Consider the following 113065-nt stretch of genomic DNA (forward strand, 5'->3'; position numbering starts at 1 on the left):
ATTTTGGTTTTGGACCTGTAGGAAAACCATACAAGGCGCGATCGGAGCGCCGAACCGTCGCGGCGATCTGGCCGATAGGCCAGCCCAATTTCGCCAGCCCGCTCGGGCCCTCCAGCGAACAACCAAGGCCCAGCCAAACACCACCCAAATCCAACCTCGCCCACCAATATAGCGCGCCAACGCAACGGCTGAACATCACCGTCTGTCAATTAACCGCTTAATTTCACAAACACGCTTCAAGTGCTTGTGAATGTCATCTTTCCTGCGCTATACACAGATTAACCGACCGGAAGCCTGACGGTGATCCCATGATACTGACAGGCTCCCCAGAGTCGGCCCTACGGACTGCCAGGTGCAGATTCGGCGCCTGATACAGCCACGTATATTCGGCCTGCGAGGTGATGGCATATGGAAGCGTCCGGACCAACCCGACACTCCTACTACGTCCTTGATACCAACGTCCTGATACACGATCCCAATGCGGTTTTGAATTTTGAAGAACACCACGTCATCATTCCGATGACTGTTCTGGAAGAACTCGACAAACTGAAGTCCGGCAAGACCAGCACAGCAGCAGATTGTCGCCAGGCCATACGCCAGATAGATCACACGCTGGCAGATTCTCCCCCCGACCTGGTTGAACAAGGCGTTCCCATCCAACGCGGTAAACTCGGCAACATCGGCACCCTCGCAATACTCATGGACAAGGCACCCATCCCCTCCCACTGCCTGCCCAACGACATCAACGACAACAAGATCATCAACCAGCTGTGCCAGCTTCAGCAGCGCCATCCCGACAACCGCATCGTACTGGTATCCAAGGACATCAACATGCGCCTCAAGGCGCGCGCATGCGGTATTGATGCCGAGGATTACCAGACCGACAAGTTGCTCGACGATATCTCGCTCCTTGCACGCGGCTATCATGAGATCGAAGGCTCTTTCTGGGATGGCGTAACCAAGGTCGAAACCCAGCAGCGTCTGGGCAAGACCATGCACCAGGTGGAACTCAACGCGCCGATCCCGGGCCTGCACATCAACGATTTCATCATTGATGGTCAGGGCTTCGTCGGCTGGGTGAGATCCCGCGAGGGCGGACGGCTGATGCTGCAGGATCTGCATCAGGAGCCGCTACTGCATCAGGAGGCCTGGGGTCTGCGACCACGTGATGTGTTCCAGTCGCTGGCGATGCTGGCGCTGCTCGACCCGGACATCCACCTGGTCAACCTGACCGGAGCGGCCGGTTCGGGTAAAACCATTCTGGCGCTGGCGGCCGCGATCGAGCAGACCATGGTCAGCAAGACCTACCGGCGTATCATTGCCACCCGCAGCATCCAGGGGCTGGACGAGGACATCGGTTTCCTGCCGGGCACCGAGGCGGAAAAAATGGAGCCCTGGCTGGGCGCCATCACCGATAACCTGGAAGCGCTGCACATGGACGACGAGTGCACCCACGGCAGCGTGGATTACATCCTCGACCGGGTGCCGCTGCAGTTCAAATCACTCAACTACATCCGCGGGCGCAGTTTTCAGCAAAGTCTCATCATCATCGACGAGAGCCAGAATCTCACTCCGCATCAGGTCAAGACCATCATTACCCGCGCCGGCGCTGGCTCAAAGGTTGTCTGCCTCGGCAATCTGGCGCAAATCGATACACCGTACCTGAACGCTACCAGTTCAGGGCTCACCTACCTGACCGAATGCTTCAAGGACTTCCCCCACGGCGTGCATATCCACCTGCAGGGTGTGCCCCGCTCGATCCTCGCGGAATATGCCGAGACACACCTCTGAGGAAAACATCACTGCAAGTGCCGGGGTACCCCGGCCACTTGCGGGCTCGCCCCCATAGTCAGGCACTATCAACTCCATAAGCGCTGATCGGCTCCTTCTTGCGGCATAATGGCCGCATTATGCGATTAGGAGCTGTCTGTCATGTTGATGGTGATTTCCCCTGCCAAGACCCTGGATTACGAAACCCCGCCCTCGACCGAGCGCCACACGCTGCCGCGGCACCTTGAGCACAGCAAAGAACTGATCGAGATCCTGCAGGACAAATCCGTGCAGGACATCGCCAAACTGATGAAGTTGTCCGACAAGCTTGCCGCGCTCAACGTTGCCCGCTACGGCAGCTGGAGCGAGACATTCACTACGGAGAACAGCAAGCAGGCGTTGCTGGCCTTCAAGGGTGACGTATATACCGGGCTGGCGGCCGAGGATTTCAGCGAGGCGGACTTCGATTTCGCCCAGAAACATCTGCGCATGCTCTCCGGTCTGTACGGCACGCTGCGTCCGCTGGATCTGATGCAACCTTACCGGTTGGAGATGGGCACCAAACTGGCCAATCCGCGCGGCAAGGATCTCTACGCATTCTGGGACGAGCGCATCAGCGAATCCCTGAACCAGGCCCTCGCCGAGCAGGGCGACGACATATTGCTGAATCTCGCATCTCAGGAATACTTCGGCGCGGTGAAGCCCAGAGCGCTGAAGGCCCGGGTGATCGACACCGTGTTCAAGGATCGCAAGAACGGCGAATACAAGATCATCAGTTTCTATGCAAAGAAAGCGCGCGGCCTGATGGCCCGCTATGTCATCAAGGAACGCGTGACCGATCCGGAAGGCCTGAAGGATTTCGACCTGGACGGATACCGCTTCAATTCGGCCAGCTCGTCGGCAAACAAGCTGGTGTTTCTGCGCGAAGAGCAGCGTTAACTAAAATGAAAACGCGCCGCACGTCCGCGGCGCGTACCCGTACCCTACTAACGGTTGCTCAGGCGGCTTCAGCCGGAGCCGACCGAAACACCAGATAAGCCGCCAGCGCCAGCGCCTGCTCCGGCGCTTCGACCTGCGGATAGTGGCCGATGCCGTCCAGCAGCACGGTATCAGCCCGGGTGATCAACTCACGGTAGCGCGCCACCATATGCGCGCCGGACACCGGGTCCACCGCGCCGTCGATCACCCGCATCGGCACGCTGGTGCGTTGCATAGCGCCGACCCAGCGCTCGCGGTGCACCTTGCGCTCGGGCATATAGCGAATCAGCCTGTGCATGACTGCCGGCCCGTTGTTATAGGCATACCTTCGACCGAATGGCTCAAACATCAAATCCCGGATTGACCCGCTGAATCTTGCGCAGCAAAGCTGGCCAGGCGATGCCACTGCCGGCGCCACGGGTGACCTTGCGCATGCTTTCCACGGCACCGTCGAGGATTGTTTGCGAAATAGTGGTCAACTCGCTACCGCCGGCCTGCGCGGCGACCTGAATTTCGCAGCAACGCTGCAGCGTGTACATGGTCAGGAAGGCATCGGAAATGCTGCGGCCGCAAGTCAACAGCCCGTGGTTACGCAGCACCAGGTTATTGGCGCGGCCGAGGTGCGCCTGCAGTCTGCTCTTCTCTTCCTCGTTCAACGCCACGCCTTCGTACTCGTGGTAAGCGAGGCTGCACAGGACAAACAGTGCCTGCTGCGAAATCGGCAGGATGCCTTCCTTCTGGCAGGAGACACCCACGCCCTCCGGCGTATGGGTATGCAACACGCAACCTGCTTCGTGACGCACCTCATGTACCGCGCTGTGGATGGTGAAGCCGGCGGGGTTGATCTCGAACGGCGACTCCATGAGCTTGTTGCCCTGCAGATCGATTTTCACCAGGCTCGAGGCGGTTATTTCCTCGAACATCAGCCCGTAGGGGTTGATCAGAAAATGTTCGGTGCCGGGGATCTTTGCCGAGACGTGGGTGAACACCACATCATCCCAGCCATACATGGCAATCAGTCGGTAGCAGGCCGCCAGGTCTACCCGCGTCTGCCATTCTTCGGCGCTGACCTGCGACTTCACATCAAGACTTTGAAGGGACTGGATTGCGTTCATGCGTCATTCCTCTTGTTCACAGAAGCCGGGCGCCGGATGGCGTCTTGCGGCATACTCGCGATTATTAACAGTAGCAGGAGTCTAGAGGGTGACAGCAAAGAGGACTGTCAAGCGGATGACAGTGTCCGGCGGCGCGGCGGGCCGTTACGAAGACCTTATACAACGCAATCGCTGGCTGCGTGAGCTGCCGGCCGATGGGCTTGAGGATATGCTCGGTCTGGCGCGGGTGCGCACCCTCGGCGACGGCGAACGCCTGCATGCCAAGGATGACCCACCCGACGGGCTTTACGGCGTGATCAGCGGCGCAGTGCGAATCAGCAGTACCGGCGCCGATGGCCGTGAAGCCTTGCTCACGGTGCTCAGCCCGGGGAGCTGGTTCGGCGAGATATCGCTGTTTGACGGTCTGCCCAGAACCCACGATGCGCATGCCAGCGGAACCACCGAACTGCTAATGATCCCGCGCCAGGGCTTTCACCAACTGCTTGAGCGGCGTCCGGAGCTGTATCCGCATTTCATGCGCCTGTTGTGCCGGCGGCTGCGTCTGTCCTTTGCCATGCTTGAAGACAGCGCATTACTGCCATTGCCCGCGAGACTGGCCAAGCGATTGCTGACCCATGCGCATTCCTATGGTGAGACCCGCAATGAACACGCCTTGCCGTCCATTCAGCTATCGCAGGAGGCGCTAGGGTTGATGCTCAACAGCTCGCGCCAGAGCGTCAACAAGCTACTCAAGCGCCTGGAACAAGCCGGCTGGCTGCAAATCAAGTATGGCGAGATCATCATTCTGGATGAGCCGGCACTTACCCGACTGGCCGTGGGCAATGCCACGCTTGAGGAAGCCGAATAGCGCCGGTCAGGCGCTTTTCAGGTGACTGATGAACTCATCCAGCCAGGGCAAGGCGTCGGTTTCCGGCGTAACGGTCTCGCTGGCGTCCAGCTCCAGCATCGCGATCGCCTCCCGGCCCTGCAATTCCTGTAACAATTCCCGAACCTGCTGACCGCCCTGGCAGAACGTATCACCGTAGCCAGCGTCCCCCAACGCAATCACGCCGAAAGGCACGCCTGTCAGTAGGGGAAACCGGTCCTGCATTTCCACATAGAATGGCATCAGGCTGTCCGGAATTTCGCCCATGCCGGTGGTCGAGCAGACGACCAGCAGCGCATCAACCGCAGCGCCAACCAGCGTATCGACTGTCGGTTGCTTGATGCGGGTTATCTGCAGCCCGGCCGCTTCACAGTGTGTGGCTGCTTCATCGGCAACCAGATCCGCCGTGCCGAAAACCGAACCGCTTATTATCCCCAGGTGCATCGCTCCCCCTGTCGCTGTATGGAAAACGCGCATTATGCCGTAAATCGGATGCCCGGTCGCACCAGCCCTCCCGGACAAGGTATGGTAATATCCCCGGCCGATGTAATGACCGGCTGTATCAGCCGTGTAGCCGACGCACTGCAGGGAGAAAGGCAATGAGCAACAGGACGACTGTTGTCATCACAGGAGGAGCGCAACGCATAGGCTTGCACTGCGCGCAACGCCTCGCCGAAGACGGCTTCCATGTGATCATTACCTGTCGCCATTTGCGCGCGGAATGGCAGACGACTCCCTTGCAGGGCATCGATGTCATCCAGGCGGACTTCTCGACGCGTGCCGGCATACAGACACTGATCCATGAGCTGATGACGCGTCAGATCCGGCTGCGGGCGCTGATTCACAACGCCTCGCTGTGGCTTGGCGACGATCAGCCCGACGCCCTGGAGCAGATGGTCATGGTGCATATGCAGGCGCCGTATATGCTCAATAACGCCTGTGCCAGCCTGTTCGAAGCCGGCAAGCCTGCCGATATTATCCATATAACCGATGATGTCGTGCGCCGCGGCAGCGCCAGGCACACCGCCTACTGCGCGAGCAAGGCAGGGCTTGAATCGTTGACACTGTCCTTCGCCGCGCGGCTGGCGCCGGAGATCAAGGTCAATTCGATCGCACCGGCGCTGATCATGTTCAACCAGCGCGACGACACAGCCTACCGCGCGAAAGCCCTGGGCAAATCTGCCCTGGGTATCGAGCCCGGGCCCGACGTCGTGTATCAGTCCGTCCGCTACCTGATGGATTCGCCCTATACAACCGGTACCTGTCTGCAGCTGAATGGCGGCAGGCACCTCAAATGAGTGGATGAGAGCACCCGATGAGCCTCGACAAACTGACCCAGAATTACCACGAGATCCTCACCAACCTGGGTGAAGATCCCCAGCGTGGCGGACTGAAAGGCACGCCGCAGCGTGCAGCCAAGGCGATGCAGTTCCTCTGCCGTGGCTATGAACAATCCCTGGACGAGATCGTCAACGGCGCCCTGTTCGAATCTGACAATGACGAAATGGTGATCGTCAAGGATATCGAGCTGTACTCGATGTGTGAGCATCATATGCTGCCATTCATTGGCAAGGCCCACGTGGCCTATATGCCCACCGGCAAGGTCATCGGCCTGTCCAAGGTGGCGCGTATCGTCGACATGTATGCGCGCCGGTTGCAGATCCAGGAAAACCTCACCAGGCAGATCGCCGATGCCCTGCAGCAGGTCACCAACGCCGCCGGCGTCGCTGTCGTCATTGAAGCCAAGCATATGTGCATGATGATGCGCGGCGTGGAGAAGCAGAACTCCTCCATGCACACCTCCGTCATGCTCGGCGCGTTCCGCAGTTCCGGAACCACCCGGCAGGAATTCCTGCAGCTGATCACAAGGTAGGGATTTTATGGCTACGCTAACTCCCGGCCTGGCGCGCATCCGCATCAAGGATCTGCGCTTGCGCACGTTCATCGGCATCAACGACGACGAAGTGCGCAACCGCCAGGACGTGCTGATCAACGTCACCATCCTCTACCCGGCGACGGGGGCGGTGCAGGTCAACGAGATCGAGCACGCGCTGAACTACCGCACCGTGACCAAGGCGCTGATCAGTCACGTCGAGGAAAATCGATTTGCCCTGCTCGAGCGCCTGACGCAGGAACTGCTGGATATTGTCATGCAGTACCCGCAGGTGCAGTACGCCGAAGTGGAGGTCGACAAACCCCATGCGCTACGCTTTGCCGAGTCGGTTTCGATTACGCTCAGCGCCGCCAGGGAATAACGGCCAGGATGGCCGAGACGGCGATCCGAGGCCTCAATCTGTCACCTCAAAAGAAGCGCGGGCGAGTGATTGCTGCCCACACAGTCCGTCAGTATCATCCGAGCAAGCACGCCCTGACCCATTCGGAGTAGAACCATGACGAAGCAAGAGCGCCTCGAAGTAGAAGCCGCAGCCTTCCGCAATCTGGTAAGCCATCTGAGCAGCCGCAAGGATGTGCAGAATATTGATCTGATGACCCTGGCCGGGTTCTGCCGCAACTGCCTTGCCAAGTGGTACAAGAACGCCGCCGATGATATGGATATTTCCATCACGCCCGACGAAGCACGCGAGGCCATCTACGGCATGCCCTATGCCGAGTGGAAAGCCAGGTATCAGAAGGACGCGACGCCCGCCCAACAGGCCGCATTCGACCAATCAAAACAGGACAAGGCATGACTCCGGCAGGCTTTCTCGCGCAGCTCGGCACACCGCAGCATCAGTTTGCCGATACCCTCGCGTTCATCGATGAACACTATGATTACCAACCCAGCGCCTTCGATAACGGCGCTGTTCACAACACTGCCGAGCAGAACCAGGGTTCGTGCAAGGTGCTCGCCATGGCGCTGGACATGGGCCTGAGCGATGAACAGGCCCTGCAGTGCTTTGCTGAGCATTATCGTTCAGTACTGGCGGACCCTGATGGCGACAGCCATGCCAATATTCGTGCCTTGATGCAGCAAGGTCTTGCCGGCGTCTCCTTCGAGCGCCAGCCGTTGAGCCGGCGCTAAACCGACACGGAGTCCGCATGGCGGTCAAGCAGTTGTTACCCGCCGGAGATTTTCCGGCGCCTGGTTTGCTACGTCGCATTGCCAGTGCCTTCTATGATTTCCTGCTGAGCCTGGCGATGATCATGGTTTTGACGCTGGCCTACCAGCAGGGCGTTCTGCGACAGATATACGGCCCAGATATCTTGCAAAGCATGTCTGAATCCGGGGCGCTCGATCAGGACCCTATCCTCAGCATCATCATGCTGCTAAGCCTGGTGGCGTTCTTTGGTCTGTTCTGGACGCTCAAGGGGCAGACCCTTGGCATGCAGGTCTGGCGCCTGCGCGTGCAGCAGCCCGACGGCCGTTCGATTACCTGGAAGCAGGCGGCGATCCGCTTTGCAGCCGCCATTCCGGCCTGGTTGTGCGGCGGTCTCGGTGTACTCTGGGCGCTGTGGGACAAGGACGGGCGCAGCTGGCAGGACATCGCCTCCGGGAGCCGTCTTGTACTGCTGCCCAAACCGCCTAAAAAAACCTGAACTCTTTCTTGTCCTTGCTGCGGGGCGGCGCCTGCCGCGCCTTTACTGACGCGCCGACAATCCATCCAGTACCTGGCGCATGGCGCGCCAGTGGCTACCCTCCCAGAACACGCGCCTGCATTGGTCGCACGTAAGGAAGTGCTCGTGACGCTCCCGTACGCGTTGAGGCAGCTGGTCGAGCACCTCCTGTTTTGGAATGCTTCGCAGCGGCCTGTTGCAATCCATGCATAACGTGAACGGCCGCGCTGCGGACGCCAGATCGAGCCGTTCATAGAGTTCCTGTAACTGCACAGCGGGTTTGAGCGCATGCACAAAGCAGCCATGAGCAACGGCCCGCCGCTTGAGCAGCTCGCGATCGCGGGTCAGCAAGATGCGTTGTTCCGCGTTGGCCAGCTCGGCAATTGCCGCATCGGCATATTGGTTATCGTACAGCGTATCGAACCCCGCCATGCGCAGCATCCGGGCCAGCCGGCCAAGATGCGAATCGGCCACAAAGCGCGGCGCACCGGGCGGGCGCGGCGCACTTACGCTAATGTCAGTGATATCCAGCGACTCGAACTTGGGATAAAGGGCTATTCGGTCGCCCTCGACAACCATCCGCTCAAGGGCCGCCGGCTCATGGTTGGCAATAACCAGGGCGACTTCGGTATGGGGCACGCCGAGCGCTTCAATCATGTGCTTGATTGTCGACCGCTCGGCACAGGTGATATTGAATGCGCGCCCCCGCTGATCGCGGGGCAGAAAGCGGTCCAGTTGGGCATAAAAACGAAACGTTGCACGGGTCATGGAATAACTATGGCAGCGTCAAGTCGCTCCTGCTCGGGCATCCGACGACTGTCAGAACATCCTCTGCGGGCCGTAGCGGCGGTGGGCATTGGAGCGCTACAGTAGCCTCAGCACAATCATCTGCACTGATTGCAGTGAGCCGAGCACGCTCGTTCGCGCCGCTGCAGAAACGGGAGCCCCGCTTGGATCTGTTATTTCTCGGCACTTCATCCGGTACGCCCACCCGCTCGCGCAACGTGAGTGGACTGGCCCTGACTGAAGCAACCGGCAAGAACTGGTACCTGATCGACTGCGGCGAGGCCACCCAGCACCAGCTCCTGCGCACGCCGCTTACTCTGCACACCCTGCGCGCGATCTTTATCACCCACGTGCATGGCGACCATTGCTATGGCCTGCCCGGCTTGCTGGCCAGCGCTGGCATGTCCGGCAGAACACAGCCCCTGGACGTCATTGCACCGGAAGGCATAGAGCAATGGATTGCGACGACACTGCGCATGAGCCAGACCTACCTGCCCTTCGAACTGATATTTCATGCCACTGAAACCCTGGGTGAATGGCGTAACAACACCCTGCGCGCCGAAGCCGTGCCCCTCTCGCATCGCGTGCCCTCCTACGGTTACCGCTTCACCGAAGCCAGACCTGATCCACAATTGAATACCGACAAGCTGGATGCCGAGGGCATTCCCCGCGGCCCGTTATGGGGTCAGCTGGCACGCGGTTTCGACGTGGAATATGAAGGCCGCACGCTACACAGCGATGACTACCTGATTTTCAACCGTACACCCCGACGCATCGTCGTGGGTGGCGACAACGACAAACCGGCGCTTCTGGCCCAGGCTTGCGAAGGGGCTCAGGTATTGGTCCACGAAGCCACCTACACTCAGGCCGTTGCAGAAAATGCCCGAGCCGATTTCGGTCACAGCACCGCGGCTGCGGTCGGCGCCTTCGCCGAGTCAGCCGGGATGACCAATCTGGTGCTGACGCATTTCAGTGCCCGCTACCAGGCCAATCCGACGCGCAGCCCATCCATCGAAGATGTCCGCAGCGAGGCGGTAACGAGCTACTCGGGGAATCTGTTTCTGGCGAAGGATTTTGCGCGGTATCGATTGACCACAGATGGCAAGCTGGGCTTGGTAGAGGGCTAGAAGCTGGAGGCTGGATTTGGGGCGTCCTTCGGACGCCGTCGCGGCGACGCTGGCCGAAGGACAGCAGCCTGGGGTTTACCAACAGGCTTTGAGCAAGCCCTACCCTTACTGCCGCTGATCAGTGAAAATGGCGCCCCAGACGGCCCGTCGCCATAATGGCCGGCCTCGCCGCTCCCACTGCGGCACTTCTTCCATCCACGATATAAGCAGCCCATGTCCGAAGCCACCGCTACAGCCGCTACTGCGCCAGTGCCCGCCAACTCACGTTCACGTGTCATGCTGGCAAGCCTGGTTGGCACCACCATCGAGTTCTACGACTTCTACGTATACGCAACCGCTGCCGTGCTGGTATTCCCGCACCTGTTCTTTCCGCCAGGCAATGAAACGACTGCCCTGTTGGCCTCCTTTGCAATCTTCGGCGCGGCGATGATCGCCCGCCCGCTGGGCGCGGTGTTCTTCGGACACCTGGGCGACAAGGTCGGCCGAAAGACCACACTCATCTATGCCCTGCTGACCATGGGTATCGCGACCTTTCTGATCGGGCTGTTGCCGACCTACCACAGCATTGGCTGGTTTGCTCCGCTGGCGCTGGTCATTCTTCGCCTGGCTCAGGGTTTCGCTATCGGCGGCGAGTGGTCCGGTGCCGCGCTGGTCGCTACGGAAAACGCACCTGCGGGTAAACGCGCGCTGTTTGGCACTTTTCCCCAGCTGGGGGCGCCCCTGGGCTTCATCATCGCCAACGGTCTGTTTTTGGCCGTCGCAGCGATGCTGCCGTCAGATGATCCGTCGCGCCCATCCGAAGCCTTCCTCGATTGGGGCTGGCGGATTCCCTTCCTGTTTTCTGCGGTGATGGTGATCATCGGCTTGTGGATTCGCCTCAATCTTGTGGAAAGCACTACCTTTACCAAGGCGGTTTCCTCCGGCAAGGTCGTCAAGCTGCCGCTGGGTGAAGTCGTACGCAAGAACTGGCGCGAGCTGATCCTCGGCACCTTCTACATGCTCGCTACCTACGTCCTGTTTTATCTGATGACGACCTTCTCCCTGAGCTATGGCCGCGCGCCGATCAATCCGGCACCAGACCAGCTCTCGGGGCTTGGCTACAGCTACAACAACTTCGTGCTGATGCTGATATTCGGCGTCGTGTTCTTCGGCATTTTCACCCTGCTGTCTGGCCTGTTGGCGGACCGGTGGGGCCGACGCAAGACGCTGATTTGCGTGACCCTGGCCATCATTCTGTTCGCTTTGCTGTGGGTGCCCCTGCTGTCGATGGGCTTTGTTGGCGTAATGCTCTGGCTGGTGCTGGGCTTCAGCCTGATGGGCATGACCTTCGGCCCGATGGGGGCATTGCTTCCCGAGCTGTTCCCGACCAATGTGCGTTATACCGGCTCGGGCATTTCCTACAACATATCATCCATCCTCGGTGCCGCAGTGGCCCCCTTCATCGCTGTCTGGCTATGGAGTCTGGGCGATGGTAGTCCCTTCCTGGTGGGCGTTTACCTTGCCTCGATGGCTGCCATTACCTTGCTCGCGCTGATCATCGGCAAGGAAACCAGGAACGTCGATATCAACGCCTGAGCGTAACCCCGGCCTGCCTTGCTGGGGCAGGCCATGTTTATCTCCCGTTCCTCCCTACCGCTATCAAAACTCTCAGCGCATCACAATCCGGTGGCTGTGTCATGAGGGTGAGTGGCGTTTGAGCCCGCCCAGAGCTATGGTTTATCGGTGCCTTCGCTCGTTCAGGTTGGCTGCAAGATACGCCCGAAGCCTGCCCGAAACGTTCAGGAGAAAGTCGATGAACACATCAGTAAAATCACTGCTGCTGGGGACCTGCCTGAGCCTGGCTGCCGCAACGGCGGGCGCCCTGGAAGTAGGCGACATGGCCCCGGACTTCGCATTGCCCGGCTCGGATGGCGAAATACATCGGCTGGCTGACTATCGTGGCGAGCAGGCCGTGGTGCTTGCCTGGTTTCCGAGAGCCTATACCTCAGGTTGTACCATTGAATGCAAATCCCTGGCGGAAAATGGCCATCTCATTCGCGAGTACGACGTGACCTACTTCATGGCGAGCGTCGACCCACTGGCAAAGAACAAGGGCTTCGCGGCGGAAACCGGCGCCGATTTTCCGCTGTTGAGTGATGAAGACAAATCGGTCGCCAAGGCCTACGACGTGCTGCACATGCTGGGTTTCGCCAAGCGGCATACTTTCTATATCGGAGAGGATGGGCGGATTCTGAAAATCGATACCGAGGTGGAGCCCGCCACGTCAGCCGAGGACATGGCCGCTACGCTGGGCGAACTGGGCGTGGAGCGCCGAGCGGACAAGACCACTGCCAGCGCACCCTGAGCAGCCCTCAACCCAACCTAATAGCTCTTGTAAGGCAGAAACTTGCCAGACATCACCACATTCACCCGGTCGCCTTTGGGGTCAGGCTGACGTTGTATGTCCATGGAGAAATCAATCGCGCTCATGATGCCGTCGCCAAACTCCTCATGTATAAGCTCCTTGATAGTCGTACCGTACACATTGACGAGTTCGTACCAGCGATAGATGAGCGGATCAGAGGGCACTGCGGTAGGCAGTGAACCTTTATAGGGCACGATCTGTAACCAGGCGACCGCCTCATCGGTCAGCTCGAACAACTCCCCCAGCGCTTGCGCCTGCGCCTTGTCGAAGGTCATCTGGCCAAGACAGCCCGCCGTCACGAACTCCTTGGACAGCCCCAGCATTTCAGCTGCATCGCGCCAGCGCAGGCCTTTGCGGACCTTGCTGGCAAGGATCATGGCGGTCACTTCTTCCCGACTCGAAATCATGTTGCGCTCCTCAGTTAGCGGTGTGATCCAACCCGGTCAGCCTGCAATGACTGACGGGTATGGGCTGAGCAGCAATTAATGGGCCACAGATCTGCGAGGTGGGCGCGACCGTCACACTCTGATCAGGCTTAACGGCTCATCGCATTCAGATTGGCACTGTCGCGGATTATTCGCTCGCCGACAGCAAAGGCATCTGCCCGGGAGGTTCGCACCCGCGTCAGACTGCCATCTTCGGCCTGGATCACATATAGCGTCTGATCGAGCCCCGCCGCCTGCTGAGCTTGCGCGCCACCGAAATAGCCGAGACCGCCGCCTACCAGAGCGCCTATCGGACCGCCCACCGCGCCGCCGACCATGAACCCGGTGAGCCCTCCGAATCCGCCGCCCACCATGCGGTCGGTCCTGGTCTCTACTACTTGGTCTGCCTGAACCAGACTGCTCGACAACAACATAGCTGCAGCGACCGATAAAATTGCTTTCTTCATGAACGTCTCCCCGAGATTGATGTGCCGAGTTAACAGTCATGAAGCGTGCCAATCTAAAATTTTATATTAATCAATGCATTAAAACCTACATGGTTCTAGCGACCCGACACCATCAGGGTTAATAAACCCATTTATCGGGTGCAAACAACCCGCTCATGCTATCCATGGGCGAAAAATGCGGACTCAGGACAAAAAAAGGGCTGACCGTGTGACAGTCAGCCCCTTCTCTCACGCGTGAGAGTTCAGATCACTGGATGCCCTTCTTCTGAACCTCCCAGTCGCTGCTGGTACAGAGTGTGCAATCCGCGCCGTAGAACATGGTCTCAGCGTTCTTGTCGCCCATCAGGTGGTAGCGATACCACGCAGTGGAAGGACCACGATAACCGCCGCCATTGAAGGCCGGAACAAAGTGGCTTGCGCCCTGCAGCTCACCCCAGAACACCGGTACGTTGGCGTTGTTGAAAACGGGACGGCCGTTAGCCGCAGAGCCGGCCAGGGTATCGGCGCTGCCCGTCATCAGGAACATTGGACCGTTCTGGTTGGACTGCGACGCTCTGCGGTGACCCAGGCCCAATACGAACGGCTGGAAGGGTGCGGTCGCGGTAACGCGGCTGTCCTGACCGGCCATGATCGAACCGCCGCCGCCCTGTGAATGCCCGGAAGAACCAACAGCGTCCAGGTTCAGCTTGCCGGCATAGGCGCCGGAACCGCGGCCATTGTGCTCGACCAGATAATCCAGACAGGCGATCATTTCCTCGCCGGAACCGGCGTTGGTGGTATTGGCAGCGGCGACTACGAAACCGTGACTCGCCCAGTGATTAAGCAAGGCGGAGTAACCGCTCGGAGGGGTGCCCGTGCCGTTGCCCCAGAGAATGACCGGATGCTTCAGATCGTTTTCGCCAAGCGTGCGGGGTCGATAGATACTGCAGCTCGGGCCTTCGCCAGCGTTCGTTGTAGCGAAAGAGCCAGAGGCTTCGAAGTTTCCTACTGACGGAAATCCGGACTCGACTGGCTGGTCACCGCCTGGATTACCAGGATTGCCCGGGTTGGCGGCGTGGGCGCCAGCGGCAAGTACAAGGCCTAGAGCCAAAGTGCTGAGTTTCAATAAGGGTGAGTTCATTATCGCCTCTGAGTTGGGTTTCATGAGTTGAGCTCAATGGCGGGACCAACAACAGCGCTCATCGCGGAGCAGAAAGTAGCGGATAACGGAGGCGGTTTATCTCACCCGATTGGGTAAATGATAACTGTTCCTGGTTTATATCATATTGATATCAAATGGATTTTATGCGGGCGGGGCCGGATGTGGTTGCAGAAGTCTGATTGGCGCCGAGACAGCTATCGTATTAGCTGGTCTGGCAGCCAGATCGCGGTGACGCTTGGCTTTCCGAGCCCCCTCCTACAAAAATTCACCGTTGAAGATGATTTTTTGTGGGAGGGCCGACCCGGCGCGATAGCAGCCTCTCCAGCTATGCAGAACCCGCCAGACTCACCCCGCCCGACGAATCAGCACTACGCCCATCATTACCAACACCAGAATCGGCAATAACACCGCGATCAGCGGCGAAAACCCGAACACAAGACTCGATGGTCCAAGCAGATCCTGAACAATCCGGAAGCTGAAACCCACCAGAACCCCGGTGAACACGCGCTGGCCCAGCGTGACCGAACGGAGGGGTCCGAAAATGAAGGATATCGCAACAAACACCAGCGCCGCAGTCGTGACCGGCTGGAAGACCTTCTTCCAGAACGACAGCCAGTAGGCGTTGCTATCCAGCTCCTGCTCACCAAGATATTGCTGATAACGCCACAGACCGCTGATCGGCAATACGTCCGGATCGAGCAGTACCACTCGCAGGAGCTCATGGGACAGCCCGACATCCCAGCGTTGCTGCTCCAGCGTATCAACCTCGCTCAACCCGGTTTCAAGAAAGCGGGTCAACCGCACGTCTTCAAGCAGCCAGTCATCCTCATGGACAGTCGCACGGGCGGCAAAGCTGGACTCTTGCAGCTCGCGCTCTTCATTGAATCGATAACGGGTAATGCCATACAACTGGCCGTCGGGTTGAACGGCATTGATATGAATGAAATCATTGCCTTCCCGGTGCCATAACCCCTTCGACTTGATCGCCTCGCCACTGCCGACGGCAATGGCGCGCCGGCTCTCGGCCAGGCTTTCGGTGTAGGGCGCCACATATTCACCCAGCAGCACGCCGCCCAGCATGACTACCACCAGAGGCTTCATTACCGCACCGATGATACGTGCAACCGATACCCCCGCAGCGCGCATCACAGTCAACTCGGAATTGCTCGCCAGCGTACCCAGCCCCACCAGACAGCCGACCAGCACCGCCACCGGCAGCAGGTCATACAACCGGCGCGGCAAGGTCAACACAACATAGCCAAGCGCCTGCACCGCGCCGTAACCGCCCTCCAGATCTTCCAGCTCGCCGATATAGGCGAACAGCAGATCCAGGCCGAGCACAATCAGCGACACCAGCACCACACTCGACAGCACCGAATTGCCGATATATCGATCAAGCCGCCGCATAGTTGTGCCTCCTGGGTGTGCTGCGGGCAAACAGCGAGCGATAGTTCAGCCCCACGCCAATTGCCAGGAACAGCAGATGCACCCACCAGAGCCCCAGCGCTGCAGGAATGCGCCCCGACTCCATCCAGCCACGCGCACTGATCAATAACGCCAGATAGGACATGTACAACAGGACGGCAGGCAACAATTTGAGGAAACGTCCCTGCCGCGGATTGACTCGCGCCAGCGGCACGGCAAAGAACGCAACGATCGGCACCAGAAGCGGTAACGCGATACGCCATTGCAGCTCGGCGCGGGTACGCAGATCGGGATCGCCTATCAGCTGCCGGGTGGGTATCGCTTCACGATCGGTGATTTCGGTCACCACCTCCGGCTTGGGCAGCAGCACGCCATAGGTCTCATATTCGACCCGACGGAAGTCCGCCTGCCCCGGCGTACCGTCATAACGATAGCCGTTATTGAGCACCAGATAACGACTACCGTCCGGGTTCATCTGTTGGCGGCCGCCCTCGGCAATCAGCACGCCGATATTGGTATCGGTGCCCGAGCCCGACTTCTCGGCAATAAATACCTGCTGCAACTCGGTGCGGTCGTCCGACAGACCACCGGCATAGGTCACGCGCTGTGCATCCTTGCCCACCGACTGAAATCGCCCGGCCGCCAGGGTATCGAATTCGGTCATGGCGTCCTGTTCATTGAACAACTGCTGGGTCTTGACCACACCCGCCGGCGCGACCCACAGGCTGAGCAGGGCCACCACCAGCGCCACCAGTAAGGCAGGGCCCTGGGTGTAGCCCAGAATCTTGCGGTCGCTGATGCCGGTTGCCGAGAGAACCGTCATCTCGCTCTCGAGGTGCAGACGCCCGTAGGCAAGCAGGATGCCGAGAAACATGCCCAGCGGCACGATGAGCACCATGAACCCGGGCAACCGGTAGGCCATGATGACAAATAAAACGCCGGGATCGAGTTGCCCGGCCGCGGCTTGCGCAAGATATTTGATGAAACGCCCGCTCATGATGATCAGCAACAGCACGCCGCTGACCGCGGTGAGCGTCATCAAGACCTCACGGCTTAAATAACGAAAGACAATCACAGTAACTTCCTTGGCTCCAGGGCTTTATGGGCACACGGGAATAGGCCAGAATGCAGGGAAAGCACACCTGGTTGCAACACACGTCCAGCCTGATCTCAGGCTGGTAAAGGGCTGCATTATCAGTCAAACCACACGATTTGTCTTGAGGAGCACCATGGAGTTCAACGTCAAGCACGGCACACTGGAAACAATGAAAACCGGTTGCGTAGTGGTAGCCATCAATGAGTCGGGCAAGCTCGCCGGCGCGGCGGCGGAGCTCGACCGGGCCTGTGGCGGCCAGATCAGCCTGGCAGTCAAGCACGGCGACATCAGTGGCAAGCCCGGCCAGACCTTGATGCTGTTCGGTCTCCCGGGCATTTCTGCGCAGCGCGTGCTGCTGGCGGGATACGGTAAAGACGAAGAGCTGAACGACCGCAGCTTCCGCAAACTCGTTCAGAAAGTCATTGCTGTGCTCAAGGACGGCGGTGCTACCGATGCTCTATTTACCTTTGCCGCCCTGCCGGTCAAGCAGCGCGATCTCTACAGCCGCACCCGCCTGCTGGTCGAAACCGCGCGTGAAAGCCTGTACCAGTTCGATCAGTTCAAGAGCAAGAAGGCCACCAAGCCGCGCCTGAAAAAAGTCCTGATGTGGTCTGCAGACAAATCCGATGCCGATGCACTGACCCGCGGTGTTGCCCATGGCCAGGCCATCAGCGACGGCACCGACCTGACCCGTACCCTGGGTAACCTGCCCGGCAACGTGTGTACCCCGACCTTCCTGGCGAAGGAAGCCAAGGTCCTCGGCAAGCAGCACCCCGAGCTTGATATCGAGATTCTCGATGAGAAGGACATGAAGGCGCTGGGCATGGGCTCGCTATTGTCGGTCAGTGCCGGTAGCGCGGAACCGGCGAAACTGATCCGTTTCAGTTACCAGGGCGGCAAGCCCAAGGATCAGCCCCACGTGCTGGTCGGCAAGGGCATTACCTTCGATACCGGCGGCATCAGCCTCAAGCCCGGCGCCGGCATGGACGAGATGAAATATGACATGTGTGGCGCGGCCACCGTGTTCGGCGTACTCAAGGCGGCAGTGAGCATGCGCCTGCCAATCAACATCGTGGGCCTGGTTGCCGCCGCGGAAAACATGCCCAGCAGCACAGCGACCAAGCCGGGCGACATCGTTACCAGCATGTCCGGCCAGACCATCGAAGTGCTCAACACTGACGCCGAAGGTCGTCTGGTACTGTGCGATGCCCTCACCTATGCCGAGCGCTTCAAACCGGCCAGCGTGGTGGATATCGCCACGCTCACTGGCGCCTGTATTGTCGCCCTCGGCAGCCACACCACCGGTCTGCTGGGCAATAACGACGAGCTAATCGGCAAACTGCTCGACGCCGGCAAGCAGTCGGATGACCGGGCGTGGCAATTGCCGCTGTTTGATGAATATCAGGAGCAGCTCGACAGCCCCTTCGCCGATATCGCCAACATCGGTGGGCCCAAGGCTGGCACCATCACTGCCGCCTGCTTCCTGTCGCGCTTCACCAAGGCTTACCCCTGGGCGCATCTGGACATCGCCGGCACGGCATGGATCAGCGGCGGCAAGGAAAAAGGCGCAACCGGTCGTCCGGTGCCTTTATTGACCCAGTACCTGCTTAATCAGGCGCAGGTCTAAAAGCTGGAAGGCACATTATTGATCACCTGACGGCCATGACATGACCCGTATCGATTTCTATCTTCTGTCCAGCAACCAACCCGCTGCGCGGCTGGATTACGCCTGCCGCCTGGCTCACAAGGCTTGGGGCAAGGGACACAAGGTGTATCTGCATTGCGCCAGCGAGGAGCAAGCCGGGGAGCTGGATAGCTTGCTATGGTCGTTCCGCGCCGACAGTTTTGTGCCCCATGGCTTGCACAGCGACCATCCGGATGAGCCGGTAGTCTGTGGCTACAGTGAGGATCCGTCGCCGCACCACGATCTGCTGATCAACGTGACCGATGCCACACCGCAGTTCTTCAGCCGGTTCAGTCGTCTGGCGGAGATAATCGTCGAGCATGATAGCGTTCGCGTTCCCGCCCGGGACCGCTTTCGCTTCTACCGCGAACGGGGCTATCCTTTGAGCTCCCATCCAATTCGCGTGGCGCAGTGATCATGACGCACGATTCCGACGAACCCTCACGCCTGCTGAAGGACCTGGAGTCCATCCGCACGCTGCTGGATGAACATCCGGAAGTGCATTCCGAGGAAGAGTTGGATCTCTCGGAACTCGACATACCGCTACTGCAGGATGTGTTTATCGAAACCGAGGACCCCGAGCCGCCTGCTGTGCCGGCCTCGCCACCCTTTGAATTGACACCCATCGCCGCCGAACAATCGACCAACCCCTACCTGCCCTACGACTCGCTTGCTCGCCTGGCCCAGGAGCGCGTGCACCTCGACAAGCTGATGGCTGAATTCATGCCACCGCCCGAAACGGCTGAAAAATCGGAAGCGACCGAGGATGCGCCTACGGGGGCGAAGGAATATCGACTGGAAGAGCGTATTCGCTCGGAAGTACAGCTGGTACTGCAGGACGTGATTGACGACATGATCCCCGCCATCGAAGCTGAACTGCGCAACCGGCTACGTGGCAAGGTCGAAGACATAGTGCGCGAGCAATTGAAGTGATTGGCTGCTTTTTCTCGCCCTGATATCTGTCAGCTCGCTCAAGCTGTTCGGCTCAATCCGGACGATTTGAGAGCTTATGCCCTTCCGCGCCACAACGCCTGACCACTACCTGCCCACCAGTGGGTGCAGCGCGTTTCCATTTGTGGCATTGAGCGTTTCAGCTCCACGCTAGTCTCTGTAGTGCGGCGCGCCTACAATGCGAACAACTCTCATTAACAATAAGTAGGTCCGTGTGAAATTATTAACTCCCTTGGCAATCCTCGCTACAGCCGTTTCCCTGTCAGCCCCGGTCAGCGCGTTCGAGATTACCCACAGCGCTGGTACGTTGACGCTCGACTCCACGCCAGAAAAGATTGTCACTTTTGATCTGGCCGCGCTCGATACGCTGGACACGCTCGACATTCCCGTCGCTGGCGTACCGCAATCGACCTATACCGGCAACCTTGAGAAATTCAACGAGACGCCAGTAGTCGGTTCGCTGTTTGAGCCCGACTATTCCAAACTGAAGGACATGAGCCCTGAACTGATCATTGCTGGCGGGCGCTCGCAGAAAGCCATGCCCCAGCTGCAGGAGGTCGCGCCGACAATATCCTTCACCGCCGATCCATCCGACTTTCTTGCTAGTTTCAAAAGCACAAACCAGGCGCTGGCCAAGGCATTCGACAAGGATCAACAGGCCCAAGCCGCCCTCGCCGACATCGACCACAATGTCGCGGCCCTGCGCAAAGCCAATGAAGGCAAGACCGGTGCGTTTCTGTTCACCATGCGCGGCAATGTCATGGCGCACGCCCCGGGCGATCGTTTCGGCTATGCATACGAGCTCACCGGTCTGCAGTCAGTGCTGCCGCCCATAACGCCGGACGCAACACGCCAGCCACGCCCCGAGCCTGGCACCCCGGAAGCAGAAGCCGCAGCCAAAGCGCGCGCTCAAACGATTACTACCGTTGCACAGGCCGAGCCTGACTGGCTAATCGTGCTGGACCGAGGCGCGATCAATGGTGGAGAGAAAACCGCCGCCGACACCCTGGCGCAACACCCACAGCTCAGCGAGACCGCCGCTTTTAAAGAGGGTCGTGTGTATTACGTGGATCCCAACAGCTGGTACCTGGTCGGCGGCGGCTTGACCAATCTGGAGAACATCACCGAGCAGATGCTCAGCGCCATGCAGTAATTCCCCGCGCCGGCACGGCCCAGGTGCCGGCGTTCACGTTTCCCGTCTCACTCCGCCCATATCTCTCATCTCTTATTACCACTGGTTCAACGCCTGGCCGAGCATGCTTGCGCTGGAGCAGTGCATCACTGCGCCAGATAGTCGCATTTTTACCTCGCTGGTTGCCATTACCGACACCGGACTCCGCTGCGTCCCACTGAACTTGAGAACTCCAGAGAAGTGGTACAAATTCTGCTTGGCTATCTGTCGCCTGGCCGGTCGTCGAGTCTGCACTCCATGCGCGCCATGCAAACACAGGACGATTCAACGGAGACAAGGATTGATGATAGCCGAAGCACAATTCGACAGGTCTACCCTGGGCTGCATGATCGCCCTGCGAAGACGCCTCAAACAAGCCACGGGCGTGACCGTCAGCCTGGCCGACCCGGATGCTGTTGAGCATCTGATCGACCTCAGCGTTACCTGCGAAGAGGACGATGTGAGAGAGCTTGGCGCGCGCCTGGCGGAAATGGTGGTGTACCAACAAGGCACCGAGGCGGCCACCCCAGCCAGCAGAAGCCTGATCGCGACCATGCGCGAACGGCTCAACACGCATCCGATGGAGCAACCGGGACAGACCAGGCTGACTGTCGCAGACCATGGCGCCACTGCCTCAGTGCGGATCTACCGCGGGCAAATCGTCCGTGGGTAGGCTCTCCTGAGATTGGGAACAGCTGCTGCCCAGGCGCGCCCGGCATCAAACCCCTGTCCGTGCCCCTCAGCCCGGACGGCCTTGTTTACAGATCAAGCAGCCTCGAAATCCAGCGGGTGAATGCCATCAAGATTGATCGTGCCTCGAGCAACCGATAGATCATACATATCTTGCATCACCAGCCAGCTTTCCGGCGTCCGACCAAGCACTTTTGAGAGCCGCAACGCCATCTCAGGACTGATGCCACTATCACCTTTGAGTAACCGAGACAGCGTAGAAGGTGAAACCCCGAGATGTGAGGCCAACTGACGAGCGCTAATGCCGAAAGACTCAAGATACACCTGCTGGATAAATTCGCCCGGATGTGGCGGATTATGCATAACCATTAGTGATAGTCCTCATAGTCAAGTACGTAGGCGTTGCCGTCGCGAAACTCGAACGTCACCCGCCAATTTCCATTTACCCATATCGACCAACGTCCCTTTTCCTTGCCCTTCATGAATGGAGCCTGAATCCTGGAATGTCCATATCATCCACCCATGTTGCAGTATCAAGAGCGGCAAGCTGCATACGAAGCTTTTTGACGTGATCAGCCTGTATCCCAGCTGTGCTGCCAGTCGAATAGAACCGTTTCAGTCCCTTGTGACGGAATGATTTAATCATTGAGCGATGCTAGCGTGTTGCACACCACGCAACAACGGACTCGGGTACAAGAATGCAAACGGTCCTACAGCCTCTGGCTCGCGCGGCCCCTAACCCTCCCCCGCAGCAAACGCCTCCGCAATTGTCGGCGGTGCCGTGGGCCGGGAATACATAGTCTTCAGATAAGCGCTGAGCCTGGGTGCGCTGTCGAGCATCTTCTCTTCGTTGGCCCAATCCAGTGTATAGGCGGCGTTAAAGTCGGCCACGGTAAGCCGGTCGGCGACGATGAATTCACGCTCCGTCATATGCCGCTCCAGCACCGCCAGCATTTCCAGGCACTCCTCCCGAGCTATCTCCACATCCCCGGGCGTACGCCTCTCCTCCGGATAGATGAACGTTTGACGGGTGATGCGCCACAACGGCTGCTCGATTTCGGTTACCAGGAAGAAAATCCATCGATACATCTGGGCCCTGTCTTCCAGCGCTTGCGGAATAAAACCGGCCTCCGGATATTTTTCCGCCAGATAGAGCTGTATGGCCGACGATTCGGTCAGCACCAGGCTGCCGTCAACCAACACAGGGACCTTGGCGGCAGGGTTGAGCGCCAGAAAGTCCGGTTGTAATTGCTCACCTTTCATCAGGTCAATCGGATGCGACTCGTATTCCAGACCCAGCTCATTGAGTAACCAGGTAACGCGCAGCAGGCGGGTCGGGGGTGTACCGTATAGTTTGATCATCTGAAGCTCCCATCACTTTGCAAATCAGTTTTTGTTGCTCCTGATCTGGTCGAATGGGACATCACAAAATCGACACGCTCAACAAAGGATTTGGCCTCGCAGGATCACGTGGCCGACCTCCTATTTGAACCGATCCGCGCGGAACGGCGTCATATCGATCGCCGGCGCTTCGCCATCCATCATCTGCGCCAGCAGCTCTCCGGTTGCTGGGCCCAGGGTAAAACCCTGATGACCATGCCCGAAGGCCAGCCATAGCCCCTGCTTGTCCGGGGCCGGGCCAATCACCGGTTTCATGTCCGGCATGCAGGGACGTGCGCCCTTCCAGGGTTCGGCGTCGCGCCTTTTGCCTAGCGGGAACAGCTCACGCGCGGCCCGCTCAGCGGCTGCCAGCTGTCGGTACTGCGGAGGCGAATCCAGATCCGCCAGCTCGGCCCCTGTTGTCAGGCGAATCCCGGCGCGCATCGGCTCAAGCAAAAAGCCCTTCTCTGCATCCATTACCCAATGGTTGAGGCTGGCGCCTTTCTCCGTGGAGTAATGCATGTGGTAGCCGCGTTTAACGAACAGCGGCACATGGACACCGATATCCGAGAGTACCTTGCCTGACCAGGGCCCCATGGCAATCACAACCTGCTCTGCCTCGACGGTCTCTTCGCTGGTCACGACGCGCCAGCCGGCGCTTTCCTGGCAAATCTCCTCGACACTGGCCTGCACCAGTCGACCGCCCTGCGCCTCGAAACTGCGCGCATAGGCCTGCACCAGCCCGCCCGGGTCCGATACCATCCAGGGCTGGGTCCAGTGGATGGCACCCATCAATCCCTTCCCCAGATGCGGCTCCATGGCATACAGCGCGGCGGCATCCAGCAGGTCAAACTTCACCCCGAAACGTCCCTGATCGATACGCGCTTTCTCGAGTCGCTCATTGAGCGCTCTTTGCGTGCGGTACAGCTCCAGCCAGCCGCCCTTGCGAACCAGTTCGCCGGCTCCGGCGGCTTCGATCATCGGCTCGTGGGCATCCTGGCAACGCATGATCAACGAGGCCCATTCAGTGATGATGCGCTCGTAGCGCGCCCCGCCGGAGTTGATCCAGTATTGAAACAGGGGGCCGGCGGCATGCAGCATGCCGAATGGTCGATAGCGGATATCCACCTCGTGGTTGGGCAGAACACGCAGCAGCGTATTGAAATCCCGAGGGAACGCATAAGGTCTCACCGCTTCGCGCTGGATGATGCCGGCGTTGCCAAAGGAGGTCTCCCGGCCCGGCTCACGACGGTCCACCAGCGTCACGCAATGCCCACGACGCACCAGATGCCAGGCTACGGAAACGCCAACCATGCCGGCGCCAAGAACGATGATATTGCGTGACATAAGCCTCTCTCCGCCGTGCAGGGGAACCAGTTCAACGGGACTACCATCCCAGTGAGTCTAGCAAGGCTTTACTGCATGCCGGCTGACCGATATCAAATCCTGGCCCTTCGTGAAAGTAACAGTGGCCAATGCCTGATTGAGCGACCCATGATGCTGACCTACCATGACTTCAACTGAATGACGGGAGTTACTGTGTCTCAAACCTGGACGGATCGTTTTCTGTCACGACGCATGCTGTTCTGGTCGTTGCTGTACGCCGTTCTATGGTGGCTGCTTGCGGGAGGCAAAGGCTGGTATATCGGCGCCCCCTGCGTCTTGGGCGCAGCCCTGTTGTCATGCTGGCTCGGCAGCGCGGCCTGGACCCTCCGCCTGCGCGCCGCGCCGGGTTTTGTGCTGTTTTTCCTCCGCGCGCTGCTGGCCGGCGGTTGGGACGTCGCGCTCCGCGCGCTGCGACCGCGCATGCCGCTTGATCCGGCCTGGGTCAGTTATCCTCTCAAGGCACGCGAGCCGCGTTCACGCCTGCTGCTCGCCGCAGCCGTCAGCTTGTTGCCCGGCACCCTGGCCGGTGTAATAGAAGCGGACCGGCTGACCTTGCATGTGCTTGATCATAAGCAGCCATGGCTGGAAAGTGTGGCGCGCCTGGAGCAACTGTTGATGCGGCTGCTCGGCGAGGGCCCGGCATGATCCTTTTGGCTGTCATCCTGTTGCTGAGCATCCTCGCCGGCCTCTGGCGTGTGTTCCATGGTCCGACCCGAGCCGATCGCCTGCTGGCTGTCCAGCTGTTCGGCACTACGGGCGCTGCGCTGTTGATGCTGATGGCTCACTGGCAAGCCCAGCCGGCATTGCTGGATGCGGCGCTGGTACTCGCCTTGCTGGCAGCGGTGGTGACCGCCGCGCTGGTGCAGTTCCTGCGGAGGCCGAATAGGGATGACTGATGCGCTCCACTGGCTAAGCGGCATTGCACTGGCGCTGGGAGGATTCTTCTTCGTCGCCGGCACGCTGGGATTGTTGCGCTTCCCTGATATCTACAGCCGGCTACATGCCGTGACCAAAGCCGATACGCTGGGCCTCGGTCTGGTCGCGCTCGGCCTGGGTCTGCGTGCTGACAGCTGGCATGCAATCGGCGTGATGTTCGCCATCTGGCTGCTGGTGATGGCGTCGAGCACTACCGCCTGCCAACTGCTCGCGCGCTACCAGCGCGGCCAGGATCAGATTACTGAGCATGAGGATGACGATGCCCTCCGTTGAGCTAGTGTTCGACATCACCCTGAGCCTGCTACTGCTCATCCTCGCCGGCATTGCCTTGCACGTCCGCCATCTGTATACCGGTGTGGTAATGTTCATCGCCTTCGGCCTGTTGCTGGCAATCACCTGGGCCCGGCTTGGCGCGCCGGACCTGGCATTGGCCGAGGCGGCCATCGGGGCGGGATTGACGGGCGTGCTGTTGCTGGCCGCTCTGGCACGTATCGGACCGGAGTCAACGCCACGTCCTGCGCCCGGCCACGAGCTGACTGCCGGACTGCTCGGCGCTCTCGTATTGATACTGCTGATCCGTGCCGTGCTGCCCCTGGAACACGGACCGCAATTTCTGCCCGGCCTGGTCGAGACCCATCTCGACGCCAGCGGCGTCAGCCATCCGGTGACAGCGGTGCTGCTCAACTTCCGCGCCTGGGACACCCTGCTGGAACTGGTTGTTCTGCTATTGGCGGTGCTCGGCGTGCGCCAACTGCGGCCCGCCGGTTACAAGCAGGCGCAAGCATGGACGTTGCTGCGCGCCTGGAGTCGTATCCTGGCGCCGCTGAGCGTGATCATCGGGGGCTATTTGCTCTGGCGCGGCAGCCATGCACCCGGCGGCGCCTTTCAGGCCGGTGCCCTGCTGGCGGCGGGCGTTGTGCTGCTGCGCCTCGCCGGTCTGCTGCCGCTCTTGCGCTGGGATCACTGGCCGGTGCGCGCATTGGTGCTGATGGGCGTCGCGGTGTTCCTCTGCCTTGCCGCGGCCAGCACCTGGTTCGGTAGTGGTTGGCTGACGTACCCTGCGCAGTGGTCCGGCAAGTTGATCCTGCTGGTCGAAGTCGCGGCAACCCTGTCGATTGCCGCCAGCCTGAGCCTGCTGGTCATCGGCGAGCGGGAGGAGCTGGGCAATGAGCACTAGCCTGATCTTCCTGTGCCTGGGCATCGTGCTCTGGTTGATGGGGCTGCACGGGCTGCTCCGCTTGCGCCACAGTATCCGCCGGATCATGGCGATCAACATCATGGGCAGCGGCACCTTCATGGTGATGGTCGCCCTGGCCAGTCGCAGCGAACAGAGCGATCCGGTACTGCACGCGCTGGTCGTGACGGGACTGGTGGTCGCCGTGAGCGCCACCGCCTTCGCCCTGCGTCTCACCGCCGCAATCGCCACCAACAAACACTCCCGACCGGGCACGCCGGAGCCGCGCGAATGAGTCTGGCATTGGCAAGCCTGCTGATTCCGCTGGCCACGGCGCTGCTGTTGCTTTTTCTGCGCTCACGGGCGGGTGCCTGGGTGATTGTTGCCAGCCTGCTCAGCCTGATTGCTGCCGGACTGGCGCTGTCCGAGGTGGTCACCCATGGCACCCGGACGCTGGCTATCGGCGGCTGGGACGCGCCACTGGGCATCCGCTTCGAGCTGAATACACTGAGCGCCCTGCTGTTGACCTTCACCGCGCTGGTTCATCTGCTGGTCGCCGTATATGCCGAGCGCAGCCGCCACAGTCAGACCCGTGACACCGATTACTGGCCGTTGTCATGCCTGCTGCATGCCAGCCTTGCGGCGCTGTGGCTGTCACGTGATCTATTCAACTGGTACGTAACGCTGGAGCTGCTCGGTCTGGTGGCAGTCGCCATGATCGTCATTGCGGGGCCAAAGGCGCATGGCCCGGCGCTGCGCTATCTGCTGTTGTCCCTGGCCGCCTCGCTCTGTTATCTGCTTGGCGTCGCCCTGCTCTACGGCCGTTACGGCGTGCTCGACATCGAGTTGCTGGCGGCAATGACCGAGGTCAATCACACGACGCGTATGGCGCTGCTATTGATGACCCTGGGCCTGATGCTCAAGGCTGCGCTCTGGCCGCTGCACCTGTGGTTGCCTGCCGCCCATGCCAGTGCACCAACGGCGGTGAGCGCGCTGCTGTCGGCGCTGGTGGTCAAGGGTCCGCTATTCATCCTCTGGCTGCTGTGGAGCCGCATCGCACCGGTCGAACTGGCGCAACCGGCGGGCCTGCTGTTTGCACTGGCGGGCATCGTCGCGCTATTGGCGGGCGGCTGGGCGGCGCTGCGTACGCCCTTTCTGAAAACCCTGGTGGCCTATTCGACCGTCGCTCAGCTGGGTTACGCGTTGTTGGCTCTGGGGTTGCTGCTGCACTGGCAGCGCAGCGAACTGTCAGCGGCGCTGTGGCTATTCGTGCTGGCCCACGGCCTGGCCAAAGTGTCGATGTTCCTCGCCGCCGGAGAAATGCAGGCCACCCTTGGCAGTAAACGGGTGTCTGCTCTAAAGGGCGCCACCCAGACCATGCCAATCGCCATGTTCGCCTTTGCGGTAGCCGGCGGCAGCCTGATCGGTCTACCGCCCAGCGGCGGCTTCGTCGCCAAGTGGATACTACTGCAGCCGTTGCTGGCAGAGCCCGCCCACTGGCCCTGGGCACTGGGCGTCTTGCTGGGGACTTTCGCCAGCGCTGCCTATGTTTTCCGGGTAGTGGCCCTGGCCTTCGATCGCGCCGATCCGAATCCACCCGACTACAACCCTGACGCCTTTGCGCAATGGCTGGCGCTGTTACCGGCACTGGTCGTCTGGGGCATGGCGCTATACAGCGAGCCACTGATCCTCTGGCTGACGGAGGTCGGTCCATGATCATTGACTGGTCCAGCCTGCTGCCAGTATTCATCGTGCTCAGCTCGCTGGTACCGGGCCTGTTGATATTCGCTCTGCGCGAAGACCAGAACAGATTGCGCGTGCTGCTCAATATGACTGGGGTGCTGCTCAAGCTCGCGCTGGTCGGGCTGATGCTCTGGGGCGTCGATCGCGGCATGGAATTCCGCTTCGCCGTACCCTTTCTGCCGGGCGGCGGCCTGGTCTTGCAGGGCGACGCACTGTCGCTGCAGTTCGTCAGCCTGTCCTCGGTACTCTGGCTGGCCACGACCATCTATGCCATCGGCTACCTCGAAGACTCGCCGCTGCGCTCACGGTTCTTCGGCTACTTCAGCCTGTGTGTCAGCGCCACTGTCGGCCTGGCGCTGGCTGGCAACCTGGTGACCTTTCTGTTGTTCTACGAATTGCTCACCCTGACCACCTTCCCGCTGGTCGTTCACCGCGGCACGCCCCAGGCATTGCGGGCCGGACGCGTCTATCTGACCTATACCCTGGGCGGCGGCGCCCTGCTGCTGATGGGCGTGGCTCTGCTGCACAGCCTGACCGGCAGCCCTGAATTCGTTCCCGGCGGCTATTTGCAGCCCTTGCTGAACGAACACCGCAGCAGCCTCATCCTGGCCTTCGTCTTGATGATTGGCGGCCTCGGCGTCAAGGCAGCGCTAGTGCCGCTGCATGGCTGGCTGCCCCAGGCGATGGTCGCGCCCGCACCGGTCAGTGCCCTGCTGCACGCCGTGGCGGTGGTCAAGGCCGGTGCCTTCGGCATCGTGCGGGTGGTGTATGACGTCTACGGCGTGGAACCGGTGCAGGCGCTGGGGCTGAATGTACCGCTACTCGCGCTGGCAGCGGCGACCATCCTTTACGGTTCGATCAAGGCGCTGCAACAGCAGGAGCTGAAAAAACGCCTGGCCTACTCAACGGTCAGCCAGGTGTCGTACATCATCCTGGGCGTCGCGTTGATGGGACCAATGGCCGCCGTCGGTGCCCTGGCACATCTGGTCCACCAGGGCCTGATGAAGGTGACACTGTTCTATTGCGCCGGTAATTTTGCCGAGACCCTGGGCATACACCACATCCGGGAGCTGGACGGCGTAGGCCGGCGCATGCCGCTGACCATGGCCGCCTTCACCCTTGGCGCGCTGGGCATGATCGGCGTGCCCCCTACCGCCGGGTTTATCAGCAAGTGGTATCTCGGCCTGGGCGCGCTGGAAGTTGGCTGGGACGGCGTGTTGCTGGTACTGGTCATATCCGGCCTGCTGAATGCAGCCTATTTTCTGCCGCTGATCTACCGCGGCTGGTTTGGCCGCCCTCCAGCCGAATGGCCGGACGAACGCCCGCTTGGCACCGGACGGCCCGGCCTGGGCGAGACGCACTGGATGCTGCTGGTGCCGGTGTTGTTCACTGCGCTGCTGGCATTGCTCGCCGGCATATTGGCCGGCACCGGCTTCAGTCCGCTGGCCTGGAGTGAGCTGATCATCAACCGGGAGTTCGGCCTGTGAGCCCGCTGTGGTGGTTACTGATCCCCGGCGTGCCGCTGATGGCGTTGCTGCTGGTATGGCGCTGTCCGCGCGACGCCGGCGGCTGGCTCTGGTTGAGCTGTTTGCCGGCGTTGCTGTTCAGCCTGTGGCCACCGCAGGCGCTGGCAATCCCGGCTCTCTGGCCCGGCGCCGAATGGGCGCTGGATGATCAGCTCGGTCGCGCCTGGCTCGGGTTCACTGCCCTACTGTGGGCCTGCTCCACTCGGTTCGCCGTGGCCGACCTGAAGGACGACAACCGCCGACAACGATTCTGGATCTTCTGGCTGCTGTCGCTGACCGGCAACCTGCTGCTGGTCATTGCTCAGGATGCGGGCAGCTTCTATGTCGGCTTTACCCTGATGAGCCTGTCCGCCTACGGTCTGGTCGTTCATTTGCGAGGCCCTGCACCACGCCAGGCAGGCAGACTCTATCTGCAACTGGCGGTGCTTGGCGAGATGCTGCTCTACGCTGGCATATTGCTGCGCATTCACGAAGCCGGCGGCGCATTGGACCTGAGCGCCTGGAACACCGCGCCGACCAGCCCTCTGACCGCCACGCTATTGCTGGTCGGCTTCGGCATCAAGGCCGGCTTCTGGCCCCTGCACGTCTGGTTGCCGCTGGCTCACCCTGCGGCTCCGGCAGCAGCCAGTGCAGTGCTCTCGGGTGCGATGCTCAAGGCAGGCATACTCGGACTGTGGCGTTTCCTGCCGACTGAAGATCCGCTACTGCAAGGCTGGGCAACCGCTCTGCTGGCACTCGGCGCATTCAGCGCGTTTTTTGGGGTGCTGCTCGGATTGCTGCAAACGCGAACCAAAACCGTGCTGGCCTATTCCTCGGTCAGCCAGATGGGCTATCTGCTGGTCATCCTCGCGCTGGCCTGGAAGCAGCCTGAATACCGAACGGCCGCCGCCACCTTGTTGGCTATTTACGGCGTACACCATGGCCTGGCCAAGGGCGCGCTGTTCATGGGCGCCGGGCTCAGTGCCCATAATCGGCTCGGCCCGGTGCATTGGCTACTGATGATTGTGCCCGCGCTGGCCCTGGCCGGATTGCCGCTGACCAGCGGCGCGGCGGTCAAGGCGCTGCTCAAGGATGGCGTCGATGCCAGCGCCGTGGCGGACTGGATGCCCCTGCTCACTGCCGGTTCGCTCGGCACCACCTTGCTGGTACTGCGCGCCCTGTGGCTGATGCGCGTGAGTCAGCGGCAGAGTGAATCGCTACCCGCTGCGCCCGCTGGCCAGGTGATTCCCTGGGCGCTGCTATGCCTGATGCCGGTCACCCTGCCCTGGCTGTGGCCGCCACTGCGCCAGGCGATGCTGGATAGCCTGCCGCTGTACGCCATCTGGGCGTCGCTATGGCCAGTGCTGGCAGCCGCAGCCGTCGCCGCTTTCGTAATGAAAATGGATTGGAAAATCCCGCCGGCGCTGACCCGCCTGCCCAACCCGGCACTGATCGCGTCACTTCGCCTGAAACGCCTGCTACAACGCCCGCCCCTGCCGCCCACCGAGCCCCATGTGGACAGTGAACGCTGGCGTCGCTATGAACGCCAGTGGAATCGCCTCTGGCAACCCGGCACCGTCGCCCTCAGCGCCTGGATCATCGGACTGCTGTTAATGCTTGGCTGGTTTGGCTGAGTTCACGTAATGGTTTGAATTGCTTCAAGGAAGAAAGGGACGCAGGCCGCTGATGGGACCCTGGACGACCCGATCCGATGGGCGTTATGCGCTAACGAAACTTGCGTACATAAGCGTCTCGAACATTGGCGGATATGAAACCGCTGAGCCCTTTCCCCGCCCGCGCTAGACGATGCATCGTTGCAATGGCAGACGCTCCAGCGCTTTGATCGGTGTACTCGTAGTTCCAACCGTTGTTGAATTGCACAACGATGGCGCCTGGTGAGACTTCGTAGGCAAGCACACCTGAATCTCCACTCAGATTTTTGTAGCGGTCCATTGGCGTCTCCCAGATGCGATGATGCGCGCGGGCAAGTGCGGGCGCTATGACGGTGATTGCCCGCTGTTTACAAGCCTTCAGGATGCCCCGCCCTAGTTAAGTAAAGCAACGCGAAATAGCCAATCGACCAGTCGCTATATATGCCTCGCTTATCTGGCTTTCTAAAACGACATTCGCGTCTACCTTGATTCAGGCGTTCTGAAACTACGCAACAAGGACTGTCCTTGCCTTCTGTCCTCATAAAAATAATATTCAGGAGAAGCTCGATGTCTAGCCACATACCGGGTAACGCCCGCCTTGTGTCACCGCAACGCAATTTGCTGGTTACAGCCATTTCCCTGGCTGCCTGTTCGTTATTACTAACCGGTTGTCTGGACGGCAGCAGCAGTAGCTCGTCGGACGAACCAGAAGAACCAAGCGAGCGCGCCCAGTTGACTCTCGCTAATGGTGAAATTATTGGCCGTGCCACCGACGATACGTTGATCTGGCACGGCGTCCCCTACGCCCAACCGCCGGTCGACACGCTACGCTGGCGGGCACCGCAGCCGCCGCAGAACTGGAGTGGAACGCGGGATGCCCGTGAACGTGGCCCTGAATGCGTGCAGGCGGAAACCACCACTCAATGGCAGCGCACTTCACAGATGGTCGGTGAGGAGGATTGCCTGACTGTCGACATTTATCGCCCCAACCGCAGCGGCTTCCAGGAAGAAGCATTGCCTGTCTACGTCTGGATCCACGGTGGCTCAAACAATTTCGGAACCGCCAAACAGTATGACGGCAGCGTCCTGGCCAACCATTCGGACGTTATCGTTGTGGTTGTGCAATACCGGCTTGGTCCGTTGGGCTGGTTCTTCCATCCCGACGTGCAGACCGGCGGTTCCGACCCCCTTTCCGACTCTGGCAACTTCGGCACACTGGATACCATTCGAGCACTGGAATGGGTGCAGGCAAATATCGCCGATTTCGGTGGCGATCCGGATAACGTCACCATCACTGGCGAATCCGCTGGTGGACACAACGTCCTGAACCTGATGACCTCTCCGGAGGCAGCCGGGCTCTTTCACCGTGCCATGGCACAGAGCGGATCAATGAATACCCGCAGCCCCGCCGCGGCACGCACCTCAGCCAATGCGCATATCGAGTGGCTTATTCGTCTGCGGGAAGACCGCAAGACCCCGGACGCCCCTATCACCGCCGAGCAGGCCAGGCAAATGCGCGAAGATATGGAGGCCGCCGGCACGCTGGGTGACTACGTGCGCGCGGCCGAAGGCAGGGATCTATATCAGGCTGTCGTCAACTACAGTTCACTCAGTGCCTATGGCGCCATCGAAGACGGCACGGTGATCCCCGCCGGCGGCTGGATACCGCGCTTTACCAGTGGCGATTTCAACAATGTGCCGCTGATCCTGGGCGCCAACGAGTACGAGCAGAAGTCGTTCATGCCACTCTACGGCGCCGCCGTAAAAAGCGCGTTGCCTGACGTCCCCTCGCCACCGGACAAAACCTGGCTGGACCTGCTGGATGTTGCGTTCGAAGGAACTCAGACTCTGGATGAGGTACTGCCTACCCAGAAGGACAAGGATACCTATGAAATCACCGGGTATCACGGCGGGCGCGCCTGGCGGGCTAAATACGTAGACGAGCTGGCCCGCCTGATCAGCCAGCATCAGCCAGCTACCTACGCCTATGACTTCCGCTGGGGCACCCAGTCCGGTCCCGAGCCCTTCAACTTCATCTATGGCGCAGGGCATGCGGCGGACATCTCGTTCTTCTTCGGTACGGGCGAAGGCCTGTTCGAGTTGCCCTTTACCGAGCAGAACGAACCCGGCCGCGTAGCCTTGCAGAAAACCATGATGAACTACCTGGCGGACTTTGCCCGAAACGGCGATCCCAACGGCAGCCAGAGCGAAGCACAACCTGAATGGAACCGCTGGACGCCTGCCGCCGAGAACAAGATCATCGTGTTTGATGCAACCAATACAGAGGCGGATGTCAGCATGTCGACCGAAGAGCTAACCCTGGCGGGCGTGAATGCCGCCTGGAATGCCGCTCTGCTGGATGCCGGTTTGACGCCCACTGCAGCAGGCACACTGCCGGTCATCTTTGGTCAATCCGCGAATTATTCCACCCCCTAATTACCCGTGGCGAGAGCGGAGCTTCCCCGGCTATGTAAGAACAGCTCGGGAAGCTCTCTTGCGGGCCTAATACAACGAAGCCCAATATCAGCCATTCATTAAACGCTTTGCGGACTAAATCGCTGCCACAACAGAAACATCGGCTCGGCGAGAAACATCACCAGAAACAGCCGCAGCACCTGCAAAGCGGTAACCAGTGCCACGGACAGTTGCAGTGCTTCGGCGGTCAGGCACAGCTCGGTGATCCCTCCCGGCATCATGCCCAGCATCAGGCTAATGTCATCGACCTCGGCAAACCAGCTGAGTACTTCCGCACCAAGCGCCGCTACAAGCATCGCCATCAGGGTAAAGAGTACAACTCTGAGCATGAAGGCTGGCGCACTGCGGAAGAACTTGCGATCGAAATGGCAGCCCAGCGCGCAGCCGATCAGCCACTGACCGAGCTCACCACCGCCTGGCGGCAAGGCGATGTCCAGATCAAAGCCTACGCTTGCGACGCCACAGGCGGTCAGCGGGCCAAGCATCCAGGGGTTGGGCTGGCCGAACCGGCGCCAGATCATTGCCAACCCGGCGCCCAGGGGCATCAACAGCGCCAGCCAGCCCCAGTGGGTGCTGGCTGGTTCCGGTGCGGGGGTTTCCGGCAAGGCAAAGGTAAACAGTGCTGGGATGATCAGTACCACCATCAACAGCCGCAGGCTGTGGGCGGCGGCGACCTTGGCCGGCTCGGCTTGATGCCGCAGGGCAAGGACGACCATTTCACTGGCGCCGCCGGGCAGGCTGGCGAAGTAGGCAGTGGCGCGGTCCACGCCGCTGCGCCGAAGCACGCCAATGCCGATCACACAGAGCATTACGGTGATGCAGGCACCGAGAACGATAACCCACCAATGACCGAGGATCTGTTCGAATACCGGGGCGGTGAAATGCAGGCCAATAGCGCTGGCGACAATCCACTGCCCGGTCTGACGACCGCCGGGCAGTTCTACCAGCATCCACCCGCTGCAGCGCACCAGAATGACCGCGAGTAACGAGCCGATCATCCAGGGTAGCGGCCAGTCAGCCAGACTGGCCAGCCAGCCGCCAATCAAGCCAACCAGGGGCGTGGACCAGAGCCGCGCCTGGCCCAGCCATGCTGCGTTATGCGGCATCCGGCAAGGGCAATGCGCGACGGCCGCGGTATGCGCGCCAGAACGGCAGGGCAACCATGAATGCCACCAGTACCCAGAGACCCAGCGTGATCGGGCTGTTCCACAGAATACCCAGGTCACCATCAGAGATGGACAGTGCGCGACGCAGGTTGCTTTCCATCATCCCGCCCAGGATGAAGCCCAGCAGCAGTGCCGAGAGCGGAAAGTCCAGCTTGCGCAGAATGTAGCCGAACACGCCGATGGCAATCATCAGGAACAGATCGAAGGTTGTGGCATGCACCGCATACACACCGATCGAGGTGATGATGGCGATCGCCGGCACCAGCGTCCAGTTCGGCACCGAGAGGATGCGGGTAAACACGTTGATCATCGGAATGTTCATGACGATCAGGATAACGTTAGCCACAAACAGCGAGGCAATCAGACCCCAGACGATTTCCGGCTGGTTCTGGAACAACAGCGGCCCGGGGGTGATGTTGTACAGCGTCAACGCGCCAAGCATCACCGCCGTAGTGCCGGAGCCGGGAATACCCAGCGTCAGCATCGGCACCATGGAACCGCAGGCCGAGGCACTGTTGGCGGTTTCCGGGGCGGCCAGGCCGCGCAGATCACCGTCGCCAAAGCGGCCGCTGGCACCGGCCATGCGCTTCTCCGACATATAAGCCACAGCGCTGGCCAGGGTCGCCCCAGCACCCGGCAGAATGCCGAAAATGAAGCCAAGCAGCCCGCTGCGAATGTTGGTGCCGAAGACCGAGGCGCCTTCCTTGAAGTTGAACAGCATGCGCCCGCTGGCGCGGACTGCCGTCTGGCCATGGTGGGTGCGCTCCAGGAGCATGAGGATCTCACTGATGCTGAACAGGCCCAGGACCAGCACGACAAACTGGATGCCGTCGGACAATCCCAGGCTACCGAAGGTAAAGCGATACACGCCGCTGTTGGCGTCAATACCCACGCACGAGAGCATCAGCCCCATCAGCACCGCTACCGCCGTCTTCACCGGCTTGTCGCCAGCCATACCGGCCAGGCAGACAATCGCAAAAACCATCAGCATGAAATACTCGGCCGGGCCGAAGGACACCGCCCAGCCGGCCAGCAATGGCGCGAAGGCGACCACCCCGACGGTGGCAATCATGCCGCCAATAAAGGAGCTCCAGGCCGAGATGGACAGGGCAATGCCGCCCTTGCCCTGGCGGGCCAGCGGGTAACCGTCGAGCGTGGTCATTACTGCTGACGCTTCACCGGGAATGTTCAGCAGAATCGAGGAAATGCGTCCGCCGTACTCACAACCCAGATAAACCGAGGCGAGCAGAATCAGCGCGGTTTCCGGCGGCAGGCCCAGGGCGAAGGCGACCGGAATCAGCAGTGCGACGCCGTTGATCGGGCCCAGCCCCGGCAGCAGGCCGACGATAGTGCCGATTGTGGTGCCCGCCAGCGCGGTCACCAGATTGTTCGGGCTCAGCGCAACGCCGAAACCCTGTCCCAGATATTGCAGCGTATCCATGATCAGTTCTCCAGTACGGCCAGCACACCCATGGGCAGCGGCACGTCAAGAATGCGGTCAAACAGAAAGTACAGGCCGATGCCCAGTACCACGGCGAGGATTGCGCTGGGCAGCCAGCGGCCCCCGAACAAGCGCGCCATACCGAAGCCAAACAGTGTCGCGGTGACGATGAAACCGACCCGCTCAAACAACGCAGCCAGCGCCAGCATCAACGCCAGACAGATAAGGGTTTTGCGCAGCATTGCCGGGACTATCCTGGGTTCAGCCTCATCGCCGGTTTCCAGGCGTGGCTTGCAGACCAGTAACAGCGCGCCGGCACCAAGCAGAACAAGCAGCATCAACGGGTAGGCCCTTGGTCCAACAGGTTCGTAGGAATAGGGCGCGTGATAACCCCAGGCGGTCAGGCCAAGGCCGACGCAGGCCAATAGCAGGCACGCCGCAAACAGGCGGTGATACAACATGATGGAGTCCTCGCGGGTACAGGCCGGGGCGTTGCGCCACCGGCCGTCAGGGTCGGATTACTGAATGAAGCTAACGGGTTGCATAGCGCTCGGGTTATTGCGTCAGCCCAAACTCGGAAGCCAGTTGCTTGTAATCGGCGACCTGTTGCTTGACGTAGGTATCCAGCTCGTCCCCGGTCATGGAGAAGGGAAAGAGCTCGCGCTGTTCGCGCAAGGTGGCGTAATCCTCGGAAGCGAGAATCTCTTCGAAGGTGCCTTTCCACCAGGCATAGTCTTCATCGCTGACGTCCGGACCCATATAGAAACCGCGAATCACCGGCCAGCTGACATCGTAGCCCTGCTCTTTGGCAGTGGGGATATCGGCAACCGAATCACCCGGCAGGCGCTCATCGGACAGCACCGCGAGGATGCGGATGCCACCGCTTTCAATGTGCGGTATGGAGTCGGAGATATCCGTGCTGGCAACGTGGATGTGACCGCCCAGCAATGAGGTGGCCAGCTCACCACCCCCTTCCATGGCGACATAACGCAGTTTGCGTGGATCAATGCCGGCAGTGCGCGCAACCAGCGCTGTCTGCATCCAGTCCTGGCTGCCAACGGTGCCGCCGGAGCCAATCACGACCTTGGAGGGGTCTTTCTTGATTGCTGCAATCAGATCATCCAGGGTTTTCAACTCGGAATCGGCGCGCACGGCGATGGCGCCGTAGCTGGAACCAACCGCCGCCAGCCATTTCACGGCGTTCTCATCAAAGCGGCCAAACTTGCCCTGGGCCAGATTGAGCAGCGAGCCGCTGGAAAACGCGGTAATGGTGCCGCCTTCCGAAGCGCGCTGGGCGACCACCGCGTTATAGGCTACAGCGCCAATACCGCCGGGCATGTAGGTCACCCGCATCGGACGGCTGATCTTCTCGCTATCCAGCAGCGCGCTCTGCGCCAGTTTGCAGGTCAGGTCGAAACCGCCGCCGGGCGAAGCCGGAGCAATGCACTCGGGCCGGCTTGGCTCGTCGGCCAGTGTGTAGGTGGCAATGCCAAGGCAGGCAATGGCCAGCAAGGATGAACACAGAGCTGATTTCATGGGTGGTTCCTCTTGTTTCTTATTTTAGGCGATATCGCCGCAGTGATTCGCAGGACTGCTGCTTACCAGATTGGCAGGCTGTAGCTGACAATCAGACGGTTCTCATCCACATCACGGGCATAGCTGGAACGATAAGACGCGTTGCGCCAGCGCAGACCCAGGTTCTCCAGCGGTCCGTGCTGAATGACATATTGCAGTTCGGTATCGCGTTCCCAGTCCGAGCCTTCACCACCGGCGACCAGTTCAGCTTGATCGCCCTTGGTGTAACGGCTCATAAAGCTCAAGCCGGGCAGGCCCTGATCGGCAAAGTTGTAGTCATAACGGACTTGCGCTGAACGCTGACCGGCTTCGGCAAAGTCGTTGATCTGCACGAAGTTGGCCAGGTAGGGATTGCTGCCGTCGATATACGGGAAGGCGTTGTCGCCGCGCATTTTCTGCAGATTGAAACCGAAGCGATGGCCGTTGATGGCATAGCTGAACAGACCCTGCCAGGCCTGGTTATCGATATCGCCAGCCTGGGCGGCGCCCTGCTCCTCGGAAACGGACACGCGCAGCTCAGACTTCAGGCTGCCCTCGCCCAGTGCCAACCGGTGGGTCAAGCCAATAAAATGTTGGCGGTAGATATCATCCAGTTGTGCCAGATGATAACTGCCCGCCAGGCTGGGTATGAACGTGTAGTCCAACCCAACCCAATCAAAATGGTCTGCCTCGAACGAGCCGCCGAAACGCTGGTTCTTGTTGTTCGAGGTGATGTCCTGGGCGTCAGTGGAGTTGCGGTCCTTGGCCTTGGTCAGGCGGCCAAGGCTGATGCTCAGGTCGTCGAATTCATTGATCGTCGCCATGCCGCCTTCGAAGGTCTGCGGCAGAATGCGGCTGGTGTTCGGGTTCAGCGTCGGTAGCTTGGGCAGCAGACTGCCGACCCGTAGTTGCGACTCGGAAATGCGCGCTTTGGCGGTCAGATTCAGTTGGCTGTATTCGTCGGCGGCGCGGCCGTCATCATGGGTGGGCAGCAGGCCGGTGCCGGTGCGATCCGGGCTGGAATCAAGCTTCAGGCCAAGCATCGCCTCTGCGTCCAGGCCAAAACCGACGGTGCCTGGGGTGAAGCCGGAGTTGACGTGCAGAATAAAACCCTGGGCCCACTCCTCGCGCTTGGATTGGCCATCGCCTTCGCGGAAGTCACGGTTGAAGTAGATATTACTGGTGCTCAGCTCGGCGCTGCTGTCTTCGACAAAACCCTCGGCCTGGGCGAAAGGCGCCAGCAACAGCGTGCCAGTGGCGAGGCCAGTAGCGAGCAGCGGGCAAGAGAAATGGCGGCGCCGACACGTAGGTACAGTCATACGGATACTCCGTTATTTTTTTTGTGTTTGTGGCGGTTGGTGCGTGATCGTCGAGCGATGCTAGTGCGTCAACCTTTCAGCAACCTTTCATGCTTTCCGCCGGCAGTCGCGCGATGGCGGCCGCTGACCGGCGGTGTACACTGAACCCAACGGAACTTTTGCAAGAGAGAGCGGCAGTGCGAATCCTGCTAGTAGAAGACGACTCTGAACTGGCTGACAGCCTGGCTCGCGCACTCAAGAGCGCGGGTTGGACGGTAGATAGCCTGCACGACGGCGTGGCCGCCGACCTGGCCCTGCGCAGCGAGGATTACGCCCTGGCGATCCTGGATGTGGGCCTGCCCCGCCAGGATGGATTCGAGGTGCTACGCAAACTGCGCGAGCGCGGCCAGACGCTGGCGGTATTGATGCTCACTGCACGTAGCGAAGTAGCCGACCGGGTGCGTGGGCTGAATCTGGGCGCCGATGATTATCTCGCCAAACCCTTTGAGCTGAGCGAGCTGGAAGCCCGCGTTAATGCCCTGCTGCGCCGCAGCCTGATGGGCGGTGAACGCCAGCAGCAGTGTGGCGACCTGATTTATGACCTGAACGATCGACGCTTCAGCCTCTCTGGGCAGTCGCTACCACTACCCTCACGCGAGCAGGCCGTGCTGGAAAACCTGATCGCCCGTCCCGGTCGGCTGATGAGCAAGGAACAGCTGGCTGGCAAGGTATTCGGGCTGGATCAGGACGCCAACCCCGAGGCGATTGAAATCTACATCTCACGCCTGCGCCGCAAGCTGGAAGGCAGCGGCGTGCGCATCGTCACCTTCCGCGGGCTGGGCTATCTGCTGGAAACCCAGGAATGAAAGCCGCGGGCAGCCTGCGTGGCCGGCTACTATTGCGGTTGGCGCTGGTGCTCTCGCTCCTGTTGGTGCTGGGCAGCACGGCCTCCTATCTCAATGCGCGCCGCGCCGCTGATACCGCCTACGACCGCTCGCTGCTCTCCTCCGCCCGCACCATTGCCGAACGTTTGTACAACGATGCAGGCGAGCTCTCGGTGGAAGTGCCCTATATAGCGCTCGACAACTTCGCCTACGACATCACCGGCCGCCTCTACTACCAGGTGCTCGACATGCAGGGTCGCTCGATATCCGGCTATGAAGATCTGCCAGCGGCCGACGACAGCATCGCCATGACAGACGACTACCCGGCGCTGGCACGCTTCTATGACGACGAATACCGCAACGTGGGTGTACGACTGGTCAGCCTGTTGCAGCCGATCAGCGGCGCCAGCGTCCAGGGCATGGCAGAGATTCGCGTGGCGGAAACGCTGGAGGCCCGCGAGCGCATGGCGCGCGACCTGCTGCGCCAGTCGTTGACCAACCTGAGTGTGCTGGCCGCCAGCTCGCTACTGCTGGCCTGGTTGGCCATTACCGCAGCGCTGCGCCCGTTGCACCGCTTGCGCAACGAGGTGGCCGAGCGACGCAGCGATGATCTGCGGCCGATCAGCACCGGCGGCCTACAACGGGAGGTGGTGCCGTTGGTCGAGGCGATCAATCACTTTACTGGCCGACTGAAGGAGAACTTCGAGCGGCAGCGCGATTTCATTGCCGAGGCCTCGCATGAGTTGCGCACACCACTGGCGGCGCTCAAGGCACGTATTGAATTGGGACTGCGCAGCGAGCGCTCGGCGGACTGGCACCAGGCCTTGCACGAGGCGCAGCACAGTACTGATCGCACCATTCAGCTGGCCAACCGGCTGCTGTCGATGGCGCGTATCGAGCGCGGTGCGCGGGCTGTAGCAGAAGGCAGCGCCGAGCAGGTGCCGATGGCACCGCTAGTGCAGGAACTGGCCATGGCCATGGCGCCTTTGGCGCACAGCCAGGCAGTGGCGCTGGCGCTGGAAGTAGAAGCCGAATTTGCGGTCTGGGGCGAGCCGACATTGCTGCAGGAACTGCTCGGCAATCTGATCGACAATGCCCTGCAGCATACGCCGCCAGGTGGCCAGATCATCCTGCGGTTGCGCGCCGATCAACTGCTGGAAGTGGAAGACAGCGGCCCCGGCATTCCGCCGGAAGAGCGTGCTCGTGTGTTCGAGCGTTTTTACCATCAGAGCAGTGCCGGGAGTGGGCTGGGCTTGTCGATTGTTGGCGAGATAGTGCGCGCCCATCGCGCTGAAATCAGCCTGCACGAGGCCAGCACAGGCGGCTTGTTGGTGCGGATCAGCTTTGCCAGCTGAGCCGCACCGAGCCCGGTTTCAGTTCAGCTAGCAACAAAAGCATCCGCGCGCCGCGCGCGGTCAGCTGCTCTCCTGTCCCTGAAATTCATGTCAGGTTCATGAAAGCTTCATTCCTTACACTCCGCGCCCAGCTTCAAACACCTAAAAAGAAGAGGAGGTAACGGCATGCTGACCCTGATCGGCCTGTTGACCATCGGCAGCCTGGTAGTTTTGCTACTGGTTGGGCGTATGTCCCCTGTCCTGCCACTGATAGTAGTTCCGCTGTTCGGCGCACTTTTTGCGGGCTTCGGGCCGGAGGCCATATCAGGCTTCTATACCGAAGGCCTGGAACGTGTCATATCCATCGCCACCATGTTCGTGTTTGCCATCAGTTTTTTCGGCGTGCTGCAGGATACCGGGCTGTTTCGTCCCATTATCAATGCAATGGTGAAAGTCACACGGGGCAACGTGATAGCCGTGACCGTGGCCACGGCAGTCATCGGCATGCTGGCTCATCTGGACGGCGCGGGCGCGACCACCTTTCTGCTTACCGTGCCGGCACTATTGCCGTTGTACAAAGAGCTGCGTATGAGCCCGTACCTGATGTTGCTATTACTGGCCCTGGGCGCCGGCATTCTGAATATGGTGCCCTGGGCAGGACCGCTTGGGCGAGCTTCAGCAGTGACAGGCATCGACGTCACCGAGCTGTGGCACGGCCTGATTCCGGTGCAGATCTTTGGTGCGGGTCTATTGGTGGCGATGGCCGTATTTCTCGGTTGGCGGGAACAACGCCGCATCGCGAACGCGGTCGTCAGCATCGAGCCGGACGAGACAGTAAGCACCTTTGAAGGACTGCAGACCCTGTCCAAGGAAGAACTGGCATTGCAGCGCCCCAAACGTATCTGGATCAACGCCCTGCTATTGCTACTGGTGATCGTGGCACTGTTCTCCGGCGTACTCCCTGCTGGCTACGTCTTTATGATTGGCCTATCTGCGGCGCTGTTAATCAACTATCCGGGCGGCAAGGCGCAAATGGCACGCATGGCCGCACACGCACCCTCGGCCTTGAGCATGGGCATGATCATTCTGGCTGCGGGTTCGATGCTCGGGATATTCACTGGCACGGGCATGCTCTCATCCATCGCCCAGGACCTGGTGCGCGTTTTACCGGAGTCGATGGTACCGATGCTGCATATTGTCCTGGGTCTGTTTGGCTTGCCCATGGAGCTGGTGCTGAGCACCGACGCCTATTACTTCGGCCTGCTGCCAGTCACTCTTGAAGTCGTCGGCAGTCACGGCGTGGCACCTGCCGAAGTGGTCTATGCACTAATCATCGGCAATATCATCGGCACCTTTATCAGCCCCTTCTCCCCAGCGCTCTGGTTAGCTCTGGGCCTCGCGGGACTGGACCTGGGACGGCACATTCGCTACTCGCTGTGGTTGATGTGGGGCTTCTCGCTGGTGCTGTTTATGGTGGCTTGGGGCATGGGGTTGTTTTAGCGCTGCGCCCAGGGACGGGGCATAACCTGATTTCTACGGAAAACGCATCTGTACCGATTCGTTCGACTGGTGCGAATCGGCCTCAGCCGAACTCAATCCGGCCCTGCGATGTATCGCGATAACGCGCTGGCGTCACGCCCTGCCAGCGCCGGAATGCGCGCACGAATGCGCCTTCATCCGAAAAGCCGAGCTGCTCGGCGATCTGCGCGACCCGTTGCTCTCCGCGCAGCGCGCGGCAGGCCATCTGCTGCAGTACACTTTCGCGCAGGCTTTTGAACGACAGTCCCTCCTGCGCGAGGCGGCGGTTGAGATGTCGGCCGCTTAATTCCAGTTCGGCTGCGACGCGTTCCTTGCCCCAACGCGGGTTTTGCCGAACCAGGCGCTGCACCGCGGCCGTCAGGCTGTGCTGGCCGAGCGTAACCAGGGTCTGATCGGCCAGTTGGCGCAGGTGTTCGCGCAGGGAACTGTTGGCCTGAATCAATGGTAGATGGAGCTGCTGCGCCGCAAACCCCAGGCTGTTATGCGCCGCGTCAAAATGCAGCGGACAATCGATCAGTTGCGCATAGTCATCCAACCCGGTCAGTGGCGCATGGCTGAGCCAGAGGCCGGCGGCACGGAAGCGCCCGCCGGTGGCCCAGCGCGTGAGGTTGAGCTGGCTGGCAAGCACCGCTTCGACCCGCTCGGCCTGGCGTACGGAATAGTCCGGCTGATAATCGATAAATACTTGCTCACCGGCGTGGCGCACGCTGAATTCGCCGCCATCACCGATCACCGGGGCGTATTCAACCAACTCGTCCAGCGCCTCGCCAAGCGTGTCGGAGGTCACCAACAGCATGCCGGCGCTGTCCAGATGGCCAATCTGCATTTCCAGTCCCAGGCGCAGGCCAGCCAGAGGGTCAGCACTGGCTGCGCAAAAGGCTTCCCACAGCGCGCCCTGACGCGCCAGCGGTACGCGCTGATCCGGGCGCAGTTCTGCCAGCAATTCCGCCGGTAGCGCCAGGCCCTGACGTTCGGCCGCCTGCACGATCGCCTGACTGTATAGCGGCGTGACGCTGTGTTCGGAAGTGTCGCCCATGGCCTGAATTGCCGGTCCTTTGTCCTGTTTGGTGCGATACGCCGTGCAGCGCATCCCTTAGACTGGCAAGCATAACAACAAAGACTTCCGAGGTAGCATCCATGTATGCCGTGATTGGCGCAGGTCCGATGGGCCTGGCCGCAGCCCGTAACCTTCAGAAATTCGGCATCCCCTTCACCGGGTTCGACCTGCACAGCGACGTTGGCGGATTATGGGACATCGATAACCCGCACAGCACCCTGTACGAGACCGCACACCTGATCTCCTCCAAGCGCATGACGGAGTTCAAGGAATTCCCGATGGCGGATGACGTCGCGCCCTATCCGCACCACAGTGCGCTGAAGACGTATTTCCAGGATTTCGCCAGCCATTTCGGACTGCGCCGCCACTATGAATTCAGTACCCGGGTGCTCAGCGTCGAACCCGCCGGCGCGCAATGGGAAGTGACCACCGAGCGTGACGGCCAACAACAAGCGCGCCTGTTCGATGGGGTACTGATCGCCAACGGCACCCTGCACAAGCCGAACATGCCGGCGCTGGCCGGCGATTTCGCCGGTGAGCTGATGCATTCCTCTGATTACCGCACGCCCGATGTGTTCAAGGGCAAGCGGGTGCTGATAGTCGGCTGCGGCAATTCCGGCGCCGACATCGCCGTGGATGCAGTCCACCACGCGCAGTCGGTGGATATCAGCCTGCGCCGCGGCTATTACTTCGTACCCAAGTTCATCAAGGGCCGCCCGGTCGACACCCTGGGCGGTAAGATCGAGCTGCCGCGTGCGCTCAAGCAACGCGTCGATGGCGCGATGATCCGCATGGTTATCGGCAAGCCCTCGGACTACGGCCTGCCCGATCCGGACTATCGACTGTATGAATCCCACCCGGTGATCAACTCGCTGATCCTGCATCACCTTGGCCACGGAGATATCCACGCGCGACGCGATATCAGCAAGGTCAGCGACAAACAGGTCACCTTCACCGATGGTCAGAGCAAGGAATACGACCTGATCCTTATGTCCACCGGCTACCTGCTGGATTATCCCTTCATCAAGCGCCAGCATTTGAACTGGCCCGCCAACCAGGACGCACCGCAGCTGTACATGAACGTGTTCCACCCCGGGCACGACAATCTGTTCATGATGGGCATGATCGAAGCCGCAGGGCTGGGTTGGGAGGGTCGTAATCAGCAGGCGCGGCTGGTGGCGCTGTATATCCGCCAGCGCCAGCAGAACGCGCAGCCTGCCAAGGCGTTCGACAAGATCAAGCGCGAGCGCGCCGGCGTGACGCTCGATGGCGGCTACGATTACATCAAGCTGCCGCGCATGGCCTATTACGTGAACAAGGATGAATACCTGAAGACGCTGGCCGAGCACATTACCGCTTTGCAGAGCGGGCTCAGCGTCGACGATGCCAAGCCGGTGCCCGCAGCGTGAGCGGCGCGCTGCCGATCCAGTTCGACCCGGCCAGTCTGATCCTGCTCAACATCATCATGGCGTGCATGATGTTCGGCGTATCGCTGAGCCTGCGCCTGGAAGACTTCAAGCGCATCGCTATGGCGCCCGTCGCGCCTCTGGCCGGGCTGTTCGCCCAGTTCCTGCTGCTGCCGCTGGCGACCTGTCTGTTCACCTGGGCATTGCAGATTGATGCCGAGTTGGCGCTGGGGATGATTCTGGTGGCCTCCTGTCCAGGCGGCAGCTTCTCCAACATCATGACCTGGCTGGCCCGCGGCAATGTTGCGGTGTCGGTCAGCATGACGGCGGTGTCCAGCCTGGCCGCCACAGTGCTGACACCGTTGAACTTCGCCTTCTATGGCTGGCTCAACCCGCACACCCGCGAATACCTGACGCAGATCACGCTGGAGCCGGGCGGCATTCTGTTGCTGGTGCTGCTGGTCCTGGCGCTCCCGCTGGTACTCGGGATGACGGTCGGACGTAGACTGCCAGGCCTGGTCGCCCGCAGCGAAAAACCCCTGCGCATCATCTCGCTGCTGGTATTTCTGGGCTTCGTCGCGATCGCCTTCACCAACAATTTCGGCCTGTTCCTCGAGCGCTTCCATAGCTTTTTCTGGCTGGTGGTCGCGCATAACCTGCTGGCCTTATCGCTGGGTTACGGTATGGGGCTGCTGCTCAAGCTACCCGTGGCGGACCGTCGAGCGGTGACCATGGAGGTCGGCATCCAGAACTCGGGGCTGGGCCTGGTCATTCTGTTCACCTTTTTTCCCGAAGCCGGGGGCATGATGTTGATTACTGCCTTCTGGGGCGTCTGGCATCTGGTGTCGGGCATCACTCTCTCGCAGATATGGGCGCGGACCGCACATGACTAAACGCATACTGATCACCGGCGCGGCCGGCTATATCGGCCACCAACTCGGCAATCGCCTGGCGGAGCATTTTGCGGTGACCGGCACCGATTTGCGCGCGCGTGACGACCTGCATTTTCCGCTGGCGATCGCCGATGTGCGGGCCCCGTCCCTGGCCGAGCTACTGGAGCGCGAGCAGATTACCCACGTGGTGCATCTGGCCTCGGTGCTCCAGGCTTCCCCGGACCGCGCCCGTGATTACGACATCGACGTCAACGGCACCCGCAACGTGCTCCAATGCTGCATCAAAGCCGGCGTGCAGCACCTGACTGTCACCAGCTCCGGAGCCGCCTATGGTTACCATGCGGACAATCCGGCCTGGATAGACGAGCAGGACGCCCTGCGTGGAAATCCCGAATTTGCCTACTCCGACCACAAGCGGCTGATTGAAGAGATGCTTGCCGATTACCGGGAGCGCCAGCCGCAACTACGCCAGCTGATCTTCCGCCCTGGCACGGTGCTCGGCACCGAGACGCGCAACCAGATCACCAACCTGTTCATGGCGCCGCGCATTCTTGCGCTCAAGGGCAGCGATTCGCCCTTCGTGTTCATCTGGGATCAGGACGTGATAGGCGCCATGGCCGTGGGCATCAGGCAAGACAAGACCGGCATCTTCAATATGGCCGGTGATGGCGCGCTGACCATGCAGGACATTGCACACCGCCTGAACAAGCCGTTATTGACCCTGCCGGTGTGGCTGGTCAAAGCCGGGCTACAAATCGCAAAATGGCGCGGCAAACCCACCGGGCCAGAGCAGGTCAACTTTCTGCGTTATCGCCCGGTACTTAGCAACCGTCGTCTGAAAGAGGAATTTGGTTATCCGTTGGCCAAGACCTCCGCGGAGACATTCGAGTATTTTGTCGAAACGAACGGGCTCAGGCGCTGACGCGTAGCTGGAAGCTGGAAGCTGGAAGCTGGAAGCTGGAAGCTGGAAGCTGGAAGCTGGAAGCTGGAAGCTGGAAGCTGGAAGCTGGAAGCTGGAAGCTGGAAGCTGGAAGCTGGAAGCTGGAAGCTGGAAGCTGGAAGCTGGAAGCTGGAAGCTGGAAGCTGGAAGCTGGAAGCTGGAAGCTGGAAGCTGGAAGCTGGAAGCTGGAAGCTGGAAGCTGGAAGCTGGAAGCTGGAAGCTGGAAGCTGGAAGCTGGAAGCTGGAAGCTGGAAGCTGGAAGCTGGAAGCTGGAAGCTGGAAGCTGGAAGCTGGAAGCTGGAAGCTGGAAGCTGGAAGCTGGAAGCTGGAAGCTGGAAGCTGGAAGCTGGAAGCTGGAAGCTGGAAGCTGGAAGCTGGAAGCTGGAAGCTGGAAGCTGGAAGCTGGAAGCTGGAAGCTGGAAGCTGGAAGCTGGAAGCTGGAAGCTGGAAGCTGGAAGCTGGAAGCTGGAAGCTGGAAGCTGGAAGCTGGAAGCTGGAAGCTGGAAGCTGGAAGCTGGAAGCTGGAAGCTGGAAGCTGGAAGCTGGAAGCTGGAAGCTGGAAGCTGGAAGCTGGAAGCTGGAAGCTGGAAGCTGGAAGCTGGAAGCTGGAAGCTGGAAGCTGGAAGCTGGAAGCTGGAAGCTGGTCAGTGTGGGTGGCGCGCTTTCTCTGTCAACTGCACCAGGCAGGCTTTATCACCTTAATTTCAGCTGACTCGGACTGCTTCAAGCTTCCCGCATCAGGCTTCCAGCTAATAACTTAATAGGTATCCCATGCACGTAACGCTGATCACCGGCGCCGCCTCCGGCCTCGGTTGGGCCATGGCGCGCCATTGGTTTGTCGCAGGGCACAGCCTGGTGCTGGCCGACCTCAATGCCGAAGGCCTGGCCGCCCGCGCTGAAGAACTGGGCGACGCGGAGCGGGTGCTGACTGTCACGGCGGATATTACCCAGGCCGCCGACATCTGCTATCTGATCGATGAGGTGCGTTATTGCTTCGGCCGGCTCGACTTGCTGGTCAACAATGCCGGCATCACCCATCGCTCCCCTGCGCATCAAACCAATCCGGCGGTGTTTCGCAAGGTCATGGCCGTGGATTGGCAGGGCCCGGTGGAACTGACGATGGCCGCGTTGCCGTTGCTGCGCGAATCAGGGGGTTCGATCGTCTGTATCGGCTCGATGGCCGGCTGGATGCCCGTGCCTGGCCGCGCGGCTTATTGCGCCGCCAAGAGTGCGCTGACGCAGTTCTTCGAGGTGCTGCGCCTGGAGCTGGAAGCCGATGGCATCCACATACTTATCGCCTACCCAAGCTTTCTCGACACACCCATCGAACACCACGCCCTGGGCCGCGATGGCAGCGTCGCCAAACATCCGCGTTCAATGGTCGGCGGCATGCGCAGCGCCGAATGGATGGCCAAACTGATTGATGACGGACTACAACGGCGCAAGCGCTGGATACTGCCTGAACCGGTCTCACGTTTCGGCAGCCTGCTCTGGCGCATCGCGCCATCACTGTACCTGCGCCAGGTACGTAAGCGCTTCGCTAGTGAGTTACGCTAACGCCATATCGCGATACCCTGTACTGGGAAGGTCGAGTTCCATCTCGACCAGCGGAGTCTCAGAAACCGTTTTTCATCGAGATGGAACTCGACGGTCCCAGGCCGCGCTCCCTAGGGACGGCCGAGCTCCACCTCGGCCAGCGCGGCCTGGCTTACCCCATACTCAAATAAGGCATTAGAAATGCTGCTTGATCCCTGGCTATGGCTCGGTTTGTTCATATTGTTGGCCTACACCATTGAAGCCGTAACCGGCTTTGGCAGCCTGGTCATCGCACTATCGCTGGGCGCGCTGATACTGCCGATACCGGAAATGATGCCGGTGGTGGTGCCGCTCAACGTTCTGATGACCGCCTATCTGGTCTGGCGCAACCACAGGCATATCTACTGGCCGGTACTGCTCAAGCTGATCCTGCCGCTGATGTTATTGGGCACGGCGGCGGGTTACGCATTGCGTCCCTGGCTCGGCGATGACCTGTTGAAACTGCTGTTCGGTATGCTGGTACTCTGGTTCGCCAGCCGCGAACTCCTGCGCATGTACCGCGGCATCAAAATCACGCCGCACCCGCTGAGGCTCAGCCGCGCCCTGGCCTTCGGCGCTGGCATCACCCACGGCTTGTTCGCTTCCGGTGGCCCGCTGCTGGTCTACGCTATCGGCGGCATTCAGCTCGACAAGAGCCGCATGCGCGCCACCTTGCTGGTCGTTTGGCTCACCTTGAACAGCTGTCTGACTGCGCTATTTCTGTTCGACGGCACCCTGATCCCTAGCCTGCCCCGCCTGGTGCTCTATCTGCCACTGCTGGTGGTTGGTGTGCTGCTCGGCGAATACCTGCATCACCGCCTGGATGAACAGCGGTTCCGTCAGGTGGTGTATGGGTTACTGGTGCTTACGGGGGTATTGCTGATTTTCAAGGCGCTCGAGGGGTATTCCGGATCCATGCTGTCCTGAATCCGGTTAATTTTTTGTGGCTGTTCGCGCTATGAAACCGTCTGGTTGAATCCGACAAAGGTCGCCACTTCGTCGACAGCGCGACGCTTCGACACCACCGCATTGGCCGGAAAATCCTCATCCGGATAGCCCATCGCAACGCAGATCATGATCACCTGATCATCAGGAATGCCCGCATGCTCGCGCACTACCGGTGAGTGCATGATGCCCTGACTGTTCACCACACAGCCCAAACCGCGGGACCAGGCGGCGTTCACCAGGCTATTGACCAGCGCGCCACAATCGAACTGAGCGATGTCGCCGTCACGCAGTACGCGGTCGTAAGTCACCACAACAGAAACCGGCGCATCGAACTGACGGAAGCCCCGCAGTATCCAGTCCTGGCGCTTATCCTTGTCGTCACGGGCGATGCCCATGGCCTTGAACAGTTGCACCGCAATCTCTACCTGCCGGTCCCGGTGTTCCCCTTCGTAGGCATCGATCCCGCGGCTTTCCTTGGATGGCGGCACGCCACCCAGCATACGTTCGGTATTCTCGGCGCGAATCCGGTCCAGCGGCTCCCCGGTCAGCACATGCAGATGCCATGGCTGCGTATTCATCGAGGACGGCGCCCGAATAGCCAGGGCAATGACTTCCTCAATCAGACTACGTGGAACTGCTTGCTGCTTGAACGCGCGAATGCTGCGCCGTCCGAATACGACCTCTTCGTAATTCACCCGTCATCTCCTCATAGGCTATGGCAGCCAGCAATGCGCGCATATGAACGCCCGCCTGCAATGTGGATCCGACACTAGCATATTCGCAGCGGCGCCCAAGGTGACTATGCATCGGCAGAGCGACACATCAGGATCGCTTATAAGCGGTGATTAGCCAGGGCAGCTCAGAGCGAAGGGTTCAGCTTCCACGGGTGTGCATTGCGAAACAATATCATGCACCCGCCAGCTCACCCCGAAAGATGAAGAAAACCGCACCCAGAATACACAAGCCAGCCCAGAGATAATCCAGCCTGAGCGGCTCTTTCATGTAGTACACGGCAAAGGGTACGAACACTGAGAGTGTGATGACTTCCTGCATGATCTTGAGCTGCCCGAGGGACAGCACACCGTAACCGATGCGGTTGGCCGGCACCTGCAGCATGTACTCGAAGAAAGCGATGCCCCAGCTGATCAGCGCGGCGATGATCCAGGGCTTGGAGCTCAATTCCTTGAGGTGGGCGTACCAGGCAAACGTCATGAACACGTTGCTCAGGGTAAGCAGCAGTACCGTTAAACCGATTTCGCGCATGTTGTAGTTCACCAATGATCAGCGGCTTGAGCGCTGGGGATGACCGTAACGCCAATTGTACTACCGAGCGTCAGGCGTGGCTGGTCATTGGCGCACGAGTCGCTGAATAGCTTCTGCCACTGGCGTATCGCCCTCGGTCAGCTCGATAATCTCCCTGCTCAGCGCCGATTGTTCGATCACTTCGAGCAAGGTTGCCGCGACATCCTCACGTGACACCTCTCCATAGGCAATGGCCGGGCCTGCATGGACCTTGCCGGTTCCGGGCGCATCCAGCAGCGTGCCGGGGCGTACTATGACCCAGTCCAGATCGGAGCCCGCCAGATACACATCAGCGCGTTTTTTCACTGCCATGTAGTTCTCAAAGGTATCGGAAACCACCCTGTTGCGCCCGGCCTCGGGGAAGGCCGATACCAGCAGGAAGCGCTTCACCTTCGCTTTTTGCGCCGCAGCAACAGCCAGCTCCAGCCCCTGACCATCGATAGCCTTGGTCATCTGTGGGCCACCCTTGCCGCCAGCACCGGCGGTGAACACGACCGTATCGCAGCCGCTCATCAACGCCGCCAAGTCGTCGGCGTTCAGCTCAAGCAGATCGCCGAGTACCGGGACTGCACCCAGGTCACGTAATCCATCCGTCTGCCGTTGGTCACGGTGCAGCGCATGAGGCTGATAGCCTCGCTGCGCCAGTTGTCGGGCCAGATGGCGGCCAATCTTGCCGGCACCGCCGATGATGAATATCTGTTTCATGGCACCCTCACATTCGAAAAAAACCAGCGGCCATGCTGTCACACCCGCTTCAGGGTGCGCCACCGCTGCGCTAGAGCTGTGCAAGCCTGCGCCAGAGTAGCTGATCGAAGCATAACGCTGAAAGCCATTTACGGTGGACAAGACAGGTCCGTTCGTTACAATGCGCCCGCTTACCCGGTCGCAGCCTACCCGGACAAAACAAGGACACCTATGAATGCTTTATTGATCTGCTCCGGCGGATTCGACTCCGTGACGCTGGCCTACCGGTTGGCGGCGGAGCAGTCCCTCGGCGCCCTGCTGACCTTCGACTACGGTCAGCGCCACCGCAAAGAAATCGATGCAGCCCGTCAGTGCGCGGAGCGGCTCGCGGTGCCCCACCTGGTGATGGACATCGGTCATATCGGCCGCCAACTATCTGGCTCGGCCCTGACCGATGACATCGCCGTGCCCCATGGTCACTACAGCGAAGAGAACATGAAGGTGACGGTGGTGCCCAACCGTAACGCCATCATGCTCACCATCGCCTTCGGCATCGCCGCTGCCCGCGACCTCGACACCGTGGCACTGGCCGTGCACGGCGGCGATCACTTCATCTATCCCGACTGCCGACCCGACTTCATCCGCTTATTCGGCGAGATGCAGGCCAAAGCGCTAGAGGGCGTAGCCGAGGTGACGTTACTGGCCCCCTACGTCAACCTGGACAAGACCGAGATCGCCCGTGACGCCGCGCGCTTTGCGGTACCGGTGGCCGAGACCTGGTCCTGCTATGAGGGTGGCGACATTCACTGCGGCCGCTGCGGCACCTGCGTGGAGCGCATCGAAGCCATGGCTCTCGCCGGAGTGACCGATCCCACGGCCTATAAAGACCAGCAGTACTGGCGCAAAGCAGTAGCGAAGGTCAAGCCATGTACACCATAAGGAAAGAGTTTCACTTTTCCGCCTCCCACCAGCTCAAGCAGATGCCCGCCGGGCACCCATGTGCCCGCTTGCATGGCCACAACTACGTGGCAGTAATCGAATTGCGCAGTGAGACCCTCGACCAGTACGGCTTCGTACGTGATTACCTGGAACTCAAGCCGCTCAAGGAGTACATCGACGCCGAGCTGGATCACCGCCACCTCAACGAGGTGCTGGGGGACGACTGCGCCACCGCCGAACGCCTTGCCCGGCACCTGTACGACTGGGCCCGGGCTCGCTGGCCTGAGGTGAGCGCAGCGATGGTGTCGGAGACGCCCAAGACCTCGGCGGAGTACCGACCGTGATCGCCATCAGTGAAATCTTTGGCCCCACCATCCAGGGCGAAGGAGCGTTGATCGGCGTGCCCACCGTCTTCGTGCGCACCGGCGGCTGCGACTTTCGCTGTAGCTGGTGCGACACCCTTTATGCGGTGGAACCACGCTTTCGGGCAGACTGGCAGAGCATGACTGCCGAAGCGATCCTTGCCGAGGTGAACCGGCTGGGTGGCGGCGACCCGATATTGGTAACGCTTTCCGGCGGCAACCCGGCGTTGCAGCCGCTCGCTGAACTACTACGGCTCGGGCACCAGCAGGACCACCGCTTTGCCATGGAAACCCAGGGCAGTAAGGCACAGGCCTGGTTCGATATGCTCGATCACCTCACGCTTAGCCCTAAACCGCCCTCCTCGGGTATGCCCTTCCGCCGGGAGCGCTTCGAGGCCTGCCTGGCCGCTGCCGGCGCCGACACCCAGGTCAGTCTCAAGCTGGTGATAGCCGACGAGGCGGACTACCAGTGGGCAAAAGCCCTGGCGGACCTATACCCACAACTGCCCCTGTATCTACAGCCCTGCAACCCCGCTCCGGCTACTCCCGAGCAACCGGACCGCGAAGCCGACATAGAGGCATTGAATGCACAGTTGCGCTGGTTGGTCGGGCGGGTAATCGCTGATCGCTGGTACCGGCCGCAGATACTGCCGCAACTGCATGTGTTGATCTGGAATAACGAACGGGGGGTGTGATGCCAAACGACATTTGTATAGTTCGGGATTAACCCTCCGTTGGCGTGCGCTGGCGCGAGACCTGCCTCCGCGCGTTCACAAGAGAAAGGCCACACCGCCAGCAATACCGGCAAACAGCACAGATAAACCGATCAGAATCTTCCAGGGGAACGATGACGGGGGCGGCTCTACTTCCAGCTGCGTGTTCAGATAGTTCTGCAGCAATCGGGTGTTGCGCGTGTTGGCCTTGAAGACGGCATCGAAGGCATCCCCCACCACCGGTATCAGACCGCCGACAAAGTCGATGCCGATATTACGCAGCATGCGCCGCTTCACCTCGCCACTCGCACCAGCGCGCTGCGCCTCCAGCAATACATAGCCTGCCATCGCCAACCCCAGCAGGTCACCGATACCCGGGATCAGACCAACGATGGCCTCGACCCCGATCTTGAACCGGGTGAAAGGCAGACCGATGCTGCTGTCAGTGAAACGGCTGAACTTGTCCAGCCGCTGAAGTATCGCTCGTTGTTCGGCTTCAGTAGGTTGTCGTGGCATTGCATCTCCGGACTATAAACGCTCAAGCACGCGGTTTTATCGTGCAACCTGAAGAGTACGCGCGAACGTTAGAAGTTCACAAAACCATTCAGCCCAGCGTGGAAGGCCGCTGACGATTGTCTCAACCCTGCCAGAAAGTCTCACTGACGCGACTTATCAACCACCAGCATGATGCGTAAACAACAGCTCTGATCCAGACGAAACTGACCTCGCGCGTTGGTATTCTCCCTGTTCACGGCGGAGCGCAGCATTGGGCAGCGCCCATCGCTCAGGAGCACATGGTTATGAGTTCAGCGTTTTCGGGCAAGGTCGTATTAATAACGGGCGCCGCCGCCGGCATCGGCAAGACAACCGCCGAAGCTTTTGCTGCGCAGGGTGCGCGCCTGGTACTGGCAGATATCGATGCCATCGGCGGTGAGGCGGTCGTAGCAGGCATTCGTGAGCGCGGCGGTGAGGCCGTATTCAGCCGCTGCAACGTAGCCGACGCCGAGCAAGTCAAAGCGCTGCTGGCAATGATCGAAAACGATTTCGGCCGCCTGGACTGCGCCTTCAATAACGCCGGCGTCGAGTTTGAACAGCACAAGCTGGCCGACGGCGACGAGGCGGTGTTCGACCGCATCATGGACGTCAACGTCAAAGGCGTCTGGCAGTGCATGCGCTTTGAAATCCCGCTGATGCTCAAGCACGGTGGCGGCGCCATCGTTAACACCGCCTCCATTGCCGCGCTCGGCGCAGCACCCAAAATGAGCATCTACGCCGCCAGCAAGCACGCCGTATTGGGCCTCACGCGCTCAGCAGCCGTCGAATACGCCAAGAGGGGCGTGCGCATCAACGCCGTCTGCCCAGCAGTAATCGATACCGAAATGTTCCGCCGCGCCGCCGAGATCGAGCCACGCAAAGCCGAGATCGCCGCTGCGATGCATCCCATCGGCCGCATCGGCAAAGCCGAAGAAATCGCCGCCGCCGTGCTGTATCTGTGCTCGGAAGGTGCAGGCTTTACCACCGGTATTGCACTACCAGTGGATGGGGGGAGTACCTGTATTTGAGCTGGACCTGACCACTTACCCCCTCAACGTCAAAAACAACCGCAGATCCAGTTCCAATTGGTGATAGTCCGGCTCCATATGCTGGCACAGCTGGTAGAAGGCCTTGTTGTGCTCCTTCTCGCGCAGGTGTGCCAGTTCATGCACGACGACCATGCGCAACAAGGGTTCGGGCAGGGTTTTGAAGAGCGCGGAGACTTTGATTTCGTTCTTGCGCTTGAGCTTGCCGCCCTGTACGCGGCTGACGAACTGGTGCTGGCCCAGGGCGTTATCGATGACGTGCATGCGCGTATCGAAATACACCTTGCTCACCGGCACACTGCTGCGCATGTGCTGTTGTTTGAGGCGCTGGGTGTAGTCGTACAGCGCGGCGTCGCTCTGGATCAAGTGTAGAGCTGCTGGCGGGTAACGTTGCTCAAGCCAGGTGCCGAGCTTATTGGCTTCAATCAGCTGCTGCACCTGGTTTCGCAGGTCCGGACCGTAACCGCTCAGGTATCTGAGTGCTGCCAATGCTGAGCTCCGCTTTGATGACTGGATGTACAGTTTACTGGGTTGCTGAGAGTAGCGCTCAAACCAGCGTTTCTGATCTGACAACATGCACGCCCGGCCGCGAAGCAATAGCCGCCTCGAGTAAGGCGCGGGCGATATTATCCGCCGGGATAACGCGCATACGGCGTGGCAGAACAGGACCAATGGCTTTCAGCACCCTTTCCGCCGCGCGCTCCCCTGGCCGAACCTCCTGACGGGGGCCGCTGATCAAGCCAGGTCTCACGAAGGTGAGCGAAGAGAATCCACAACCGGCCAGATCCTGCTCCAGCTCCCCCTTGACCCGGTTATAGAACAATCGTGATCCCGCATCGGCACCCACCGCAGAGTTGAGAACATAGGTCGGCGTGCCGTGCTGTTGTGCGCGTTTCGCCACTGCCAGGGGATAGTCGTGGTCTACACGCCTGAATGCTTCCCGGGACCCGGCCAGTTTCATGGTGGTGCCGAGGGCACATATCACCCCATCGGCCTTCCACCAGGCGGCGTCTGCCGGCAAGTGCTCAAAATCAATCACGGGCGCGGAGAGCTTCGGATGTTCATTCAGCGAACGACGGGAAGGTGCCACCACCGCGCTGATACGCTCATCGGCCAACGCGCGTCGCAGCACATGGCTGCCAACCAGCCCGCTTGCCCCCACCAACAATAACTTCATTCTGGACTCTCCATCCTGGTGGAAATGCGTAATCTGACCCGATTTCCTCCTTCTCAATTACTCGCAATAAATCCGTAGAGAGGAATCACGCAAGCATGCCCACCCGCGTTTCACCGCGCAGTTTGATGACGTCTGCGCGCGGCGGTGCGCCGAACATACGGCTGTATTCGCGGCTGAAGTGTGACGGACTTTCGTAGCCGACCCGATAGCTTGCAGTGGCGGCTTCCAGACCCTCGCTTAGCATCAACCGCCGCGCTTCGTGCAGGCGCAGCTTCTTTTGAAACTGTACCGGCGACATGCGCGTGACCTGTTTGAAGCTGTGGTACAAGGCCGATTCGCTCATGTTCACATTCTCGGCAAGCTCCCGCACCCGCAGGGGCTCGGCGAAGCGGCTCTTGAGCACCGCGATCACCCGTGAAATGCGGTGTGACTGGCTATCAGCCGAGACGAACTCGCGCATACGCGCGCCCATCTCACCGACCAGCGCGCGGTAGATGATCTCGCGCTGGATCAAGGGCGCCAGTACCCGCGCATCGGTTGGCGAGTCGAGTAGCTGCACCAGTCGGGTCATGGCATCGAGAATACCCATATCAACCTGGGCGACGCACAGGCCGCAGGCGGAATACGGGCAGTCAGTCGGCTCTCCGCCCGCCTCGGCCTCGCCTAGCTGCAGCACCAGATCGGCCACTTCCGCCGGATCAATGCTGATCTTTACCGCCAGGTAGGGATGTTCTGGAGAGGCGTCTACTACTCGCCCCTTGACCGGCAGATCGACGCTGGAAACCATGTAGCTGAGCGCGCCATAGACAATTTCCCGGTCGCCCAGCTCGACTATCTTGCGGCCCTGGGCAATAACACACAACGAGGGTTCATACACGGTGGACACGCAACCGGAAGGCGCATCGGTGCGAAACAGATCCAGGCCTGGAATGGTGGTTTTGTGGATGCCGTCGGTTGTGATTCTGGCTGAGACCAGATCGGCTAATTGCCGGGACATGGGTTCGGCGGGTGGCTGTATCGGGTCGAGTGCAGGGGTTGAATGGGCAACGTTGAGCATGGCGGACCTCCAGAGACTGCAGGCAGTATATACAGGATCGGACAAGGCATAAGACCGACGCCGATGCTTTGCAGGAATAGGCAACGATCCTGCAGGATCCCTCAAGCCTCTGCGATTAAAGCGCTCCGAAGGCGGCTTGGCACAGTTTAGACAAATTGGCCGAGCGTGAACCCCGTAGGGTGGGACGCCACCGAAAATAGAATCAGGCAATCATGCGGCAGTAACCCGCTACCCGTCGCACCAGTACTGGCCTTATCGTTCGTCACTACCAAGGCGCCCTGCGCCAGACTCAGACCAGTGACCCCTGACGGGAAGCGAGAATAGACTATGCACGCAATCACCTTCAATAAGGCCAGAGTGGCGTTGCTCGTCGCTCTGTTATTGGTCGCCCTGGCCGGCTGCGACGCCCAGGGCCAAGCTCAGGATAATGCAACGCCCCCACCGCCTGAAGTCGAGGTAGCCGAGGTCAAGGCCGAGCAAGTCACTCTTTGGGGCGCTTTCAGTGGCCGGGTCGAGGCACCACAGACTGTGGAGCTGCGGCCGCGGGTCAGCGGGTATATCGATCAGGTCAACTTTGAGGAAGGCGAGCTAGTCACTGAAGGCGACGTGCTTTTCGTCATAGATCCGCGCCCCTATGAAGCGCGTGAGCAACTGGCACAGGCAGAACTGGCACGCATGCGCAGTCAGTTGACGCTGGCGAGCAGCGAGGCGGCTCGTTCCGAACAGCTATGGGAGCGCCGGGCAATTTCTCGCGAGGAATTCGAGCAGCGCAATGCGGCAAAGACCATGGCCCAGGCAACGGTCAATGCAGCGGCTGCGGCACTGCAAAGCGCGCAGCTGGATCTGGAATATACCCAGGTGAAGGCGCCGGTCAGTGGGCGTATCGGCCGCGCCGAAGTAACGCGCGGCAATTTAGCCAGCGCTGACAGCACCTTGCTTTCGACGCTGGTATCGGTCGATCCGCTCTATGTGTATTTCGAAAGTGATCAGCATACCGTCCAGGACAATCCCTTTGGCGAGTCGGTACCGGTGCGTGTCGGGCTAGCGGGAGGACAGGAGTTTCCCTATACGGGGCAGCTGGACTTCATCGACAACCACTACAACAGCCGTACCGGCACGCTGCAGTACCGCGCCCGGGTCGCCAATCCGAACGGAGCCCTGCGCCCCGGTCAGTTTGCCCGGGTGGAAATGCCGGTAGCTGCTGCCGATGCCGCGCTGCTGGTCGACCAGAAGGCGGTGCTGACCGATCAGGATCGCCGTTACGTTTACCTGCTCGATGCGGACAACCGTACCGAGCGCCGGATCGTCGAGACCGGACGGCGGGTAGACGGCCTGCTAGTGATTACCGCAGGCCTGTCCGCCGGTGATCGCGTTGTGGTCAATGGCCTGCAGAAAATAGCCGCTCCCGGTATTCAAGTGGTGCCGCAGCTGGTGGATATGCGTCGTACCCCGGCACCGATAGTTGTCGCGACAGCGCCGTGAGGCTTTAGCGCTCCGTTTAGTTTTCTTTCTTTTATCTGACTGTTACGGGCGCGTCTTCCAGACGCGTTCCGGGAGGCTGCTGCCGTGAATTTTTCGCGTTTCTTCGTAGACAGACCGATCTTCGCTTCGGTGTTGTCCATCATCATCTTTGTGGTCGGGCTGATCAGCATTCCACTGCTGCCGGTCAGCGAGTACCCGGAGGTGGTGCCGCCCAGCGTGCTGGTCAGCGCCAGCTATCCAGGCGCCAACCCCAAGACCATTTCCGAGACCGTAGCCACGCCGCTGGAAGAAGCCATCAACGGCGTCGAGGACATGATTTACATGAAATCGGTTGCTGGCAGTGACGGCAGCCTGGCGTTAACCGTGACCTTCGCCCTGGGCACCGACCCGGATCAGGCCCAGGTGCAGGTACAGAATCGGGTATCCCAGGCGCTACCGCGGCTGCCCGAGGATGTACGCCAGCTCGGCGTGACAACGCAGAAGCAGTCGCCCAATCTGATGATGGCGGTGCACCTGACATCACCGGATGACAGCCTGGACGCCACCTATATACGCAACTACGCGGTCCTGCATATCCGTGACGAGCTGGCGCGCATCCCCGGTGTAGGCCAGGCCGGTCTGTTTGGCTCTGGTGACTACGCGATGCGCCTGTGGATCGACCCGCAGCGCGCCGCCGCGCTGGGAATCACGGCGGGCGATATCAGCGCGGCAGTACGTGAACAGAACATTCAGGTGTCGGCCGGTCAGATCGGCGCCCCGCCCATGCCGAATGGCTCGGACATGCTGATTTCGATAAACGCCCAGGGCCGTCTGGAATCAGTCGAAGAATTCGAAAATACCGTTCTGAAAATTGGTGCGCAGGGTGAGGTGACGTTGCTCAAGGACGTGGCCCGGATCGAATTGGCTGCTTCGCAGGATGCGTTGCGGGCGCTGCTCAATAACCGTCAGGCAGTGGCGCTACCGATCTTTCAGGCGCCCGGCTCCAACTCTCTGGACGTGTCGGCTGCGGTGCGAGCAAAAATGGCCGAGCTGGAAGGCGATTTTCCAGAAGGCCTGAGCTGGGAGGTGGCTTACGATCCGACCGTGTTCGTCAGTACCTCCATCAAAGCCGTGATTATGACCCTGCTCGAAGCCGTCGCGCTGGTGGTGCTGGTAGTGATCCTGTTCCTGCAGACCTGGCGCGCGTCCTTGATCCCCCTGCTCGCGGTGCCTGTGTCTATCGTCGGTACCTTTGGGGTCTTGCTGCTGATGGGCTTTTCGATCAATACCCTGACCCTGTTCGCCATGGTGCTGGCGATTGGCATCGTGGTGGACGACGCCATCGTGGTGGTGGAGAACGTAGAGCGTAATATCGAAGAAGGCTTGGCGCCCCTGGCCGCTGCACATCAGGCGATGCGCGAAGTCAGCGGGCCGATCGTGGCCATCAGTCTGGTGCTCTGTGCGGTATTCGTGCCGATGGCCTTTCTGGATGGTATCACCGGCCAGTTCTATCGCCAGTTCGCCATGACCATCGCTATCGCCACGGTGATTTCAGCGATCAACTCATTGACCTTGTCGCCCGCGCTCGCGGCAGCTCTGCTAAAACCCCATGGAGCACCGCCGGATCTGCCAGCGCGCATTATTGATCGCCTGTGTGGCTGGATCTTCCGGCCATTCAACCGCTTTTTCCTGCGCAACGCGCAGCGCTATGAATCCCTGGTGGGTCGTAGCCTGAGTCGTCGCGGATTAGTGTTCGGGGTGTATCTGTTGCTGCTGGGCGGGACCGCCTTCATGTTCACCCAGGTCCCCGGCGGCTTCATTCCAACGCAAGACAAGACCTACCTGATCGGCAGCATTCGTTTGCCCGAAGGCGCCTCGCTGGACCGTACCGAAGCCGTTGCCCGGCGGGTCAGTGAGCTGGCGCTGGACACCGAGGGCGTGTCTGACGCGCTGGCCTTTGTCGGCTTCAATGCGTTGCAGGGCACCAATACACCGAACGTGGGTACGGTGTTCATGGTGTTCGATGACTTTGCTGACCGCGACCGCACCGCCCAGGAAATCTCCGACGAGATCAACGCCAAGCTGGGCGGCATCAACGAAGGCTTCGCCGTTACCTTCATGCCGCCACCCGTGTTTGGTCTGGGAGCAGGCTCGGGGTATTCGCTGTATATCCAGGATCGTCGCGGCGCCGGCTATGGCGAATTGCAGGATGCCACCAACGGTCTGGCTCTGGCGCTGAGTGAAACGCCCGGCATGTTCTACCCGTTCAGCTCCTACCAGGCCAATGTGCCGCAGCTGGATGCGGACGTGGACCGTAGGCAGGCCAAGGCGCAGGGCGTACAGCTGGATGATCTGTTCGGCAGCCTGCAGTTGTATTTCGGCTCGCAGTACATCAACGACTTCAATCTGTTTGGCCGCACCTATCGGGTCATGGCGCAGGCGGATGCGCAGTTCCGGGATGACCCCAGCGACATCGACCATCTTTATACGCGCAACGCCAACAACGAGATGGTGCCGCTCAATACCATGGTCACGCTGCGCGAGAGTTTCGGGCCGGACCCGGTGATCCGCTACAACGGCTATCCCGCGGCGGACCTGATTGGCCAGTCCGACCCTACCCTGCTGTCTTCGGCGCAGAGCCTGACCGCCGTCATGGGCGTGGCCGATGAGGTATTGCCAGCCGGCATGACGCTGGAATGGACTGACCTGAGCTTTCAGCAGATTACCCAGGGCAGTGCCGCGATGGTGGTGTTTCCGCTGGCCCTGCTGCTCGTGTTCTTGGTGCTCGCGGCACTGTATGAAAGTTGGGTGATGCCGCTGGCAGTGATCCTGATCGTACCCATGTGTTTACTCGCTGCGTTGTTCGGCGTGTCGATGGTCGGCGGCGATAACAACATCTTCGTGCAGGTCGGCCTGGTGGTGCTGATGGGCCTGGCGTGCAAGAACGCCATCCTCATCGTCGAGTTCGCCCGGGAGCTGGAACTGCAAGGCCGTGACACCGTCAGCGCTGCGCTGGAAGCCAGCCGCATGCGGCTGCGCCCGATCATCATGACCTCGGTGGCCTTTATCGCCGGTGTCGTGCCGCTGGTGCTGGCCACCGGCGCGGGTGCCGAGGTACGTAATGCCATGGGTATTACGGTGTTTACCGGGATGATCGGCGTGACCCTGTTCGGCTTGCTGCTAACGCCGGTTTTCTACGTCGCCCTGAGAACCCTGGCCAAGCGTTTCGAAGACAAGGCAGAGCAGTCTGAAGACGATTCGAGAGTAGAACTTGCAACAGAACTGGGAGCACAGGCACATGAGTAAGCTGGCAAGTATCTTTTCAATGGCAGCACTGCTGAGTGCCTGCGCAGTAGGCCCGGATTACCAACCACCGGAGCCTGTGCCGCTGCAGCAGTTCGCCCATGATCAAACGCCCGCGCAAGATTCAGGTGCGCCTATCGCCAATAACGAGGAGCGGTTCTGGCAAGGCTTTGAAGATCCCCTGCTGGCGAGTCTGATCGAGCAGACCATGGCCGAGAGCCAGAGCTTGCAGGCGGCGTTGGCACGCTATCAGGCGGCTGAAGCGCTGCTGCGCGGCTCGCGTCGCGATCAATTGCCCAGTGTGACAGCGGGCGGCGGTGTTACCGGCCAACGCCTGGCGGAGGTCGAACGCACGCGCCCTGATCAGGAACGCGTGGAGTTATACCAGGCCAGTGTGGCGCTTAGCTGGGAGCTGGATCTGTTTGGCCGCTTACGCCGCGCCACCGAGGCCAGCGAAGCAGAATTGCAGGCCGCGGGTGCGGACCGGCAGACCCTTCAGGTAGCGCTGGCCGGCCAACTGGCCAGCAGCTATTTTCAGCTGCGCGGCCTACAACAGCAACTGCGGGTGGCCGAGCAGAACGTCAGCTTGCAACAGGCGTCGCTGGATATTGTTGGCGCACGATTGGACGCCGGCCGCGGCACCCTGTTCGATCAGGTGCGGGCACGTGCCCAGCTGGATGCGACCCGGGCAATGATTCCACAATTGAAAGCCGAGATAGGTGCAACCATGCACCGCATCGGTGTGCTGACCGGTCAACCGCCCACCGCGTTGGTCGCTCTGCTTCAGTTACCCGCTCATCTACCGGACAGCCGTCCAGCGATTGCGGCGGGCAGCCCTGGAGATGTACTGCGTCGGCGTCCAGATATTCAAGCGGCTGAACGGCGCCTGGCAGCAGCCAGCGCGCGAATTGGCGTCGCCAGTGCCGATCTGTTCCCGCGCTTTACCTTGGGTGGTTTGCTGGGTTCACTCTCGGGAAATGGCTCGGACCTGTTTACCGCCGGCGCACGGACCGGGCGCGTAACCTTGGGCATCGACTGGACTTTCCTCGATCGAGCCCTGGTGCAGGCGCGCATTGATGCTGCGGATGCCCAGTCCGCCGAGTTGCTGGCGGACTATCGACAGACTGTCCTGTTGGCATTGGAAGAAACGGAAACCTGGCTGCTGCGCTATCAGCAATCGCACGCACGTGCGGCATTGCTGCAAAGCGCCACTGACGCCGCCACCCAGGCGGTAGAGCAGGCGCGTGACCGTTATGACCAGGGCTTTATCGGCTACTTCGAACTGCTGGCTGCCGAGCAGGAACTCACCGCAATGCGCGACAACCTGGTACAGAGCCAGACAGCGATGGTGTTGGCGATGGTAAACGTGTATCGGGCATTGGCTGGGGCGCCGGCTACGGGCTAGGTCGCCCGCCGTCACGAGAAACTCACGCCTGGCCACCGAGGTGCTATCCAAATTGATCAAGTCCGGGTTGTCCATGCGGAGACGGCGCAATCACGCGAAGCATATGGGCTGCTTCCCGACGGTCCAGCCAGTCCGACCATGTGATCAAGCCCAGCGCAGCCAGCACCACAAGAGAGCCAATCCATGGTGTGCTCAGCAGGCCAAACTGGCTGACTAGCCAGCCTCCTGCCCAAGCCCCGCCGGCAATGCCAAGGTTGAATGCCGCTATATTCAACCCCGAGGCAACGTCCACCGCGCCGGGCACCTCTTGCTCGGCTCGCTGCACAACATACACCTGCAATCCGGGCACGTTTCCGAAGGCCACTGCGCCCCAGAGCAAGACCGTTGCCAGCGCCATCCAGGTGTTGGTGGCAGTGAAGGTAAAGATCAACAGAACCAGAGCCAACAGAGCGAAGATGATCTGCAGCGCACGGGCTGGGCCTTTGGCATCCGCCAGTCTGCCACCCCATATATTGCCGAATGCCACTGAAACACCATAAACCAGGATGACCAGTCCGACGCTGCTGGCTGAGAAGCCAGAGACTTCCTGCAGAATGGGGGCGAGATAGGTAAAGGCGATAAACGTACCGCCATAGCCAAGCGCGGTAACGGCATAGACCAGCAGCAGTCTGGGCTTTTTCAATACAGATAACTGAGTCAGCAGCGACGCAGCTGGACTGTTGGCAATATTATTCGGCAGCAGAACCAGACTACCGATAATAGCCACGACTCCGAGCAGGGAGACGGCCAGAAAGGTCGCCTGCCAGCCAAAGACCTGGCCTATAAAGGTACCCAGCGGCACGCCGGTAACCAGCGCGACTGTCAATCCGCCGAACATCATAGCGATCGCGCTGGCAGCTTTCTCTCTGGGCACCAGGCTGGTGGCGATCGTCGAGCCAATCGAAAAGAAAACGCCATGGGCCAGCCCAGTCAGCACCCTCGCCGCCATCAGCACTTCATAACTGGCTGATAGCCAGGCAATGATATTGCCGAGGGTGAAAATCATCATTAGGCCAAGCAACAGAACTTTGCGGGGGACTTTTCCGGTCAGGGCGGTGAGCACCGGTGCGCCTATCGCGACACCGAGGGCATAAAGACTGACCAGCAACCCAGCAGAGGGTACCGATACGGCCAAGCTATTGGCGATGGTAGGTATCAATCCCACAATTACGAATTCAGTGGTGCCTATAGCAAAAGCGCTGAGCGTCAGCGCCCAGAGGGCAAGTGGCATGGTGTTCTCCAGGATGAGTCGATAATGGCGGGGAGCTTGCACCTTGCCTTCGTGCGCAAAAACCCGTATTTCTGCATTTTATTTTTGATTTGGAGTCAACAATGTTGACGTTTGATGCGCTGACTGCTTTTGTTGCGGTCATAGATACCGGCTCCTTTTCCGCAGCGGCTGCCCAGTTGGGGCAGACCCCGTCCGGCATCAGCCGTACCATTTCACGGCTTGAAGCGCGGCTGGGCATGACCTTGATGACCCGTACCACACGACGTCAGGACCTCACAGAAGAAGGTCAATGGCTGCTGGCGCGAGCCCGCCAGATTCTGGCCGACTTGAAAGACACGGAGGAGCAACTGGCGGCACGCCTGGCCGAGCCGTCGGGATTGGTGCGAATCAATGCTGCCACGCCGGTTCTGGATCACCTGATTGCTCCGCTGATTCCCGGATTCCTTGAGCGGTATCCGCAGGTACGCCTGGAGCTGATCAGTGGTGAAACGGTGATAGACCTGATCGAAGAGCGGGCCGATCTGGCCATACGGGCGGGCCCGCTGACGGACTCCACCCTTAATGCCCGCCGCCTGGGCAACAGTCGTTTGCAATTGGTGGCGGCACCAAGCTACCTCGCCGAACGAGGCATGCCCGCGCAAGTTGCTGATCTGGCGGAACACCGCCTACTGGGCTTTACCACACCGGCATCGCTGAATATCTGGCCGCTGCGCCATGCGAAAGGGGATGGACTACCCGTCACCCCAGCCGTTAGAGCATCCAATGGCGAGACGCTGCGCCACCTAGCCCTGGCTGGCGCAGGTATCAGTTGCCTTTCAGCATTCCTGGTTCGGGGCGATCTTGCAGAAGGGCGCTTGCTGCCGATCCTTGAAACATCTGCTTTGCCCTGGACGCAGCCGGTCTGGGCTGTTTTCTACAAGCAGGAAGCGCTCGCGCCACGTATCGCCGCGCTGGTCGACTATCTGGCTGAGAAACTGCTCAGTGAAGAGATGCTGGCGCCCCACGCCTGAATAGCGAAAATAGACGGATCAGATTGTGTGCCAACAGGTAAACCCAGAGCTCCTTGATAGCCATATCGGGGGTCTTGCAGCTCAAGATGTCTACCCCCAGCGTACACTTCAGATTGCGTAGTCCAGCTCCACGTGCGAGCGGCTGCGGTAGAGCTTGTTGAGTTCGGCTTTTGGGGTTTGGTTGGTGTCCAACAGGGTCGTTACCAAGATCTTGTCGCCGCAATACAGCTCCCGCACCGTCAGGCTTGGCGGTGCCTGATCGTACTGCTCCTGGCCCATCCATCTCGGTTTTTGCTTCGGTTTGGGTAAATCATGGTGCCATCGGCCAGGCGTATCGGCCTGCCTTTCCATTGCCAGGCCAAGGGCGCCGCATTGGTCATCATACGGCCTGCCTGACGGCACAAAGTGGACACCATTTCCACGGGCAATCGCTGTCGGGCTCGATAATTAGCTCCTATATGCGCGTGCTGCAGCTTTTCAATCCGCACACCAGGCGTTCAACGGCCGTATTGTTCACGACCTTTTGACACGAGGCGTGGGAGCTCATGGCTTGAGCCAGACACATGGACAGTGTCTGCGTCGAAGGGAACAGTCTTTCGCGATGCTCGGGGAAGCAGGGATTCCACCGTATCAAGTAGCTAAGGCCCGGTGAGAAAATTGAAAAAGCCGTACGAATCGATGCCTTTGGCTGTGACGGATGCGGCGGTGTTGATGAGTGGCAGCTCGGCGTCTAGGATGCATGGAAGGCTGGCTCCGGGGTTGTTGTCGGGTGATCGCTTGGTCGCTCTCACCATATCACCCCGAGCCAGCCTTTCCATTTCAATTCAATTCAATTCAAGTGCTTAGCGCTTAAGTAAGTGCCATTCGAGTCAGATTGTAGTGGTCAACTGATCGTAAGATTGAGTAGTCAAGAGGCCTGCCATCGGTGGATGTCTCAAATACCAGGGATACGATCTATTCCTGCGGGAAAATACTTAAACAAGAGGAGCCTGCGATAGGCCGGCTCCGAGAAACGCATGCTTTTCTATCGATTGCTTCAAATACGGCGTGCTGTTTTCACTTCCGTTCAAAAATCAAGGAAGCCGGGGCACTCTTCTAAAGAGTTCCCACCGCTATGTAAACTCAAAAACACGTCAAATTTCATGGAGTAACGCTCATACGAGGAGGTCGTTCAATACCAACGACTTGATGTGAGCCAACCAGACTTCGCTTCTATGGGTAGATGTCATGTCATTGATTAGCCAAAATGAATAAGTGTACTGGTTTGATATATAAAAGAACCCCAAAGACATGATAGTCATAAGCGTAATACTAGTATCGGCATTACGGCGGAAAATGCCTTTCTCCTTACCATCTTGCAAGATCTGATCCAAAACTTCGACTAGAGGTGAGGAGGAGTTCTTGATAGTTGCAGACTGCCTTATAAAGCGCCCATAAAGCAGGTTTTCAGACATAATCAACCTTATAAACTCAGGATGTTTTACATAGTTATCCCAAATCTGGACAATCATGGCGGTAAGAGCCGCTACCGGATCATTTTTAGGAGCTACAAATCGTCGTTGCTCCTCAGTCAATCTACGGTAAACCTCTTCCAATACTGCTTCATAAAGACTTTCTTTATTACCGAAATAGTAGTAAAGCATACGATCAGCTGTATTGGCTTTCTTACTGATTCGATCGATGCGCGCGCCTGCAAAACCGTGGGTCGAAAATTCGTCGATGGCCGCCGCCAGAATTCCGGCTATCACTTTCTCAGGGTTACGATGATTGCGCTTTGGACGGTCTGGCGCACGTGCCTCGGAATCCGGCGACGGCTTTTTAGCCGCGCTTTTTATCTCTTTCAACATAGACCCCTTTTGACGCGTTTGAGCGTAGCGTGCCAACCTCTATGGATGTGGACTATTGACGCAGCTGAAAGGCCATGCTGTCAAGCGAAAGGGCCATGTTAGATCCCCATACTGCATGGCCCTGCTTCGAGTGCTTTACCCTGCTCCATATCACCTTGCAACACATCGACTTGCACCCCGACAAATTGCCGGTTGCGGGCAAATACGTCTATGCCGACAACACCTTTTCCCGCAGCACCTTCAGGGCGTCCTGGTAAGCTACAACGTCCCCGTACTTGCTATCGATGTCGAACAAATTGGCCTGGTGCGGAGCATCATGCCGATCCCCCACGCAGTCTCCAATCACAATGACCCGAAAGCCATGCTGAACTCCATCTACTGCCGTTGCACGAATACAGCCGCTGGTTGAGCAGCCCGTCAGCATGATGGTATCGACCCCCATCGAGTGCAGTTGGGCCGCTAGGCTCGTACCGAAGAAAGCGCTTGCATACTGCTTAGTGATTATTTGTTCGCTGGTAGCGGGTTGGACTTCCGGACAGAATTCGGTGAGAGGGTTTTCTTTCACCATCAATTTCATGACGGGTGATTTCTTCACCCAAACTCCACCGTCAACACAGTCTGGAGCGCTGTAAATGATATTAGTATGAATAACTGGAATTTTCAGCGCTCTGACCGCCGCAAGAAATTCACCCGCCTGCACCACTGCGGATACAACGCCCTCGGCATAGAGAGGCGAGGTTGGTTCGGTGTAACCTTTCATGAAGTCAATGACCAGCAGCGCACTGCTTGAGCCAAAGCCTATACGACTTCCCCAGGCACCTTTATAGTTATCCTTCAGGCTCTGTTCCACGCTCATCCACCCTCCCCTCAATACGCTCCAGATAACAACGCGCCCGCACCCGGCACCAAGGCCTCAAGCTCCAGCTTCTTCAACATGGCGTAGGTCGTCGCAATGGCTGCGGTTACCACCGGCTTGCCAGTCATGGCTTCAACCGCAGCAACAGCCGGCAGAGAGGGCATTTGCACGCAGGCCGAAAGCACCACAACATCAACCTCAGCCAGGTCCATCTCGGCTACGATAGCTGGGAGAAGCGCAGGGTCATGGCGCCCGACGTCCAGATTGTCTGAAATCTCCAAGGCGCGCCAACTAGGCACTTCGAAGCCTTCGTTCCGCAGATAATCCACCACAAGCTCGGTCAGAGGCAGCATGTAGGGCGCAACAACCGCAATTCTTTTTGCCTTGAGCACCTTGAGAGCGTCAACCAGGGCACCAGCGCTGGTCACAACGGGCGCACTACCCTCGTTACCCACGGTAATCCTTTGAAGACGACTTTCGGATTCGCGGTGATACCCCAATCCGGTGGCCATAATCGCGACGAGACAGGCGTATCCAAGCACATCAACGCGTGCGTCTGACAGCTCAAGAGCGCAGCGATCAGATTGGATATCCATAGCCGCGAGTTCTTCCTTACGGACGTGCTTCATCCTCATTCTGCTGGAATGAAAAGTAAAGCGCTCCGGTCGTACCAACTGTCTTGCCGTCAGCATTGCAGGAATCTCGGTTTCCATGGTGGTATTGGAGCTGGGCACTATTTGCCCAATACGGAATGCTTTACTCATGATTGTGGGTCCTGTTGCTGAATACGAATGGCTACGCCCAGGAAATCGCCAACCGCCGCAATGAACCCCCCAAGATTGTCCCAAGGTATCATATGACCGGCATCGGCTAGGGTTACCACTTCAATAGAGGGCTTCATGACACGAATTTCGGCAATGTCGTCCGCATTGATGACATCACCCCGACCTGCCGTCATCAGTAGCGTACGAGCACGCAACGTCACAAAGTCCGGATGAATATCAACGCTATGAAAATCGTTGAAGGCACGGATGATTGCCGGCTCATAACAGGTGTGCAGCCACTGCGCGCGAAGTTGCAACTGCTCATCGCTCCAGGTTGGACAAAAGGCTTTCATGTCTTCCCCGCTCATGCCCCTCTGCGCCAAGCGGATCGAGTCGACATACCAGGGAAGCTGACTAGGATAGGCTCTACGCCCTGGCCCAGAAACCGGCGGATCGATCAGCAGAACACTGCCAAGCCGCGCGGCTAATCCTCTGGTATTTGCTCTCAGGGCGAATCTTGCGCCCATGGAGTGCCCCATCAAATGGAACCGCTCCAATCCTAGGCACTCGGCAAATGCGATGACATCGTCAGCACAGGCAGTGGTGTCGTACGCCAAGTCCGGCCCAGATGACGATAGCCCTCGCCCACGCACGTCGAGAATATAAACATCAAAATGCTGGCTAAGCACTTCCCCCACAAAGCCCCATGTAACGGCCGGACTGGTAATGCCTGGCAGTATCACCAGCGGCTCGCCACTCCCCCCGTAACGCAGATAGTGCTGCCTAATACCGTTGGCCTGGACATGTGCACCATATAGTAAGGAGCTCATTATTGGGCCCCGCTAGTCAAAGGCACTGTGAGAGCGTTATAGGCGAAGAGCCACGCTGGATCTTCCTGCGTGCGCAGCCAGGTATTGGCGTTGGAAATAGCCTGCACTTTTGAAGCTCGCTCCTTACGGTTGAGCTCATACAATTCGAACGCAGAAGAAAAGTCTGTCAATCCGGTCTCGACCATACAGCGCGTCAGCATTGCCGCGTCTTCAATTGCCATGCAAGCGCCTTGCGCCATATGGGGCTTCATCGGGTGGCAGGCATCACCAAGCATGACCATGCGCCCTTTACTCCACAGCGGGAGAGGAGCGCGATTGCGGAACGGCCACTTGGTGATGCTTTCAGAGCACTCGATCAAAGCCTGGACTGTAGAGTGGTAGCCCTTGAATGCTTCGAAAAGTTCCTCATGACTGCTCTCTGTGAACGCGCCATCAAAGTCTGGCTCCGGATGCGGCACACCGGTCACGAAGTAGTACTCGTCCTGGCGGGACGTTGTGTAATAGACCATCATGTGGCGGTCCTCGGACCACCATTTTACGCATGCCTCGAAATCAATACCGAAATCACGGAGTCTATCGCCAGAGATGAGTGCTCGGTGTCCGACCCACCCGCTGTACGAAGGCGCTTCAGGCCCCAGCAGTGCTTGCCGGACTTGAGAATTGATACCGTCAGCACCAATGACGATGCTGGCAGTTTCAATCCGCCCATCGCTGAATACCATCTCGACGTCATCACCACGATCGTTGATCGCCGCCAGTCGCCGTCCAAACTGTACAGTGCCTGGCTTGAGCACGCTCATTTGCAAGTCATGCAGGTCTCCTCGATGAATGGTGATGTAAGGCGCGCCATACTCCTTAAGCGCAAACTCCCCTAGCTTGATGCGTGACATGTAGTCGCCGCTAAAACCATCACGGCTGAACCAGTAGTCAGGCAGGGAGGCCATTGAAATCAGCTTTTCTTCGATCCCCAGATGACGAAATATTTTCATTACATTTGGGCCAATATGGATACCCGCGCCCAACCGCGAAAAACCCGGCGCCTGCTCATACACCGTGCAAGCGTATCCCGACTGCTGCAGCAGTGCTGCCATGGCGGCACCGCCCAGACCCGCGCCAATAATGGCGATCTCTTTATCAGCTTTCATCGCTCCCGCTCCTATCTAAAAATGCGCCTAACCGCTGTGAATTAGAAGTGTACACACTTTTTATTGTCAGAAAAAGCCATGCTCAAAAAAATCGTTAACCTCGCTACGAAACAATCAAGCCGTTGATTATAAACAAATTATTATTGATTACAGGATTGGCAGGAGATTTGCAAAAGCTTATTAGGAGCGCAAAATGCTGCTATTATATAGTCTGAGCGCTATATTTTAGATCATAACCTCAACTGCCTGCGCCAGAATGGTGCGGGCCGCACTGGAGAAACTACATGCCCGTTAGTGACAGTCAGTTCACCCGTATGTTTGAAGATGTTCTCACGCTCTCCAAGGTCGATTCCTCGCAAAGCGTCGCCATTCTAAAAAGCCATTACTCCAATGAAAGAACCGTCCGAGCCGCTATGGATGCAGCCCTTCGACTCGGCGCCAGCGCGTACATCGTTGAATTACCGTCATTCAATCACCCCAAAGCCATGGGCAATGACATGACAGCCTATTGCGGTGACACCGCCCTGACGGGGAACCTGGCAGCCCAACGGGCTCTTGAAGCAGCGGATCTGATTGTTGACACAATGATGCTCTTGCACTCGCCCGAACAGGAGCAAATCCTGAAGACGGGGACGCGCATCCTCCTTGCAGTAGAGCCGCCGGAGGTGCTTGCCCGGATGCTACCGACGCTACAGGACAAGCAGCGCGTTGAATCAGCCGCCAAAGTGCTATCGGAAGCCAAATCCATCGTCGTCCAGTCAGGAGCCGGTAGCGACTTTCGGGCGTCACTTGGCCAGTATCCGACCGTAACCGAATATGGATTCGCTGATGCACCCGGAAGATGGGATCACTGGCCAAGCGGATTCCTCTTTTCCTGGCCCAACGAAGAGTCGGCCGAAGGGGTTCTGGTCCTAGATGTGGGAGACATCCTGCTGCCATTCAAAAACTACTGCCGGGAAAGGATCACGCTGGAAATAGAAAAAGGGTTCATCACATCCATACATGGCGGGTTCGAGGCTGAATACCTGCGCGAGTACATGGTCTACTTCAATGATCCAGAGGTTTATGGGATCTCTCATATCGGATGGGGATTGCAACCGAGAGCACAATGGACAGCCATGGGGCTCTACGATAAAAATGATGGCATGTGCATGGACGCACGGGCCTTTGAGGGTAATTTCCTGTTTTCCACCGGCCCCAATACCGAAGTCGGCGGTTCGCGGAAGACACCCTGCCACATGGATATCCCGCTCAGAAACTGCGACATCCTGATCGACGGAAAAGCCGTCGTGAATGCGGGTAAGATAGCAGGTTGATCAAGCCAAGCAGATCGCCGCCGAGCGAAAATTCGGCGGTGAGCAGCCACTAACAGGAAAGCAAAATGCCGAACCCTGAGCCATCCCCCACCACCGAGGAACACATGGATTATGATTTCACATCCCAGATCGGTTACCTGCTACGCCGCGCCTATCAAAGGCATACCGAAATTTTTCAAAAAAACGCTTACGACCCTCAGTTAACCAGCACCCAGTTCGTGACGCTTTGCGCCCTGCATGACAATGGCCCAAGCTCACAAACCGAGCTTACGCGGGCCACCTCCATAGACCAGGGCACTATTCGAGGCCTGATCACCAGGCTCGAAAAGCGGCATCTGGTGGAGCTGAAGACAGCCATGGACGACAAACGCAAGGTTATCGTGCACATAACAGACAAGGGGGAAGCTCTTTACCAGAGCATGCTGCCCTCGGCCCTGCAGATTTCAGAGCTCACGGCCAGCGGCTTGAATCAAGCTGAGCGCGTGGCACTGTTCTTTCTATTGAAAAAAATGACCGGGCGCAATGAGCTCAACTGAGCTATTTTGCACGAACAGCCAATAGCAGCCCGGCGAAAGTCAGTAACCCGCCTACCAAATGAAATACTTGCAGTTGCTCGCCCAGGAAAAATACGGCGAGCAGCGCTGTGAACAGCGGAATTAGGTAGCTGAAGAGGGATGCCAGCGCGGGCCCAACCTCCCGTATGCCGGCAGTCCAGGCCTGGTGAGCAAATAGAGAGGCAATCACAGCTGTATAGCTAATCGCTGCGAAGGCGGACCAACTCGACTTGGTGCTCCCCACCTGTATAACCTCCCAGGCATAGAACGGGGCTAACAACACTACTCCGCAGGCGATCATAACGGCCAACTGAACCAATCCTGGCAAGGGCAGCTTCCAGTATCGAACCAGGACCGTATAGAGCCCCCATACCAGCACTGCCATGCTCATGACTAGGTCGCCATTGTTGAATTCCAGATTCAGCACTCGCGACCATTCACCCTGCATTAGGATAGTCAGAAGACCAACAAATGAGAAACCTGTTCCAATCAAGACGGTGCCACTTGGCCACTCCTTCAGCAAAAGTACGGACCAGACCAATACCGCCACAGGCAAGCCGGTATTAACCAGCGTGATATTGATAGCCGTGGTGCTGACAGCAGCCAAGTACAAAAGACTATTGAACAGCGCAACGCCCAATAACGACAGCAACATCAAACGCCAACGATGCAGCATTATTACGCTTCGATACTGCCATATTGAGCGCCAGGTGAAAGGCAGCAGCAACACCAGCGCCAGCACCCACCGCAAGAATGACAGCGCAATGGGTGGCACAACACCTACAACTGCCCTGGCAATCAAAGCGTTTCCAGCCCAAGCCAAAGCACATAAAACTAACCCACATATTGCCAGACTACGCACTGAAACCCAGGGCTTGACCCGATACTCAGCCGCCATCTTAGGCTGTCCTGCGCATGCTGTTACTCCAGCGTCGACACAGCGCCGAAAGCATAGGTAACAGCAGGACCAGTAGCGTCACGGTCAGTATGCCGAGTGATAAAGGCCTCTCAATGAAGACGCTCCATGACCCCCTGCTGATCAACAAGGAACGGCGCAGATTTTCTTCCAAGATCGGCCCCAGAATCAACCCAAAAGCCAATGGCGCAGCTGGCAGCCTTAACAGGTGGAGGATGTAACCGATCACCCCAAAAAACACCATAATAAAAACATCGCTAATACTGTTGCGGATGGCGAACGAGCCAACCACGCACAGAACAGCGATACCGGTCAGCAATATCCGGGGAGGCAAACCCATGATTTTAACAATCCAGCGGGCCAGTAAGAGCCCAACGATGAGCGTCGCAACAACGCCGATCAAAAGCGCAGCATAAACACTGGCGAAAAATTCCGGATTATTCGTGAAAAGCATTGGGCCAGGTCTTAGCCCATGCATGAGCAAGGCACCCATAAGAACAGCGGTGACGGTGTCGCCAGGTATACCCAGCGTCATCATTGGAATCAAAGACCCGCCGATACTAGAACTATTGGCCGCCTCCGGCGCGACCACACCATCGGGATTGCCCTTTCCAAAGCTGTCTTTATCTTTTGATAAACGCGCTTCCTGAGCATAGGCCACCGACACCGCGATCGAGGAGCCGATAGCGGGAACACAACCGATAAGCGCACCTACAAGCGACCCTCTTATTGCCGCTTTCCAACGCGCAAGAACACGCCATATTGGAAGCTTCGCATTTCCCATGCCCGGTTTTCCATGAATTGGATTTGAAGCTCCCGCCAGGTTTTTCATCACCTCGGAAAGGCCAAAGATACCGAGCATCATGGTTACAATATCGACTCCTCCCTGCATCGTGACCGAGTTATAGGTAAAGCGCTCTACATCAGTCACCGTGTCGAAACCAATCATGCCGCACATCAGCCCAAGAAGACCGACAAGCACACCTCGAAGAGGTGACTTACCCGAGGCAAAGGCCAGCATCACCAACCCAAGTGCAGCAATGGCAGCGAACTCAGGGCTTCGCATACTGCCAGCAGCTTTGGCCATCCAAGGCGAAATGACAATTAACAGAACGATCCCAATCACCCCCCCAACAGTAGACGCATAAAGGGCGTACTTGAGCGCCTGGCCGCCAAGACCCGCCTTGCACATCGGGTATCCGTCCAACTGGGTCACCATTGCCGCTGGCGTACCAGGGATATTGATGAGAATGGCGCTAATCGAGCCACCGTATACGCTCGAAATAAATACCCCTAAAAGAAAAAGGATAGCTAATTGCGTTTCCATACCAAAGGTTACCGGCAATAAAACTGCAATCGCCATTGTCGAGCTGATACCGGGTAAGGCCCCCAAAATGACCCCCAACGTGACGGCGAATAACGCCATCATCAAGGCCTCGGGAGAAGATAGAATACTCAGCAGCGCCGCCAAAAACTCATTAATGATCATTGCCGAATCCTTAGGGTAGTGGAACTTTAACCAGCTCGACGAATACCAGATATATAACGCAGGAAATAAGCGCCGCGCAGCTAATGGCAATACCGATAACTCTCAACCCTTCACGCGCAATACGCCGGCTGAGCGTGAGTAGCCATCCACTACAAAACAGAAAAGTCGATATTAAAAATCCGGCGGCCTGCATTGAACCCACCAGCGCTAATAGACTGATAACCATCGCAACCGCATAGCCATGCTGATGCCAGTTTGGTCTGTCCGGGCTATAACCGGCCCTGATGCTCCAAGCACCCTTCAGTAGCAGCAGCACCCCACCGACGCAGAGCCCCGCCAGGGTAAGCCCCGGAATCAAGGCCGGACCTGCAGATAGCATGGAGCCCTGCGAGGCGAGGAGCTGGTCGTTGCTAACAAGCCCATACCCGCCCAAAGCGGCCCAAAACAAGAAAAACATACCGGCCAGAATGTCTTGGACTGCTTGGTCCGAGCTGGTTACCTCGGGTTCTGAAATCACTCTATTCGTCATCGCAATGGCCAGGAGAGCCACGCTCTCCTGCTCCCTTATCACTTGATCAAAGATTCGTGTACCAGATCTCCATTTAGAAGAATCGGGTAGATGATAGCTTCCTGCTCTGCCAAGACTTGCCTAGCAATGTCCCGGCCTCCTGGCGAAGAAGTCATGCCCATATCCTCCATCCGCTGTTGCAGCGCCGGGTTCTGGATAGCCTTTAAAAATGCACTTTCGAGTGTCTGAGCCACCTCGTCCGGCACGCCCTTTGGCATGAAAAAGATGTAGTAGTCACCACTGACCAGGTTATGGCCCTGCTCTTTAAAAGTAGGTACATCGGGGAGCAATGAGCTGCGCTCTTCGGCCATCACACCTAGCGTCTTGACCGTACCGGCCTCGTGATGCTGGGCAATAGTGGAAACAGGCATGGCCGCAGACTCAATCTCACCTGACACCAACGCTCCTGTATTCGCCGCGTGCCCTGGATAAGGGACCTTGGTCAACTCGACATCGAAATACTCTTCAAGCAGCTTGGTGTAAACGAATGTATTCCCCCCCATCGCATCGTTACCGTGAATAAGGGAACCAGGGGAGTCTTTGAGCTTCTGGACATATTCCTCGATATTGTTGATCCCCAAATCCGAGCGCACCTGGAGGGAACCTGGCTCCTGCGCCATGAATACAAGGGGCTCGAAACTATCCAAAGAGGGCGCGTTGGGATTCATGAAGCTCTGCACCAGAGCATGCATTCCCATCAGCCCAATGGTGTAACCGTCGGGCTCTGCCTGTGCAACATGACGCATGCCATTGGAGCCCGCGGCACCAGTTACGTTAGTGATGACAACTGGCTCCCCAAGGCTTTTATCAATATTTTCAGCAACCATCCGCGCGGCAATATCATGGGAACCGCCAGCAGGCCACACCACAACCAGCGAGATCGCTTTTTTGGGGAAGCTTTGGGCTTGTGCACCTACTACGCCTCCCATCCCAAAAACAATCAAAGATAACAATAGTGCTACTTTTCTCACCTTCATGGATCAGTCCTCGTCTCAGCGGTTTTAAAATTCATCACTCAAATCTCGCGGGGGCGTACGCCGGAACGCGCCCCAGCCAAAAGCGTTATTTAGAGTCCTCTTAATTAGTTTATTTATTGCCATGTATGTCGGATGCAATCGTCATGCCACGAGCATCTGAGCTCGTGCCCAGCAAGCGCTTTATGGCGGTGAGATGACTAAAAGCAACCCGCCAAGACGAATCAAACCACCCAAAGCACAGTCGATCACGCACCCTAATTGGCCGAAATCAGCGAGGGCGCCCCAATTTTGAGCATTTCTAGTGTATACACTTATCCTGGCTAGCCGAGCCACCGCATGCAAGGCCGCGTTAAATTAAGCATTTACTAAATTAACGTAGTGTCATTTTAACTATGGCACGATTTCTGTATGTCTATCTACATGGTGAAGCACAGCTTTACTCCCACTCATTAGCTTGGGCAGAAATAATTGTTATGGCTTTGATTGAAACTGACGCTCTAATAATTGGTGCAGGCCCCTGCGGGCTCTTCGCCATCTTTGAACTCGGAATGCTCGACATCCGCTGCCATATTATCGACGCCCTGAATCAACCCGGCGGTCAATGCGCAGAGCTTTATCCAGAAAAGCCGATATATGACATCCCTGCCGTTCCTTCCATTACCGGACAACAACTGACCGCGAGCCTGATGAAGCAGGTGGAACCATTCGAGCCCTGCTTTCACTTCAACACCAAAGCTCATAGCCTCAGCGACCATGGAGACGGTCGTTGGAAGCTGACCACTGATCAAGGCGACAGCTTTATCGCTTCTGTCGTAGTCATTGCTGCGGGCGGGGGTTGCTTCGAGCCCCGGAAGGTCGCCTTGCGCGGTATAGACAGGTTTCACGGCACACAACTGCATTACGCTGTGCGAGATCCGGAGCGTTTCAAAGGGCGACGATTGGTCATCGCCGGGGGCGGCGATTCTGCACTTGATTGGACGTTGGGCCTGGCGGGTATAGCGGCGGAACTCACACTGGTGCATCGGCGCCCCGATTTTCGGGCCGCCCCCGCCTCCGTCAAAAAGGTCAGAGAGCTCATTGACAGCGGTCGGATTCACTTTCAAGCAGGCCATCTCAGCGGCTACAGCGGCGAAGCCCACCTCTCTAGCATCAAACTGGACAACGGTACGAACCAGGTCGAACTCGCTTGTGATGATGTGTTGGCTTTCTACGGTCTGACAGCCCAACCAGGGGGGCTATCCGGCTTTGGCGTGGCAATGGAAGGCGGGCGAGTCATCGTCGATCCCGAGCGCTTCGGAACCAATCTGTCCGGGGTTTACGCTATAGGCGACATTGCGGTGTATCCGGGCAAGCTCAAATTGATTCTATCGGGCTTCCATGAAGCCGCGCTGATGGCGCACCACGCAAAAACACTGGTTCACCCTGCGGCCCGTAACACCTTCCAACATAGCACGACCGCACTGAAACACATTCTGAAAACCGAGGCGTGACATGACTATTTCTGTAACAGACCGGGACAACCACACTCACGTACTGAGTCTCCAGGACCGCAATGCTTCCACGCTTATGGAACTTATTGCCGACGCCGGGATTTCAATTCTGGCCGAATGCGGGGGTGGATGCGTGTGCGCCACCTGCCACATATATGTTCAGAACCCAGACACGGTGCCGTTACCCGCCCCCAGCGAGGATGAAGAGAACGCGTTGGACTCTGCTTTCAACGTAAAAACCAACTCCCGCCTTTCCTGCCAGATTCCCCTGACGGAAGCACTCAAAGGGATCGAAATCGCCATCGCGCCAAACTGGCCCTAACTGACGGAGAACCATATGACCCAGTATATTCACAATACCTGGTACCCCTTGACATGGGCACGCAATCTGGAGCAATCCATTAGCCGGCATCGAGTTATCGAAGAGGATATCGTTGCTTACCGGGACACCAAAGGCCAAGTTGTAGCACTGCGCGATCTTTGTCCACACAAGATGGCGCCACTGTCCATCGGCACATTGCAAGGTGACGCAATTCAGTGCGGCTACCACGGTCTTCGGTTCAACTGCACTGGCCAATGTGTGCATGTTCCTGGTCAAGACAGAATCCCGCCCAGCATTCGTGTACATGCTTACCCCACCTGGGAAAACATGGGAATGGTATGGATATGGATGGGTGATCCTGCCTTGGCGGACGAGACCGCTATCTATGACCTGCCTGAATACAGAAAGGATAACTACAGCTATATAGAAGGAGACAGCCTAAGGCTGGAAGCCAACTACCTTAACTTGGCTGACAATCTATGTGACCCCTCTCATGTTGCCTTCGTGCATACCACAACGCTGTCCAACGCAAACCACGGCATTGTACCCGTCCACCATGAAGTGGAAGGAAGTAAGGTGACCACCTGGCGGTGGATTCTCGATTCACCGATCATCCCGATATTCCGTGGGCTAAAGAATTACCAGGGCAACGTCGACCGCTGGCATTATTATCATTATTACGCGCCATGCATCGCCATCATTGATTTTGGCAGTGCCCCAACCGGCCAAGGCGCTCCAGAGGGAGACCGGTCGAACTGCATTCAAATGTGGGCGTGTCACTTTATCACCCCCGTTGATAAAGATACCTGCATTCAACATTGGCTCCTGGTGAAAAACATACCGTCCGACCCGGACATCGATGCGACGTTGCTGGCCGGTCTACGCACGGCGTTTAACGAGGACAAGCTGGTTCTTGAAGCAATACAAAAGAACGAGAACAAGTATCCTGATTTTCGTCGGACCAGACTCTCCATTGATGCCTCCACACTTAAGATGCGCCGGATAGTCGATAAGATTATCGAGGCAGAGATTGCGCTGGCCGAGCCTGAAACAACTGAATTGTTGGCTCGAGGCATAGCCCAATGAACCCTCCCTTCCTGCCACCTATAGGGTGTAACGGGCGCGGTGTTCAGGACTCCTGCCTTGATCGCCCCATTACCATGGACGAGCCATCCATAGAGGAGCAGTTCAAGCTGGTAAAACGAACCGGGGATTTTGATTACTTTGATCGCCTTCCTCTGGACGGACAGCTTGAAACCTTTCTCTCCTGCATAGAGAAGTATGACCTGCCAGTACACACGACCAGCTGGCTGTATGAGCTAGGCAGTGACGATCACCTGATCGAAGAGCACATGAAGCGCACCGCCGAGGTGGGTTCCACCATCCATAATATGATGGTTTATAACCGACACGCCAACGGAAGGGCGTTAACGGACCAGGAGATCATAGACGCCTACCTGTTTTCTTATGATAAGGGGATGAGATACGGGGTTGAGCCCAGCTTCGAAAATCACGTCAATATGTGGTCAGAAGATCCTCGTCGCATCACACCCATAGCTGAAGCCGTGGAACGACGCGGAGTACCTTTCAATCTGACGCTGGATTACAGCCACGTCATTTTCAAGATAGGAAACCCTGTTGAACAGAAAATATCGGGGATCTGTGAGGACGTCGCCAGCCAACGTCTGATTCTTGACCCATTCGAAAAGGGCAACCTTCTGGATGAATGGCTGGAGCTGAACATCGTTCGCTGGCTCCAGGTCCGTTGTGTCGCACCCAATGGTCCACGCAATCTATGGGCACCGCATGATCCTGATATCTCTGCTGAGGCAATTGCGAAACAGTCCAGTTTTGAACTGCTCAAGGGAGAACCAGGGCGCGGCATTTTATATCCCTTCACGCGCCCAGCGCCCGGCGAATGGCATTCAGAATGGCACGCTTACAACGTGGAGCCAACTAAAGAGGTAGTTCGAAAAGTATTGAACCACCATCTTTGCCGTCTCGACTCGCGCCTTCGGTACATCACGACCGAAATGATTACGCTTCCCGATTATGCGCTCAACGCCAAATTTTCACTTATCGGACAGAACGCAGCAATCGCTAAATTTATTAGAGCTACGTGGAAACAACTGACTTTTCAGCAGTGACTGAAAAGCTGCAATAGCAAGCACCCCTATGCCAATACTCAACACCATAGACATGAAGAGGGATTCCATGAGTTTCAAATTCACCAAGACAAGTGCTGCGCTGATTGTGAGCGTATGCTTTTCTCAGGCCGCTTTTGCTGAGACTGACGAGGCCATGCAAAAAGAAATCAACATTTTGGCAGAACGCATCGAAGCATTGGAAAAGCAACGGAGAGAAGGAGAAAGCAACGCCACTGAACTTGCTCGGCAAGGAGAATCGATTTTAGACAAATCCTCTGGCAAAACCCTGGTGACATCAGAAGCAGGTGTCTTCCAGGTCACACCTAACACCAGCGTCAAATTTGGCGGCTATTTGCAGGCCGACGTGATTCACGATACACGCTTCGACAACGGTGAATACTTTAACGCTGGAGGCACCCCCGACAGCTCAGCGAAAGATCAGTCCAATAGCTATCTCACGGCCCGCCAGAGCAGACTGAATATGCTGACGACAACTGATGTCGGGACCGGAACGCCATTACAGGCGTTCTTCGAAATTGACTTCATGGGCAGCATGGCCAACGAAATCATGTCCAACTCACATAACTCTCGACTGCGCCACGCATACCTGCGCTACGGGCGCTATATGGTCGGTCAGAATTGGTCGAACTTTCAGGATTTCGTCGGTTATCCGGAGCTATTGGACATCGCAAGCCCCGCAGGGAGGGTGTTCGTCCGTCAAACCCAATTCCGTGTAGATGTTGGTCAATTCGCCTTCTCGATTGAGAACCCGGAAACTCAGGCAATCCAAGGAACAGCTATTCAAGCGGAGAGTCTGGGCGGTATCGGGCGTGACAGTGCACCCGATTTTGTTGCCTCGTGGCGCGGCGGTAACGGAGGCGCGCAAGGTAGCTATCAATTATCCGGGCTGCTGCGTCAACTCAGCGTGGACGGGACAGTAAATGGTGTAGATTATGATGAATCAAATACCGGCTGGGGCTTCAACACGGGCGCGCGATGGGATCTGGGAAGAACGGTATTAAAGGCTAATGCAGCCTATGGCGAAGGTATAGGCCGTTACATTAATAACGGCTGGGCGAACGACATCAGACTGAATGATGACGGTTCAGTCGACCTTATTACCAGCTGGGGCCTTTCCGCTGCCGTGGAATACAAATGGACGCCCAGAACAGCTTCCACTTTATCCTACGGCCACTTCCATAACGAGGATGACATCGGTGCGTTTGACACGGAAAGCCTTAATACCTATAGGGCTAACTATCGTTGGTACCCATTGGACCGCCTGATGGTAGCCGGCGAAATCATGCACGCCACGCGAAACTTCATTGACGGTCGTGACGGCGACAATACCCGCTTCCAGTTCTCTGTCCGTAAGTCGTTCTGATCTATCAGCGCGCATCCTATCCGACTTTGGTCGGCCGGAATGCGTGCTCATCCCACTAGACCGTACATAGGCCGTGGAAGTGGACTTACCCCGATGCGCATGTGTGTTCCATCGCTTTTTTAGTCGCGACGAGTTTGTTGTGGTCAGCCGCTCAAACGCCGCCATTGACTATGACAGCTACTTTGCCGCGCAGCACGTCACCGTCTCGTCGCGGCGCATGGGTTATGGTGTCGTCGACTTCGAACTGGCTCGCCAAGGCAGCAGACGCCAGATCGTCGCGCGCTGCCAACACTACGAGTCGGCCTTTCGTCTGGTCGCCGGCAGCGACCTGCTGCTAACCATGCCCCACGGTCTGGCGATGTCCAGTAACGCTTACCTGGGCAACCATATCCACCCACTGCCGCTGAGCATGCCGGGCGTGGAATTGCACCTTCTGACACAGAGAACGTGATTTGGATCCAGCCAATACCTGGCTGCGGCAAACGTTGCTCAGCGCCATGCAGTAGCAGGTCAGCTCTATTTCGCTCTTTCCGGACCTTCAACGGCTGGGATCGGTCCGAATTACGAATTAATGTTCACTCTGACCCTCATCTGACCCCAGTTCCTTCCCTCTGAATAAAGTCCGCAGAGATGAATCACGCAGGCATGCTCACCCGCGTTTCACCGCGCAGCTTGATGGGGCATTGGCAGGCGCCCCGGCTACAAATTAGGTCGCCAGGGGCGCCCCTGAGCCCATCAAGGCACCCCCACATTTGGCTGGAAATCGGTACTACTGCATGGAATGCAGACCGATCAGATTGCCCTCCGTGTCGTGCACCAGACTGATAAAGCCATGTTAGCCAATCGCCATTTTCTCGGTATGGATACTGCCGCCGGCGGTTACCGCACGGCCGGCGACGACGGCGCAATCCTCGCAATCGAAATACATCAATGTATCGCCCTGACCGGGTGTGACTTGCTCATTCTTGACCAGAGCGCCACCGGCTCCATGCCGGCCTGGCTCTGCCGGAAACACCCAGTACTCCATATTCATGTCACCAATATTTTCCAGGCGAATCTGAAATACCTCTTCGTAGAACGCCTTGGCGCGTACAAGCTCTTGAACATAGATTTCAGTCCAGACTACCGGGTTGTTATTGCTCATTGAAGCCTCCGGGTGCCCGTATGGGCCTGTCGGAGTAGGCACCTGTTGGGGAATGGACGACGGACCCGAAGAAGACAGACAAGCGACTTTATCGTCGCCCTGAAGAGTATAGATCGACGAAATCAGTTCAGGATCAGATCTCGCAGCCATTGATGAAAACAGCACGTTGATCAGAGAGGACTATTTGAACAGCAGCCTGTTGCGCCAGCCACCCCAACGGTAATAGCCCAGGGAAAACAGCGAACTGATCATGAAGCTGATACCTATCCCCAATGCCACGCCGTTATCGCCGAACAGGGCCGTCGCGCCATAGGCCAATGGCACGCGCAGAATCCATAGGGAGATAATGTTCAGCGCCAGCACCGCGAACATTGCGCCCGCTCCACGCACCACGCTGTTGAAGACGAAGTTCAGCCCGATGAAGGGGTAGAAGAAGGCAATCGTGCGTAAATAGCGGGTGCCAAACTCCACGCTGGCCTCGTCCTGAATGAACAGCATGACCAGCGGTTGCGCCCATATATAGAGCACCGTGCCCAACAGCAGCATGATGCTGGTGGTGTAGATGATGCCCGCTCGGGTGATCTGGCTGATCCGTGGCCAATGCCCGGCACCGATATTCTGCCCAGCCATGGCAGTGATGGCTGTTCCCAGCGCCACCGCCGGCAGCAGTATGAGGTGGTCCAGCCGCTGGGCAGCGCCAAAACCGGCCACCGCATGCGCCCCCAGACTGTTTACCAGCGACAATATGACCGTGGTGCCGGAATGGATCACCACCATCTGCAACCCGGAGGGCACTCCCAACCGCAGAATGGTCTGCACCTCTACCCAGCGGGGCAGCTGCAACCAGAAACCATGGCCAGGAAACTTCCGCGCCAGATGCACCAGACTGTAAAGAAATGCGCCGCCCTGGGCCGCCACAAACGCCAGCGCCGCCCCGGTGATGCCCCACTTAAATACCCCGATGAACAGGGGTGACAGCACAGTGATCAGCGCCGTGGCCAGAAGCACAAAGTACAGCGGGGTGCGGCTATCACCAAAGGCACGCAGAACGGTACTGATGAAGTTGTAGCCCACCAGCAGCAAAGTGCCGCCGAAGGTGATCTGCAGGTATATCCGCGCCTCGTCGATAATCGCCGCAGGCGTATTGAGCAACCTCAGCAGTGTATCGGCGAAGCCGTAGCCAGCCAGACCAATAAGTGCCGATAACGCCACCAGAATGATGAGGAAGGTGCTCAGATAGGCACGGATAGCCCCCGCATCGCCCCGGCCACGGAGCTGGGCAAAAATGGTCAGGGTGGCCTGATTGACGCCCATGACAAACGCAAGCACGACCATCATCAGAATGGTACCGACCGTGACCGCACCAAAAGCCGCACTGCCCAGCAGGTTACCCACCCACAGACCATTGATCAGCTGGATGGATACCTGCAACAGGCTAGTAACGACAATCGGCAGGGAAAAGCGCCCCAGGTGTCGGGCGATTGAGCCTTCAGTAAAGTTTTTCAGCGCGGTCAACCGTGATGATTGCTATGGCTTTTCCCCATCAGGAACAGTGAGGCCGCCAAGGCCAATACCGAAAGAGCCAGATAGATGATATCCAGCGGCGTCAGGAAGCGAATATCCATGACTGCTCTGAAGAACTCGATGATCACAGCCAGGATAACCACACGGACAATCTTGTTCTTCAGCTCGTCAAACGACTGAACATTAAAAGGATGGTTCTTGCCACTCTCCTCTGACGCCTCAATGGGCGACACGAACAGCCGGTATATGCCTAGCCCGAAAATGAGCAGCACCACCGCGATCAAGTAGATATCGATTGCAATGATGATGTCAGTCACCAGGAACTCGTGGATATCTGTCGTACCTGTGCCGAGGTAATAATTAACGGTAGCCATTACCAGCTGAAGAATATCCATGGTTCCCACAACGAATAACGTCAGAGAGCCCAGAAGACTGGAGAGCACGGCAATAAGCACCAGAAAACGGGAGTGCCACAGAAACTGCTCGAACTTTTTTTCTAGGGAATTCATTAATGATAAGACCTGTAAGTGATAATTGTGCCGCTGCCCGTCAGCTCTTCTTGCGCTTATAGGCAGGCTGATCGTATCGGGCGTAGTTGATCACCGAATCCTGCCACTGAGAGACACTTTCCGCGCGCCGGGCATCGATAGTCTTACCGAAAGCGGCAAAGTGCGCCCGCTCCATCATCTCGGCCATCTCCTTACCGGTAGCGAATCCTAAAAAATACGCGCCCTGCATGAAGCCTTCCAGGCGGTGACGGTCCTCCGCCGGCACTTTGTAGCCTTCACTCAGTGCCGAGAAGTATTTGCGTAACCGCCTTTCCACTTCGGACAAATAGCCGTCTTTGTTCATGGTCCAATCCCTCGTCTGTTGCTCCCTGTCAGTCCCTTATCTCTGCGTTAAGGACTTGGCGCTTAATCGAACACGTCGTACAGAATATCGGCGATCACGCCGGTCACCACAGACACCAATATCAATTCAGTGCCCGCCGTCTGCCATTCATAACCCGAATGCTGCGGTAGGCGGTCAAGAAAGGCGCCGGACTGCACTTTCTTGGCGATACCCGGCGGCAACGGCTTGCCCCGCCCCAGGTTCTTGCGAATACCGGGCGGCAATTCAGCGTACCCGTTAAAACCGGCACTGTGCGCGTATTCCCGGGCGCGCGTTGCAGTAATGCCCGCATGCACCAGCGAATCAAGAATGTCCCGGTCGCGGTGTTGATCCTCGCGATCCCGACTGCCCTGCCCTTTGCTCGAATTACCCTTACCGGACTGACCCGCATGCTCGGCTGAATGCTTATGCTTCGGGCCCTTGCCCTCCGGCGGAGCGGCCTGCGCGGTGATGGCGAACAAGCTGCCAGCGATGAACAGCGTCATCACGGTTTTACGTCGTTGCATATTCCATTACTCACTTGAGTTAACTTTCATCCAACCCCGATTCTGGCACCTTTCGTCCCTCGGCTGTTGGTATCAATCGTTTTGTCGTTATCATCCGTGTTGAACAGGCAATAACCGCCGGCATCGGCCTTTTGTCGGGGACGTCTGTTGAGGAGGCCCGCATGAAACGTACCGATGCATTCAATTCCGGCTTGAGCGAGAACGATATCACCGACGAGTCGGTATTTCTCAATCGTCGCCAGCTACTGCGCCAACTGGGCTTTATCGGCGCTGGTGGCCTGCTGGCTAGCACGTCCGGGCATGCCAGCGCCGGCCTGCTCGACTTGCTGGGCATTACCGATACGCCCGCAGAATCAGGCTTTAGCACCGAGCCGCTCTCGTTTGCCGCCGCGGACCGCAGTCCCGGACAGGTGCTGACCACCGAAGACAAGGTCACTGGCTACAACAATTTTTACGAATTTGGCACCGACAAGGCCGATCCGCGCCGCCACGCCCAGGATATGCAGGTCAAACCCTGGACCTTGACCGTGGGCGGCGAAGTCAACCAACCGCTAACGCTGGATTACGACGACCTGTTCCGCTTTGAGCTGGAAGAGCGCATTTACCGCCTGCGCTGCGTCGAGGCCTGGTCAATGGTCATTCCGTGGGTGGGGTTTCCGCTGGCCGCTTTATTGAAGCGGGCCGACCCCAACTCCGATGCCCGCTATGTGGCGTTTGAAACGCTGCACGACCCGGAAAATATGGCCGGCCAGCGCAACCGCTTTGCCGGCGGCGGTCTCGACTACCCCTACGTGGAGGGGCTGCGTATTGATGAAGCCATGCATCCGCTGACGCTGGTGGCGGTGGGTCTGTACGGCAAGACCCTGCCACCCCAGAACGGCGCGCCGGTGCGACTGCTCGTACCCTGGAAATACGGCTTCAAAAGTATCAAGTCGGTGGTCAGCATCCGACTGGTGAAGGAGCAACCGCCCACCAGCTGGAATCTGGCTGCACCGCGCGAATACGGCTTTTACGCCAATGTAAATCCGCAGGTGGATCATCCGCGCTGGAGCCAGGCCAGTGAGCGGCGCATCACCCGCGGCGGACTGGGCAGCGATGAGCGCATCCCCACGCAACTGTTTAACGGTTACGCAGAGCAGGTGGCACACCTGTATAAGGACATGGACCTCAAGCGTGCGTTTTAAAGCCTTGCAGCTGCTGGTTCACGGACTGAGCCTGGGGTGGCTCGGGTGGGTGTATTATCTGGGTTTCTCGGACCAGTTGGGCGGCGATCCGGTGGAGGCCATTATCCATTACACCGGCAAGGGCGCCCTGCATCTGTTGATGCTGACCTTGCTGGTCGCGCCACTCAGCCGCTGGTTGAAGCAGCCTCGGCTGATGCGCCTGCGACGCCCGCTGGGGCTCTACAGCGCGCTATGGGCAGTCGCACACGTCAGTAATTATCTGACCTTTGACCTGCAGTTTGACTGGCGATTGATAGCGTCGGAACTGGTGCAACGACCCTATATTGTCGTCGGCCTGACGGCCCTGCTGATATTGCTGGTACTGGCCGTCACCTCGCTGCCGAAACTGGTGAGAAAACTGGGTCGCCGTTGGCGCACCCTGCACAGCGGGATTTATCTGGCACTGGTGCTGGTGTGCGTGCATTTCTGGTGGTCGGTCAAAGGGTTCGAGCTGGAGCCGCTGATCTATGGCCTGGTCGCGCTGGTGCTGTTGTCGCTCAAGCGGCGGCCATTGTGGCGGCTGGCGGAGCGTGCGCAGAAGGCCAGGCCCCCTATGGTAAAATAGCCGCTAAATTTAATCCGGAAACCCCAATGCTTATATACTTTCTGATCGCCTGCGACCGCCTTGAAGAAAAGCGCGAGAAAAAACTGAGGCAGAACCTGCCGGAGCTGCAAGCGGCTTTGCAGGCGTACGTTGATGCCAACACAGCTAACCAGGTCACGCTGATCAATGAGTGCGAGAGCGAGAATTGCGAAGACTGGCAGCTGGGAATCAGCCAGCGGGTGAAGAAGAATATTCACCTCAATTTGCCAGTGGATCTGTTCAACGGACTAGCCGAACAATATGGCATTGATTGCGAGGTAGGTTATATCGAAGACGATGCCCGCGAGCCGGTCAGTTATTTCGGTAAGCACGAGGGCAAGGGTGAGGCATTTTTGATAGCAGAGTATTTGGGGTTATAGCAGCGCACCCGGCGTGGTGATGGTCCCCGAATCAATGCCAACCGACCATAGTGGCTTTAACTCCATCAATCGGGTCGGGGAAACCGAGGCGCACGCTTTGCCTTGAAAGCCGCTATACCTTCCGCTGCCTCCGCCCCGCCCAGAGCAATCGCCATCAGCTGCTTTTCGCGTTCAAGCTGGCGCTCGAAGACCTCCCTGACGGGTCCATCGAGCAGCTGCAAAATGGCAGTCTGCGACGCCCGGGCACCTTCTGCGAGCTGGGCTCCTAGCTCCAGCGCGGTTTCCAGCGCCTTACCTGGCGCCACGATATGATTGACTACGCCTGCCTGAGCGAATCGCTCAACCGGCAGCCTGCCACCAAACAACGCAATTTCAGCGGCCAGTTGATGGGGCAGATTGGTGGCGAGAAATACGGAACCACCGCCGTCCGGCACCAGACCGGCCTTCACATACGCCAGAGAAATGTAACTGCCCTGCGCCGCGACAATCAGGTCCGCCGCAAAGGCCAGCGAAGCCCCGGCGCCCGCCGCCCCGCCTTCGATCGCGGCAATCACCGGCTTGGGACAGAACTTCAGCTTGAGCACCAGATCATGCAGACGCTGAATCAGCGCCTCGCGCTCCGCCATAGACAACGCCGCGCGGGTCTCCAGCGAACGCAGATCACCGCCTGAACAAAAGAAATCGCCTGCGCCGCGTAGCACTATGTTTGCGATGTCCGGATTGTCCAGCGCCGCATCAATATGGCTTTCCATCTGTATATACATGGCCGTCTCCAGAGCATTGCGCTTATCCGGCCGGTTCAGGGTAAGCACGAGCGTAGGGCCATGGCTTTCAGCGAGTACGCTGTCGTTCGTTTGAGATGCGTTCATGAAGGGAGTCCGTGTCGTATGCGATGCGCATACAATACCGGAGGAGACCGAATCACGGGATCCGCTGATATCCGGGGTGCCGTTCTGTTTATGGTGATTAAAAAGGTAGTGCTCAATGTTCATCTGACCCCGATTTCTGCTGTCTATACTTAATGATGGGTGACAGTCGATTTTTGTAGCCCTAACACTGGGAGCAGATCATGAATAAAAAGAGAATTTTTAGCGCAATTTTTGTTGACGTTGGGGATGACGGCCGATGCCCTCGCAGATAATGACTTCTATGGCGGAGCGAGCATCGGGCAGGCTACGATCGAAGCGTGCGACGGTGTCACCAATTGCGACGATGAAGACACCAGCTGGAAGATCTTCGGCGGTTGGGAGATGAATCCGAATATCGCCTTCGAGGCCGGTTGGGTGGATTTTGGTGAAATCACCGGATCGGTAGGCGGTTCGGCAGTCAGCGCCGAAGTGGACGGCTGGACTCTCGCGGCAAAAGGCATCCTGCCTATCAACGAACAGTTCGGCGTGTTCGGCGTGTTCGGCGTGTTCGGTAAGTTCGGCGCGATTATGTGGGATGTTAAAGGGAGCGGTGCCGCTTCCGGTACTAGCGACGATGGCACCGACCTAATGTATGGGCTCGGCGCTCAATACATGATCACTAACCAGTTCGGTATTGTCGGTGAGTGGGAGTGGTTCGATATTGACAGTGATGTTGACCTTTTTTCGGTCGGGGTACTGTTCAAGTTCTAAGATGCTCGATCAAGCCAAGGAACCCAATACGATCCTCGTCATCTTCGTAAATCGGCTCCCGCCGGTCGCCCCGAGCGGTGATGTGATAAAGCGCCCCGGCGAATTCCAGTCGTAGTGGTCGGGCCATTCCTTGGCTCCTTTGGTAGGAAAAGGAATGAGGTTGCCTACAAATACAGCGCCGGGCAACCACCGATGCGGGGGAGGGCAAAGGCAAGACCTGACCCCGTTTCCGCATAGGTGCTGGTGGGTGTGCATTTCTGGTGGTCAGTCAAAGGGTCCGAGCTGGAGCAGCTGATCTATTGCCTGGTAGCGCTGTGCTGCTATCTTTCAAGCGACGGCCATTGTGGCGGGTGGTGTCATGGGCAAAGAGAGCGCTCTCAGCATAAGCACTAAGCCTGAGAACACAACACACCGGGCCAGATGAAATTTAATTTAAACTTCCCCACTTATCGGATAAGGAGCACCTTAGCCGCGACCAAGCCGCCGGACGCGCCGTATGGTTAGCTCAGATACTCGTTTCCAGTAGTACACCGCCTTCGCGGCTATTCTGGAGTTGTATTCTTTTTTGAAGTCAACTGAATAAACCTCAGCCCTCCCTATTTCGACAACAGTAATATCGTTACAGCGAAGTTCATGATATCCATGCGAGGTTTCAATCGTGAATATTAGTTGGGCGGGGATTTTCTTCTCTCCAAGGATCTCGATGCGCAGATCGATGTTTCCTTTCGCAGGAACCTCTGACTCTTGTTTTACCATGAACACAGAATTCCGGCTGGATAGTCGCTCAGCGTACATAGGCTTCCCTCCTACCCGTTGCTCCACCTCGAAATATTTCTGCGAGAAGCAATCAATTCGCTTGGTTGCGACCGGGTACGATTTTCTGTTCCGTGTCACAAGGATAAACGTCAGGCCCTTATCTTTTTTATGTACCACCACCCTGGGAATACTCAGCGGCTTTCGCCTACTGTCATACCACCCACCCATAACTGACATAATCGCTATGAGCGCTGCCAAGGAGGCAAGTGTATCTACAACAACTTTAAACTCCATGAGCACTCCAAAAAATAATAGTGATTAGCCCGCAAGCGACACTAGCGTAAGAAGATTAGAAAAGGGAACCCCTATACACCATCCTCGCCCATAAGAAACGTAGCGATTGTAGAGTAACAGGCAGGATTCGCTATCAAAATGCTTGATCTGTAACGCCCTTCTCCTAGACTGCCTCAGCGCAATCCATGAATCACACCGGGTTTCGTGGAGGCCTCAACTCTTGAGAGAATGAAGCATGAAGAAATCCAATAGCTACTCCCCTGAAGTCCGTGAACGTGCTGTGCGCATGGTTCTGGAGAACTTGAAGGACTACCCATCCGAGTGGGCAGCCATCGAGTCCATTGCACCCAAAATTGGCTGTGTCCCACAGACGCTGCATGGCTGGGTGCGCAAGCACCAGACCGACAACGGCCAGCGACCCGGTCAGACGACTGAGGAGCGGGACCGCATCAAGGCCCTGGAGCGCGAGAATCGTGAGCTGCGTAAAGCGAACGAGATCCTCCGCCTGGCCAGTGCTTATTTTGCCCAGGCGGAGCTCGACCGCCGCAACAAACCCTGAACGGCTTCGTCGACGAATATCGTGACCGTTACGGAGTCGAGTCGATCTGCCGAGTGGTGCAGATTGCTCCGTCCGGTTACTACCGGCATGCAGCTCGAGCTCGCCAGCCAGCGCTACGCAGCATGCGGGCCAGACAAGACGAGCTGCTGAGTAGTGAGATCCAACGCGTCTGGGATGACAACATGCAGTGTTATGGCGTCGTGAAGGTGTGGAAGCAGCTACATCGAGAGCGTATCAACGTCGCGCGTTGCACGGTGCAAAGGTTGATGCGCCGGCTTGGGTTACAGGGTGTTCGCCGCGGCCAGATAATCCGTACTACGGTGCCTGATGGGAAGCTTGTATGCCCGCTCGACAAGGTCAATCGCCAATTCCATGCCAGTCGCCCAAACGAGCTGTGGGTCTCAGACTTTACCTACGTTTCAACGTGGCAGGGCTGGCTGTACGTGGCCTTCGTGATAGATGTCTTTGCACGCAGAATCGTTGGCTGGCGCGTCAGCAACAACATGAAGACTGAGTTCGTGCTGGATGCGCTGGAGCAGGCGCTGTATGCAAGGCAGCCAGGACGATCAGATAATCTGATCCACCATAGTGACCGTGGCAGTCAATACGTCTCCATCCGCTACACAGAGCGTCTCGCGGAGGCCGGAGTAGAGCCCTCTGTTGGTAGCAAAGGAGACAGCTACGACAACGCTTTGGCTGAGACCATCAACGGATTGTACAAGGCGGAACTGATACACCGGCAATCATGGCGGAGTCGCGAAGCAGTAGAAATAGCCACCCTGAAATGGGTTCACTGGTTCAATCATCAGCGCCTTCTGGGATCGATTGGACATATACCGCCGGCAGAAGCTGAGGCAAACTTCTACCAGCAACACACAGGTCAGGCCGTGGCGGCCTGACTTAAACGGAATGGCCTCCATAAAACCCGGTACGATTCAAGGTTGCGGCGTGTACCAAACCCCGCGCGCCTTTCTTAAGTTCGGGTCATATTCACTTAGGAAGGTTTCGTAAAAATGGATTATAGGGTCTTCCATTTTGGTGGACTTCCCGTAGTTCTTTAAAATTTCTTCTACATTGCATGCCAGAAATATTTCTGAAAGATTTTCAACAACCCACTTGATTCTGTCGTCAATATCCGGCCCTGCAATGTAGCCAAACAGTTTTCGTAGAAATGGATTCGACTTTGGAATAAGTTCAGCTGCTTCTTGCCGACTAAACGTATCTAAGGTTGGATCATGTAATCGCGCTGCAAACATTCCGTAAGCAATGGTTTGAGCATAAACATCTGCAAATCCTTGTGGCGTGATGTCATGTATCAAAATTTCCTTGAAAGCCAGCATTTGATCTTTCAGCGTACTATCTTCTTGGTTAGTTTCATCGCTAGATAAAGCTTTTCCGATGATATCAGAAAGCAAGCGGGCCTTGCCCGCCATCATTTCTGCTAATTTCTTGGGGCTTTTTATTGTTTGCCCAACGTGAACGCAAAAATCTTTGATTAGATTTTCAAAATCTCCAAAATTTTCTGGCAAAGGTTTTATGTCTTTGCCTGTTATTTCTGCAATGGCAATCTTAGTAACGAGCTCACCTTCTAGGTAAAGGTGAAAGTTGATGTAGTCCGTAAAAATCAGGTTGTTTAGAGAGGCTTTATAACGGTCAAATTGTTCTTTGTTCCCAGTCTTCTTGGTACCTTCAAGGTCTTTATCGCCAATGTCTTTCGCTTCAATAAAACCAACAGGAATATTCTTCTTCGTTAAAATATAGTCAGGTGCGCCACAAATCTGTCTTTTTGGCTCGTTAGTAACAAGAACACCTGAAACAAGAGATTTGATTAGTTCAGCTAAATCACCCCGATAGGTATGCTCAGTTGCATGGCCTGATTTGTAGTGTTGATTAACCTTGTCTAGGTAATTATTAATACTCATTGGTTTCCTTACTTGGTCTCAACTCGAGAGGCACATAACGGTGGTTATATGGAATTCCCGATATGGAACATTCATTACTTCCCGCATAACAACCCAACCTGGCCTATCCGTTAAAGCTTAAACCTTATTCAAATCAAAAACTTAACGATGGCACTGCAGACGGCCACGTAATCGCTTGAATTCCGCATTTTTTCAATTTCCAGACCACTGGCTCCCCACGCCCCCCCCAGACACGCTACCGCCGGCCCTCAATTGGCAGGCAAGCCGGTACGCTATCAATTCGAGTATGGAAGGTAGGCTGTCCTTGCCGCTTGGGCGGGAACTGCTGCAATCCATTGCTGAGCCCGCAACATAGCCCAGGGGAGTGGCGCTTGGCTATAAGCGGAAGGCCGTGAGGCGGGACACAGATGCCATGTGGTGCATGACAAGCTCCGAAAGCATGCTGAACACCAAGCGACTAATGATGCCTCCCCCGCCCCACCTCGTTATAATGGCCGTTTTGCGCCAACTGCCCATGGCATCCGCTGGTTCTGCGCTTGCGCCCCTTCATTCACAGGGCGAGCTGCAGGCTATGCGTGGCATGCTGTGGTACCACGTTAAAGTCGCCAGCCATCACCGGACAGCCAAACACCCATGGAAAAAACCTACCAGCCGCACGCCATCGAATCTTCCTGGTACCAGACCTGGGAGCAGAACAACTACTTTGCTCCGCAGGGCTCCGGCGAGTCGTACACCATCGCGCTGCCGCCGCCGAACGTGACCGGCAGCCTGCACATGGGCCACGGGTTCAATAACGCGATCATGGATGCGTTGATCCGCTTTCGCCGGATGCAGGGTCGCAACACGCTGTGGCAGCCGGGCACCGACCACGCGGGTATCGCGACGCAGATGGTGGTTGAGCGCCAGCTCGCCGCTCAGGGTCAGTCACGTCATGATCTGGGCCGCGACAGGTTTCTGGAAAAGGTCTGGGAATGGAAGGAAGAGTCCGGCGGCAACATTACCCGTCAGATTCGCCGGCTGGGCAGTTCGGTGGATTGGAGCCGTGAGCGCTTCACCATGGATGAAGGCATGTCCGAGGCGGTTCAGGAAGCCTTTGTGCGTTTGCATGAAGACGGCCTGATCTACCGCGGCAAGCGTCTGGTGAACTGGGATCCGAAGCTGCACACCGCCATTTCCGACCTTGAAGTGGAAAACCACGACGAGACCGGTTCGCTGTGGAATCTGCGTTACCCCTTGGCTGATGGCGCGACCACAGCCGAAGGCAAGAATTATCTGATCGTTGCCACCACGCGTCCGGAAACCATGCTCGGTGATACCGCCGTCGCGGTGAACCCGGAAGACGAGCGTTATCAGGCGCTGATCGGCAAGTTCGTCGAGCTGCCTTTAGTGGGCCGGCGCATCCCGATTGTGGCCGATGATTATTGCGACCCTGAGTTCGGCACCGGTTGCGTGAAGATCACCCCGGCACACGACTTCAATGACTATGAAGTCGGCAAGCGCCACAAGATGCCGCTGATCAACATTCTGGACAAGGATGCGGCGGTATTGGCCCGCGCCCAGGTGTTCAACATCGACGGCAGCGTTAATGAAGAAGTGGATGCCACGCTGCCCGCCGCCTATGCCGGGCTGGATCGCTTCGAGGCGCGCAAGCGTATCGTCGAAGACTTTGATGCCGCCGGCCTGCTGGAAAAGATCGAACCCCACGCACTCAAGGTGCCCAAGGGCGACCGCTCCGGTGTGATTATCGAGCCCTGGCTCACCGATCAGTGGTACGTGTCCACCAAGCCGTTGGCCGAGCCGGCGATTGCGGCGGTCGAGGACGGTCGTATCCAGTTCGTACCCAAGCAGTACGAGAACATGTACTTCAGCTGGATGCGCGACATTCAGGATTGGTGTATCTCCCGCCAGCTGTGGTGGGGCCACCGCATTCCGGCCTGGTATGACGAAGCCGGCAAGGTGTACGTCGGCCGCGACGAGGCGGAAGTACGCGCCAAGTACAACCTGGGCGACGCCACGCTGCGCCAGGACGAAGACGTACTGGATACCTGGTTCAGTTCCGGCCTGTGGACCTTCTCTACCCTCGGCTGGCCCGAGCAGACCCAGGCGCTGAAGACCTTTCACCCCACCGATGTGCTGGTGACCGGTTTTGACATCATCTTCTTCTGGGTCGCGCGGATGATCATGATGACCATGCATCTGATGAAGCATGGCGACGGCAGCGCGCAGATCCCATTCAAGACGGTGTATGTGCACGGTCTGGTGCGTGATAGCCAGGGCCAGAAGATGTCCAAGTCCAAGGGCAACGTGCTGGATCCACTGGATATCATCGACGGCATCGACCTTGAATCGCTGGTGGCCAAGCGTACCAGCGGCATGATGCAGCCCAAGCTGGCCGCCAAAATTGAGAAGCAGACCCGCGCCGAATTCCCCGAGGGCATCGCGCCCTACGGTACCGACGCGCTGCGCTTCACCAACCTGTCGCTGGCCTCCACCGGCCGTGACGTAAAGTTCGATATGGGCCGGGTCGAGGGCTATCGCAACTTCTGCAACAAGATCTGGAACGCCGCGCGTTACGTGATGATGCAGTGCGAAGAGAACGACACCGGCGTGAATGGCGAGCAGGTTGAGCTGACGTTGGCCGACCGCTGGATTATTTCCCAGCTGCAGCGCACCGAAGCCGAAGTGACCCGTCATCTGGATCAGTTCCGTTTCGACATGGCTGCCCAGGCGCTCTATGAGTTCATCTGGAACCAGTACTGCGACTGGTATCTGGAGCTGTCCAAGCCGGTATTGTGGGACGAGAACGCACCGGCCGAGCGCCAGCGCGGTACGCGCCGCACACTGGTGCGCGTGCTGGAAACCGCACTGCGTCTGGCACACCCCTTCATGCCCTTTATCACGGAAGAAATCTGGCAGCGTATTGCGCCGCTGGCAGGCCGCATCAAGGCCGGAGAGACGGGCCAGACCATCATGCTGCAGCCCTGGCCGCAGAGCGATGACAGCCGCGTCGACACCGTCGCCGAAAGCGATATCGAATGGCTCAAGGGTCTGATCATTGGTGTGCGTAACATCCGCGCGGAAATGAACATCGGTCCAGGCAAGCCGCTTGAGCTGCTGCTGCGCAAGGCCAACAGTGAAGATCAGCGCCGCCTGGGCGAGAACGAGGCTTTCCTGAAGAAGCTGGCGAAGCTGTCATCTATCACCGTGCTTGGCGAGGCCGACGAAGCGCCATTGTCGGCCACCGCACTGGTCGGCGAGCTGGAAGTGCTGGTGCCTATGGCCGGACTGATCGACAAGACCGCCGAACTGGCGCGTCTGGACAAGGAAATCGGCCGGCTCGAAGGCGAGATCAAGCGTGTTGCCGGCAAGCTGGGTAATGCCGGTTTTGTCGACAAGGCACCCGCTGCGGTTATCGACAAGGAGCGCGCCAAGCTGGCCGAGGCCGAACAGGCCCTGACCCAGCTCAGCGAGCAGCGCTCGCACATCGCCAGCCTGTAATTGCCCGATACCCACCTGGCCATGACAGGTGGGTCTGCTGCGCGCGTGTGAGCCAGCAGCGTTCGGTTGGCTGGCATTCATCTAGCGCAACGGCGTGGACGAACAATGACGAGCCTGAACAGTGATCTGATACTGGTCGTATCGCTACTGCTGATCAGCATGGTGTTGTTCGTACGCAACAAGCCGCGCATGGATGTCGTGGCCCTGCTGGTAATCGTCGCCCTGCCGCTCAGCGGCATTCTCACAATCAATGAAGCCATCGCCGGGTTCAGCGACCCCAGTGTGTTGCTGATTGCGGCGCTGTTCGTGATTGGTGACGGGTTGGTGCGCACCGGTATCGCCTACCAGCTGGGTGACTGGCTGGTGCGGCAGGCCGGCAAAAGCGAAACGCGCCTGGTAGTTCTGCTGATGCTGACCGTCGCCGGACTCGGTTCGGTGATGAGCTCCACCGGCGTAGTCGCCATCTTCATTCCTGTGGTGCTCAGCGTGGCGGTGCGCATGGGCATTCCTGCGTCCCGCTTGATGATGCCGCTCAGCTTTGCTGGCCTCATGAGCGGCATGCTGACGCTGGTCGCCACCCCGCCGAATATGGTGGTGCACAGCGAACTGGTGCGTACCGGTCTGCCGGGCTTCTCCTTCTTCAGCTTCACGCCAATTGGTCTGGTGATACTCGCCTTCGGCGTGCTCTATATGCTGGTGGCGCGGCGCTGGCTGGGCGGCCGGGCAGCGGAGCTGGATGAGCGTGAACCCCGGCATAGCCTGGCCGACCTGGCTAAATCCTATCGCCTGACCGAGCGCGAGCGCCGCCTGCGCGTGCGCCCCGGCTCACCGCTGGCGAACAAGCAACTGGCCGAGATGGAGTTGCGCCAGGATTACGGCATCAACGTGATCGCCATCGAGCGCCAGCGTCGGTTTCGTACCCTGCTGGAGCTGGCCAACGGTAAGACCCTGTTGCAACCCGGCGATGTGTTGCTGGTCGATCTCGCCAGCCCGGCTATCGCATTGCTCGGCGCCTATGACGAGCTCGGGTTGGAGCCGCTGCCGCTGGAAACCTCCTACTACAGTCTGTATTCGCATCAGATGGGGCTGGCTGAAGTGGCATTGCCACCAGACTCACGCTTGCCCGGGCAGACCATCCAGGAGCTGGCGTTTCGCAGCCGCTTCCGGCTCAACGTGGTCGGCCTGCGCCGGCATGGCGAGGCGTTGCCAGGTTTGCTGGTGGATGAAAAGCTCAAGGCCGCCGATACCATGTTGGTCGCCGGCGACTGGAAGGACATCAACCGCCTGCACGGTCTGAGCCGGGATTTTCTGTTGCTGAGCGTACCCACGGAGATCGACGAGATTGCCCCGGCGGCGCGCAAGGCACCCTATGCCTTGTTCAGCCTGGCGGTGATGATCGCGCTCATGGTCAGCGGTCTGGTGCCCAACCTGCTCGCCGCCCTGATCGGTTGCCTGCTGATGGGCGTCTTTCATTGCATCACCATGGATTCGGCCTACAAGGCGATTCACTGGCCGAGCCTGATATTGATCGTCGGCATGCTGCCCTTTGCCCTGGCATTGCAAAAAACCGGCGGTATCGATCTGGCTGTGAGTACCTTGCTACATCTGTTCGGCGATGCCGGGCCGCGCGCCCTGCTGGCCACGCTGTTTATCTGTACGGCTGTCACCGGCTTGTTCATTTCCAACACAGCCACGGCGGTGCTCATGGCGCCGGTTGCGATTGCCACGGCGCAGGCCATGGATGCCTCGCCCTATCCCTTTGCCATGATCGTTGCGCTGGCGGCATCGGCGGCGTTCATGACGCCCGTGTCCTCGCCCGTCAATACACTCGTTCTGGACCCGGGCCGCTACCGTTTTACCGACTTCGTGCGCATCGGCGTACCCTTTACGCTGCTGGTACTGGTGATCAGTGTGACCATGGTGCCCTGGTTGTTTCCGCTGTGACGGGCGCGCAGCGCATCCGGTTTACGCCACGCGACAACTGAGTTACCTTGCCGGCCTGCGCCACCTTCCCTTGAGTTTGCGGATACCACCATGCCCATCGACAACAGCATTGTTCATCAGATACACAAGAAGCCCGACGGACAGCCGGCCAGCCTCACGCTGCGTGATGCCGAACTGGCCAGCTCCGAGGCGCTGGAACAACTGCTGGCCGGTCTGATCGAGGCCTATAACAGCAAGCCGAACAAGGCCTGGGGCTATTTCCAGCCGGAGAGTGGCGCCTACCCGTTCAGCGGCTGGTTGCAGCAATTGCTGGATGAGGAGCAGGATTTCCTGCGCTTCTCGACCCAGGCCACCGAGCATCTGAAAACGCTGATGGAGGGCTCCAATCTGGCCCTCGGCGGGCATGTGCTGTTTATCCGCTATCGCCAGGGCATGACCGCCTTTCTGGTCATCGCCTTGTTGCACCATACCGAGGGCGTGACCGTGACCGACGACCTGAACGTAGCGGCGGCGCGGCATCTGGATCTGTCCAGCCTGAATATGGCGGCGCGGATCAACCTGACCGAGTGGAAACAGAACGCCAGCTCCAAGCAGTACATCTCCTTCATTCGCGGCCGCAGTGGCAAGCGCGTGTCCGATTACTTCCGCGACTTTATCGGCTGCGTCGAAGGGGCCGATCCCGAGCAGGAAACCACCACCCTGCTGCAGGCGTTTCAGGATTATGTAGGCGAAGCGGACATGCCCGCCGACGAGCTCAAGGGCAAGACCAAGGCCATGAGCGGCTACGTCAGCGGTCAGGCGCGTCAGGGTGAGCAGGTCGCGCTGGAAGAACTCTCCGGCGTGATCGATGAAGAACAACCCCGCGCCTTCTACGATTACATCCGCAACAAGGATTACGGCCTGAACGCCGAGATCCCGCCGGACAAGCGCACCCTGTCCAACTTCATGCGTTATTACGGCAAGGCCGACGGCATGTCGATCAGCTTCGAGGCCCACCTGCTGGGTGAGCGCGTCGAGTATGACGAGACCGGCGATTCCCTGGTGATCAAGCATCCGCCCAAGGGTCTGATCGAGCAGCTGAAAAAGAAGAAGCGCTAGCGCCCACCGCAGCGGCCTGACATCCGGGCAACACCGTGACATCAATGCGCGGTGTGCAGACCAACCGTTATCGGAACTTCAAGCAAAACCCGGGGGTCGCTAGCTTAAGTCGATCATGAGCGGTAACTAGCCGCGCCCCCTGGAGTGCCAATGCCACACCCAATCGAAGACTATGCCTTGATTGGCGATCTGTGCACCGCCGCGTTAGTCAGCCGTAACGGCAGCATCGACTGGTTCTGCCCTCCCCGTTTCGATTCACCTGCGTGTTTTGCTGCGCTGCTTGGCAATGACGAGCACGGCCACTGGCGACTGTCGCCCAGCGCCGAACCCACCGAAATCAACCGCCACTATCAGCCGGATACCCTGGTGCTCTGCACCGAGATGAGCTGCGCTCAGGGCCGCATCCGCATTACCGACTGCATGCCCTTCGATGACAACGTCACCATTTTGCGCCATGTCGAAGGGCTCGAAGGCTGCGTTGAAATGGACATGAGCCTGTTGCCCCGCTTCGACTACGGCAAGGAGGCGGCGCGCTTTGAGCAGAGCGAGAACGGCGTATGCATCACAGGTGGGGAACAACCCTTATGGCTGTTCACCGACCTGTCATGTGAATGGCAGGACGACTGCATCAGCGCACGCTTTAGCCTGAATCCTGGTGAGCACCGGCTGATGCAGTTCACTCACCTGAGCGGCGATAGCCAGGCCGAGCGCGCACGCTGCAGCGAAGGCGCTATCGAGGACTGCGCCGGTTGGTGGCGCGACTGGGTGCGCCAGTGCAGTTACCAGGGGCGCTGGCGGGATGCCGTGGTGCGCTCGCTCATCACGCTCAAAGCGCTGACCTACGCGCCGAGCGGCGGCATGGTCGCAGCGCCGACGTCCTCACTGCCGGAAAAGATCGGCGGTGCCGCCAACTGGGATTACCGATTCTGCTGGCTGCGCGACGCGGTGCTGGCGGTCGATGTGTTCCTCGACTCGAATTTCTTCTCGGCGGCGCATGAGTGGCACAGCTGGCTGCTGCGCGCCATCGGCCAGGACAACGGGACAGTCGATGTCGACGTGCTCTACAGCATCACCGGCGTCAAACCCATGCCCGAGCGGGAACTTGGCTGGTTGCCCGGCTGGAAGGATTCCCAGCCAGTGCGTGTCGGTAACGCTGCCTCGGAACAGCATCAGCTGGATGTCTACGGTCTGTTGATGGATGTGCTGCATATTGGCCGGCGCAGCGGCATGGAAACCACTGAGCAAACCTGGGATTACCAGTGCAAGATCATGGACTTTCTGGTCGAGCATTGGCGCGAGCCGGACGACGGCATCTGGGAACTGCGCGGTGCACCACGGCATTACACGCACTCCAAAGTGTACGCCTGGGTCGCCTTTGACCGTTCTGTCCGTGACGCCGAAGAGTTCGGGCTGAAGGCACCCCTTGACCTCTGGCGCAGCACCCGCGACGAGATCCACGCAGACGTCTGTCGCAACGGGATCGACCCGTCGCGTAACGCTTTTCAGCAGACCTATGATGAAGCGCGCCCGGATGCCAGCCTGCTGATGATCCCGTTGCTGGGCTTTCTGCCCGCTGACGATGACCGCGTTCAGGCCACGCTGGCCTGGATCGAGGACACACTGTGCGAAGACGGCCTGGTCTATCGGTTTCTGGCAGATGATGCCTACGACGGAAGCGAAGGCGCGTTCCTGACCTGCAGCTTCTGGCTCGCCGATGTGCTGACCATGAGCGGGCGCACTGATGAGGCCGACGCGCTGTTCGAAAAACTGCTCGGCCTGCGCAACGATGTCGGGCTGCTGGCCGAGGAATACGATCCGCAGCAGGGGTTGCTTGGCAACTTCCCGCAGGCGCTGTCGCACCTGGCGCTGGTGAAAAGTGCGTATCTGATTGATCCCGACAAGGACGCTCATCGAGGCGGCCAGCCCGAACGTCACGCCTACCGCCCGGTGCCCTGATTGGGTCAATGTGTATCCATTGGCAGACAAGCGCGGCGTAAATCGCCACCATGTCGCAATGATCAGACAAACCCTGCTCGACACCTTCGGTTACGACCGCTTCCGCCCCGGCCAGGAGCCGGCCATCAACGCCGTGCTGGAAGGCCGTTCGGCGGCCGCCATATTCCCGACCGGCTCGGGCAAATCGCTGTGTTATCAGCTGCCCGCCATGCATCTGCCGCATCTAACGCTGGTGGTCTCGCCGCTGTTGGCGCTGATGCAGGATCAGTTGGCGTTCCTCGACCGGCACGGCATCAGCGCTGCGAGCATCGATTCGTCGCAAAGTCGCGAAGAAGCCAGCGACGTCATGGCGCGGGCCAAAAGCGGCGAGCTGAAAATACTGATGATCTCGGTGGAGCGGCTGAAGAACGAGCGTTTCCGCAACTTTATCCAGCAGGTGCCGATATCTCTGCTGGTGGTGGACGAAGCGCACTGCATATCCGAATGGGGCCACAATTTCCGCCCGGATTACCTCAAGCTACCGGCGTACCAGAAGGACTTCGGTATTCCGCAAACACTGCTATTGACCGCCACTGCGACGCCGCCGGTCATCGCTGATATGCAGCGCAAGTTCGGCATCGCCGAGGCCGATGTCATCACCACCGGCTTCTACCGGCCCAATCTGAATCTGCTGGTCGAGCCGGTTGCCGGCGCTGACAAACGCCAGCGTCTGGTCGAATGGCTCGGGACCCGCACAGCCGAGCCGGGCATCGTCTACGTGACCCAACAACAATCCGCCGAGGACGTCGCCAGTCATCTGACCCAGCATGGCATCCGCGCCGCGGCCTACCACGCCGGCATGGACCATGAGCGACGCGAGCGCATTCAGCGCGACTTCATGGGCGGCGATATCAACTGCATTGTCGCGACCATTGCCTTTGGCATGGGCATCGACAAGAGCGATATCCGCTTCGTGGTGCATTTTGATCTGCCCAAATCCATCGAGAACTACAGCCAGGAAATCGGCCGCGCGGGCCGCGATGGCAACCCGTCGGATTGCCTCGTACTGGCCAACCGCGACAGCCTGAACGTGCTGGAAAACTTTGTGTATGGCGACACGCCCGAGCGCACCGGCATTCGCTGCGTGCTGGATGAACTGCAGCGCGACGCCCCCGGCGGGCAATGGGAGCTGATGCTCAACGCACTCTCCACGCGCAGCAATATCCGCCAGCTGCCGTTGAAGACGCTACTGGTGCAGCTGGAGCTGCGCGACATCATCGCGCCTCGCTACGCCTACTTCGCCGAATACCGTTTCAAGTTTCTGCACGAACCCGAGCAGCTGGCGCAGCAGTTCAAGGGCGAGCGCAAGGAGTTTGTCGAAGCGATCATCAATACCTCGCGGCGCGCGCGGACCTGGTGCACGGTGGATTTCGATGCGCTGTGGCAGCAGCACCGGGCCGAGCGGGGACGGGTAATCAAGGCGCTGGATTACTTTCAGGAAAAGAACTGGGTCGAGCTGGAAAGCAAGCAGATGACCGAGGTCTACGAATTGCTACAGCCGGATTTCGACGCCGCCAGCCTGAGCGAGGAGCTGCATGACTATTTTCACCGGCAGGAAGCCAGCGAGATCAACCGCATCCACGCCATGCTCGATCTGTTTGCCACCGAAGATTGCCTGAGCCGACGCCTGGCGCGCTACTTTGGCGATGAACAGGTGCCCGAGCGCTGCGGACATTGCTCGGTATGCCATGGCCATCCGGCACATTTGCCGGAGCCCCCGGCATTAGCGCCACTGTCTCTGGAGCGCATTCAGCAACTCGGCGCAGCCTTTGTCGAACGCTATCAGAGCGATCAGCAGCATGCGCCCACGGCAGATTGTCTCGCGCGTTTTCTGTGCGGAATCAGCGTGCCCTTGTTCACACGGCTCAAGGCCCGGAGCCTGCCCGGCTTTGCTGCGCTGGAAGCCTATCCCTACGCCAGCGTCAGAGAGCTCGCGCGAGATAGCCTGGTTCCATCCATCGCTCGCTGACGACAAACGCCAGAAGGTCGGGCGCGCTGCGCACGCCGTCGCGGCGAGGTCGCCACTCCTACAAAGTGCCGCCAGAGAACGAATTTGGTAGGAGGGTCGCCGGACCGCCTCGGCCCGACGGCGCGCGCAGCGCGCCTCTGGTTTACTATCGTTTAGCTCCGGACCCGCTGATTATAGGAAGCCCCCCCGGCCCAACGCTGTCCGCAGTAAGCCACGTTGGTTACCCGGCCCGTCAGAAACCACTTGGATAGGTATCGTCCGGTTCGGCATGCGCGGTTAGCGGCTCCTTCGCCAAAGCCTGCAGCGCATGGGTTTCGTCAAAGTGCAGCACGAAATCATACTGTTCAGGCAACCGGCTGAAAAAGTAATGGCTCTGCCGCTCGGTTTCCGGACGGTATATCACGCCGATAGCGCGGTGCAGGCGGGATTCGCTCAAGGCGTCCGTCAGTGCATTGCTTTCACGCAGGTCCAGCAGGAAGTCGGTCGGGCTGGCCTCCTGAAACAGCAGCTCATAACTGCCTGCCAGCGGCGGACGAATGCTTTTGCGCTCCGCCGGTGCATCCCAGTCGGAGGCTGCAGTGACCTCGCCGGTCGCTGTAGTAAAGCCCACCAGCAAGGCATCGCTGCCGTATTTCTCCCGCGCCAGCTGCCCGATATTGAATTCGCCGTGCCGACCCATATCCGTCGCCGCCGCGTTGCCAATATGAGAATTGTGCGCCCACACCACGACGCCCGCCTCGCCACCCAGCTGGTAACTCAGATGTTCACGCAGGGCTTCCAGCGTCTCGAACATGTGGCCATCGCGCAGATTCCAGGAGCTGGCTTCGCCCCGGAACATGGAGCGGTAATATTCCTCGGCGTTGAGCACCAGTCGCGCGTTCTGCTCGGCGCAGAATCGCTGTTCATCCGCGACCAGACCCAGCCCGGTCAGACGTTGCAGCGCCTTGCCCTGCATGTCCATCAGTTGTTCGGTGATTTCCTTTTCGCAGGAGTCGCTCATGCCGAACGCAACGGAGTGGCCGTAGCGCTGGGGCTCACCCAGAAACTGCTCCAGACAGGCATAACGCTCGCGGGCGCGGCGCGCCGCCGGCGGATCGTGCTTGTCCAGATAGGCAATGACCGCCTGCGCGGAGCTGGACATGCTGTACAGATCCAGACCGTAAAACCCCACCGGGCGATTGCCGGCTTCGGCCCGCTCGGGGGCCTGGTTGAACGCCGCCAGCCATTTCACAAAATCGAGCACCTCGGTGTTGGCCCACATCCACAGGGGAAAACGCTCAAACACATCCAGGGCCTGTTCGGCGGTCTTGTCGGCCCCCTGGTTCCATACAAAACGGTTGATTGCGTAGGCATCCGGCCAGTCGGCTTCCACCGCCACTGCGGCAAAGCCCAGCTCGTCGATCAGCCGGCGCGTGATTTCTGCACGCACCCGATAGAACTCCTGGGTGCCATGGGATGCTTCCCCTATCAATACATAGGGCTTGCCACGCGCCGCCTCGATAATCGCATCGTAATCGGCGTCGCTGCCTGTCAGAGGAACAGCGTGCTGCTCGATGGCGTCGATGGCCCGCTGGTCATTCGCTTTGCTCACTTGTGCCTCCCGGTCTGTACTGCTGCAGAATCTGAATGACCTGTTCATCGGTGGTCTGGGCAAAATCCTCATACCAGTAGCCGACCCCACCCAGATCGCTCTGCGGATAAGGGCATTCAAGGCGGTCTACCAGCGTGGCGAGTTCGCTGCAGGTATCCGATGCCCCGACGGGCACCGCCACGGTGACGCTGCGCGCGCCAGCCTGATGCGCTGCCCGTATCGCCACGCGCATGGTCGCGCCTGTGGCCAGGCCGTCATCGATGAGAACCACGTTGTGGTCGTTAAGTTCGGGGGCGGGGTGTTGACCACGGTAGCGCTGCTCGCGGCGATGCAGTTCGGCGCGCTCGCGTTCGACCACCGCGTCGATCTGCTCCTGCTCAAGCTTGAGCTGCCGGAGCACCTGTTGATTGAGGAAGATCAGATCGCCGCCGGCAATAGCGCCCATGGCGTACTCCTCATGCCCGGGCACACCCAGTTTGCGCACCAGCAGGATATCCAGCGGCAGTCCGAGCGCCCTGGCCACCTCGGCCGCAACCGGCACGCCGCCGCGCGGCAGCGCCAGCAAGATCAGGTCAGGTTGGCCGGTCAGATCGGACAGCGCTTTAGCCAGCTGCTTGCCGGCGTGGGCACGGTCGGTGAATAGCATATGGCCTCCGGTCATTCATCTCTAAGGAGAATGACCCGTGAAGTCGCAGGCTGTTCAATCCGCCGGCCAGACGGGTTGCTGGTCGGATAAAGGATCAGGGCTTGAGCTTGTATCCGGTGCGGAAGATGACCCAGACAATCGCCAGGCAAATCGTAAGGAACACCAGCGTCATGCCCAGGCTCACGCCGATATGCACGTCAGCCACACCGTAGAAACTCCAGCGGAACCCGCTGATCAGATACACCACCGGATTGAACAGCGTGATGGTCTGCCACATGGGCGGCAGCATGCTGATCGAATAGAAACTGCCGCCAAGAAAGGCCAGCGGGGTAACAATCATCATGGGCACGATCTGCAGCTTCTCGAAGCCATCCGCCCACACGCCGATAATGAAGCCGAACAGGCTGAAGGTGACAGCGGTCAACACCAGGAAACCAAACATCCACACCGGATGCAGGATCTCGTAGTCCACAAACAGCCGGGCGGTGAGCAGAATCAGAATTCCCAGCAGCACCGATTTGGTGGCCGCCGCACCGACGTAGCCCACGACGATCTCCACTGGCGATAACGGCGCCGAGAGCACCTCATAGATGGTGCCGGTGAATTTCGGCATGTAGATGCCAAAGGAGGCATTGGAAATACTCTCGTTGAGCAACATCAGCATGATCAGACCGGGAATGATGAACGCCCCGTAACTGACGCCATCGATCTCCTGCATGCGCGAACCAATGGCCGCGCCAAAGACGATGAAGTACAACGAGGTGGAAATCACCGGCGAGGCAATGCTCTGGAACAGGGTGCGCCACATACGGCTGAGTTCTGAGAGATAGAGGGCGCGGATACCGTAGAGATTCATGCCCGGCCTCCGCTCTGGATATCCAGTTGCGCACCGGCGCTTGTCTCAGGCCGGACCTCGTCATGCACCAGACCGACGAAGATATCCTCCAGCGAGCTCTGACTGGAATGCAGATCCTTCACCTCCAGGCCTTCCTCGCCAAGCGCCCGCAGCAGATCGGCCAGACCGGTATGCTCGCACTGGGCATCGAAGGTATACACCACCGCATGGCCATCCTGAACCAGTTGCACGCCGTATTTCGCAAGGCTGGCGGGTAGCTGCGTCAGAGGCTCCTGCAGCTGGATGCTCAGCTGTTTGGTGCCCAGTTTGCGCATCAGGGCAGCCTTGTCTTCGACCAGAACGATTTCGCCGCGGTTGATCACCCCGATACGGTCGGCCATCTCTTCGGCCTCTTCGATGTAATGTGTGGTGAGGATGATGGTCACGCCCTGCTCACGTAGCCGGCGCACCATGTTCCACATATCCCGCCGCAGCTCGACATCCACGCCGGCGGTGGGCTCATCGAGAAACAGCACGTCGGGCTCGTGCGCGAGCGCCTTGGCGATCAGCACGCGGCGCTTCATACCGCCGGACAGATTCATGATCTTGTCGTTACGCTTGTTCCACAGCGACAGCTCACGCAGCACTCGCTCGATGTGCGCCTTGTCCGGCGCCTTGCCGAACAGACCGCGGCTCAGGTGGACCGTGGCCAGTACGGTATCGAACATATTGCTGGTCAGTTCCTGCGGCACCAGACCGATGGTTGAACGCGCCTTGCGGTAGTCCCTGACAATGTCGTAGCCCGCCACCGTGACTTCACCCTGGGAGGCATTGACGATGCCGCAGATAATGCTGATCAGCGTGGTCTTGCCGGCGCCGTTCGGGCCAAGCAGGGCAAAGATCTCGCCACGGTGAATGGTCAGGTCGATATGTTTGAGCGCCTGAAAACCCGATGAGTAGGTCTTGTTCAGGCCTTTGACGCTGATAACAGGTTCCACAGCCCCTCCGGGTGATTTGGAATGCTTCCCGAGACCTGACCCGCAGTATCGCTGGCCAGGCGCAGGTGCTTCGGGTTGTCCCCCACTTTGAAAACGGGGGGTTACGGGGGATTCAGGGTTTGATCTCAGGCCGCTTCGATACGGAAACCGTAGCGCGGAAAGTGCACGTGCAGCAGACCGGCACGCTCGTCCTCGCGGGCTACCACGATCTCTTCGTTATCTTCATACACCAGCGAGCCGCTGACCGGATCGGTGCCGTAATCCACCGCACTGACGCTCACCGCCTGGCCAAGCTCGAACCCACCCGGGCTGACGAACTCGATTTTCGGTAACGCCGCTGGAGACGCCTCCCGTGCCACGGTGATAGCCTCGGATGCCTCCATCGGTGTACTGGATCCGTGACCGAAATCCGCAATGCGGCCCATCCAGGCAGCAATGGCCGGATAGCCATCCAGCGCGTCGGCCACGGCCTTGTTCGAGGCGACGAACCACAGCGGATGGTAGTGCGCCAGATCGGCGATACAGGGCGTGTCCCCCAGCAGGAATTCGCCGTCGCGCTCCAATTGCAATTCCAGCCGGCTCATCAACGCTGGCCATTGTGACAGCGCGACCCTGGTGTCCAGCGGGTTGGCGGTGCCACTGGCAAACAGCGCCTGGCGATCCGCCACAAAGCCCTTGATCACCTCTTCGGGCATATTGGCGAAACGGGAGGCGAGCCCCTTTTTCTGGAAATTGATCGCCACGCCATGCTGAAACAGCACCTGGTCGCCGAACTGGGCGAGTCCTGCAGCCGCCGCTTCACGCCCTTCAGGAAACAGCGCCGGGGTGACCTTCTCCTGTTCCAGACGGCGGGCAATCAGTGCGGTATCGCAATAGATATCCGCGCCGACCTGAAGTACCGGGGTGCGTCTATAGCCGCCTGTCAAAGCGGTGAGGTCCGGCTTGGGCATCACCGCCGGGATCATGACTGAATGCCAGGACAGGCCCTTGAAGCCGAGCATCAGGCGCGCCTTTTCGGCGAAGGGGGACTGCGGGTAATGATGCAGAATCAGGTCGGTCATCGTTCGGCTCCGTGAAAAGGTATGTGACGTTTCAGGTTCCACCAACCCTCGGTTGGCCCGGAATCAATCCAGCTTAGCCGGTGCCGGGTCGGCTGCACAGTCTCGATTGGACTCGGTCCCTGTCTCGGCAAACAACCGGATCAGCTGCTCCTTGGCGGGCTTGGCCAGCGCCTTGATGGCCAATTCGCGGCGTAGCGCATCGGAATGATCAATACAGATTTCTTGCCACACCAACGCCTTCGCCGGACTACGATTAAAGAACCGCGCTCCCTTGCCGTTGGCGTGCTGACGAAAGCGCCGTTGAGGGTCGGTGGTTATGCCTGTATACAGATGGCCGTTCTCGGCCCGCACCATATAGACCCACCAGGTTCTCGGGGCAGGTTCGGGCGTGTGTTGAGTACTTTCAGAAGGCATACTGGCGCTTACGACTGCAGGAGTTAGCCATGTTTATACAGATTTTCAGCACCGGCGGCACCATCGACAAGGTGTACTTCGATGCGCTCAGCGAATATCAGATCGGCGAACCCATGGCTGGTGAACTGCTCGACCAGGCTCGTATCGGCTTCAATTATTCCATCGAATCGCTGCTGAAGAAGGACAGTCTGGACCTGAACGACACCGACCGCGACCTGATCCGCAGCAAGATCGCCGCCTGCCCGCACGAGCACATTCTGATCACCCATGGTACCGACACCATGACCGTCACCGGCGCGGCGTTGGCCGATATCGACGACAAGGTAATCGTGCTCACCGGCGCCATGCAGCCCGCACGTTTTCGCGACTCCGACGCGCTGTTCAACCTCGGCCTGGCAATCGGCGCATTGAATACCCTCGGGCACGGGGTGTATGTCGCCATGAGCGGACGGGTATTCCCCGTCGACCAGGTACGCAAGAACCGCCTGGCCGGCCGCTTCGAAGGGCTTTGACAGCACACTATTCAGCCAATGGCCGCGGATCATGGAATGTCGAGTTCCACCTCGACAACAGTGTTCTGCCGAACCTCCGCCGGCCGGGATGGAACCCGGCCCTCCATCGTCTTGAGTGTCTTGCGAGACCCAAGGCTCTAAACTAACACCTGCCACCACCCTGGAAATGTCGAGTTCCATCTCGACAAAAGCGTCTGCCGAACCTCCGCCGGCCGGGATGGAACCCGGCCCTCCGTCGTCTTGAGTGTCTTGCGAGACCCAAAGCTCTAAACCAACGCCCTGCCGCCTCCCTGGGAATGTCGAGTTCCATCTCGACAAAAGCGTCTGCCGAACCTCCGCTGGCCGGGATGGAACCCGGCGCTCCATAACCCCCGCGCAGCTACGGCNTGGCCGGGATGGAACCCGGCGCTCCATAACCCCCGCGCAGCTACGGCCTCAGGCGCCCGTGCCGCCCACGGTGATCTGGTCGATTTTGAGGGTCGGCTGCCCGACGCCGACCGGCAGTGACTGACCGTCCTTGCCGCAGGTACCGACGCCGCTGTCCAGCTGCAGATCGTGACCCACCATCGATACGCGGTTCATGACTTCGGGACCGTTACCGACCAGGGTGGCGCCCTTGACCGGTGCGGTGATCTTGCCATCCTCGATCAGGTACGCCTCGCTGGTGGAGAAGACGAACTTGCCGCTGGTGATATCCACCTGACCGCCGCCCAGGTTGGCGCAGTAGATGCCTTTTTTCACCGAGCGAATGATGTCCTGCGGATCGCTTTCGCCAGCCAGCATGTAGGTGTTGGTCATACGTGGCATGGGCAGGTGTGCATAGGACTCGCGACGGCCATTGCCGGTCGCGGGCACGCCCATCAGCCGGGCGTTCAGCTTGTCCTGAATGTAGCCCTTGAGAATGCCGTTTTCGATCAATGTGGTGCACTGGGTCTGGTTGCCCTCGTCGTCCACACTCAAGGAGCCGCGACGGCCGGCAAGGGTGCCATCATCGACGATGGTGCACAGGCTGGAGGCGACTTTCTCGCCGACCCGGCCGCTATAGGCCGAGGTGCCCTTGCGGTTGAAGTCGCCCTCAAGGCCATGACCAACCGCTTCATGCAGCAGTACGCCGGACCAGCCCGGTCCCATCACCACCGGCATGCTGCCGGCAGGCGCGGGAATAGCCTCGAGATTGACGGTGGCCTGACGAACCGCTTCGCGGGCGTACGCCATGGCACGTTCTTCCGTTTCGAAGTACAGATAATCCGTGCGTCCGCCGCCGCCGAAGCTGCCGCGCTCACGCCGGCCGTTGTGCTCGATGATGACGCTGATGTTCAACCGTACGAGCGGACGGATATCGCCGGCCCAGGTGCCATCACTGGAGGCAACCATAACCGTATCGTGGGAGCCACCCAGGCTCACGGTGACCTGGGTGATACGTGAATCAAGGCTGCGTGTGTACGCGTCCAGCCGTTGCAGGAAGGACACCTTGTCGCCCTGCGCCATGACCTCTAACGGGTTGGCCGACGGGTACAGCGCCTGGCTGGTGTCGCGCTTCCAAGCCTGCACGCCACCGGCCTGCCCGGCCCGCGCAATGGAACGCGCGGCCGAAACTGCCTGGCTCAGGGCCGGCAGGCGAATGTCGTTACTGTAGGCAAACCCGGTTTTTTCCCCAGACTGGGCACGCACGCCTACGCCCTGGTCGACATTGAAACTGCCGTCCTTGACGATGCCATCCTCAAGGACCCAGGACTCGCTCACCTGATGCTGGAAATACAGATCAGCCGCGTCCACCCCGGGTGCCGAGACCAGCTGACCGAGTACACCTGCGATCAGATCGGGGCTCAGCTCTGCGGGTACCAGCAGGCGGTTTTCAACATTGGCTATCAGATCACTCATTCTTTTCGGACTCCTTGGCCGATAACTCGGCCGGGGCAAATCGGCGATGCCCGGAAACGGGCATCCGCTGGCGAATAGCTTGCATATGGGCGTGGTCGATTTGCTGACAGACCACACCTTCCCCTTGCTCAAGCGAAGCAACTACTTCACCCCAGGGGTCGACCAGGCAACTGTGGCCAAAGGTCTCACGCCCCCCGGGGTGCAGCCCACCCTGGTTGGCGGCGAGTATGTAACACTGGGTTTCGATGGCCCGGGCTCGCAGCAGCACCTCCCAGTGGGCCGCCCCGGTCACGGCGGTAAAGGCCGAGGGCACCACAATCAGATCCGCATTGGCGCGGGACAGTGCAAGATACAGCTCGGCAAAACGTAGATCGTAACAGATCGACAGGCCGACACGCCCGACTGGCGTATCCACATG

General features: G+C 58.8%; 114 protein-coding genes, 3 pseudogenes and 1 other annotated feature (1 of these 118 cut by a window edge). Of the genes and pseudogenes, 62 read left to right on the top strand and 55 right to left on the bottom strand.

What is annotated here, in order from left to right; all coding sequences use genetic code 11:
- The 3 genes from FZE95_RS19770 to yaaA all read left to right on the top strand — a co-directional run.
- The coding region (locus FZE95_RS19770; RefSeq protein ID WP_223825053.1) for a hypothetical protein at nt 1-221 on the top strand (221 nt) is incomplete at its 5' end.
- A gap of 187 nt (nt 222-408) precedes the next feature.
- A complete protein-coding gene (locus FZE95_RS12680; protein WP_150301241.1) occupies nt 409-1791 on the top strand; it encodes a PhoH family protein in 1383 nt (460 codons plus the stop codon).
- 141 nt (nt 1792-1932) lie between these two features.
- Nucleotides 1933-2709, top strand: a complete 777-nt coding sequence (gene yaaA / locus FZE95_RS12685; RefSeq protein WP_150301242.1) for a peroxide stress protein YaaA — start codon at nt 1933-1935, stop codon at nt 2707-2709.
- A gap of 58 nt (nt 2710-2767) precedes the next feature.
- On the opposite strand, the pseudogene FZE95_RS12690 reads toward yaaA, so the two are convergent.
- Together FZE95_RS12690 and FZE95_RS12695 are read right to left on the bottom strand one after the other, a co-directional pair.
- Nucleotides 2768-3070 (bottom strand): annotated as a pseudogene (locus tag FZE95_RS12690) (alpha/beta fold hydrolase); the annotation flags it as partial.
- Nucleotides 3071-3089: 19 nt separating this feature from the next.
- A complete protein-coding gene (locus FZE95_RS12695) occupies nt 3090-3863 on the bottom strand; it encodes a class II aldolase/adducin family protein (protein WP_150301243.1) in 774 nt (257 codons plus the stop codon).
- A gap of 88 nt (nt 3864-3951) precedes the next feature.
- Between FZE95_RS12695 and FZE95_RS12700 the strand changes: the two genes are divergently transcribed.
- A complete protein-coding gene (locus FZE95_RS12700; protein WP_150301244.1) occupies nt 3952-4710 on the top strand; it encodes a Crp/Fnr family transcriptional regulator in 759 nt (252 codons plus the stop codon).
- 6 nt (nt 4711-4716) lie between these two features.
- On the opposite strand, the gene FZE95_RS12705 is transcribed toward FZE95_RS12700, so the two are convergent.
- A complete protein-coding gene (locus tag FZE95_RS12705; RefSeq protein ID WP_150301245.1) occupies nt 4717-5172 on the bottom strand; it encodes a flavodoxin domain-containing protein in 456 nt (151 codons plus the stop codon).
- 155 nt (nt 5173-5327) lie between these two features.
- On the opposite strand from FZE95_RS12705, the gene folM reads away from it, so the two are divergent.
- From folM to FZE95_RS12735, 6 genes are all read left to right on the top strand, one after another.
- Nucleotides 5328-6026 (top strand): dihydromonapterin reductase, encoded by a 699-nt coding sequence (folM, locus tag FZE95_RS12710; protein ID WP_150301246.1) that lies wholly within the window; start codon nt 5328-5330, stop codon nt 6024-6026.
- Nucleotides 6027-6043: 17 nt separating this feature from the next.
- Nucleotides 6044-6601 carry a GTP cyclohydrolase I FolE gene (gene folE / locus FZE95_RS12715; RefSeq protein ID WP_150301247.1) on the top strand — a complete coding sequence of 186 codons (558 nt, stop codon included), beginning with the start codon at nt 6044-6046 and terminating at the stop codon, nt 6599-6601.
- A gap of 7 nt (nt 6602-6608) precedes the next feature.
- Entirely contained in the window at nt 6609-6983 is a 375-nt protein-coding gene (gene folX, locus FZE95_RS12720; protein ID WP_150301248.1) for a dihydroneopterin triphosphate 2'-epimerase, read from the top strand.
- 135 nt (nt 6984-7118) lie between these two features.
- The gene (locus FZE95_RS12725; RefSeq protein ID WP_150301249.1) at nt 7119-7418 is read left to right on the top strand and encodes a DUF1244 domain-containing protein; all 300 of its coding nucleotides are present in this window, start codon (nt 7119-7121) and stop codon (nt 7416-7418) included.
- The gene (locus FZE95_RS12730; RefSeq protein ID WP_150301250.1) at nt 7415-7750 is read left to right on the top strand and encodes a HopJ type III effector protein; all 336 of its coding nucleotides are present in this window, start codon (nt 7415-7417) and stop codon (nt 7748-7750) included. Before FZE95_RS12725 ends, FZE95_RS12730 begins: the two co-directional genes overlap by 4 nt.
- Nucleotides 7751-7767: 17 nt before the next feature.
- A complete protein-coding gene (locus FZE95_RS12735) occupies nt 7768-8265 on the top strand; it encodes an RDD family protein (RefSeq protein ID WP_150301251.1) in 498 nt (165 codons plus the stop codon).
- Between the two features lie 42 nt (nt 8266-8307).
- Here the strand turns inward: FZE95_RS12735 and FZE95_RS12740 are convergent, their stop codons facing one another.
- Nucleotides 8308-9051 (bottom strand): Mut7-C RNAse domain-containing protein, encoded by a 744-nt coding sequence (locus FZE95_RS12740; protein ID WP_150301252.1) that lies wholly within the window; start codon nt 9049-9051, stop codon nt 8308-8310.
- Nucleotides 9052-9233: 182 nt separating this feature from the next.
- Between FZE95_RS12740 and FZE95_RS12745 the strand changes: the two genes are divergently transcribed.
- From FZE95_RS12745 to FZE95_RS12755, 3 genes are all read left to right on the top strand, one after another.
- Entirely contained in the window at nt 9234-10196 is a 963-nt protein-coding gene (locus tag FZE95_RS12745; protein ID WP_150301253.1) for a ribonuclease Z, read from the top strand.
- A gap of 213 nt (nt 10197-10409) precedes the next feature.
- Complete coding sequence (locus FZE95_RS12750; RefSeq protein WP_150301254.1) at nt 10410-11771, top strand: MFS transporter; 1362 nt, start codon at nt 10410-10412, stop codon at nt 11769-11771.
- A 217-nt stretch (nt 11772-11988) separates the two neighbouring features.
- Nucleotides 11989-12540 (top strand): peroxiredoxin, encoded by a 552-nt coding sequence (locus FZE95_RS12755; RefSeq protein ID WP_150301255.1) that lies wholly within the window; start codon nt 11989-11991, stop codon nt 12538-12540.
- 17 nt (nt 12541-12557) lie between these two features.
- On the opposite strand, the gene cynS is transcribed toward FZE95_RS12755, so the two are convergent.
- The 5 genes from cynS to lptF form a co-directional block, all read right to left on the bottom strand.
- Nucleotides 12558-13007: a cyanase gene (cynS, locus tag FZE95_RS12760; protein ID WP_150301256.1), complete on the bottom strand. Its 450-nt coding sequence runs from the start codon at nt 13005-13007 to the stop codon at nt 12558-12560.
- A 128-nt stretch (nt 13008-13135) separates the two neighbouring features.
- Nucleotides 13136-13492 (bottom strand): hypothetical protein, encoded by a 357-nt coding sequence (locus FZE95_RS12765; RefSeq protein ID WP_150301257.1) that lies wholly within the window; start codon nt 13490-13492, stop codon nt 13136-13138.
- A 247-nt stretch (nt 13493-13739) separates the two neighbouring features.
- On the bottom strand, nt 13740-14612 hold the full coding sequence (locus FZE95_RS12770; RefSeq protein ID WP_150301258.1) for a poly(ethylene terephthalate) hydrolase family protein: 873 nt from the start codon (nt 14610-14612) through the stop codon (nt 13740-13742).
- Between the two features lie 366 nt (nt 14613-14978).
- A complete protein-coding gene (gene lptG / locus FZE95_RS12775; RefSeq protein ID WP_150301259.1) occupies nt 14979-16040 on the bottom strand; it encodes an LPS export ABC transporter permease LptG in 1062 nt (353 codons plus the stop codon).
- Nucleotides 16027-17133: an LPS export ABC transporter permease LptF gene (gene lptF / locus FZE95_RS12780; RefSeq protein ID WP_150301260.1), complete on the bottom strand. Its 1107-nt coding sequence runs from the start codon at nt 17131-17133 to the stop codon at nt 16027-16029. The genes lptG and lptF overlap by 14 nt, the downstream gene beginning before the upstream one ends.
- 154 nt (nt 17134-17287) lie before the next feature.
- Between lptF and FZE95_RS12785 the strand changes: the two genes are divergently transcribed.
- The 5 genes from FZE95_RS12785 to FZE95_RS12805 all read left to right on the top strand — a co-directional run bounded on the left by FZE95_RS12785 (nt 17288) and on the right by FZE95_RS12805 (nt 21633).
- Nucleotides 17288-18781, top strand: a complete 1494-nt coding sequence (locus FZE95_RS12785; RefSeq protein ID WP_150301261.1) for a leucyl aminopeptidase — start codon at nt 17288-17290, stop codon at nt 18779-18781.
- A gap of 40 nt (nt 18782-18821) precedes the next feature.
- Entirely contained in the window at nt 18822-19253 is a 432-nt protein-coding gene (locus tag FZE95_RS12790) for a DNA polymerase III subunit chi (protein WP_150301262.1), read from the top strand.
- 2 nt (nt 19254-19255) lie between these two features.
- On the top strand, nt 19256-19771 hold the full coding sequence (locus FZE95_RS12795; RefSeq protein WP_150301263.1) for a hypothetical protein: 516 nt from the start codon (nt 19256-19258) through the stop codon (nt 19769-19771).
- Between the two features lie 232 nt (nt 19772-20003).
- A complete protein-coding gene (locus FZE95_RS12800; RefSeq protein WP_223825054.1) occupies nt 20004-20942 on the top strand; it encodes a siderophore ABC transporter substrate-binding protein in 939 nt (312 codons plus the stop codon).
- A 322-nt stretch (nt 20943-21264) separates the two neighbouring features.
- Nucleotides 21265-21633 carry a hypothetical protein gene (locus FZE95_RS12805; RefSeq protein WP_150301264.1) on the top strand — a complete coding sequence of 123 codons (369 nt, stop codon included), beginning with the start codon at nt 21265-21267 and terminating at the stop codon, nt 21631-21633.
- Between the two features lie 92 nt (nt 21634-21725).
- Here the strand turns inward: FZE95_RS12805 and FZE95_RS12810 are convergent, their stop codons facing one another.
- The 4 genes and pseudogenes from FZE95_RS12810 to FZE95_RS12825 all read right to left on the bottom strand — a co-directional run bounded on the left by FZE95_RS12810 (nt 21726) and on the right by FZE95_RS12825 (nt 24377).
- Nucleotides 21726-22019, bottom strand: a complete 294-nt coding sequence (locus tag FZE95_RS12810) for a HigA family addiction module antitoxin (RefSeq protein ID WP_150301265.1) — start codon at nt 22017-22019, stop codon at nt 21726-21728.
- Nucleotides 22019-22296 (bottom strand): annotated as a pseudogene (locus FZE95_RS12815) (type II toxin-antitoxin system RelE/ParE family toxin). Before FZE95_RS12815 ends, FZE95_RS12810 begins: the two are co-directional and overlap by 1 nt.
- An 89-nt stretch (nt 22297-22385) precedes the next feature.
- On the bottom strand, nt 22386-23012 hold the full coding sequence (locus FZE95_RS12820) for a glutathione S-transferase family protein (protein ID WP_150301266.1): 627 nt from the start codon (nt 23010-23012) through the stop codon (nt 22386-22388).
- Nucleotides 23013-23132: 120 nt separating this feature from the next.
- Entirely contained in the window at nt 23133-24377 is a 1245-nt protein-coding gene (locus FZE95_RS12825) for an NAD(P)/FAD-dependent oxidoreductase (protein WP_150301267.1), read from the bottom strand.
- Between the two features lie 192 nt (nt 24378-24569).
- Between FZE95_RS12825 and FZE95_RS12830 the strand changes: the two genes are divergently transcribed.
- The 8 genes from FZE95_RS12830 to FZE95_RS12865 are packed head-to-tail and all read left to right on the top strand — an operon-like array spanning nt 24570 to nt 31408.
- Nucleotides 24570-25061 (top strand): Na+/H+ antiporter subunit E, encoded by a 492-nt coding sequence (locus FZE95_RS12830; protein ID WP_317845782.1) that lies wholly within the window; start codon nt 24570-24572, stop codon nt 25059-25061.
- Complete coding sequence (locus tag FZE95_RS12835) at nt 25058-25312, top strand: monovalent cation/H+ antiporter complex subunit F (protein ID WP_150301269.1); 255 nt, start codon at nt 25058-25060, stop codon at nt 25310-25312. Before FZE95_RS12830 ends, FZE95_RS12835 begins: the two co-directional genes overlap by 4 nt.
- The gene (locus FZE95_RS12840) at nt 25305-25625 is read left to right on the top strand and encodes a cation:proton antiporter (protein ID WP_150301270.1); all 321 of its coding nucleotides are present in this window, start codon (nt 25305-25307) and stop codon (nt 25623-25625) included. The genes FZE95_RS12835 and FZE95_RS12840 overlap by 8 nt, the downstream gene beginning before the upstream one ends.
- A complete protein-coding gene (locus FZE95_RS12845) occupies nt 25606-26529 on the top strand; it encodes a hydrogenase subunit MbhD domain-containing protein (RefSeq protein WP_223825055.1) in 924 nt (307 codons plus the stop codon). Before FZE95_RS12840 ends, FZE95_RS12845 begins: the two co-directional genes overlap by 20 nt.
- Entirely contained in the window at nt 26519-26821 is a 303-nt protein-coding gene (locus FZE95_RS12850; protein WP_150301271.1) for an NADH-quinone oxidoreductase subunit K, read from the top strand. The genes FZE95_RS12845 and FZE95_RS12850 overlap by 11 nt, the downstream gene beginning before the upstream one ends.
- Nucleotides 26818-28242, top strand: a complete 1425-nt coding sequence (locus tag FZE95_RS12855) for a complex I subunit 5 family protein (RefSeq protein WP_150301272.1) — start codon at nt 26818-26820, stop codon at nt 28240-28242. Before FZE95_RS12850 ends, FZE95_RS12855 begins: the two co-directional genes overlap by 4 nt.
- A gap of 2 nt (nt 28243-28244) precedes the next feature.
- A complete protein-coding gene (locus FZE95_RS12860; protein ID WP_150301387.1) occupies nt 28245-29756 on the top strand; it encodes a complex I subunit 5 family protein in 1512 nt (503 codons plus the stop codon).
- Nucleotides 29753-31408, top strand: coding sequence for a complex I subunit 5 family protein (locus FZE95_RS12865; protein WP_150301273.1), 1656 nt, complete (start codon nt 29753-29755; stop codon nt 31406-31408). Before FZE95_RS12860 ends, FZE95_RS12865 begins: the two co-directional genes overlap by 4 nt.
- Before the next feature lie 91 nt (nt 31409-31499).
- Here FZE95_RS12865 and FZE95_RS12870 read toward each other — a convergent pair whose 3' ends face one another.
- Nucleotides 31500-31727, bottom strand: coding sequence for a hypothetical protein (locus FZE95_RS12870; protein ID WP_150301274.1), 228 nt, complete (start codon nt 31725-31727; stop codon nt 31500-31502).
- Nucleotides 31728-31993: 266 nt separating this feature from the next.
- On the opposite strand from FZE95_RS12870, the gene FZE95_RS12875 reads away from it, so the two are divergent.
- Complete coding sequence (locus tag FZE95_RS12875) at nt 31994-33862, top strand: carboxylesterase/lipase family protein (protein WP_150301275.1); 1869 nt, start codon at nt 31994-31996, stop codon at nt 33860-33862.
- A 98-nt stretch (nt 33863-33960) separates the two neighbouring features.
- Here FZE95_RS12875 and FZE95_RS12880 read toward each other — a convergent pair whose 3' ends face one another.
- The 5 genes from FZE95_RS12880 to FZE95_RS12900 all read right to left on the bottom strand — a co-directional run bounded on the left by FZE95_RS12880 (nt 33961) and on the right by FZE95_RS12900 (nt 39381).
- Nucleotides 33961-35007, bottom strand: a complete 1047-nt coding sequence (locus FZE95_RS12880) for an AbrB family transcriptional regulator (RefSeq protein WP_150301276.1) — start codon at nt 35005-35007, stop codon at nt 33961-33963.
- Nucleotides 34997-36508 carry a tripartite tricarboxylate transporter permease gene (locus FZE95_RS12885; protein WP_150301277.1) on the bottom strand — a complete coding sequence of 504 codons (1512 nt, stop codon included), beginning with the start codon at nt 36506-36508 and terminating at the stop codon, nt 34997-34999. Before FZE95_RS12885 ends, FZE95_RS12880 begins: the two co-directional genes overlap by 11 nt.
- Before the next feature lie 2 nt (nt 36509-36510).
- A complete protein-coding gene (locus FZE95_RS12890) occupies nt 36511-36969 on the bottom strand; it encodes a tripartite tricarboxylate transporter TctB family protein (RefSeq protein ID WP_150301278.1) in 459 nt (152 codons plus the stop codon).
- 94 nt (nt 36970-37063) lie between these two features.
- Nucleotides 37064-38044, bottom strand: coding sequence for a Bug family tripartite tricarboxylate transporter substrate binding protein (locus tag FZE95_RS12895; protein WP_150301279.1), 981 nt, complete (start codon nt 38042-38044; stop codon nt 37064-37066).
- Between the two features lie 62 nt (nt 38045-38106).
- Complete coding sequence (locus tag FZE95_RS12900; RefSeq protein ID WP_150301280.1) at nt 38107-39381, bottom strand: OprD family porin; 1275 nt, start codon at nt 39379-39381, stop codon at nt 38107-38109.
- Nucleotides 39382-39557: 176 nt separating this feature from the next.
- Between FZE95_RS12900 and FZE95_RS12905 the strand changes: the two genes are divergently transcribed.
- From FZE95_RS12905 to FZE95_RS12915, 3 genes are all read left to right on the top strand, one after another.
- Nucleotides 39558-40226, top strand: a complete 669-nt coding sequence (locus FZE95_RS12905; protein WP_150301281.1) for a response regulator — start codon at nt 39558-39560, stop codon at nt 40224-40226.
- The gene (locus tag FZE95_RS12910) at nt 40223-41599 is read left to right on the top strand and encodes a sensor histidine kinase (protein ID WP_150301282.1); all 1377 of its coding nucleotides are present in this window, start codon (nt 40223-40225) and stop codon (nt 41597-41599) included. The genes FZE95_RS12905 and FZE95_RS12910 overlap by 4 nt, the downstream gene beginning before the upstream one ends.
- Nucleotides 41600-41764: 165 nt before the next feature.
- On the top strand, nt 41765-43078 hold the full coding sequence (locus FZE95_RS12915; protein ID WP_150301283.1) for a CitMHS family transporter: 1314 nt from the start codon (nt 41765-41767) through the stop codon (nt 43076-43078).
- An 82-nt stretch (nt 43079-43160) separates the two neighbouring features.
- Here FZE95_RS12915 and FZE95_RS12920 read toward each other — a convergent pair whose 3' ends face one another.
- Nucleotides 43161-44153, bottom strand: a complete 993-nt coding sequence (locus FZE95_RS12920; RefSeq protein ID WP_150301284.1) for an AraC family transcriptional regulator — start codon at nt 44151-44153, stop codon at nt 43161-43163.
- A gap of 101 nt (nt 44154-44254) precedes the next feature.
- Here FZE95_RS12920 and FZE95_RS12925 point away from each other — a divergent pair, with 101 nt between their 5' ends.
- The 5 genes from FZE95_RS12925 (at nt 44255) to FZE95_RS12950 (ending at nt 49915) form a co-directional block, all read left to right on the top strand.
- Nucleotides 44255-45583, top strand: a complete 1329-nt coding sequence (locus tag FZE95_RS12925) for a flavin-containing monooxygenase (protein ID WP_150301285.1) — start codon at nt 44255-44257, stop codon at nt 45581-45583.
- 56 nt (nt 45584-45639) lie between these two features.
- The gene (locus FZE95_RS12930; RefSeq protein ID WP_150301388.1) at nt 45640-46473 is read left to right on the top strand and encodes a bile acid:sodium symporter family protein; all 834 of its coding nucleotides are present in this window, start codon (nt 45640-45642) and stop codon (nt 46471-46473) included.
- Nucleotides 46466-47395 carry an SDR family oxidoreductase gene (locus FZE95_RS12935; RefSeq protein ID WP_150301286.1) on the top strand — a complete coding sequence of 310 codons (930 nt, stop codon included), beginning with the start codon at nt 46466-46468 and terminating at the stop codon, nt 47393-47395. The genes FZE95_RS12930 and FZE95_RS12935 overlap by 8 nt, the downstream gene beginning before the upstream one ends.
- A 789-nt stretch (nt 47396-48184) precedes the next feature.
- The gene (locus FZE95_RS12945; RefSeq protein ID WP_150301287.1) at nt 48185-48970 is read left to right on the top strand and encodes an SDR family oxidoreductase; all 786 of its coding nucleotides are present in this window, start codon (nt 48185-48187) and stop codon (nt 48968-48970) included.
- A 180-nt stretch (nt 48971-49150) separates the two neighbouring features.
- Nucleotides 49151-49915, top strand: a complete 765-nt coding sequence (locus FZE95_RS12950) for a sulfite exporter TauE/SafE family protein (RefSeq protein ID WP_190324562.1) — start codon at nt 49151-49153, stop codon at nt 49913-49915.
- A 29-nt stretch (nt 49916-49944) separates the two neighbouring features.
- Here the strand turns inward: FZE95_RS12950 and FZE95_RS12955 are convergent, their stop codons facing one another.
- The 3 genes from FZE95_RS12955 to FZE95_RS12965 form a co-directional block, all read right to left on the bottom strand.
- Nucleotides 49945-50631 (bottom strand): nitroreductase, encoded by a 687-nt coding sequence (locus tag FZE95_RS12955; RefSeq protein WP_150301288.1) that lies wholly within the window; start codon nt 50629-50631, stop codon nt 49945-49947.
- 211 nt (nt 50632-50842) lie between these two features.
- The gene (locus FZE95_RS12960) at nt 50843-51199 is read right to left on the bottom strand and encodes a DMT family protein (RefSeq protein WP_150301391.1); all 357 of its coding nucleotides are present in this window, start codon (nt 51197-51199) and stop codon (nt 50843-50845) included.
- Nucleotides 51200-51283: 84 nt separating this feature from the next.
- Complete coding sequence (locus FZE95_RS12965; protein ID WP_150301392.1) at nt 51284-51943, bottom strand: SDR family oxidoreductase; 660 nt, start codon at nt 51941-51943, stop codon at nt 51284-51286.
- Nucleotides 51944-52153: 210 nt separating this feature from the next.
- Between FZE95_RS12965 and queC the strand changes: the two genes are divergently transcribed.
- From queC to queE, 3 genes are read left to right on the top strand one after another with little or no spacing between them, the layout of a single operon-like run.
- The gene (gene queC, locus FZE95_RS12970; protein ID WP_150301289.1) at nt 52154-52861 is read left to right on the top strand and encodes a 7-cyano-7-deazaguanine synthase QueC; all 708 of its coding nucleotides are present in this window, start codon (nt 52154-52156) and stop codon (nt 52859-52861) included.
- A complete protein-coding gene (locus tag FZE95_RS12975; RefSeq protein ID WP_150301290.1) occupies nt 52849-53205 on the top strand; it encodes a 6-pyruvoyl trahydropterin synthase family protein in 357 nt (118 codons plus the stop codon). Before queC ends, FZE95_RS12975 begins: the two co-directional genes overlap by 13 nt.
- Nucleotides 53202-53918 carry a 7-carboxy-7-deazaguanine synthase QueE gene (queE, locus tag FZE95_RS12980; protein ID WP_150301291.1) on the top strand — a complete coding sequence of 239 codons (717 nt, stop codon included), beginning with the start codon at nt 53202-53204 and terminating at the stop codon, nt 53916-53918. The genes FZE95_RS12975 and queE overlap by 4 nt, the downstream gene beginning before the upstream one ends.
- Before the next feature lie 75 nt (nt 53919-53993).
- On the opposite strand, the gene FZE95_RS12985 is transcribed toward queE, so the two are convergent.
- Nucleotides 53994-54452: a DUF4112 domain-containing protein gene (locus FZE95_RS12985; protein WP_150301292.1), complete on the bottom strand. Its 459-nt coding sequence runs from the start codon at nt 54450-54452 to the stop codon at nt 53994-53996.
- A 284-nt stretch (nt 54453-54736) separates the two neighbouring features.
- Between FZE95_RS12985 and FZE95_RS12990 the strand changes: the two genes are divergently transcribed.
- Nucleotides 54737-55498 (top strand): SDR family oxidoreductase, encoded by a 762-nt coding sequence (locus tag FZE95_RS12990; protein WP_150301293.1) that lies wholly within the window; start codon nt 54737-54739, stop codon nt 55496-55498.
- A gap of 15 nt (nt 55499-55513) precedes the next feature.
- Here FZE95_RS12990 and FZE95_RS12995 read toward each other — a convergent pair whose 3' ends face one another.
- The 3 genes from FZE95_RS12995 to FZE95_RS13005 form a co-directional block, all read right to left on the bottom strand.
- A complete protein-coding gene (locus FZE95_RS12995; RefSeq protein ID WP_223825057.1) occupies nt 55514-56005 on the bottom strand; it encodes a M48 metallopeptidase family protein in 492 nt (163 codons plus the stop codon).
- 58 nt (nt 56006-56063) lie between these two features.
- Nucleotides 56064-56693: an NAD(P)H-binding protein gene (locus FZE95_RS13000; RefSeq protein ID WP_150301295.1), complete on the bottom strand. Its 630-nt coding sequence runs from the start codon at nt 56691-56693 to the stop codon at nt 56064-56066.
- Between the two features lie 85 nt (nt 56694-56778).
- Nucleotides 56779-57750, bottom strand: a complete 972-nt coding sequence (locus tag FZE95_RS13005; protein WP_150301296.1) for an AraC family transcriptional regulator — start codon at nt 57748-57750, stop codon at nt 56779-56781.
- 327 nt (nt 57751-58077) lie between these two features.
- Between FZE95_RS13005 and FZE95_RS13010 the strand changes: the two genes are divergently transcribed.
- From FZE95_RS13010 to FZE95_RS13020, 3 genes are all read left to right on the top strand, one after another.
- Complete coding sequence (locus tag FZE95_RS13010) at nt 58078-59232, top strand: efflux RND transporter periplasmic adaptor subunit (RefSeq protein ID WP_150301297.1); 1155 nt, start codon at nt 58078-58080, stop codon at nt 59230-59232.
- Between the two features lie 84 nt (nt 59233-59316).
- Nucleotides 59317-62517, top strand: a complete 3201-nt coding sequence (locus FZE95_RS13015) for an efflux RND transporter permease subunit (protein WP_150301298.1) — start codon at nt 59317-59319, stop codon at nt 62515-62517.
- A complete protein-coding gene (locus tag FZE95_RS13020; protein ID WP_150301299.1) occupies nt 62510-63919 on the top strand; it encodes an efflux transporter outer membrane subunit in 1410 nt (469 codons plus the stop codon). The genes FZE95_RS13015 and FZE95_RS13020 overlap by 8 nt, the downstream gene beginning before the upstream one ends.
- 43 nt (nt 63920-63962) lie before the next feature.
- Here the strand turns inward: FZE95_RS13020 and FZE95_RS13025 are convergent, their stop codons facing one another.
- Entirely contained in the window at nt 63963-65189 is a 1227-nt protein-coding gene (locus tag FZE95_RS13025) for an MFS transporter (RefSeq protein WP_150301300.1), read from the bottom strand.
- Between the two features lie 101 nt (nt 65190-65290).
- On the opposite strand from FZE95_RS13025, the gene FZE95_RS13030 reads away from it, so the two are divergent.
- Nucleotides 65291-66199: a LysR family transcriptional regulator gene (locus FZE95_RS13030; protein ID WP_150301301.1), complete on the top strand. Its 909-nt coding sequence runs from the start codon at nt 65291-65293 to the stop codon at nt 66197-66199.
- A 10-nt stretch (nt 66200-66209) separates the two neighbouring features.
- Here the strand turns inward: FZE95_RS13030 and FZE95_RS20205 are convergent.
- The 6 genes and pseudogenes from FZE95_RS20205 to FZE95_RS13055 form a co-directional block, all read right to left on the bottom strand.
- Nucleotides 66210-66654, bottom strand: a pseudogene (locus FZE95_RS20205) (transposase); the annotation flags it as partial.
- Between the two features lie 699 nt (nt 66655-67353).
- The gene (locus tag FZE95_RS13035) at nt 67354-68046 is read right to left on the bottom strand and encodes a TetR/AcrR family transcriptional regulator (RefSeq protein ID WP_150301302.1); all 693 of its coding nucleotides are present in this window, start codon (nt 68044-68046) and stop codon (nt 67354-67356) included.
- Between the two features lie 208 nt (nt 68047-68254).
- Nucleotides 68255-68902, bottom strand: coding sequence for an N-carbamoylsarcosine amidohydrolase (locus tag FZE95_RS13040; RefSeq protein ID WP_150301303.1), 648 nt, complete (start codon nt 68900-68902; stop codon nt 68255-68257).
- A gap of 11 nt (nt 68903-68913) precedes the next feature.
- Entirely contained in the window at nt 68914-69666 is a 753-nt protein-coding gene (locus FZE95_RS13045; RefSeq protein ID WP_150301304.1) for a maleate cis-trans isomerase family protein, read from the bottom strand.
- Nucleotides 69663-70496: an alpha/beta fold hydrolase gene (locus FZE95_RS13050; protein WP_150301305.1), complete on the bottom strand. Its 834-nt coding sequence runs from the start codon at nt 70494-70496 to the stop codon at nt 69663-69665. Before FZE95_RS13050 ends, FZE95_RS13045 begins: the two co-directional genes overlap by 4 nt.
- Nucleotides 70496-71641 carry an FAD-dependent monooxygenase gene (locus FZE95_RS13055; RefSeq protein WP_150301306.1) on the bottom strand — a complete coding sequence of 382 codons (1146 nt, stop codon included), beginning with the start codon at nt 71639-71641 and terminating at the stop codon, nt 70496-70498. Before FZE95_RS13055 ends, FZE95_RS13050 begins: the two co-directional genes overlap by 1 nt.
- A gap of 284 nt (nt 71642-71925) precedes the next feature.
- Here FZE95_RS13055 and FZE95_RS13060 point away from each other — a divergent pair, with 284 nt between their 5' ends.
- On the top strand, nt 71926-72957 hold the full coding sequence (locus tag FZE95_RS13060; RefSeq protein WP_150301307.1) for a 2,5-dihydroxypyridine 5,6-dioxygenase: 1032 nt from the start codon (nt 71926-71928) through the stop codon (nt 72955-72957).
- 65 nt (nt 72958-73022) lie between these two features.
- Nucleotides 73023-73493 carry a MarR family winged helix-turn-helix transcriptional regulator gene (locus tag FZE95_RS13065; RefSeq protein WP_150301308.1) on the top strand — a complete coding sequence of 157 codons (471 nt, stop codon included), beginning with the start codon at nt 73023-73025 and terminating at the stop codon, nt 73491-73493.
- A 1-nt stretch (nt 73494) separates the two neighbouring features.
- Here FZE95_RS13065 and FZE95_RS13070 read toward each other — a convergent pair whose 3' ends face one another.
- The 4 genes from FZE95_RS13070 to FZE95_RS13085 are packed head-to-tail and all read right to left on the bottom strand — an operon-like array spanning nt 73495 to nt 77461.
- Nucleotides 73495-74409, bottom strand: a complete 915-nt coding sequence (locus FZE95_RS13070; RefSeq protein ID WP_150301309.1) for a DMT family transporter — start codon at nt 74407-74409, stop codon at nt 73495-73497.
- A gap of 1 nt (nt 74410) precedes the next feature.
- Complete coding sequence (locus FZE95_RS13075; RefSeq protein WP_223825058.1) at nt 74411-75916, bottom strand: tripartite tricarboxylate transporter permease; 1506 nt, start codon at nt 75914-75916, stop codon at nt 74411-74413.
- Nucleotides 75917-75926: 10 nt separating this feature from the next.
- The gene (locus FZE95_RS13080) at nt 75927-76466 is read right to left on the bottom strand and encodes a tripartite tricarboxylate transporter TctB family protein (RefSeq protein WP_150301310.1); all 540 of its coding nucleotides are present in this window, start codon (nt 76464-76466) and stop codon (nt 75927-75929) included.
- A 17-nt stretch (nt 76467-76483) separates the two neighbouring features.
- Complete coding sequence (locus tag FZE95_RS13085; protein WP_150301311.1) at nt 76484-77461, bottom strand: Bug family tripartite tricarboxylate transporter substrate binding protein; 978 nt, start codon at nt 77459-77461, stop codon at nt 76484-76486.
- A gap of 392 nt (nt 77462-77853) precedes the next feature.
- On the opposite strand from FZE95_RS13085, the gene FZE95_RS13090 reads away from it, so the two are divergent.
- The 6 genes from FZE95_RS13090 (at nt 77854) to FZE95_RS13115 (ending at nt 83255) form a co-directional block, all read left to right on the top strand.
- Nucleotides 77854-78951 (top strand): NAD(P)/FAD-dependent oxidoreductase, encoded by a 1098-nt coding sequence (locus FZE95_RS13090; RefSeq protein WP_150301312.1) that lies wholly within the window; start codon nt 77854-77856, stop codon nt 78949-78951.
- Between the two features lies 1 nt (nt 78952).
- Nucleotides 78953-79273 (top strand): 2Fe-2S iron-sulfur cluster-binding protein, encoded by a 321-nt coding sequence (locus tag FZE95_RS13095; protein WP_150301313.1) that lies wholly within the window; start codon nt 78953-78955, stop codon nt 79271-79273.
- Nucleotides 79274-79288: 15 nt separating this feature from the next.
- Nucleotides 79289-80359 carry an aromatic ring-hydroxylating dioxygenase subunit alpha gene (locus FZE95_RS13100; RefSeq protein WP_150301314.1) on the top strand — a complete coding sequence of 357 codons (1071 nt, stop codon included), beginning with the start codon at nt 79289-79291 and terminating at the stop codon, nt 80357-80359.
- Entirely contained in the window at nt 80356-81420 is a 1065-nt protein-coding gene (locus FZE95_RS13105; RefSeq protein WP_150301315.1) for an apurinic/apyrimidinic endonuclease family protein, read from the top strand. Before FZE95_RS13100 ends, FZE95_RS13105 begins: the two co-directional genes overlap by 4 nt.
- A 67-nt stretch (nt 81421-81487) precedes the next feature.
- On the top strand, nt 81488-82804 hold the full coding sequence (locus FZE95_RS13110) for a DcaP family trimeric outer membrane transporter (RefSeq protein ID WP_190324565.1): 1317 nt from the start codon (nt 81488-81490) through the stop codon (nt 82802-82804).
- A gap of 139 nt (nt 82805-82943) precedes the next feature.
- Nucleotides 82944-83255 carry a type 2 periplasmic-binding domain-containing protein gene (locus FZE95_RS13115; RefSeq protein WP_150301317.1) on the top strand — a complete coding sequence of 104 codons (312 nt, stop codon included), beginning with the start codon at nt 82944-82946 and terminating at the stop codon, nt 83253-83255.
- Nucleotides 83256-83639: 384 nt separating this feature from the next.
- On the opposite strand, the gene FZE95_RS13120 is transcribed toward FZE95_RS13115, so the two are convergent.
- The 5 genes from FZE95_RS13120 to FZE95_RS13140 all read right to left on the bottom strand — a co-directional run bounded on the left by FZE95_RS13120 (nt 83640) and on the right by FZE95_RS13140 (nt 86869).
- On the bottom strand, nt 83640-83948 hold the full coding sequence (locus FZE95_RS13120) for a VOC family protein (protein ID WP_223825059.1): 309 nt from the start codon (nt 83946-83948) through the stop codon (nt 83640-83642).
- Between the two features lie 180 nt (nt 83949-84128).
- The gene (locus tag FZE95_RS13125) at nt 84129-85463 is read right to left on the bottom strand and encodes an MATE family efflux transporter (protein ID WP_223825060.1); all 1335 of its coding nucleotides are present in this window, start codon (nt 85461-85463) and stop codon (nt 84129-84131) included.
- Nucleotides 85460-85981, bottom strand: coding sequence for a YqhA family protein (locus FZE95_RS13130; protein WP_150301318.1), 522 nt, complete (start codon nt 85979-85981; stop codon nt 85460-85462). The genes FZE95_RS13125 and FZE95_RS13130 overlap by 4 nt, the downstream gene beginning before the upstream one ends.
- Nucleotides 85982-86021: 40 nt before the next feature.
- Nucleotides 86022-86324 (bottom strand): hypothetical protein, encoded by a 303-nt coding sequence (locus tag FZE95_RS13135; protein ID WP_150301319.1) that lies wholly within the window; start codon nt 86322-86324, stop codon nt 86022-86024.
- Between the two features lie 62 nt (nt 86325-86386).
- The gene (locus FZE95_RS13140) at nt 86387-86869 is read right to left on the bottom strand and encodes an anti-virulence regulator CigR family protein (RefSeq protein WP_150301320.1); all 483 of its coding nucleotides are present in this window, start codon (nt 86867-86869) and stop codon (nt 86387-86389) included.
- 161 nt (nt 86870-87030) lie between these two features.
- Here FZE95_RS13140 and msrP point away from each other — a divergent pair, with 161 nt between their 5' ends.
- The 3 genes from msrP to FZE95_RS13155 are packed head-to-tail and all read left to right on the top strand — an operon-like array spanning nt 87031 to nt 89055.
- Nucleotides 87031-88053 (top strand): protein-methionine-sulfoxide reductase catalytic subunit MsrP, encoded by a 1023-nt coding sequence (gene msrP, locus FZE95_RS13145; RefSeq protein WP_150301321.1) that lies wholly within the window; start codon nt 87031-87033, stop codon nt 88051-88053.
- Complete coding sequence (locus FZE95_RS13150) at nt 88043-88657, top strand: protein-methionine-sulfoxide reductase heme-binding subunit MsrQ (protein ID WP_223825061.1); 615 nt, start codon at nt 88043-88045, stop codon at nt 88655-88657. The genes msrP and FZE95_RS13150 overlap by 11 nt, the downstream gene beginning before the upstream one ends.
- A 26-nt stretch (nt 88658-88683) precedes the next feature.
- On the top strand, nt 88684-89055 hold the full coding sequence (locus FZE95_RS13155) for a hypothetical protein (protein WP_150301323.1): 372 nt from the start codon (nt 88684-88686) through the stop codon (nt 89053-89055).
- Between the two features lie 65 nt (nt 89056-89120).
- On the opposite strand, the gene FZE95_RS13160 is transcribed toward FZE95_RS13155, so the two are convergent.
- Nucleotides 89121-89924: an enoyl-CoA hydratase-related protein gene (locus FZE95_RS13160; protein ID WP_190324566.1), complete on the bottom strand. Its 804-nt coding sequence runs from the start codon at nt 89922-89924 to the stop codon at nt 89121-89123.
- Between the two features lie 246 nt (nt 89925-90170).
- Between FZE95_RS13160 and FZE95_RS13165 the strand changes: the two genes are divergently transcribed.
- A complete protein-coding gene (locus tag FZE95_RS13165; protein ID WP_150301325.1) occupies nt 90171-90674 on the top strand; it encodes an outer membrane beta-barrel protein in 504 nt (167 codons plus the stop codon).
- Here FZE95_RS13165 and FZE95_RS13170 read toward each other — a convergent pair.
- Together FZE95_RS13170 and FZE95_RS13175 are read right to left on the bottom strand one after the other, a co-directional pair.
- The gene (locus tag FZE95_RS13170; RefSeq protein ID WP_223825062.1) at nt 90664-90801 is read right to left on the bottom strand and encodes a hypothetical protein; all 138 of its coding nucleotides are present in this window, start codon (nt 90799-90801) and stop codon (nt 90664-90666) included. The two genes, FZE95_RS13165 and FZE95_RS13170, sit on opposite strands and share 11 nt — an antisense overlap.
- Before the next feature lie 338 nt (nt 90802-91139).
- Nucleotides 91140-91724, bottom strand: a complete 585-nt coding sequence (locus tag FZE95_RS13175; RefSeq protein WP_150301326.1) for a hypothetical protein — start codon at nt 91722-91724, stop codon at nt 91140-91142.
- 235 nt (nt 91725-91959) lie between these two features.
- Between FZE95_RS13175 and FZE95_RS13180 the strand changes: the two genes are divergently transcribed.
- Nucleotides 91960-93182, top strand: a protein-coding gene (locus FZE95_RS13180; protein ID WP_096006128.1) for an IS3 family transposase whose coding sequence is annotated in 2 segments (ribosomal slippage) — nt 91960-92245 and nt 92245-93182 — 1224 coding nt in all. Because the reading frame shifts where the segments join, the coding sequence is not laid out codon by codon here.
- Nucleotides 92238-92354: a sequence feature (AL1L pseudoknot), on the top strand. It overlaps the preceding gene by 117 nt.
- Before the next feature lie 36 nt (nt 93183-93218).
- Here the strand turns inward: FZE95_RS13180 and FZE95_RS13185 are convergent.
- Nucleotides 93219-94205: a hypothetical protein gene (locus FZE95_RS13185; RefSeq protein ID WP_263398688.1), complete on the bottom strand. Its 987-nt coding sequence runs from the start codon at nt 94203-94205 to the stop codon at nt 93219-93221.
- A gap of 633 nt (nt 94206-94838) precedes the next feature.
- Here FZE95_RS13185 and FZE95_RS13190 point away from each other — a divergent pair.
- From FZE95_RS13190 to FZE95_RS13210, 5 genes are all read left to right on the top strand, one after another.
- The gene (locus FZE95_RS13190; protein WP_150301327.1) at nt 94839-97703 is read left to right on the top strand and encodes a valine--tRNA ligase; all 2865 of its coding nucleotides are present in this window, start codon (nt 94839-94841) and stop codon (nt 97701-97703) included.
- Between the two features lie 114 nt (nt 97704-97817).
- Nucleotides 97818-99647: an SLC13 family permease gene (locus FZE95_RS13195; RefSeq protein WP_150301395.1), complete on the top strand. Its 1830-nt coding sequence runs from the start codon at nt 97818-97820 to the stop codon at nt 99645-99647.
- Nucleotides 99648-99737: 90 nt separating this feature from the next.
- Nucleotides 99738-100745 carry a nucleoid-associated protein YejK gene (gene yejK / locus FZE95_RS13200; protein WP_150301328.1) on the top strand — a complete coding sequence of 336 codons (1008 nt, stop codon included), beginning with the start codon at nt 99738-99740 and terminating at the stop codon, nt 100743-100745.
- Between the two features lie 150 nt (nt 100746-100895).
- Complete coding sequence (locus FZE95_RS13205) at nt 100896-102701, top strand: glycoside hydrolase family 15 protein (RefSeq protein WP_150301329.1); 1806 nt, start codon at nt 100896-100898, stop codon at nt 102699-102701.
- A 58-nt stretch (nt 102702-102759) separates the two neighbouring features.
- Nucleotides 102760-104709 (top strand): RecQ family ATP-dependent DNA helicase, encoded by a 1950-nt coding sequence (locus FZE95_RS13210; protein WP_150301330.1) that lies wholly within the window; start codon nt 102760-102762, stop codon nt 104707-104709.
- A 232-nt stretch (nt 104710-104941) separates the two neighbouring features.
- Here FZE95_RS13210 and FZE95_RS13215 read toward each other — a convergent pair whose 3' ends face one another.
- From FZE95_RS13215 to FZE95_RS13240, 6 genes are all read right to left on the bottom strand, one after another.
- Nucleotides 104942-106300: an erythromycin esterase family protein gene (locus FZE95_RS13215; protein WP_223825063.1), complete on the bottom strand. Its 1359-nt coding sequence runs from the start codon at nt 106298-106300 to the stop codon at nt 104942-104944.
- Complete coding sequence (locus tag FZE95_RS13220; protein WP_150301332.1) at nt 106284-106946, bottom strand: phosphoribosyltransferase; 663 nt, start codon at nt 106944-106946, stop codon at nt 106284-106286. The genes FZE95_RS13215 and FZE95_RS13220 overlap by 17 nt, the downstream gene beginning before the upstream one ends.
- 94 nt (nt 106947-107040) lie before the next feature.
- Entirely contained in the window at nt 107041-107802 is a 762-nt protein-coding gene (locus FZE95_RS13225; protein WP_150301333.1) for an ABC transporter permease, read from the bottom strand.
- Nucleotides 107799-108779, bottom strand: coding sequence for an ABC transporter ATP-binding protein (locus FZE95_RS13230; protein ID WP_150301334.1), 981 nt, complete (start codon nt 108777-108779; stop codon nt 107799-107801). The genes FZE95_RS13225 and FZE95_RS13230 overlap by 4 nt, the downstream gene beginning before the upstream one ends.
- A 125-nt stretch (nt 108780-108904) precedes the next feature.
- Nucleotides 108905-109840, bottom strand: a complete 936-nt coding sequence (locus FZE95_RS13235; protein WP_150301335.1) for a glutathione S-transferase family protein — start codon at nt 109838-109840, stop codon at nt 108905-108907.
- A gap of 63 nt (nt 109841-109903) precedes the next feature.
- Entirely contained in the window at nt 109904-110254 is a 351-nt protein-coding gene (locus tag FZE95_RS13240; RefSeq protein ID WP_150301336.1) for a GIY-YIG nuclease family protein, read from the bottom strand.
- A 29-nt stretch (nt 110255-110283) separates the two neighbouring features.
- On the opposite strand from FZE95_RS13240, the gene FZE95_RS13245 reads away from it, so the two are divergent.
- Entirely contained in the window at nt 110284-110766 is a 483-nt protein-coding gene (locus FZE95_RS13245) for an asparaginase domain-containing protein (RefSeq protein WP_150301337.1), read from the top strand.
- 435 nt (nt 110767-111201) lie between these two features.
- Here the strand turns inward: FZE95_RS13245 and tldD are convergent, their stop codons facing one another.
- The gene (tldD, locus tag FZE95_RS13250) at nt 111202-112647 is read right to left on the bottom strand and encodes a metalloprotease TldD (protein ID WP_150301338.1); all 1446 of its coding nucleotides are present in this window, start codon (nt 112645-112647) and stop codon (nt 111202-111204) included.
- On the bottom strand, nt 112640-113065 hold the 3' portion of the coding sequence (locus tag FZE95_RS13255) for a carbon-nitrogen hydrolase family protein (RefSeq protein WP_150301339.1). The gene runs 423 nt beyond the window's last position; only the last 426 of its 849 coding nucleotides appear in the window; its start codon lies beyond the right edge, outside the window — the gene reads right to left on this strand; the stop codon is at nt 112640-112642. Before FZE95_RS13255 ends, tldD begins: the two co-directional genes overlap by 8 nt.

The organism is Pseudomonas profundi (genome assembly GCF_008638305.1).
In the GTDB taxonomy this organism is placed as follows: Bacteria; Pseudomonadota; Gammaproteobacteria; order Pseudomonadales; family Pseudomonadaceae; genus Halopseudomonas; species Halopseudomonas profundi.

Excerpts from the sequence above, each read along its gene's own strand:
- FZE95_RS13020 (WP_150301299.1), top strand. The coding sequence starts at position 62,510 with ATGAGTAAGCTGGCAAGTATCTTTTCAATGGCAGCACTGCTGAGTGCC.
- FZE95_RS12820 (WP_150301266.1), bottom strand. The coding sequence starts at position 23,012 with ATGATCAAACTATACGGTACACCCCCGACCCGCCTGCTGCGCGTTACC.
- folM (WP_150301246.1), top strand. The coding sequence starts at position 5,328 with ATGAGCAACAGGACGACTGTTGTCATCACAGGAGGAGCGCAACGCATA.
- FZE95_RS13185 (WP_263398688.1), bottom strand. The coding sequence starts at position 94,205 with ATGAGTATTAATAATTACCTAGACAAGGTTAATCAACACTACAAATCA.
- FZE95_RS12885 (WP_150301277.1), bottom strand. The coding sequence starts at position 36,508 with ATGGATACGCTGCAATATCTGGGACAGGGTTTCGGCGTTGCGCTGAGC.
- folX (WP_150301248.1), top strand. The coding sequence starts at position 6,609 with ATGGCTACGCTAACTCCCGGCCTGGCGCGCATCCGCATCAAGGATCTG.
- FZE95_RS12910 (WP_150301282.1), top strand. The coding sequence starts at position 40,223 with ATGAAAGCCGCGGGCAGCCTGCGTGGCCGGCTACTATTGCGGTTGGCG.
- FZE95_RS12930 (WP_150301388.1), top strand. The coding sequence starts at position 45,640 with ATGGCGTGCATGATGTTCGGCGTATCGCTGAGCCTGCGCCTGGAAGAC.
- FZE95_RS12985 (WP_150301292.1), bottom strand. The coding sequence starts at position 54,452 with ATGCCACGACAACCTACTGAAGCCGAACAACGAGCGATACTTCAGCGG.
- FZE95_RS12850 (WP_150301271.1), top strand. The coding sequence starts at position 26,519 with ATGAGCACTAGCCTGATCTTCCTGTGCCTGGGCATCGTGCTCTGGTTG.
- FZE95_RS13210 (WP_150301330.1), top strand. The coding sequence starts at position 102,760 with ATGATCAGACAAACCCTGCTCGACACCTTCGGTTACGACCGCTTCCGC.
- queC (WP_150301289.1), top strand. The coding sequence starts at position 52,154 with ATGAATGCTTTATTGATCTGCTCCGGCGGATTCGACTCCGTGACGCTG.
- FZE95_RS12915 (WP_150301283.1), top strand. The coding sequence starts at position 41,765 with ATGCTGACCCTGATCGGCCTGTTGACCATCGGCAGCCTGGTAGTTTTG.
- FZE95_RS13010 (WP_150301297.1), top strand. The coding sequence starts at position 58,078 with ATGCACGCAATCACCTTCAATAAGGCCAGAGTGGCGTTGCTCGTCGCT.
- folE (WP_150301247.1), top strand. The coding sequence starts at position 6,044 with ATGAGCCTCGACAAACTGACCCAGAATTACCACGAGATCCTCACCAAC.
- FZE95_RS13060 (WP_150301307.1), top strand. The coding sequence starts at position 71,926 with ATGCCCGTTAGTGACAGTCAGTTCACCCGTATGTTTGAAGATGTTCTC.
- FZE95_RS12805 (WP_150301264.1), top strand. The coding sequence starts at position 21,265 with ATGATAGCCGAAGCACAATTCGACAGGTCTACCCTGGGCTGCATGATC.
- FZE95_RS12845 (WP_223825055.1), top strand. The coding sequence starts at position 25,606 with ATGACGATGCCCTCCGTTGAGCTAGTGTTCGACATCACCCTGAGCCTG.
- cynS (WP_150301256.1), bottom strand. The coding sequence starts at position 13,007 with ATGATTTCGAGTCGGGAAGAAGTGACCGCCATGATCCTTGCCAGCAAG.
- FZE95_RS12965 (WP_150301392.1), bottom strand. The coding sequence starts at position 51,943 with ATGAAACAGATATTCATCATCGGCGGTGCCGGCAAGATTGGCCGCCAT.
- FZE95_RS12935 (WP_150301286.1), top strand. The coding sequence starts at position 46,466 with ATGACTAAACGCATACTGATCACCGGCGCGGCCGGCTATATCGGCCAC.
- FZE95_RS13100 (WP_150301314.1), top strand. The coding sequence starts at position 79,289 with ATGACCCAGTATATTCACAATACCTGGTACCCCTTGACATGGGCACGC.
- FZE95_RS12835 (WP_150301269.1), top strand. The coding sequence starts at position 25,058 with ATGATCCTTTTGGCTGTCATCCTGTTGCTGAGCATCCTCGCCGGCCTC.
- FZE95_RS12925 (WP_150301285.1), top strand. The coding sequence starts at position 44,255 with ATGTATGCCGTGATTGGCGCAGGTCCGATGGGCCTGGCCGCAGCCCGT.
- yaaA (WP_150301242.1), top strand. The coding sequence starts at position 1,933 with ATGTTGATGGTGATTTCCCCTGCCAAGACCCTGGATTACGAAACCCCG.
- msrP (WP_150301321.1), top strand. The coding sequence starts at position 87,031 with ATGAAACGTACCGATGCATTCAATTCCGGCTTGAGCGAGAACGATATC.
- FZE95_RS12870 (WP_150301274.1), bottom strand. The coding sequence starts at position 31,727 with ATGGACCGCTACAAAAATCTGAGTGGAGATTCAGGTGTGCTTGCCTAC.
- FZE95_RS12725 (WP_150301249.1), top strand. The coding sequence starts at position 7,119 with ATGACGAAGCAAGAGCGCCTCGAAGTAGAAGCCGCAGCCTTCCGCAAT.
- FZE95_RS13140 (WP_150301320.1), bottom strand. The coding sequence starts at position 86,869 with ATGCAACGACGTAAAACCGTGATGACGCTGTTCATCGCTGGCAGCTTG.
- FZE95_RS12900 (WP_150301280.1), bottom strand. The coding sequence starts at position 39,381 with ATGACTGTACCTACGTGTCGGCGCCGCCATTTCTCTTGCCCGCTGCTC.
- FZE95_RS13050 (WP_150301305.1), bottom strand. The coding sequence starts at position 70,496 with ATGAGCTCCTTACTATATGGTGCACATGTCCAGGCCAACGGTATTAGG.
- FZE95_RS13225 (WP_150301333.1), bottom strand. The coding sequence starts at position 107,802 with ATGAATCTCTACGGTATCCGCGCCCTCTATCTCTCAGAACTCAGCCGT.
- FZE95_RS13085 (WP_150301311.1), bottom strand. The coding sequence starts at position 77,461 with ATGAAGGTGAGAAAAGTAGCACTATTGTTATCTTTGATTGTTTTTGGG.
- FZE95_RS13135 (WP_150301319.1), bottom strand. The coding sequence starts at position 86,324 with ATGAACAAAGACGGCTATTTGTCCGAAGTGGAAAGGCGGTTACGCAAA.
- FZE95_RS13170 (WP_223825062.1), bottom strand. The coding sequence starts at position 90,801 with ATGGCCCGACCACTACGACTGGAATTCGCCGGGGCGCTTTATCACATC.
- FZE95_RS13000 (WP_150301295.1), bottom strand. The coding sequence starts at position 56,693 with ATGAAGTTATTGTTGGTGGGGGCAAGCGGGCTGGTTGGCAGCCATGTG.
- FZE95_RS12765 (WP_150301257.1), bottom strand. The coding sequence starts at position 13,492 with ATGAAGAAAGCAATTTTATCGGTCGCTGCAGCTATGTTGTTGTCGAGC.
- FZE95_RS12730 (WP_150301250.1), top strand. The coding sequence starts at position 7,415 with ATGACTCCGGCAGGCTTTCTCGCGCAGCTCGGCACACCGCAGCATCAG.
- FZE95_RS12695 (WP_150301243.1), bottom strand. The coding sequence starts at position 3,863 with ATGAACGCAATCCAGTCCCTTCAAAGTCTTGATGTGAAGTCGCAGGTC.
- FZE95_RS12680 (WP_150301241.1), top strand. The coding sequence starts at position 409 with ATGGAAGCGTCCGGACCAACCCGACACTCCTACTACGTCCTTGATACC.
- FZE95_RS12990 (WP_150301293.1), top strand. The coding sequence starts at position 54,737 with ATGAGTTCAGCGTTTTCGGGCAAGGTCGTATTAATAACGGGCGCCGCC.
- FZE95_RS12755 (WP_150301255.1), top strand. The coding sequence starts at position 11,989 with ATGAACACATCAGTAAAATCACTGCTGCTGGGGACCTGCCTGAGCCTG.
- FZE95_RS13120 (WP_223825059.1), bottom strand. The coding sequence starts at position 83,948 with ATGAGCAATAACAACCCGGTAGTCTGGACTGAAATCTATGTTCAAGAG.
- FZE95_RS12855 (WP_150301272.1), top strand. The coding sequence starts at position 26,818 with ATGAGTCTGGCATTGGCAAGCCTGCTGATTCCGCTGGCCACGGCGCTG.
- FZE95_RS12770 (WP_150301258.1), bottom strand. The coding sequence starts at position 14,612 with ATGAACTCACCCTTATTGAAACTCAGCACTTTGGCTCTAGGCCTTGTA.
- FZE95_RS13190 (WP_150301327.1), top strand. The coding sequence starts at position 94,839 with ATGGAAAAAACCTACCAGCCGCACGCCATCGAATCTTCCTGGTACCAG.
- FZE95_RS12825 (WP_150301267.1), bottom strand. The coding sequence starts at position 24,377 with ATGTCACGCAATATCATCGTTCTTGGCGCCGGCATGGTTGGCGTTTCC.
- FZE95_RS13090 (WP_150301312.1), top strand. The coding sequence starts at position 77,854 with ATGGCACGATTTCTGTATGTCTATCTACATGGTGAAGCACAGCTTTAC.
- FZE95_RS13235 (WP_150301335.1), bottom strand. The coding sequence starts at position 109,840 with ATGACCGACCTGATTCTGCATCATTACCCGCAGTCCCCCTTCGCCGAA.
- FZE95_RS13165 (WP_150301325.1), top strand. The coding sequence starts at position 90,171 with ATGACGGCCGATGCCCTCGCAGATAATGACTTCTATGGCGGAGCGAGC.
- FZE95_RS12875 (WP_150301275.1), top strand. The coding sequence starts at position 31,994 with ATGTCTAGCCACATACCGGGTAACGCCCGCCTTGTGTCACCGCAACGC.
- FZE95_RS13045 (WP_150301304.1), bottom strand. The coding sequence starts at position 69,666 with ATGAGTAAAGCATTCCGTATTGGGCAAATAGTGCCCAGCTCCAATACC.
- FZE95_RS12920 (WP_150301284.1), bottom strand. The coding sequence starts at position 44,153 with ATGGGCGACACTTCCGAACACAGCGTCACGCCGCTATACAGTCAGGCG.
- FZE95_RS13130 (WP_150301318.1), bottom strand. The coding sequence starts at position 85,981 with ATGAATTCCCTAGAAAAAAAGTTCGAGCAGTTTCTGTGGCACTCCCGT.
- FZE95_RS13095 (WP_150301313.1), top strand. The coding sequence starts at position 78,953 with ATGACTATTTCTGTAACAGACCGGGACAACCACACTCACGTACTGAGT.
- FZE95_RS13105 (WP_150301315.1), top strand. The coding sequence starts at position 80,356 with ATGAACCCTCCCTTCCTGCCACCTATAGGGTGTAACGGGCGCGGTGTT.
- FZE95_RS13030 (WP_150301301.1), top strand. The coding sequence starts at position 65,291 with ATGTTGACGTTTGATGCGCTGACTGCTTTTGTTGCGGTCATAGATACC.
- FZE95_RS12945 (WP_150301287.1), top strand. The coding sequence starts at position 48,185 with ATGCACGTAACGCTGATCACCGGCGCCGCCTCCGGCCTCGGTTGGGCC.
- FZE95_RS13205 (WP_150301329.1), top strand. The coding sequence starts at position 100,896 with ATGCCACACCCAATCGAAGACTATGCCTTGATTGGCGATCTGTGCACC.
- FZE95_RS13110 (WP_190324565.1), top strand. The coding sequence starts at position 81,488 with ATGAGTTTCAAATTCACCAAGACAAGTGCTGCGCTGATTGTGAGCGTA.
- FZE95_RS13155 (WP_150301323.1), top strand. The coding sequence starts at position 88,684 with ATGCTTATATACTTTCTGATCGCCTGCGACCGCCTTGAAGAAAAGCGC.
- FZE95_RS13075 (WP_223825058.1), bottom strand. The coding sequence starts at position 75,916 with ATGATCATTAATGAGTTTTTGGCGGCGCTGCTGAGTATTCTATCTTCT.
- FZE95_RS13065 (WP_150301308.1), top strand. The coding sequence starts at position 73,023 with ATGCCGAACCCTGAGCCATCCCCCACCACCGAGGAACACATGGATTAT.
- FZE95_RS13005 (WP_150301296.1), bottom strand. The coding sequence starts at position 57,750 with ATGCTCAACGTTGCCCATTCAACCCCTGCACTCGACCCGATACAGCCA.
- FZE95_RS12840 (WP_150301270.1), top strand. The coding sequence starts at position 25,305 with ATGACTGATGCGCTCCACTGGCTAAGCGGCATTGCACTGGCGCTGGGA.
- FZE95_RS12880 (WP_150301276.1), bottom strand. The coding sequence starts at position 35,007 with ATGCCGCATAACGCAGCATGGCTGGGCCAGGCGCGGCTCTGGTCCACG.
- FZE95_RS12890 (WP_150301278.1), bottom strand. The coding sequence starts at position 36,969 with ATGTTGTATCACCGCCTGTTTGCGGCGTGCCTGCTATTGGCCTGCGTC.
- FZE95_RS12810 (WP_150301265.1), bottom strand. The coding sequence starts at position 22,019 with ATGGTTATGCATAATCCGCCACATCCGGGCGAATTTATCCAGCAGGTG.
- FZE95_RS13040 (WP_150301303.1), bottom strand. The coding sequence starts at position 68,902 with ATGAGCGTGGAACAGAGCCTGAAGGATAACTATAAAGGTGCCTGGGGA.
- FZE95_RS12960 (WP_150301391.1), bottom strand. The coding sequence starts at position 51,199 with ATGCGCGAAATCGGTTTAACGGTACTGCTGCTTACCCTGAGCAACGTG.
- FZE95_RS13240 (WP_150301336.1), bottom strand. The coding sequence starts at position 110,254 with ATGCCTTCTGAAAGTACTCAACACACGCCCGAACCTGCCCCGAGAACC.
- FZE95_RS12735 (WP_150301251.1), top strand. The coding sequence starts at position 7,768 with ATGGCGGTCAAGCAGTTGTTACCCGCCGGAGATTTTCCGGCGCCTGGT.
- FZE95_RS12950 (WP_190324562.1), top strand. The coding sequence starts at position 49,151 with ATGCTGCTTGATCCCTGGCTATGGCTCGGTTTGTTCATATTGTTGGCC.
- FZE95_RS13160 (WP_190324566.1), bottom strand. The coding sequence starts at position 89,924 with ATGAACGCATCTCAAACGAACGACAGCGTACTCGCTGAAAGCCATGGC.
- FZE95_RS13175 (WP_150301326.1), bottom strand. The coding sequence starts at position 91,724 with ATGGAGTTTAAAGTTGTTGTAGATACACTTGCCTCCTTGGCAGCGCTC.
- FZE95_RS12790 (WP_150301262.1), top strand. The coding sequence starts at position 18,822 with ATGACCCGTATCGATTTCTATCTTCTGTCCAGCAACCAACCCGCTGCG.
- FZE95_RS12895 (WP_150301279.1), bottom strand. The coding sequence starts at position 38,044 with ATGAAATCAGCTCTGTGTTCATCCTTGCTGGCCATTGCCTGCCTTGGC.
- FZE95_RS13220 (WP_150301332.1), bottom strand. The coding sequence starts at position 106,946 with ATGCTATTCACCGACCGTGCCCACGCCGGCAAGCAGCTGGCTAAAGCG.
- FZE95_RS12795 (WP_150301263.1), top strand. The coding sequence starts at position 19,256 with ATGACGCACGATTCCGACGAACCCTCACGCCTGCTGAAGGACCTGGAG.
- FZE95_RS12750 (WP_150301254.1), top strand. The coding sequence starts at position 10,410 with ATGTCCGAAGCCACCGCTACAGCCGCTACTGCGCCAGTGCCCGCCAAC.
- FZE95_RS13025 (WP_150301300.1), bottom strand. The coding sequence starts at position 65,189 with ATGCCACTTGCCCTCTGGGCGCTGACGCTCAGCGCTTTTGCTATAGGC.
- lptG (WP_150301259.1), bottom strand. The coding sequence starts at position 16,040 with ATGCGGCGGCTTGATCGATATATCGGCAATTCGGTGCTGTCGAGTGTG.
- FZE95_RS12705 (WP_150301245.1), bottom strand. The coding sequence starts at position 5,172 with ATGCACCTGGGGATAATAAGCGGTTCGGTTTTCGGCACGGCGGATCTG.
- FZE95_RS13245 (WP_150301337.1), top strand. The coding sequence starts at position 110,284 with ATGTTTATACAGATTTTCAGCACCGGCGGCACCATCGACAAGGTGTAC.
- FZE95_RS12785 (WP_150301261.1), top strand. The coding sequence starts at position 17,288 with ATGGAGTTCAACGTCAAGCACGGCACACTGGAAACAATGAAAACCGGT.
- FZE95_RS13055 (WP_150301306.1), bottom strand. The coding sequence starts at position 71,641 with ATGAAAGCTGATAAAGAGATCGCCATTATTGGCGCGGGTCTGGGCGGT.
- FZE95_RS13035 (WP_150301302.1), bottom strand. The coding sequence starts at position 68,046 with ATGTTGAAAGAGATAAAAAGCGCGGCTAAAAAGCCGTCGCCGGATTCC.
- tldD (WP_150301338.1), bottom strand. The coding sequence starts at position 112,647 with ATGAGTGATCTGATAGCCAATGTTGAAAACCGCCTGCTGGTACCCGCA.
- FZE95_RS12740 (WP_150301252.1), bottom strand. The coding sequence starts at position 9,051 with ATGACCCGTGCAACGTTTCGTTTTTATGCCCAACTGGACCGCTTTCTG.
- FZE95_RS12975 (WP_150301290.1), top strand. The coding sequence starts at position 52,849 with ATGTACACCATAAGGAAAGAGTTTCACTTTTCCGCCTCCCACCAGCTC.
- FZE95_RS13070 (WP_150301309.1), bottom strand. The coding sequence starts at position 74,409 with ATGGCGGCTGAGTATCGGGTCAAGCCCTGGGTTTCAGTGCGTAGTCTG.
- yejK (WP_150301328.1), top strand. The coding sequence starts at position 99,738 with ATGCCCATCGACAACAGCATTGTTCATCAGATACACAAGAAGCCCGAC.